Raw genomic sequence first — 115343 nt, 5'->3', positions numbered from 1 at the left:
CGCGCGAGGTTCAGCAGCATCTGGTCACTTATCCAGCGGCGTGCGTCGTCGGGCGTCTTGATCAGGCCGTTATCCACCGCCATTTCCAGCCCTTGGGAATAGCTGTAGCCGCCAATTGGCAATTGTGGGCTGGCCAGGCGCAGCAGCGCCCAGGCCGGGTTCATGTGCGCACGCCAAATTGATGCAGGCGCGGCGCGTAGTTGAAGTCCTCGTCGCCGTGCCGGGAATGATGATGGCCGCCGCCATAGGCGCCGTGTTCCGGCTGGAACGGGGCCTCGATGGATTCAACGGTGGCGCCCAGTTGTTCGAGCATCGCCTTGAGCACGTAATCATCCAACAGGCGCAGCCAGCCATCGCCCACTTGCAGGGCGACATGGCGATTGCCCAAGTGGTAGGCCGCCCGGGTCAGTTCGAATGCGTTGGCGCAGGTGACATGCAGCAACTGCTCGGGGCGGGCGCAGACCCGCACGATGCGCCCATCCTCGGCTTGCAGGTACTCGCCGTCATGCAGCGGCGGTTGGCCTCGCTCGAGAAACAGCCCGACGTCTTCTCCCTCGGCACTGAAACAGCGCAGGCGGCTTTTACTGCGGGCATCGAAGGTCAGGTGCAACTCGGCGTCCCAGCCCGGTTGAATGTCGATTCTGCGGTGAATCACCAGCATTGGAGTGCTTCCAGCCATGAACAATGCTGTGTTTAGAGCAAGGGGCTTGCCAATAGAAGGGGATGTAGGAAATGGCTGGCGTGGCGTTTCCAAGATGGCTTGGCTGGTGAGTCATCATGGTGCGCTTCGTGATGTTGAGCACCATTTTGCGGCGCTCACAAAGAAACTTGTGGGAGCGAGCTTGCTCGCGATTGCGCCGTATCAGTCACCTTCAATGCTGCTGACAAACCGCAATCGCGAGCAAGCTCGCTCCCACATTGGCCGCATCCGGGTTACTCAGTGCTACCCAATCCGCGCCAGTGCTTCAAGCCTATGAAGATGAACCGCAGTTGCTGGGTAATCTTCGCCTGGGGCGTGAGGTGTTCGGGAAGTGCTTCGGCGGGCGGGTCGATGATGTCCGGCAAGGTGGCGAAAACGCTTTTCACGATGAGATCGGCCATCACGTTCAGGCCGGCAAGGTCCAGGTGCTGCAGTTTCGGCATCAGCGCCAGGTCGGCGGCCAGGTCCGAACTGATGTCCTCGCGCAGTCTCGCGATGGCTTGGCGCACTGGCAGCGAACCGCCATATTGCTCGCGGGCCAGGAACAGGAACTGCGAGCGGTTGGCGTGGACCACGTCGAGGAAAATCCGCACGGAGGCATCAATGATGCCGCCCATGACAAATTCGTTGTGGCGTACCAGTCGGATGGTTTCGCGGAACGTCTGGCCGACTTCACAGACGAGCGCCAGGCCCAGTTGGTCCATGTCGTCGAAATGCCGGTAGAAGCCGGTGGGCACGATGCCCGCGGTCTTGGCGACTTCGCGCAGGCTCAGGCTGCCGAAGCCCCTGCCGCACTCCATCAAATGACGGGCTGCATCCATCAGGGCGTTTCGGGTTTGTTGTTTCTGTTCGGCGCGAGGCAGCATTGCAGGACTGACTTCCGAGTCATGGGACCGATGCACTCTAGCAAATAGGCTTTGGCGTCGTCGAACGGTAGGGCGGGGCCGGGCGGGAAACGAGGCGCTTTAAAAGTCAAAAGCCCGATTCGAGGAATCGGGCTTTTTTCTGGGCCACCATGGGCTCAGCTCACTGTGCTGTTACGTTCGATTACACGGTCACCACCGCCTTCGGCCAGGGTTTGACCGGGAGTGCGATCGGAACCGTCAGCGGCCAGGGTTTGACCGGGAGTGCGATCGGAACCGTCAGCGGCCAGGGTTTGACCGGGAGTGCGATCGGAACCGTCAGCGGCCAGGGTTTGACCCGGAGTGCGATCGGAACCGTCAGCGGCCAGGGTTTGACCGGGAGTGCGATCGGAACCGTCAGCGGCCAGGGTTTGACCGGGAGTGCGATCGGAACCGTCAGCGGCCAGGGTTTGACCCGGAGTGCGGTCGGAGCCATCTGCAGCAAAGGTCTGGCCTTGTGGGGTGCGGTCGGAGCCGTCTTCGACCAAGCCTTTTTGCTCCAGGCGGTCACGGCCACCTTCGGCTACGGTTTGGCTGTAGACAGACTGGCTGTCCTTGACCTGTGGCGTGGCTTGTTCGGAAGCTGGCAGGGCAAAAGCGGTCGAAGCCAGCAGTGAAAGGGACAGGCTCATCAGTAATTGGCGTTTCATGATCGTTGCTCCTTGGGAGGGCTAAAAAGTGGGTACGAGGGCAATGCTACTCTCGATAAGTCGATATAAAAGTTCATAAACACAATGGTAATAATCAACGGAATTGATTGTTCTGGGGAAAGGCTCTAGGACGGGGCTTTCAGAGGAGCGTTTTCGCCCCGGAGTGGGTAGTTTGTACTCACTTGTGCCCTGCAAATGTGCGGGGGGCGGTAACAGGTAGCTGTCGAATCGGTCAGGTTCTTGCGCATTTATTAGTGCCGTTCGTCGCCCTTGATGGTAAACCTGTCGGCCGTTTTGCCTGTCCAACAATCATCCGCAACGAGCCGGCCACAGGTTCGTGCTATCCCCGGCGTCGCGGTTCGGACGCCCATTTGCCTCAGGAGCCTTGTGCATGACGCGCACCTCAAAAATCTTCGCCTGGGGCTTTGCCTGCCTCGTCGCCCTGTTGGCCGTGCTGGTGCTGGTCATCGCGTTCTTCGATTGGAATCGCCTCAAGCCCACGCTCAACGCCAAGGTTTCCGAGGAGCTGCATCGTCCGTTCGCGATCAATGGCAACCTGGCCGTGGTTTGGCAGCGCGAACCGCAGGAGGGTGGCTGGCGAGCCTTTGTGCCATGGCCCCATGTGGTGGCGGAGGATTTGAGCCTGGGCAACCCGGAGTGGTCGAAAGCTGCGCAGATGGCCACGCTCAAGCGCGTGGAGTTGCGTATTTCGCCCCTGGCGTTGCTGGCCCGGCGCGTGGCCATCCCGCGTATCGACCTGACAGGGCCCGACGCCAGCCTGCAGCGCCTGGCCGATGGGCGCGCCAATTGGACATTCCAGTTCGATCCAAAGGACCCGGACGCCGAACCGTCCAGCTGGGTGGTGGATATCGGCGCCATCGGCTTCGACAAGGGCCACGTCACCCTCGACGATCAGACACTCAAGACCCGTCTCGAGCTGGTGATCGATCCGTTGGGCAAGCCCATTCCGTTCAGCGATATCGTGGGCGAGAAAGCCGCCAGCAAAGCTCGGGAACAAGGGGCGACGCCACAGGACTATGCCTTCGCCTTCAAGGTCAACGGGCAATACCACGGGCAGAATCTCGGCGGGTCCGGCAAGGTCGGCGGTTTGCTGGCGCTGCAAGATGCGTCGCAGCCGTTCCCATTGCAGGCCCAGGCGAAGATCGGCGACACCCGCGTCGAACTGGCCGGTACCTTGACCGACCCGAAGAATCTCGGCGCCTTGGACTTGCGTTTGAAGCTGGCCGGCAACAGCCTGGCTAATCTTTATCCGCTGACGGGCGTGACCCTGCCGGATTCGCCGCCTTATTCCACGGACGGTCGGTTGATCGCCAAGCTCCATGAGCCAGACGGCGCCCAGTTTCGCTATGAGGGGTTCAACGGCAAGATCGGCGACAGTGACATCCATGGCAACCTGGCTTACGTCGCCAGCCAGCCCCGGCCAAAACTCAGCGGTGCGCTGGTGTCCGACCAATTGTTGTTCAGTGATTTGGCGCCGCTGATCGGCGCGGATTCCAACGCCGAACAAAAAGCCCGCGGCGGCGCCAGCAAACAGCCGTCCGACAAGGTCTTGCCGGTGGAAGAATTTCGCACCGAGCGCTGGAGCGTGATGGACGCCGACGTTGAATTTACCGGCAAGCGTATCGTCCACAGCGAGCAGTTGCCGTTTACCGATCTCTACACGCACCTGGTGCTCAACGATGGCCAGTTGAGCCTCGAGCCCTTGCGCTTTGGTGTGGCCGGCGGCCGGCTGGACGCGCAGATCCGCCTCAATGGCCACACCCAGCCTCTCGAAGGCCAGGCGAAATTGACCGCGCGTGGCTTCAAGCTCAAGCAGCTGTTCCCGGGCTTCGAACCGATGAAGACCAGTTTCGGTGAGCTCAACGGTGACGCGGATATTTCCGGGCGCGGCAATTCGGTGGCGGCGTTGTTGGGCACCTCCAACGGCAGCTTGAAGATGTTGATCAACGACGGCGCGATCAGCCGCGAGCTGATGGAGCTGGCGGGCCTCAACGTCGGCAACTACGTGGTGGGGAAAATCTTTGGCGACAAGGAGGTAAAGATCAACTGCGCGGCGGCTGACTTCGATATCAAGACCGGCCTGGCAACCACGCGCCTGTTCGTGTTCGACACCGAGAACGCGATTATCTATATCGACGGCACGGCGAACATGGCGACCGAGCGGTTGGACTTGACCGTCACCCCAGAATCCAAGGGCTGGCGGCTGATTTCCCTGCGCTCGCCGCTGTACGTGCGGGGCACCTTTGCCAAGCCCGCCGCCGGGGTAAAGGCCGTACCGCTGATGCTGCGCGGTGCCGGGATGGTTGCCCTGGGCGTCATCGCCGCGCCGGCGGCAGGCCTGTTGGCCCTGGTGGCGCCCAGCGGTGGGGAGCCGAACCAGTGCGCGCCGTTGCTTGAGCAGATGAAGGCGGGCAAGGCGCCGGTGACGGTCAAACCTACCCGGTAGCTCAATGTCGCGGTGAGGCGACTGGCCTCATCGCGAGCAAGCTCGCTCCCACAGGGGACCGCATTCTGTCTGAAGGAATGCGGTCAAAATGTGGCAGCGAGCTTGCTCGCGATGGGGCCCCTTAAGACCCTTACAGATCGGCCAGGATGTCGGCCATGTCATCGGCATGCTCTTCTTCCTGGGCCAGGATGTCTTCGAAGATGCGCCGCGTGGTCGGGTCTTTTTCGCCAATGTACTGCACGATTTCCCGGTAGCTGTCGATGGCGATCCGTTCGGCCACCAAGTCTTCGAACACCATTTCCTTGAGCGTATTACCGGCCACGTACTGGGCATGGGAATGCCGGGTCAGCAGGTCGGGGTTGAACTCCGGTTCGCCGCCCAGTTGCACGATGCGTTCGGCGAGCCGGTCGGCGTGCTCGGATTCTTGGTTGGCGTGTTCGAGAAACTCGCTCGCCGCGACGCTGGCCTTCAGGCCGGTGGCCATGAAGTAGTGACGCTTGTAGCGCAGCGTGCAAACCAATTCGGTGGCCAGTGCTTCGTTCAGCAGGCGGATGATTTCCTGGCGATCGGCGTTGTAGCCTTCGGTGACGGCGCCGTTCTGGACGTTCTGGCGGGCACGTTCGCGCAGGGTGGTGACGTCGGATAAGTGCATGTCGCTCATCTCGTTCTCCTGGAGGCTGATCCGGTAGGGCGCCACGCTCTGCTGGCGTGGTCGCTCTAGTTCTGAGTGACGCGACCCTGGAAAAGTTTTACCGGATTTTTCAGTGTGTGCCCGGATAAGCGGGCTTCTTCCTCCACCCATTGAAAAAATGCCCGAACCGGCGGATGCCGTTCACGGCCAGGGACGCACAGCGCGCTGTAGCCGGCACCGTCGATTTGGATCTGCGGGCGATAGCCCACCAGCAGGCCACTGGCGACGCTCTGTGAAACCAGGATATTGCTCGCCAGCACCAGCCCTTGCCCGGCAATCGCCGCTTGCAGGGCGTAGTGTTCTTCATCGTATTCACGCATACACGGCTCGCGGATCAGCCAGGTTTCGCCGGCCTGGGCGCACCACGTCTCCCAGCCATGGGCGTACAACTTGGAATTGTGCCAACGCACGCTGATCAACGTCGGCGGTTGCCGGGTAGCCAGCGCCACTTGTTCCGGCGAGCCATACACGCCGAAGCTTTCATCGAACAGGCACAGCCCGTACAGGTTCGAGTAGGTGTCCAGGCTGTAACGCACCACCAGATCGACGCTGGCGTCCTGGTGCAGGTCGATGACGTCGCAATGGGTGTCCAGCCGCACGTTGATGTTCGGGTGGCGCGCATAGAACCGGCCCAGGCGCGGCACCAGCCACAGGGCGGCAAACGCCGCGGTGGTGGAGATGGTCAGGTGGGTCGTGCTGCGTTGCGGGCGCAGGCTGTCGACGCTTTGTGCAACGTCCAGCAATGCCCCGTGCAAGCTCTGGAATAAACGCTGCCCGGCATCGGTGAGACGCACCCGGCGCGGCAGGCGTTCGAACAATGGCATCCCCAGCCAGGTTTCCAGCGAGCGAATCTGGTGGGAAATCGCCGTTGGCGTGACTGAAAGCTCTTCGGCCGCGGCCTTGAAGCTGAGCAGCCGGGCTGCGGACTCGAAGGCTCGCAAGGCATTGAGGGGCAGGGTGGCGAACATCGGAAAATCTCCAATGGATGAATACAACTCATCCTGATCAATTAACGCTCATTTGAGCCTGAGCGCTACAACGTCTCAAGCTGCAAGCCACAAGCAGTTCCGATTGTAGTCGCAATGAAGGAGTTACAGATGAGCAGCATTCTTGTCGTACACGGCAGCCCGCGCGGCGAGCGTTCCCATTCCCGGCGCTTGACGGAAGCGTTCATAACGGCCTGGCAGGCCGCCAATCCTCAGTCCTTGCCGACCCGCCGTGAAGTCGGCCGCACCGTCATGCCTGCGGTGAATGAAGCCTTTATCGCCGCGGCGTTTTATCCAGAGCCTCAGGCGCGGCCGCTGACCATGCAGGCCGACCTGGCGTTGAGCGACAGCCTGGTGGCGGAGCTGAAGGCCCACGACCGGTTGGTGATCTCGGCGCCCATGCACAACTTTGGCGTGCCCAGCGGTGTGAAGGCCTGGATCGACCAGATCGTGCGCATCGGCCTGACGTTCAATCACAGCCTGGATAATGGTGTTTCGCAGTACGAGCCGCTGGTGCTGGGCAAGAAGGCGCTGATCGTGACCAGCCGTGGCGATTTTGGCTTCGGTCCCGGCGGTCCGCTGGAAGCCATGAACCATGCTGACACGTGGCTGCGAACCGTCCTGGGCTTTATCGGCATCAATGACGTGACGGTGGTGGCGGCCGAAGGCGAAGAGTCGACCGAGCACAGCTTCGCGCGGTCCTGCGCCGAGGCCGAGCAGCGCTTGCTGGCGCTGGCCCGGACGTTCTGATGGCCTGGGTCCTGCTGTGATCGGGCTGAAGTGACATTGCTGTCATAGACTGGTCATCATCGGCACTGATGCTGACCCCTCTTGATCGCAAGGATGTCGCCATGTCGCAACGCTGTGCCACTCGCTACCCGCTGGTACTGGTCCCGGGCATGCTCGGTTTCATTCGCCTGGTCTTGTATCCGTACTGGTATGGCATCGTGGAGGCGTTGCGCCGGGGCGGGGCGGTGGTGATCCCGGTGAAGGTCTCACCCCTGCATTCCTCCGAGGTGCGCGGTGAGCAGTTGTTGGCGCGGATTGAAGAAGTGCTGAAGCAAACCGGCGCGCAGAAGGTCAACCTGATCGGCCACAGCCAAGGCAGTCTGACCGCTCGCTATGCCGCCGCCAAGCGTCCGGACCTGGTGGCGTCGGTCACGTCGGTGGCCGGCACCAACCACGGTTCCGAATTGGCCGATTACCTGCAGACCCACTACCCGGCCGACAGCGCCAAGGGGCGGTTGCTCAGTGCCCTGCTGCGACTGATCAACGTGCTGATGTGCTTGCTGGACACCGGCTATCGCGGGCCACGATTGCCGGCTGACCTCGATGCCTCCCACGCGTCGCTGACAACCGCCGGGGTGGCGCTGTTCAATGAACGTTATCCACAGGGCTTGCCTTCCACTTGGGGTGGGCACGGCCCGGAAGAGGTCAATGGCGTGCGTTATTACTCCTGGTCCGGAACGTTGCAGCCGGGCAAGACCGACAGGGGCCGCAACCTGTTCGACGGCACGAACCGAAGTTGCCGGCTGTTTGCCCGGACCTTCGTGCGCGAGGCGGGGCAGTGTGATGGCATGGTCGGGCGCTACAGTTCGCACCTGGGCACGGTGATTCGTGATGACTATCCACTGGACCATTTCGACATCGTCAATCAGTCTCTGGGGTTGGTGGGCCGGGGGGCGGAGCCGATCCGGTTGTTTGTCGAGCATGCCGAGCGGTTGAAGGCTGCTGGGGTGTAGATCGTCAGGAGGACCGCGTTATCGTTCTTCGCGAGCAAGCCCGCTCCCACAGATGACCGCGTTCTGTCTGGAAAAACGCGCTCAAACTGTGGGAGCGAGCCTGCTCGCGAAAGCGATGGACCTGGCACCGAACAATGAGATGGATGAAGGTGTAACAGGCTTTGTCTACACTGCACCCCATCGCCGTACCCTTGTGCGGCAACCAGGAGAAACACCATGAAGATGCTCCGTGTGCCTTTGTTGATGATCGGTTTGCTGCTCTGTTCCCATGGCTTCGCCGCCACGGCCCAGCAAACCAAGATGACCACCTGCAACGCGGACGCCACCGCCAAGGCGCTCAAGGGCGACGAACGCAAAGCATTCATGAGCAACTGCCTGAAGGCCGCTCCGGCCGCCGCTACCCCTAGCACGCCCCAGGAGCGCATGAAGTCCTGCAACGCCACCGCCACCGAGCAGGCGCTGAAGGGTGACGCTCGCAAGACGTTCATGAGCGAGTGCCTGAAGAAAAAATAATCGATTCGTGGGGCCGGCACAGCCACTGCAAAAAAACACCTGAACTGCGACCAAGGTCGGCCGATACAATCCCTAGTGCTGCCAGTGGATCGCTGGCAGACTGCCAATCCTTTCACGCCGTTTTTTGTCCTGGGGCTGTATGCCAACGTTTTCTCAGCGTCATGTGTTGTTGGTGATCAGTTGGGTGATCATTTTTGGTGGGTTGTTGCTGGTGTTGCCGCTGCGCCTGTTGCCGAGCCTGTTGGCCGGGTTGCTGGTGTTCGAACTGGTCAACATGCTCACCCCGCAGTTGCAACGACTGATCGAAGGCCGGCGTGCCCGTTGGCTGGCGGTGGCCTTGCTGGGCACGCTGGTGGTGAGCGTGCTGTCGCTGATCTTCGCCGGAGCCATCAGCTTCCTGCTGCATGAAGCAGAGAACCCAGGCGCATCCCTCGATAAATTCATGGGCGTGGTCGACCGCGCCCGCGGGCAATTGCCGCCGTTCATCGATGCCTACCTGCCGGCCAGCGCGGCCGAGTTCCGGGTGGCGATCAGTGATTGGGTGAGCAAACACCTGAGCGACTTGCAGTTGGTGGGCAAGGACGCGGCCCACATGTTCGTGACGCTGCTGATCGGCATGGTGCTGGGAGCGATCATTGCCTTGCAGCGCATCCCCGACCTGACCAAGCGCAAACCCCTGGCCGCCGCGCTGTTCGATCGCTTGAACCTGCTGGTCAAGGCGTTTCGCAACATCGTATTCGCCCAGATCAAGATTTCCATGCTCAACACGTTCTTCACCGGGATCTTCCTGGCGGTGGTGCTGCCGCTGTTCGGTATCCACCTGCCGCTGACCAAGACGCTGATCGTGATGACGTTCCTGCTGGGGCTGCTGCCGGTGATCGGCAATCTGATGTCCAACACGCTGATCACCATCGTCGCGCTGTCGCTATCGATCTGGGTGGCGGTGGCGGCGCTGGGTTACCTGATCGTGATCCACAAGCTCGAATACTTCCTCAACGCCCGCATCGTCGGCGGGCAGATCAGCGCCAAGTCGTGGGAATTGCTCATGGCAATGCTGGTGTTCGAAGCCGCGTTCGGCCTGCCGGGGGTGGTGGCGGGGCCTATCTACTATGCGTATCTCAAGAGTGAGTTGAAGCAGGTGGGGATGGTGTAGGGGGGGCAGCTGCAAGCTTTGAGCTTCAAGCTGCAAGCAAAAGCAAAAGCCAAAGCCCGCCGCGCCGCCGGACTGCTCTTCCTTGACGCTTGCAGCTCGAAGCTCACAGCTGCTTTTTACCCATACCGCTTCATCGCCTCGATCGCCAACCCGCTGCCGATACTGCCGAAGATATTGCCTTCCACATGCCGCGCCTGGGGCAGCATCGCCGAGACGCTGTTGCGTAGCGCCGGGATGCCGCTGGAGCCGCCGGTGAAGAACACCGTATCGACCTGATCAACCCGCACGTTGGCATCGTTGAGCAACTGCGTGACGCTGCCGCGTACCCGCTCAAGCAAGCCGTCGATGGCCGACTCGAACAAGGCTCGGCTCAGGTCCACGCTCAGGCCCGGTTCGATCCGGTCCAGGGCCACGTGGCGCTGGTCGGCGTGGGTCAGCTGGATCTTGGTTTCTTCCACTTCCATCGCCAGCCAATGCCCGGCACGCTGTTCGATCAACTTGAACAGCCGGTCGATGCCGCCGGTGTCTTCGATGTCGTAGCGCATGCTGCCCAGGGCCAGGGTGGATTTCTGCGAATACACCGCGTTGATGGTGTGCCAGGTCGCCAGGTTCATGTGGTGGCTGGTGGGCATGTAGGCGCCGCTTTTCATGCGGCTGCCGTAGCCGAACAGCGGCATCAGGCCTTGCAGGCTGAGTTGCTTGTCGAAGTCGGTCCCGCCGATGTGCACGCCGCCGGTGGCCAGGATGTCTGCGTGGCGGTTGTCGTGCATGCGCCGTTCGGGCGACAGGCGCACCAGGGAAAAGTCCGAGGTACCGCCGCCGATGTCGACGATCAGCACCAGCTCTTCTTTCTCGATGGTCGATTCATAATCGAAGGCCGCCGCGATGGGCTCGTACTGGAAGGAGACTTCCTTGAAACCGATGGCGCGGGCCACGTCGACCAAGGTGTTTTCCGCTTCCTGGTCCGCCAGCTCATCGTCATCGACGAAAAATACCGGGCGGCCCAGCACCACTTCCTCGAATTCCCGACCGGCGGCGGCTTCGGCACGCTTCTTCAACTGGCCGATGAACAATCCCAGCAAGTCCTTGAACGGCATGGCCGTGCCAAGGACGCTGGTGTCGTGCTTGATCAGTTTGGAGCCCAGCAGACTCTTGAGCGAGCGCATCAGCCGGCCTTCGTAGCCTTCCAGGTATTCGTGCAGGGCCAGGCGGCCGTACACCGGACGGCGCTCTTCCTGATTGAAAAAGACCACCGAGGGCAGGGTGATCTTGTCGTCCTCCAGCGCGATCAACGTTTCCATGCCGGGGCGCAGCCAGCCGACGGTGGAGTTGGACGTGCCGAAGTCAATGCCGCAGGCACGGGCCGGGGATACGTTTTTCATGTCTTTCAGGTTCCGGTCGAAAAAACGGCCGCGCAGTGTATGCCAGTGCGAAGCGGATTCGAAGGCCGGTTATCCGCTAATTCGCAAACACTGGCCTTGAAAGACGACGTCACACCCCCAAACTTGCTGGCATGAGCCTGGCAGCCATCGGGCGGACACAAGAACCGCCACCCGCTGCCGATAAACTTCTGATGCACCGTCCGGTCACACTCTTGAGGCCGGTCAACCCCTTGTCCGGACATTCGGGCATGCTGTGCGTGGCGGTGCAACATCGATAACGGATGGTGATGCTTAAGATGGACTTCAAAGACTATTACAAGATCCTGGGTGTCGAGCCGACGGCCGACGATGCCACGATCAAGGCCGCCTATCGAAAGTTGGCGCGCAAATACCACCCGGACGTGAGCAAGGAGAAAGACGCCGAGACCAAATTCAAGGACGTCTCCGAAGCCTATGAAGCGCTGAAAAGCGCTGACAAGCGCGCCGAATACGACGACTTGCGCCGGTACGGCCAGCACGGCCAGCCGTTCCAGGGCCCACCGGGTTGGCAGAGCCGTGGCGGTTTTGGTGGCCAGGACACCGGGGATTTCTCGGACTTCTTCAGTTCGATCTTTGGTAATCGCGGGCCGGGTTTCGGCGGCGGACAATCGGGTCGCAGTGCCGGCCGTCGGGGACAAGACGTGGAAATGGAATTACCGATCTTCCTGGAAGAAACCCTGTCGAACGAATCGAAAAAGGTCAGCTTCCAGGTGCCGCAATACAACGCGGCGGGCCAGCACGTGAGCAATACCAGCAAGAGCCTGAACGTGAAGATCCCGCTGGGGGTGACCGACGGCGAGCGTATCCGCCTCAAGGGCCAGGGCGCGCCGGGCATCGGCGGCGGTGCCAATGGCGACTTGTACCTGACCATTCGTTTCGCCCCGCACCCCAAGTTCGACGTCGAAGGCCAGGACCTGATCATCACCTTGCCCCTTGCGCCATGGGAATTGGCGCTGGGCACGGAGGTGGCAGTGCCGACCCTCACCGGCAAGATCAACCTCAAGGTCCCGGCCGGCAGCCAGAACGGCCAGCGCATGCGCGCCAAGGGCCACGGCTTGCGCAACAAGGCCGGTGAGCGCGGCTATTTGTTTGTTCAGCTCAAGGCCGTGATGCCCAAGGCCAGCGATGAGTCGGTCAAGGCATTGTGGGCCGAGCTGGCGAAGAAAGCCGCGTTCGACCCGCGGGAGAACTTCTGAACCGAGGATCATGGCTAGACTCGACAGCTGAAGCATTGGGAGAAGCAGACCATGAACAACCCGATCATTGAACTGAACCTGATGGAATTCTGTGAGGCCGCCGCATTGGCCGATGTCCATGTAATCGAAATCGTCGAACATGGCATCCTCGAACCTCACGGCACGGCCCCCACGGACTGGCGCTTTACTGATTACGAATTGGTCCTGGCCCGGCGTGCAGCCAAGCTGCGCCGGGAGTTGGAGCTGGAATGGGAAGGCGTCGCCCTGGCGCTGGACCTGCTGGAAGAAGTCCAGCAACTGCGCAGTGAAAACCGCATGCTCAAGCAGCGGTTGGGGCGGTTGGTGGAGTAGATTGTTAAAAAACTGTGGCGAGGGGATTTATCCCCGTTGGGCTGCGCAGCGGCCCTGCTTTTTTTGCGGTTGCTGCGCAACCGAACGGGGATAAATCCCCTCGCCACAAGGTTATGTGCCCATCCAGCGAATCAAGCCTGAATCACCTCAAAACAGAAAATAGCGCTGCGCCATCGGCAACACTTCCGCCGGTTCACACCACAACAGCACGCCGTCGGCCTTGACCTGGTAGGTCTGGGGGTCGACGTCGATGCTCGGCAGGTAGTCGTTGTGGATCAGGTCGGTTTTCTGCACATCGCGGCAGCCTTTGACCACTGCGATTTTTTTCTTCAGCCCAAGCTGTTCCGGCAACCCGGCCTCGGCAGCAGCCTGGCTGATGAAGGTCAGGCTGGTGGCGTGTCGCGAGCCGCCGAAGCTGGCGAACATCGGCCGGTAGTGCACCGGTTGTGGCGTCGGGATCGAGGCGTTGGCGTCGCCCATCAGGCTCGCGGCAATCGCCCCGCCCTTGAGGATCAGCGTCGGCTTGACCCCAAAGAACGCCGGGCGCCACAGCACCAGGTCGGCCCACTTGCCCACCTCGATGGAACCCACTTCATGGCTGACGCCGTGGGTGATCGCCGGGTTGATGGTGTATTTGGCGATGTAGCGCTTGATGCGGAAGTTGTCGTTGCCTTCGCCGTCGCCGGGCAGGGCGCCGCGTTGCTTTTTCATCTTGTCGGCGGTCTGCCAGGTGCGCGTGATGACTTCGCCGACACGGCCCATGGCCTGGCTGTCGGAGCTGATCATCGAGAAGGCGCCGAGGTCGTGGAGGATGTCTTCGGCGGCGATGGTCTCGCGGCGGATGCGGCTTTCGGCGAATGCCACGTCCTCGGCGATGCTCGGGTCCAGGTGATGGCAGACCATCAACATGTCCAGGTGTTCATCGATGGTGTTGCGGGTGAACGGCCGGGTCGGGTTGGTGGAGCTGGGCAGCACGTTAGGGAAGCCGCAAGCCTTGATGATGTCCGGCGCATGACCGCCACCGGCGCCTTCGGTGTGGTAGGTGTGGATGGTGCGGCCCTTGAACGCGGCCAGGGTGGTCTCGACGAAACCGGATTCGTTGAGGGTGTCGGTGTGGATCGCCACCTGCACGTCGTACTGGTCGGCCACGCTCAGGCAGTTGTCGATGGCCGCCGGGGTGGTGCCCCAGTCTTCGTGCAGCTTCAGGCCGATGGCGCCGGCCTTGACCTGTTCGACCAGCGGCTCCGGCAGACTGGCGTTGCCCTTGCCGGTGAAGCCGATGTTCATCGCAAAGGCATCGGCGGCTTGCAGCATCCGCGCGAGGTGCCACGGCCCGGAGGTGCAGGTGGTGGCGTTGGTCCCGGTGGCCGGGCCCGTGCCGCCACCGATCATGGTGGTGACGCCGCTCATCAGCGCTTCTTCGATCTGCTGAGGGCAGATGAAGTGGATATGGGTGTCGATCCCGCCAGCGGTGAGGATCATGCCTTCACCGGCAATCACTTCGGTGCTGGCGCCGATGGTGATGGTCACGTCGGGCTGGATGTCCGGGTTGCCGGCCTTGCCGATCGCCGCGATGCGCCCGTCCTTGAGGCCGACATCGGCCTTGACGATGCCCCAATGGTCAATGATCAGCGCGTTGGTGATCAGCGTGTCGACGACCTCGGCGGCCAACAATTGGCTCTGGCCCATGCCGTCGCGAATCACCTTGCCGCCGCCGAATTTCACTTCTTCGCCGTAGGTGGTGAAGTCCTTCTCCACTTCGATCCACAACTCGGTGTCGGCCAGGCGGACCTTGTCGCCGACGGTGGGGCCGAACATGTCGGCATATGCCTGACGACCTATTTTCATTGCAAAGATCCTCGCATATGAGCTGCAAGCTTCAAGCTGCAAGCCTCAAGTAAAAACAAAGCAGGGGGAGCGCCGCAAACCGCTGTTTCTTGCAGCTTGCAGCTAGAAGCTTGCAGCTGAAGTCATTCACAAGCTGCCCATGATTCGTCCGGCGAACCCATAAACCCGCCGCAACCCGGCCAGCTCGACAAGCTCGACTTCCCGACTCTGGCCCGGCTCGAAGCGCACCGCCGTGCCCGCCGGGATGTTCAGGCGCATGCCACGGCTGGCGGCGCGGTCGAAGGCCAGGGCGTCGTTGGTTTCGAAGAAGTGATAGTGCGAGCCGACCTGGATCGGTCGGTCGCCGCTGTTGGCGACATTCAACGTGAGCGTGCGGCGGCCGACGTTGAGCTCGATGTCGCCGGGTTGGACCTGGTATTGCCCTGGAATCATTGCGGTTGCCCCAAAAGCTTGTAGTAGATGGCGGTCGGGGTGTAGGTCCCGTCCGGGCTCTGGCAGTAGTCGGGCAGTTCGCCGACACGGGTGTAGCCCATGGCGCGGTAGAACGCCTCGGCCTCGGAGCCGGCCTCGGTGTCGAGGTACAACAGGCCACGCTTGTGCTGGCGGGCGCCGAGTTCCAGGGCGCTCATCAACTGCTGGCCGAGGCCCCGGCGGCGGGCCTCGCCGCGCACCAACAGCTTTTGCACCTCGGCGCGGTTGCGGCCGTTGGGCTTCTGGCACAGGGCAAGCTGGACGCTGGCCTGCACCTGTTCATCCTTGACCACCACCCACAGCAGCAGGTGGCCCTGGTTGAGACTGGTCTGGACCTCGTCGAAATAGGCCCGGGCCTGGACGGCATCGAGGTCGGCCATGAACCCGACGCTGGCGCCATAACCCACGGCGTCGAGCAACAGATCGATCAGGCCCTGGCGATAGTGCGCAAAGCTTTCAGCGTGGACTCGACGCAACTGGGCGGCGTTCATCGGTATCACTCCTTGTCGATGGCGGGCGGTGGCGCCCCGGGATTGAGGACCAACTGCATGAAAGTCAGGTCCAGCCAGCGGCCGAACTTGGTGCCCACCTGCGGCATCTGCCCGGTGGTGACGAAGCCGACCCGCTCATGCAGGCGAATCGAGGCTGCGTTGCCGCTCTCGATGGCCGCGACCATGACGTGTTTATCGCAGGCCCTGGCGCGCTCGATCAGGACAGCCATCAGCAACGGGCCAAGGCCGTTGCCGCGTTGATCGCTGCGTACGTAGACCGAGTGCTCCACGGTGTGACGGAAGCCGTCGAACGGCCGCCAGTCGCCGAAGGAAGCGTAGCCGAGCACGTTGTCCTCGGCGTCAACGGCGACGAGCACCGGGTAGCCCTGGGTTTGCCGGGCGCTGAACCAGGCCTGGCGGTTGCCCAGGTCCACGGCCTGCTCGTTCCAGATCGCCGTGGTGTTGAGCACGGCGTCGTTGTAGATCTCGCGGATCGCCGCCAGGTCGGCGGGCTGTGCGTCACGAACATGGGCAGTCATGGCGTGGCCTCAGGCGATGGGTTGATGGACAGTGACCAGTTTGGTGCCGTCGGGAAACGTCGCTTCGACCTGGATTTCCGGAATCATTTCCGGGATGCCTTCCATCACCTGCTCGCGGCTCAGCAGCGTGGTGCCAAAGTGCATCAGCTCGGCCACGGTCTGGCCGTCACGGGCGCCTTCGAGCAGCGCGGCGGAGATATAGGCCATGGCTTCCGGGTAGTTGAGTTTCACGCCCCGGGCCAGTCGTCGTTCGGCGACGAGGCCGGCGGTGAAGATCAGCAGCTTGTCTTTTTCGCGTGGGGTCAGGTCCATGTGCAATCCATAAGGGCAGATAAAAATTTCTTGCGGTAAACACAGGTCCCCTTGTGGGGGATCCTCTGTGGGAAAGCATATTCAGGTACTCCAGATTCTCGGTGGCACGGCCGCTCTTCCAAGCAATGCAGGCCTGAGCAAGCGCCACAACTCAATCAACCACCCCCGCGCCATTAGCGCCTCGCTCGCCAGGCAGCGGGCCACGAGCAAACCGGGCAATTGGGTCAGGTCGCCGCGCACGGCATGGCCCAGGGATCGGCAGCGTTCAAGCAATTCGCTGTCGATCTCGCCGGTCACCAGCAACGTGGCGAATACCGGATCACCGCCCAGGCCGATGGGCGAGTCCAGCAGTCCATCGCCACCGACGATGCGCTGGCGCTCATGCCACAACAGTTGGCCGTCGCGGCGGATGTCCAGCCGCGACTGGAAATGTCCCAGGTCGAATCGCTCACCACTGGCTGGCCGGCCGAGGGCAACCATGTCCCAATAGAACAACCGGGCATCGCCCAGCAGGTCAATGCTTGTGCTGAGTTCGGCCTGGGCTGCGCTGAAGACGATGGTTTCCTGGGGCAGCCATTCCAGGGTCGCGCCGGGGGCCACGCTCAGCGTCAGTTGCTGGTACGCCGGGCCCGCGGCGCGGTACCACTTGGCCGCGCCGGGGCTGGTCAATTGTGCCCAGGCGCCAGGGCCGACGTGGGCCGAGATGTCCAGCCGATCTCCACCGGCAATCCCGCCGGGCGGGTGGACGATGATGTGCTGGCACACTTCGGGGCCTTCGGCGTACAAGTGCTTCTGCACCCGCAGCGGGCCCTTGTGGCGGCGCTGTACCGGGCGTGTGCAATCGCCGAAGCGGGCATAGCCCAAGTCCAGCTCGGCGTGCCAGCTGGGTGTGAACAGGGCTGAAGACGTAACAGGTAGATTCATGATTTTCTGATTATCGTCGGGACGCTAAGCCTAGATCGTTACCAGCCCGCGCACACCCTCGGCTTCCATATTTTCTCCGCGGCCCTGTTGCACGATCTCGCCCCGGGACATCACCAGGTACTGATCGGCCAGCTCGGCGGCGAAGTCGTAGAACTGCTCCACCAGCAAAATCGCCATGTCGCCCCGCGCCGCGAGTTTCTTGATCACTGCGCCGATTTCCTTGATCACCGACGGCTGGATGCCTTCGGTGGGCTCGTCGAGAATCAGCAGGCGTGGCCGACTGGCCAGGGCCCGGCCAATGGCGAGCTGTTGTTGCTGGCCCCCGGAAAGGTCACCGCCCCGGCGCTGTTTCATCTGCAGCAGCACCGGGAACAGTTCGTAGATGAAAGCCGGCACTTCCTTGGCTTCGGAACCGGGAAAACGCGACAGACCCATCAGCAGGTTTTCTTCCACCGTCAGCCGACCGAAAATCTCCCGGCCCTGGGGCACGTAGGCGATGCCGGCATGCACCCGTTGGTGCGGTTTGAAGGTGGTGATGGCCTTGCCTTCCCAATTCACCGCGCCTTCCTTGGCCGGCAGCAGGCCCATCAGGCATTTGAGCAGGGAGGTCTTGCCCACGCCGTTGCGACCCAGCAGGCACGTCACCTCGCCGACCTTCACGTCGAACGACAGACCGCGCAGGATGTGGCTACCGCCGTAGTATTGGTGGAGGTGTTGGACTTGTAGCATTTGAACTCCGTTTTTTAGAGCTTCAAGCGGCAAGCTTCAAGCTGCAAGTAAGAGCAGGATGGTGTACGGCTTTGCTTTCAACTTGCCGCTTGAAGCTTGCGGCTTGGCGCTGGCCGATTTATCGACCCAAATACACCTCGATCACCCGCTCATCGGCCTGCACCTGTTCCAGCGACCCTTCGGCCAGCACGCTGCCCTGGTGCAGCACGGTGACGTGGTCGGCGATCGCGCCGACGAAGCCCATGTCGTGCTCTACCACCATCAGCGAATGCTTGCCCGACAGGGACTTGAACAGCTCGGCGGTGAAGTCGGTCTCGGCGTCGGTCATGCCCGCCACCGGCTCGTCGAGCAGCAGCAGTTGCGGGTCCTGCACCAGCAGCATGCCGATCTCCAGGAATTGCTTCTGGCCGTGGGACAGCAATCCGGCGGCGCGGTTGACCGAGGTCGCGAGGCGGATTGTCTCGAGCACTTCGCTGATGCGGTCGTGCTGCTCGCCGGTCAGTTTCGCCCGCAGGCTGGCCCACACCGATTTGTCGGTCTTGAGCGCCAGCTCCAGGTTCTCGAACACGCTCAGGGCTTCGAACACCGTCGGCTTCTGGAACTTGCGACCGATCCCGGCCTGGGCGATCTGTACTTCGCTCATGGTCGTCAGGTCGAGGGTCTCGCCGAACCAGGCCTTGCCATGGCTGGGGCGGGTCTTGCCGGTGATCACGTCCATCAACGTGGTCTTGCCCGCGCCGTTGGGGCCGATGATGCAGCGCAGTTCGCCGACGCCGATGTACAGGTTCAAATCGTTCAGCGCCTTGAAGCCATCGAAGCTGACGCTGATGTCTTCCAGGGTCAGGATGGTGCCGTGGCGGGTGTTCAGGCCAACGCCCGCTGCCTGGCCGAGGCCGATGGCGTCGCGGCTGCTGCCCTGATCTTTGTTGGGTTCCAGGATAGGTTCGAGCATGAAATCCGCCGTAGGTGTGATTCTCATTGTTCGCCCCTTTTCTTCAGCAGCCCGATCACGCCCTTGGGCAGGTACAGGGTCACGACGATGAACAGTGCGCCGAGGAAGAACAGCCAATACTCAGGAAACGCCACGGTGAACCAGCTTTTCATGCCGTTCACCACGCCCGCGCCGAGCAATGGTCCGATCAACGTGCCGCGCCCGCCGAGGGCGACCCAGACGGCGGCCTCGATGGAGTTGGTCGGCGACATTTCGCTGGGGTTGATGATGCCCACTTGCGGCACGTACAACGCCCCGGCGAGGCCGCACAACACCGCGCTCAACACCCAGACGAACAGCTTGAAGCCACGCGGATCGTAGCCGCAGAACATCAGCCGGTTTTCCGCGTCGCGCAGGGCAGTCAGCACCCGGCCGAATTTGCTGCGGGCCAGGCGCCAGCCAATGAACAGGCTCGCCACCAACAACAACACCGTGGCGAAAAACAGCACCGCGCGGGTGCCTGGCTCGGTGATGCCAAAGCCCAGGATCGAACGGAAATTGGTGAAGCCGTTGTTGCCGCCAAACCCGGTTTCGTTGCGGAAGAACAGCAACATTCCGGCGAAGGTCAGGGCCTGGGTCATGATCGAGAAATACACGCCCTTGATCCGCGAGCGGAAGGCGAAGAAGCCGAACACCAGCGCCAGCAAACCCGGCGCCAGCACCACCAGGCACATCGCCCAGAGGAAACTGTCGGTGCCGGCCCAGTACCAGGGCAGCTCGGTCCACGACAGGAAGGTCATGAACGCCGGCAGGCCATCGCCGGCGGCCTGGCGCATCAGGTACATGCCCATGGCGTAGCCGCCCAGGGCGAAGAACAACCCGTGGCCCAGGGAGAGCAAGCCGGCGTAGCCCCAGACCAGGTCCAGCGCCAGGGCGACAATGGCATAGCAGAGAATCTTGCCCACCAGGGTCAGGGTGTACGCGGAGACGTGCAGCGGATTGTCCGCCGCCAATAACGACAGCAAGGGCAGGCTCAACAGCACGGCGAGAATCAGCGCGCCGACGGCGAGGGTGACTTTGGGACCGGCCTTTTGCGTGGCCGTGAGCATCAGGGGCTGGTTCATCAGTCGATTACCCGTCCTTTGAGCGCGAAGAGGCCTTGCGGACGCTTCTGGATGAACAGAATGATCAGCGCGAGGATCAGGATCTTGCCGAGCACGGCGCCGATCTGCGGTTCGAGGATCTTGTTGGCGATGCCCAGGCCGAACGCAGCGAACACGCTGCCGGCCAACTGGCCGACGCCGCCGAGCACCACCACTAGGAACGAGTCGATGATGTAGCTCTGGCCCAGGTCCGGGCCGACGTTGCCGATCTGGCTCAGGGCCACGCCGCCAAGCCCGGCGATGCCCGAGCCGAGGCCGAAGGCGAGCATGTCCACCCGGCCCGTGGGCACACCGCAGCAGGCGGCCATGTTGCGGTTCTGCGTTACCGCGCGGACGTTCAGGCCCAGGCGCGTCTTGTTCAGCAGCAGCCAGGTCAGCACCACCACGAACAGCGCGAAGGCAATGATCACGATGCGGTTGTACGGCAGCACCAGGTTGGGCAACACCTGGATCCCGCCCGACAGCCAGGCCGGGTTGGCGACTTCGACGTTCTGCGCGCCGAACACCAGGCGTACCAGTTGGATCAGCATCAGGCTGATGCCCCAGGTGGCGAGCAAGGTTTCCAGCGGCCGCCCGTAGAGGTGACGGATCACCGTGCGTTCCAGGGCCATGCCGATGGCGGCGGTGATGAAAAACGCCACCGGCAGGGCGATCAATGGATAGAACTCGATGGCGTTCGGGGCGAAGCGCTGGAACAGCATCTGCACCACGTAGGTGGAGTAGGCGCCGAGCATGAGCATCTCGCCGTGGGCCATGTTGATCACCCCCAGCAGGCCGAAGGTAATCGCCAGGCCAAGGGCGGCCAGCAGCAGGATCGAGCCCAGGGACATGCCGCTGAACGCCTGGCCCAGCAACTCGCCAACCAGGAGTTTGCGCTTGACCTGGCTGAGGCTGGTTTCAGCGGCGGTGCGCACCGCGCCATCGGTTTCGACGCCGGGTTCGAGCAGGCCTTCGAGGCGGGTGCGGGCCAGCGGGTCGCCGGTTTCCCCCAGCAGGCGCACGGCGGCGAGGCGTACGTTCGGGTTGCCGTCCACCAGTTGCAGATTCGCCAGGGCCAGGCTCAGGGCGGCGTGGACGTCTTCGTCCTGCTCACCGGCCAGTTGCCGATCAAGAAACGCCAGTTGCGCCGGGCGGGCGCTTTTCTGCAGTTGTTGCGCGGCGCCCAGGCGTACGCGGGCATCGACCGCGAGCAGTTGATGGCTGGCCAGGGCGGTTTCGATCAGCCCTCGCAAGCGGTTGTTCAGGCGCAGGGTCTTGGGTTGGCCGTCGACGGTCAACTGGCCTTGCTGCAAGGCGTTGATCAGTTCGACGCGCTCAGGCTCCGGCTGCGCGGCCCAGGTTTCCAGGAGCTTGGCCTGCTGGGTCGGGTTGGCGGCGACGAAGTCTTCGGCGTCGCCGGCGTATGAGGCCATCGGCAATAAGAATGTGATGGTGAGGATCAAGCGGTAGAGGGCGGTGGGCATATTGTTGGCCTTGCGCAAAACTTCTTTTGTGGGAGCGGGCTTGCTCGCGAAGGCGGTGGGCCAGGCAGAACAACTTTGACTGACGCTCCGCCTTCGCGAGCAAGCCCGCTCCCACAAGGGAGTTGTGTCGGACCTGAGCGTCATGCTCGGGCCGACACCCATGGGCTCAGTTGCTCTTCACCGCGTAGTCAGGCTTCTTGTCGTTGCCGGCGATGAACGGGCTCCACGGTTGCGCGCGGATCGGCCCTTCGGTCTGCCAGACCACGTTGAACTGACCGTCGGCCTGGATCTCGCCGATCATCACCGGCTTGTGCAGGTGATGGTTGGTCTTGTCCATGGTCAGGGTGTAGCCCGACGGTGCGGCGAAGGTCTGGCCGGCCAGGGCTTCGCGGACTTTGTCGACGTCGGTGGACTTGGCTTTTTCCACCGCTTGGGCCCACATGTGGATGCCAACATACGTGGCTTCCATCGGGTCGTTGGTCACCGCTTTGTCGGCGCCCGGCAGGTTCTTGGCCTTGGCGTAGGCTTTCCAGGCATCGACGAATTTCTTGTTCGCCGGGTTATCCACGGACTCGAAGTAGTTCCACGCCGCCAGGTTGCCTACCAGTGGCTTGGTGTCGATGCCGCGCAGTTCTTCCTCGCCCACCGAGAACGCCACGACCGGTACGTCGGTGGCTTTCAGGCCCTGGTTCGCCAGTTCTTTGTAGAACGGCACGTTGGAGTCGCCGTTGACCGTGGAGATGACTGCGGTCTTGCCGCCGGCCGAGAACTTTTTGATGTTGGCGACGATGGTCTGGTAATCGCTGTGGCCAAACGGCGTGTAGACCTCTTCGATGTCTTTGTCCGCCACACCTTTGGAGTGCAGGAACGACCGCAGGATCTTGTTGGTGGTACGCGGGTAGACGTAGTCGGTGCCCAGCAGGAAGTAGCGCTTGGCGCTGCCGCCTTCTTCGCTCATCAGGTATTCCACCGCCGGAATCGCCTGCTGGTTTGGCGCGGCGCCGGTGTAGAACACGTTCGGCGACATTTCTTCGCCTTCATATTGCACCGGGTAGAACAGCAGGCCGTTGAGTTCTTCGAACACCGGCAACACGGATTTACGCGACACCGAAGTCCAGCAGCCGAACACCACGGCGACCTTGTCCTGGGTCAGCAACTGCCGGCCCTTTTCGGCGAACAGCGGCCAGTTCGACGCCGGGTCCACGACCACCGCTTCGAGTTTCTTGCCGTTGACCCCACCCTTGGCGTTGATCTCATCGATGGTCATCAGCGCCATGTCCTTGAGGGACGTCTCGGAGATCGCCATGGTCCCGGACAGCGAATGCAGGATGCCAACCTTGATGGTCTCGGCGGCCTGGACGGTCCAAGCCATGCCCATCGCGGCAATGCTTGCCGAGAGTGTAAAAGCCTTGATCAAGCTACGACGCTTCATGGTGCGATCTCCGTGGTCTTTATGTTTTTCTGGATGGCAGATGCAGACGCTGGAAGGGGCTTTTGCAAGGGGTGTGCCCGGTTGGAGAAAGGCTTTGAAACGCGGGGTTGACGGCGTGAGTGGAAAATGGCGATGCACCATCAGTGACCGTATCGCGGGTGCTGGTGCAATGTGGCGCTCCGCATTGGGGCGTGGAGTCGGATTAATCCAAGGTGAGATTTTCAACCGCACGTCTATGCTGGTTCTTCTGGATTCTGAAGTGGGGAAGTCGGTTTGAATGACTCTGGCGTTGCAAGCTTTTTTCTTCTCGATGAGACGGCGGTTTTCGACGTGTTGCCTGAAGTCAAACTGGCCGAGCATCCGCAATGGATGCCTGTAGCGCATCTGAGGGAAGGAAGGTATTCACTGATTCTCACCGCTGGGGAGCGCCTTCGAAGCAGCCAGCTGAATGTGTTTGCCGATTCAATGTTATTCCTTCGTTTTTCGGCCGCTCTACCCAGCATCAGCAGGGATGGGCTTACTTGTTCAGTTATTTTTCTTGAAGACGAAACTCAGGCCGACTTTCAGATTGGAGCGTTTCATGTCTGCGGAAGAAATCCGCCGCCGGAATGGAGGACGGTGGATTTGGACCTGGCCTGGTTGGCGGGCAAGCGTGGCCGCCTCTTGATCGAGTGTGGGCCCGGGGCGCAGAACGATCCCACGGCGGACTGGCTGGCGATAGCAGATTTATGCGTCGCCAGGGAAGGAGAGATAAAGGCGCTCCTGGCCAGGACGCATCATTCAATGCGCATGAAAAACGAGATAGCGCACTTCAGCAGCGTCTACCGGAGCGAGTTCTACTCAACCGTCCAGCAGCGACAGAGTGAAACTGCAAGGGGCGTCGCTCGCAAGGTTCGCCCATTGAATGGACTGGCCCATGCGCAAGGGCATGATGCGCAGGCCGACATGGTCATTCAGGAACCGTTGGCCGGGGAGGCCGCCTACTCCTATGCGACTCGTCTCCTGAGGGCGAACGTCCCGCAAACCCCGCCTGATTTTCAAGCGAGGCTACGCCAGAAAGTCACGGACCACGGGGCGATAAAGGTTTTGTCCATCTGCAGCGGTGCCGCGCGGATAGAGGCTGGTTTTTCAGCGGCTATTCCCGAAGGCGTGCAATGGTCACTGCTGGATATCAATGAAGACCTGCTCCAAATCGCGGCAAAACAGTTTTCGCCGCAAACCTGCCTCGATTTGATCGTGGCGGATGCGAATGACCTGGCGCCTACCGGTGAACAGTGGGATGTCATTATGTGTGTTTCGGCATTGCACCATTTGGTAGAGCTGGAAAAAGTCATGCGCTTTATCTCCCGTAGTCTGAAAGATGACGGGGAGTTCTGGAGCGTGGGTGAGGCCGTGGGGCGTAACGGCAATCGCTTGTGGCCCGACGCCATAATTGCCGCCGATGCAGCGTTCTCGACCTTGCCGGCGCGTTACCGATTGAATGCCGATACTCAGGTGGTCGATGCTGTCATTCCAGACAAGGACCACTCAATTGGGTGCTTCGAGGGGATTCGAAGCGAGGAAATTACCGCGCTCCTCGAACGTTGGCTGACGCCCGTCGATGTTTACCGAACCAATTGCTTCCTCTGGCGAATGGTCAACCTTGCCTACAGCGGGAATTTCAACCTTGAAAAAGCTGAAGACCGGGCGTTGATCATTGATCTGGTTCGAGCGGAGCTTGAACATTTTCGTAATGGAGGCCTTGGGACCGAGTTATTCGGCGTCTACAAGAAAAAGCATCTTTTCAACGACGGCGCATCAGGCCAATAAAGAACAACCCGCCGATGGCTGCCGTAGCGACCCCAATCGGCAGGTCCTCCGGCGCGATCAGCGTGCGGGCTGCCACGTCCACCCACACCAGGAACAGGCTGCCCAGCAGCACGCAGGCTGGTAGGAGTCGTCGATGCTCGGCGCCCACCAGGCGCCTGGCAATGTGCGGCACCATCAACCCGACAAAGCCAATCGAGCCGCTGATGGACACCAGCACGCCGGTCATCAGTGACGCGATCAAGAAGATCCACAACCGCACCTTCGCCGCGTTCAGGCCCAGGGTCACGGCGGTCTGTTCACCGGCCATCAGCGCGTTCAGTGGCCGGGCCATGCCCAGCAGCAACACCAATCCCAGCAGCACACTGGCGGCCGGTACGGCCAGCAGTTCCCAGCGTGCCAGGCCCAGGCCGCCAAGCATCCAGAACATCACCGCAGAACTGGCACGATGGTCACCGAGGAACAACAAGAGGTTGGCCGCCGCCATCATCACGAAGGACACCGCCACGCCGCATAGCAATAGCCGATCACTCTCCAGCCGGCCTTGGCGGGCAGCGATGGCCAACACCAGCAACATGCTCAGCAGTGCGCCGATGAAGGCGGCGAGGGGCAGGGTCAGCAGGCCAATGACCTCACCGACATGCAACACCACGATGACCGCCCCCAAGGTCGCGCCGGAAGTGACGCCCAACAGGTGCGGATCAGCCAGCGGATTGCGCGTGACCGCTTGCAGCACCGCGCCGATCAACGCCAGCCCGGCGCCGACCAAGGCACCGAGTAACAGGCGCGGGACGCGGATCAGCCAGACGATATGTTCCTGGCCGGCTGTCCAATGGACCTCGCCGACCCCCAAGGTCTTGCTCAACAGGATGTCCCAGACCACAGCCACTGGCACCCGGGCCGGCCCGAAGCCGAGGGAGACCACGCACGACACCAGCAGGAGCGCGCCGAGGACCGTCAGCAGGGCGGCGTAGCGACGGTTGTTCATTGGCCGTGGAAACCCCGTGCCAGGGTTTGCACCGCCAGCACGTTGTCGATGCCCGGGGTGGCCTGCACGTAGGGGATCACGATGAAGCGCCGGTGCTTGATCGCATCGACTGATTGCAGGGCCGGGTTGTCTAGCAGGAATTGCTGCTTCTGCTCGGCGCTGACTTCGCCATAGTCGACGATCACGATGACCTGCGGGTTGCGCTCGACCACGTTTTCCCAGTTCACCCGCGTCCAGCTGGTTTCCACGTCATCGAGGATGTTGCGCCCGCCGGCCGCGTCGATCAGGGCTTGGGGCATGCCCAGGCGCCCGGAGGTCATGGCGCGGTCTTCGCCGCTGTCATACAGGAATACCCTCGGTTGTTGGGCCGGCAGGTGTTTGCGCACTTCGGCCACCTGGGCCTGCATCGTGGCGATCAGCGCGTTGGCGCGATCCTGCACGTCGAAGATTTTCCCCAGGTTGCGCAAGTCGTTGTAGGTGTCCTCCAGCGAGGCCGCCGGGCGCTTCATTACGAACGCGCAGGATTCGGTCAACTCGTAGACATTGATGCCCAGCGGTTGCAAGGTCTGCGGCGTCAGGTCGCCGCCCACGCGCATGCCGTAGTCCCAACCGGCGAAGAAGAAATCGACGTTGGCATCGAGCAGGGTTTCCACCGAGGGGTATTTGGCGGCGAGTTCCGGCAGGCCGTCGAGGATCTTCGCCATCTCGGGCGTCACCGATTTCCAGCCGCTGATGCCGCTGTAGCCGACCATGCGGTGCTTGAGGCCCAGGGCGAGCATCATCTGCGTCATGTTGATGTCATGGCTGACAGCATGGCGAGGGGCCTGATTGAATACCACCTGGCGGTTGCAGCTCTGGATCGTCAACGGGTAGCGGGTGGCTTCGGCCAGGGCATCGGCGCTGCCCAGCAGCAGGGGCAGCAACAGCAGGAAACGCAAGGTCATGGTTGGGTTATCCAGGTGATTCGTGGGTAGCCGGACAGCGGATGCTCGTCCACCAGGGCTTCGACGCCGAACACCTCGCGCAACAGTTCGGCGGTGAGGACGTCCTTGGGCGTGCCGCTGGCGACGATGCGCCCGTGTTCGATCACGTACAGGCGGTCGCAGAAGGCGGCGGCCAGGTTCAGGTCGTGGAGGCTGGCGAGGGTGCCGATGCCCAGGCCCTTGATCAGTTGCAGCAGTTGCAATTGATAGCGCGGGTCGAGGTGGTTGGTCGGTTCGTCGAGGATCAGCAATTGCGGCTGCTGGGCGAGGGCGCGGGCGAGGATTACCCGTTGCTTCTCACCGCCCGAGAGCGTGGCGAAGGCATGGTCGCCAAAGCCTTCGAGCCCGGCCGATGCCAATGCCTGGTTTACCAGCCGGCGGTCTTCATGGTTGTCGCTGTCGAACAAACCCTTGTGAGGCATCCGGCCCATGGCGACGACTTCTTCAACGGTCAGGCCGAAGGCGTCGGGAAATTCTTGCAGCACCACCGCAATGCGCTGGGCGCACCAACGCGCGGACTGTTTCCAGAGGTTGTGATGTTCGAGTCTGACCTCGCCATGTTCCGGCCGACTGAATCGATAGGCGCAGCGCAGCAGGCTGGTCTTGCCGCTGCCGTTGGGCCCGATCAAGCCGACAAACTCCCCGGCCGTCACCTGCAGCGTGGCGTCACGCAGCTGGAACTGGTGATGGCAGTGGCCATGGCCCAAGGGCGTCCAGGCGAGGTGGGAGAGGGTTAGGGAGGTCATGCGGTTACTCAAATTATCGGATCGACACACAGCCCCTGTGGGAGCGGGCTTGCTCGCGAATGCGGTGTGTCAGACATATAAATGCTGACTGACACACCGCATTCGCGAGCAAGCCCGCTCCCACATTTAGACTGTGTTTACAGTTGTTGAAAGCGGGCGCGATTGTAGAGGTTTCGCGCCGCCTTTCGTTAACGCACTGTCTTCAGCTTGAAGATGAAGCGACTTCAGGCTGGCGATTCAAGCGGGTAACAAGCCGATCCAGCGCCCACACCACCACCAGCGAAGCCCCCACCAGCGGGAACACCACCGCCAGGGCCAGCATGATGAACACGCCAGTCTTCCACGTCGGCAAATCGTGGCGCAGCGGCGGCACGCCGAACTTGCCCTGGGGCCGGCGCTTCCACCAGATCACCAGGCCACTCACGGCGCTGAGCAGGATCATCAGGCAAACCAGCAGCACGATGATCTGGTTCAGCGGGCCGAACATCTTGCCTTCGTGCAGCATCACGCCGGTTTCGGTGGCGCGGGCCACGACGCTGTAATGCTCCCAACGCACATCGGCCAGGACCTTGCCGGTGTATTGGTCTACGTGCAGGGTCGCGTCGTTGCGCGGGTCGTCGGCGAACACGGCGATGGTGAACACGCCGGAAGCGGTCGTAGGGAACGTGATGCTGTAGCCGGGTTCGACCTTGCGCTCGGTGGCGATATCCTGCACCGCTTGCAGGCTGGCGGTCGGCGCCGCGGGGCCTTCGTGCATGCCGCCGTGGGCCATGTGCTCGGCGTGGTCGCCGGACATCGGCATCGGCGTATTCTCCACGGCCCATGGCACGGTCTGGCGGTGGGCGTTGTTGAGGCTGCCGGCCTCGACGTCGGACTTCGGCACGTCATTCCACATCGCCGCCGGAAAGCGGTTCCACAAGTCCGCGTATTGCTTGCCCCAGAAGCCGGTCCAGGTCATGCCGCTGAGCAGCATCACCAGCAGGAACGCGGCGCCCCAGAAGCCGAGGACCACGTGAAAGTCGCGCCAGAACAGCCGACCGCGCGCGCTCCAGCGCGGCCACAGCACGCCGGCCGATGATTGCCCGCGCGGCCACCACAGGTACAGGCCGGAAACCACCAGCACCACGCCCCAGCCGGCGGCCATTTCCACCAGTCGGTCGCCCACCGTGCCGATCAACAACTCGCCGTGGATCGCCCGGGTCATGGCTTGCAGGTTGTTCTTCGCATCCTGCTCGCCAAGGATGTCGCCGTGGTACGGGTCGATGAACACATTCAGTTCCCGGCCCTGGTCGATCACCACGAATTGCGCGCTGCGTTCGGCATTGACCGGTGGCAGGTACTGCTTGACCTGGCCTTCGGGGTAGGCCTGGCGGACCTGCTTGAGCAGGTCGTCCGCCGCCAGGGCGTGGTGACTGGCCGGCACATTCAGTAAGTCGCCGTACATCAGTGGATCGAGTTGCGGCTTGAACAGGTAAATGATCCCGGTCAGGGCCAGCATCACCATGAACGGCGCGACGAACAGCCCGGCATAGAAATGCCAGCGCCAGGCCAGGTTGTAGAAATTCGGTTTCGGTTGGCTCATCAGAAAGCGCTCCGCAGGGCAAATTGGGTTGTTATGTTGTGCGGTCAGTCAAGGTGGAAACGAACCACTGTGGGAGCGAGCTTGCTCGCGATAGCAATGGTTCAGCTTGCATCGATGTTGAATGTGCCTTCGCCATCGCGAGCAAGCTCGCTCCCACAGTTTGTGTTCTTGCTGACAGATCTCCGGTGCTGGTTAGAAACTCATATCCACCTTGGTCCAGAGCGTGCGCCCCGGTTCGTTGATGGCCTGCGGGTCGCTCGCCGGGTAGCCGAACCCGGCGTTGCCGGCCAGGTTCAAGTGCTCGGCGTAGGCTTTGCCGAACAGGTTGTCGACGCCGCTGCTGACCTTCCAGTGTTGATTGATGCGATAGGCGCCGTTGAGCGAGAAGATCCCGAACCCCGAGCTTTTGCCGTAGTCCTTGCCGACCACGTTGCCCTTGTTTTCATCGACCCGGTGCTGCGCCGCCACCACCCGCCACAAGGCCCCGGCGCTCCAGCGGTCTTCGCTGTAGGTCAGGCCCAGGCGCGCGTCCAGCGGCGGCATCTGCGCCAGGGCGCTGCCGTCGCTGCTGTTCTTGCCCCAGGCGTAGGCTAGGGTGGCATCGGCTTTCCAGCGTTCGGTGAGCAGGTAGGCCGCGCCCAGTTCACCGCCCATGATCCGCGCATCGATGTTCTCGGCCCGGGAGGTGGTGCCCATCATCCCGGGCGTGTAGTCGAACAGGATGTAGTCGCGAACCTGCCCGACATAACCCGATGTCCAGGCTTCGAGGGTTTCGGTCTTGTACTGCAGGCCGAAATCGAGCTGGGTGGTTTTCTCCGGCTTGATCGCGTCGAAGGCGTTCAGCGAACCGCTGGGGCCGACGTTCGCCGAGAACAGCTCCCAGTAGTCCGGGAAGCGTTGCGCGTGACCGACGCCGGCATAGAGGGTGGTGGGGCTGTCGTCCAGATCGTGCTCGTAGCGGACGAAACCACTGGGCAGCGTGTCGGCCCGGGTGTCATCGGCGGTGGGGTTGGGGCGCGCCGACATGCCCGAACCGATGCTCTGGCGATAGTCCTTGGCCGAGGCGCGGTCGAGCCGGGCGCCGGTGATAACCCGGTCGCGGTCGGCGGCGTACCAGGTCAGTTCGCCGAACACCCCGTAATTGTGGAAGTCGGCGTCCTTGGTGTAAGGCAGGTCCTTGTAGGTATCCACGCCCATGCTGCTGCGTTGGCGATGCTCGTTGGTCTGCGCGTCGAGGCCGCTGATCAATTGCACATCGGCCCAACGCCAGGTGGCCTTGATGCGGGCACCGAGGGTGCGGCGGTCGACATTGGACGCCATGGGGCCGGCCATCATCCCGGTGCCGGACGGCGTGCGCAGGCTGTAGTTGTCCATCACATGGTCGGCATAGTTGTAGTAGACCTGCGCTTCGACTTTATCCAGCACCTCGCCGATGTTCGAGCGCTCGAAACGCAGCCCGAGGCTTTCGCGCTTGAACTGCGAACCGTCCATGCCGCGCCCGGCGTAGCGTGCCTCACCGTCGCCCTTGCCGGCGGTCAGCTCCAGCAAGGTATCGGCGTCCGGGGTCCAGCCGAGGGTGACATCGCCATTCCACTTGTCGTAGCGCGACGGCACGGTGTCGTTGTTGCCGTCGCGGTAATCGTCCGAATGGGCAGTGTTGCCGATCACCCGTACATAACCCCGCGGCCCGCCAGCGGCGGCGTCCACCACTTTGTCGAAACGGCCGTTGGAGCCGGCCAGCACACTGGCGTTGACCCGGGTGCCGAGCTCGCCGAACTGCTCCGGCTCGCGCTCGAACAGCACGGTCCCGGCCGAGGCGCCGGGGCCCCAAAGTACGGTTTGCGGGCCCTTGATCACGGTGAGCTTGTCGTAGGTTTCCGGCGAGATGTAGGACGTTGGCGCGTCCATCCGGCCCGGACAAGCGCCCAAGAGCATGCTGCCGTTGGTGAGGATGTTCAGCCGCGAGCCGAACATGCCGCGCAGCACCGGATCACCGTTGGTGCCGCCGTTGCGCACCAGGGCGAAGCCGGGAATGGTCTTGAGGTAGTCGCCGCCATCGCTGGCCGGCACCGGTTGGCGCGGGTCCTTGGGGTTGGTGACGACGGTCAGCGGCGAGCTGGGGGCGATGGCGGTGATGACCGTCGGGCTCAGCTCTTCGACCGGATGGTCGTGATGCTCGTGCTCATCAGCCAGCGCGAGCGGGGTGAGCAGCAGGCCGCACAGTGCGGCGATGGTGTGGCGTGAACGAGCCGGTGGCGCGTTCAGGAGGCAGCGAACCTGGGCAGAACCCAACGCGATGCCAGCAGGAAACCTGGACATGATGATTCCATCGAACAAACGTAGACGACACGGTCGGGCAGCCTGGGGCTGTCTTGTACGACCGGGTGAGTAAGTGTCGGGAGCTACGCTGCGAAGGGCGGTGCGCGGGTGCGGGCACCCGGGAAGAACGCGGGCCGGGCATGGCCCAGGCGTGGGGAGGGGCTGGTGAAGGTGTTGGTGTGCGGCGTGTCGAAGGCGGCGAAGGTATGACCGCCGGGCAGCGCGGGGCAGTTGAACAGCAGGCTGCAATAGCCGCACTTTTCCCACAACGCATGATGCTCGCCCTGGGGCGGGCAATGTTCGGCTGCCGGCGCTTCGTGCACCGCCATTTCCATGCTCATATCCATGTCCATCGGCATGGACATGGACATGCGTTGATCCATCGGCATCGACTGGGAAACCAGCGGACCGATGAAGATCATCAGCATGGCGAACAGGCTGATCCAGCTACCGCGGGTCAGGCTCATGGGCTGACGACGGCGGGTGGGCAGGCTGGCGCGACGAGGTTGCATGGGGCGGCTACGTCTTACTGTTCGTGTTTATGCGTCTTGGTGCCGTCGGGTGCTTTTTTCTGCACCGCGACGTCCACCGTGACATCCCCGGCCTTTTCGAAGTGCAAGGTCATGGGGAAACGTTTGCCGTCGCTGAGCAGGCTGCGGTCCTTCAGGTCCAGCAGCATCACGTGATACGCCATTGGTGCGAAGGTGACGGTCGCACCGGGGGCGATATTCACGACGGGCACCTGTTGCATTTTCATCAAGTCGTTTTGCATCACGTGCTCATGGAGTTCGGCCTTGCCGGCAATCGGCGAGTCGACGCTGAGCAGCTTGTCGGCGGTCGTGCCGCCGTTGTGGATCACGAAATACGCGGCCACGGTCGGCGCGTTGGGTGGCAACTCCTGGGACCACGGATGGGCGATCTCAAGCTCGCCTGCCTTGTACTGGTGAGCTTGGGCGAAGCCGACGGGAAGCAATAGGGCAGCCAGCAGGATAAGTCTGTTCAACATGGCAATTCTCCGGAACGATTCAGGGCGCAATTTGGTGCGGGGAGAGTCAGGCCAGAGGCGAGGCGCGGGGATTGAGGCTGGGCCATTGCTGGCGCGGGGTGGGGCTGTCGAGCTGTGAATGGACGGCATTGCGATGGGCCCGTTGTGCATCCAGATACAACTGCGGAGCATGCCCGGCGAGCGCCACTAACGGTGCCGGACCTGAGCAGCACCAGCAATGCTGCATGGTCGAGTGAGTGTCTTTTTGTGGCGTGCCTTGTTCGAATTTACCCAGCGAAACCGCCACCATCTTCGTGCCGCTGGAGGAGCAGAAACTGCCCCAGAGTATTTGTTCGCCTGGCGAATTGGCGGTCGCGCTCCCGCTGTTGGAAAGCGGCATGGCAAGCATGTTGAACAGCACTGCGAAGCAGGCGATCCAGGCAAATGCAAGCCGTTGTCGGGACATGGGGCAATCCGCTCGGTTGGGCGATCAGGTGGCGGTATTTAGCCTGATCGGGGGTGAGAAGTAAAAAAGCCATGTGCGGTGTAGGGTCGCAGGGCTGGTGTTAACAGTAGCAACAGATCTTCGAGTGAGTGCTTTTGTGGCGAGGGAGCTTGCTCCCGCTGGGCCGGGCTGGCGCTCCAGCGCGAAGCGGCCCTAAAACCGGACATTGCGGTGTGTCAGGAATATCGCGTCCGCTTTTTTGGGGCTGCTGCGCAGCCCAGCGGGAGCAAGCTCCCTCGCCACAGGGCGGCGGCTGTGCGCAGGTTAGTCGACCGGGGAGTCCAGCATTACCGGCGCGCCCGAAGGCGCCCTGCGCACAACCACCATCAAGTGCAGGGATGAAATACCTGACTGACGAAGCTTGTGAACCCGCTGAAAACCTCGGGCGACTAAACCCGATCACTGAAGGGCAGTGACGGGAATCAAGTTACCGACGGCCTCCAAGGCGCACAAGCCGGCGGATTCTGGCGTAGTTGTAGGCAGCGACGCAAGGTGATGTAGCCTGCTGACGTAGTTCTGACAGGACAGGCTTGTAGGACGGTGCAGATTTCTGTCAGACCAACTGCCGCAGCCCCTGCAACACCTCATTCACCGTCCCAAACTCCCGGTCCACCCCGGCTAACACCGGCCGCTTCAACACCAGCACCGGCACCCCCCGTTCCCGCGCCACCTCCAGCTTCGGTTCAGTAGCAGTGCTGCCGCTGTTCTTGCTCACCAGCACATCGATCCGCCGCCGTTCGAACAGCTCACGCTCGCTCTCGATATGAAAAGGACCACGAGCCCCGATCACTTCGCAGCGCTCATTACCGGGGTAAACCTCCAGCGCCCGCAAGGTCCAGAATTGCTCTGGCGGGATTTCATCCAGGTGTTGCAGCGGCTCGCGCCCGAGGGTGAACAAGGGGCGCTGGAAGGGTTGCAGGGCCTGGATCAATTCGCTCCAGTCGGCCACTTCGCGCCAGTCATCGCCGGCTTGGGGTTGCCAGGCCGGGCGGCGCAGGGCCCAGCAGGGGATGGCGCAGGCGCGGGCCGCGTGGGCGGCGTTGTGGCTGATTTGCGCGGCGTAGGGGTGGGTTGCATCCAATAGCAGGTCGATGCCCTCGGCGCGGATGAATTGCGCTAGCCCTTCGGCGCCGCCGTAGCCGCCGACGCGCACCTGGCAGGTCAGGTCGGTGGGGATGCGGCCGATGCCGGCCAGGCTGTAGATGTGCTGGGGCCCGAGGGTGCGGGCGATGGCCAGGGCTTCGGTGACGCCACCGAGCAGCAGGAAACGTTTCATGACAAGGCTCCGGCGTGGCCGACGATCCCGCCCTGGCGGTCGATGGCGAAGACTTCGACCTGGACCTGGGCCGGCACCACGCTGCGGGCGAAGGCCAGGGCGTGCTCGCACACCACGTCGCCCAAGGCGATGCCGGCGGCGCTGGCCATCGCCAGGGCTTGTTGGCTGGTATTGGCTCCTCGGATGCCGTTCTGCAGAATCTCATCGGCACCGATCGCGGCGGCCCATTCGGCCAATTGCGGCAGGTCGATGCTCGAGTGGCGGCTGTGCAGGTCCATGTGGCCGGCGGCGAGTTTGCTGATCTTGCCAAAGCCGCCGCAGAGGCTGAGTTTTTCCACCGGCACCTTGCGCACATGCTTGAGCACGGCGCCGACGAAGTCGCCCATTTCAATCAGGGCGATTTCCGGCAGGTTGTAGACCCGGCGCATGGTGTCTTCGCTGGCGTTGCCGGTGCAGGCGGCGATGTGCAGGTACCCATTGGTTTTCGCCACGTCGATGCCTTGGTGGATCGAGGCGATGTAGGCCGCGCAGGAAAACGGCCGGACAATGCCGCTGGTGCCAAGGATCGAGAGGCCGCCGAGGATGCCCAGTCGCGGATTCATGGTTTTCAACGCCAGGGCTTCGCCGCCCTCGACATTGACCGTGACTTCGAAACCTCCGGCGTAGCCGCTTTCTTCGGCCAAGCGGCCGAGGTGATCGTTGATCATCTGGCGCGGCACCGGGTTGATTGCCGGCTCACCGACGCCCAGCACCAATCCCGGCCGTGTCACTGTGCCCACGCCGCGCCCGGCGACGAAGCGCACGCCGGGTTCGGCGATCAAGCGCACCTGGGAAAACAACAGGGCGCCGTGGGTCACGTCCGGGTCATCGCCGGCGTCCTTGATCGTCCCTGCCTCGGCGCCTTGCTCGGTCAAACGGCAGAACTCCAGGCGCATCTGCACGTGCTTGCCCTTGGGCAAGACGATTTCAACGGCATCGGCCTCGGTGCCGCGCAGCAGCAAGCGGGCCGCTGCCAGGCTGGTGGCGGTGGCGCAACTGCCGGTGGTCAGGCCGCTGCGCAGGGGCGCGGGTTGTTCGGCGGTTTCGTCACGCATCGAGAGGCTTGACCAGGTCGAGCAAGGTGATCGGCAAGGCCTGGCGCCAGGTGTCGAACTCGCCCAAGGGCTGGGCCTGGGCGATGTGGATGCGGGTCAGCTCACCGCCGTGACGTTCGCGCCAGTGCATCAAGGTCATTTCGCTTTGCAGGGTCACGGCGTTGGCGACCAACCGACCGCCGGGCTTGAGTCGGGCCCAGCAGGCGTCGAGCACGCCTTCGCGGGTGACGCCACCGCCGATGAACACCGCGTCCGGCCGTTCGAGGTTTTCCAACGCCTGCGGGGCGCTGCCGCGAATCAGTTGCAGGCCCGGCACGCCGAGGGTGTCGCGGTTGCGTTCGATCAAGGCTTGTCGGCCTTCGTCGGTTTCGATGGCCAGGGCCCGGCAGCTAGGATGGGCGCGCATCCATTCGATGCCGATGGAGCCGCTGCCCGCGCCGACATCCCACAGCAGCTCGCCGGGTGTGGGGGCGAGGCGGGCCAGGGTGATGGCTCGCACGTCGCGTTTGGTCAACTGGCCGTCATGTTCGAACGCGGTGTCCGGCAGGCCGGCCAGGCGTGAAAGGGCGCGCTTCGATGGTTCGGCGCGGCATTCGATGGCGATCAGGTTCAGGTCGGCGACGGGTTCATCGGACCACTGTGTCGCGGTGTTTTCGATCCGTCGTTCGGCAGCACCACCCAGATGCTCCAGGACAGTCATGACACTCGAGCCGAATCCCCGCTCACGCAGCAACGCCGCCACTGCGGCAGGGGTCTGGCGATCATTGCTCAGCAACAACAGCCTGACGCCTGTGGATAAATGCACATTGAGCGCCGTCATGGGGCGCGCCACCAATGACAGCGTGACCACGTCCTGCAGCGGCCAGCCCATGCGCGCCGCGGCCAGCGAACAGGAGGATGGCGCGGGGATGATCAACATTTGATCGCTGGGCACCTGCCTGGCCAGGCTCGCGCCGACGCCATAGAACATCGGATCGCCGCTGGCCAGCACGCACACCGGTTCGCCCTGGCGAGCCAGCAACGGTTCCAGGGAGAACGGGCTGGGCCACGATTCTCTTTCACCACGGATGCACAGCGGCAGCAATTCCAACTGGCGAGCGCTGCCCAGGATCCGCGATGCCTGCAGCAAGGCATGGCGGGCCGTTCGGCCCAGGCCCTTGAAGCCGTCTTCACCGATGCCCACTACGGTCAGCCAGGGGGTCATCTCTGTTCCTCGAATGAATGGGTTGGATCGGCGCACTGGTAGCGTCCGCGAACGGGCCGCCATCATACCGCGCTCCGGTGGATCAGGCGTGACCCATCCCCTGTGGGAGCGAGCTTGCTCGCGATGACGGCGTTACACTCGACATCACTTTTTCAGGCAGACCGCTATCGCGAGCAAGCTCGCTCCCACAGGGGGATTTGTGATGGATACAGGATTTGTGTGTCCACCATCAGCAATCCGACCAGCAAGCTTTTCATGACCCCCGGCAAAGCAGGCATAATGACGGCCCCTCGCCGTCGTGGCGTTTCTTATCTGCCGGTCCTGCCTTGAACCAACATCCATCCTCAAACGTCATTCGCCCCTCCGGTTGCCCGGGGTTGCTACGTGTCGTCCAGGCGCTGGACGGGGGAATCTGTCGGATCAAGCTCGATGGCGGTTCCATCCTGGCGGATCAGGCCGATGCCGTGGCCTCGGCAGCCGAGCGGTTCGCGGGCGGGGTGATCGAGGCGACCAACCGGGCCAACCTGCAAATCCGTGGGATTGGCCCTGGACATGACGCGCTGATCGATACATTGCTGGCTGCCGGGCTTGGTCCCCGCAAACCGTCCGGCGATGACGTGCGCAACCTGATGCTCAGCCCTTCGGCAGGAATTGATCGGCAGATGCTGTTCGACACCCGCCCATTGGCCGGACAGATCCTCGTCACCCTGCAAACCCACGAACGTTTCCATGAGTTGTCGGCCAAGTTCGCCGTGCAACTGGACGGTGGGGAAGCGCTGGCGATGCTCGAACATCACCACGACCTGTGGCTGTCGGCCCTGGTCCGCGACGGCGAGCCCTGGCTGGCCTTCGGCTTGGCCGGCACCCCGCTGGACAAACCGGCGGGCCGGGTGCCCCTGGCCCAAGGGCACGCCTTGGTGGTGGCGGTACTTGAGGTGTTTCTGGACTTGGCGCGTCCGGACCAGATTCGCATGCGTGACTTGCTGGCTGAACTTCCCGCGGACGAATTCATGATCTGCGTGGCCCGCCGCGTCCCCCTGAAATTTTGCCCGGACTGGCAGCGGGATGTATCCATCGATGGACTGCACCTCGGCGTCCATTCCCAGCACGACGACCGTGTCTATGTCGGCGCGGCGGCGGCTCTTGGCCGGCTCGACGCCGGAATGCTGCGAGGAGCGGCGCAGTTGGCACGGGAGAAGGGCGACGGCAGCTTTCGTTTCACGCCCTGGCAGAGCCTGTTGCTGCCCAACGTGCATCGCGAATATACCGATGAAGTGTTGGCGCGGCTTGAAGAACTGGGATTTTTAGGTTCGAGTGATCAGCCCCTTGCACAACTCATCGCCTGCACCGGTTCCAGTGGCTGTGGCAAAGCCCTCGCCGACACCAAGGCCGACGCCCGCCGACTGGCCGAGGGACTGCAACGCCGAGGCCAGGCATTGAAGATCCATTTTTCCGGCTGCCCGCGCTCTTGCGCGGCGGCCCATGTCGCACCCGTCACCTTGCTGGCGGTCGCCCCCGGTCGTTATGACCTGTATTTTCGCGATGCCACGCTGCCGGGTTTCGGCGCGTTGCAGGCACACAATCTGACTATCGAAGCGCTCGACCACTGGCTCGACGCTCATCCCCGGAGCCCCCTTGATGCTTGATTACATCCGCGACGGTCAGGAGATCTATCGCAACTCCTTCGCGATCATCCGCGCCGAAGCCAACCTGGCGCGCATTCCGGCCGACCTGGAGAAGCTCGCGGTGCGGGTGATCCACGCCTGCGGCATGGTCGAGGCTATCGACGGCCTGCAGTTTTCCGAAGGCGCGGGCACGGCTGGACGCCAGGCGCTGGCGGCCGGTGCGCCGATCCTGTGCGACGCGCGGATGGTGTCCGAGGGTGTGACCCGGGCCCGTTTGCCGGCCAATAATGAGGTGATCTGCACCCTGCGCGACGACAGTGTGCCGGCGTTGGCCCGCGAGCTGGGCAACACCCGCTCGGCGGCGGCGCTGGAACTGTGGCGTCCGCATCTGGAAGGCAGCGTCGTGGTTATCGGCAACGCGCCGACGGCGCTGTTCTACCTGTTGGAAATGCTCGATGCAGGTGCGCCAAAACCGGCCCTGATCCTCGGCTTTCCGGTGGGCTTTGTCGGCGCCGCCGAATCCAAGGCCGCGCTGGCGGCCGACAGCCGTGGCGTACCGTTCGTGATCATGCAAGGCCGCCTGGGCGGTAGCGCCATGGCTGCCGCCGCCGTCAACGCCCTCGCCACGGAGATTGAATGATGCAGCAGCCTGGACGTCTGATCGGCCTCGGCGTTGGCCCCGGTGATCCGGAACTGATTACGGTCAAGGCCCTGCGCCTGCTGCGCGAGTCGCCTGTCGTGGCGTACTTCGTCGCCAAGGGCAAGAAGGGCAACGCCTTCGGCATCATCGAAGCCCATTTGCAGGACGCGCAGACGTTGCTGCCGCTGGTCTATCCGGTCACCACCGAGGTGCTGCCAGCGCCATTGTCCTATGAGCAAGTAATCGCCGATTTCTACGACACCGCCGCCGAGCAATTGGCCGTGCACCTGGACGCAGGGCGTGACGTGGCGGTGATTTGCGAAGGCGATCCGTTCTTCTACGGCTCCTACATGTACCTGCACGATCGTTTGGCCGAGCGCTACGATGCCGAAGTCATCCCGGGTGTTTGCTCGATGCTCGGTGGTGCCTCGGTGCTGGGTGCGCCGCTGGTCTATCGCAACCAGAGCCTGTCGGTGCTTTCGGGCGTGTTGCCCCACGAAGAACTCAAGCGTCGCCTGGCCGACGCCGATGCTGCCGTCATCATGAAGCTGGGGCGAAACTTTCCCAAGGTTCGCCAAGTGCTCCAGGAGCTGGGCATGGACGGACGGGCGCTGTACGTCGAACGAGCGACCATGGCCAATCAAAAGATCGTGCCGTTGGATGAAGTCGAGCCGATGTCTTCGCCGTATTTCTCGCTGATCATTGTCCCTGGCGAACGGTGGCAGGGATGACTTCAACGGTTCCGGCAATTGTCATTCTCGGCCAGGGCAGCCTGGCGACGGCCCGGCGAATCCAGCAGCGTTATCCCGAAGCCTTGATCCACGGCCTGGCCGGTCGGGTCGAGGGCAGTGACCGGCCATACACGGAATTCGGCGCGACATTGCGCGAGCTCTATCAGCAAGACACGCCGATCATCGCCCTGTGCGCGGCGGGCATTGTCATTCGCAGCTTGGCGCCGCTGTTGTTGGAAAAAGGCGCCGAGCCGCCAGTGCTGGTGGTGGCCGAGGATGGCAGCGCCGTGGTGCCGTTGCTGGGCGGGCTCGGCGGCGTGAACGTCATGGCCCGTGAAATCGCGGCAGCGCTGCAAGTCGCGCCGGCAATCACCACCAGCGGCGAGTTGCGTTTCGGCACGTGCCTGCTCAATCCGCCAAGCGGCTACCGCCTCGGCGACCTGGAGCAGGGCAAGCGCTTCGTGTCTGATCTGCTGGCCGGTGAGCCGGTGCGCATCGAAGGCGCCGCGCCGTGGCTGGACCAGGCGCAGTTGCCGCAAGATGCACAGGCTCGGTTGGCGATCCGAATCGACAGTGCTGCGGGAGTGCCTGCGGCGAACGAGTTGCGCATTTATCCGCGCAGTGTCGTGGTCGCAGTGAGCGCTGGCGCGACGGATGTGTTGGCCTCCATTGAGCAAGCGCTGGCCCAGGCCGGACTCGCGATGCAATCAGTGGCGTGCCTGTTGACGGCGGACAGCGACATGGTGCGCTCCGAGTTGCAGCAAGCTGCGTCGGTCCTGGGCGTGCCGCTGCGCTTCGTTACGGCCAACGGCAGTGTGGCGCAGTGGCTGGGTGACGCCATCGGCCATCGGGCATCCCCTCGGGTCTCGGGCGACGTTGCCATTGCTGTGGCCGCACAGCCCCTCGATCCGCAACGGATCGGCCGCGCGCGCGGGCGTCTGGCGGTGATCGGTCTGGGCCCTGGCGCGGCTGAGCTCATGGTTCCGGCCGTGCGCGCGGAACTTGACCGTGCAACCGACGTGCTGGGTTATGAAACCTATGTGCGCATGGCCGGGCCTTTCCGTGCCGATCAGATACAACACTGCACCGACAATCGTGAAGAGATGCAGCGCGCCCGGCACGCCTTCGAACTGGCGGCCCAGGGGCGGTCGGTGGTGGTGGTATCCTCGGGCGACCCTGGCGTGTTCGCCATGGCGGCGGCGGTGCTCGAAGCGCTGCATGATTCCAGCGATCCGGCCTGGCACCAGGTGGACCTGGAAATTCTGCCGGGCGTATCCGCTTCCCTGGCCACGGCCGCCCAGGCGGGCGCGCCGCTGGGGCATGACTTCTGCGTGATGTCGCTGTCGGACAATCTCAAGCCGTGGTCGATCATCGAGAAGCGCCTGGACCTGGCGGCCGAAGCCGACCTGGCCCTGGCGTTCTACAACCCCATCTCCCGCTCTCGTCCTTGGCAGTTGGGACGGGCGCTGGAAATCGTCGCGCAACATCGCACTCCAGGCACTCCCGTCGTCTTGGGGCGGGATATCGGTCGACCGGGCCAGACGTTGCGCGTCACGACGCTGGGGCAATTGACCCCGGATCAGGTGGACATGCGCACGATGGTGCTGGTGGGCTCTTCCACGACGAGCGTGTTCCCCCGTGCCAAGGGTGGCGATTGGGTGTATACACCGCGGTGGTATGGCGACAAGCCCCTCTGATGAAACATTGCGGCCCGTTCGGGCCGCCGTCATTACTTTGTATTTCCTGCCATATCGCGTCACTTCGTCAGTGAATTGAACGGCGTTTTATTGAGCGTTCAATAGACTGGTTTGTAATGTTGTCGTTTGTAAGTTGGACGGTCGTTCTAATTAATGTTTGAAGTTTGTTTTATTTGGATATTTATTGGTCGTGCCTGGGTGTTGTGCTTCCGCAAACCGATAGAGTACTTTCCTTTTCGTTGATGTCGTCGATATTGATCGGGCGACGGACAAACTAGCTATTGTAATGTCCGCTTCAATGCGTGGGCGTTGATAAGCTTTTTACTTGGTTGAATCTTGGGTGTCAGTTTGTTGGTCAGTGCTTGTTGCTCTGGCTTTGCTCGGCTGCACGCCTGCAATAAAAGGAAGTATTGTAAGTGAGCGAGACTCAGTCGTTGTCAGTAGATAATTATGTCGATTTTATTGATTTGTTGAAGTTGAAGGAGATCGATCAGCTGTTAGTTCCATATCAGGGCACTCCCGAATATGAAGCGGTGCATCGCTATTATGCCAGCTGTGTCGCCTTGAGGGATTCTGCGCAATTGCTCGAGCCCCTGGGCCTGCTAAAGCAGGCGTTGGGCGACCTGCAAGGGCGTAGCCGAGTACGCCGTACGCCAACGGAGCCCGATAGTTCCGGGGCTGCTGGCTTGACAGAGATTTACAATAAGCTGGAGGGATTTGAAGTACGGTTATACAACAATATCGAACGGCTCCCCGCCACCGCGGTGCCAAAGAAATTGAACTTCGTTTGGCTAGGAGGAGGATTGGGTGACATTCAACTCGATTACCTGCGTATCTGGAAGAGCGTCATGCCGGACGACTACGCCATAAATGTCTGGTATGACAAAGACGGTTTATTGGCTCACGAAACCACGCGGATTATTGTCGAGGCGGCAAAGGCAGATACTTGGTTAAATGAAGCGGGCGTCATCAGTTCGCCTGACAGTTTGGCTGACCATTATGAGGCACGAATCACCGCGCTTAAACGCCAGATGTACATGCACGTCAATCGAGCGTTGAAGCAGAACAAAAGTGCGGATGAGGCACGCATCGATCTACTGGTACGCGGGTATGGTTGTGATGGAGATGTTCTGCGTGCGCTGAAAGATAAAAACGCGCACATCATGCGCAGCCTTGATCGCGAAGGGCTGCGATTGCGCAATATCAATGAACTCCAGACGTATTCTCGATTGGAAGAGTTTTACAATCGTGAAATGTCCTTGCGCGGAAATCTCGCGACAGCCTCGGACATTGTGCGGCTGCTGGTGGAGCACGATGAGGGGGGCGTCTACAGCGATGTGGATTTCTTGCCGTCGTTTGTTCAGGAAATCGCGGGCATCAATGCCAACCAACTGGCGAAGGGCGCTCGGTTGGGTGTATTGCAGTTGTTGTTGAACAATAACCCCCAGTGGATGCCGGGCCGTCAGGCACTGGTCGGTCGCTACACAGATTTCACCTCACAAATTCCCGTGGAGCATCGCGAGATGTTGGAGCGGTTCGCAAAAGGTAGCCCATCCCTGGATCAGGTATTTGCTCCGTTCCAGGAAACCAGCGTTCCGACGGACAGTTTGCGATTGGCATTTATCGAGGGGGGCGAGTCCAATGCGCTAATTGTCAGCCACCCCCACTCGGCTCCGCTCGAAACCATCCTCCAGCGCATCGAGACCCACTATCAGGCCTTGCTAGCCGTGGAGCGCGAAGCCGCGAGGGCCAATGACGTATTTCATGGGGTCGACCTCATGAAGATACTAAAGGACGAGTTCGGTATCGTTGATCTAAAAGCCGGTAATGAAGACTACCGGGCCATGAGTTTGTATAAGGGGATTGCCGACTATTTCAGCGATGGCATCCGTCCCGGGACTGAGGGATCGATATTTCTGACAGGACCGGGCGCGCTGCGAGCGGGGCTGCTGGAGTATGAAAGCAGGGTCTACACACCAAGCGGTGCTAACGCGGTGCGGAATTCCATCAGGTTGGAAACCGGTTTTAGCAACGTCACGGAAGAGGAGCAAGATCATTCCTGGAAAGAAAACGCGAGTCCTGAACAGTGGCTCGAAAAAGAAAAAGGCAATTGGCTAGGCGGTCGATTCCAAGCCCGCTATGCGAAAGATATTGAGCCGTTGCTTAAATACAACAGCCTGGAATTCGATAGCGGCTGGCCGGTGATCGAGGGCCGCCACGTGTTGTCCACCGACCTGCTGCAACACCTGGCCGATGAGTTGGGTGAGCCCTTCAAGCAGGCGATGAGCCGCGGCCACAGCGGTTCGATGGTCTTCGACAAGCCCATTCCCCTGGGCTTTGATGAGCGTCAGTCGATCCTCGCCCCAAGGATTCCTGTCACGCCCCCTGGGTCATTGAGCGATTCACAGACGCAACAGTTGTCTACCGCTGAGCTCTTGAACCGGCTCGCCGAAGATAGTTTTCACGTCGATCACTTGAGTCCCTTGCAACGTCTGCAGCTGGCTGCGTTGATCGGTGCCGAGGCGGTGGACAACCGCACTTTCGATGCGGCTCGTCCGAGGCTGGAGAACCTGATCAACACGTTCAGGAAACCCGGCACCGCCGGGGGTTACGCGTCAATCGAGCGCGCGTTATATCAGCAGCAGGCGCCTGCATTCCTGGCCGGACTCGCCAGTGCGGCCGATTATTCATCGAAGCGTGACGAAACAGCACTGGCATTAAAGAAAGTCGCACTGCGAGAGCCGCTGACACTGCGCCAGTGGGGCGAATATGTGGCGCGGATCAAGCAGGCGGCGAAATTGGAACATCGTGTTCAGATCATCGAGCGCATCGGTGTCGTCCTGGACGGTTTTGAAGCCATTCCGCTCAAGCTCGTGCCGCAGGATCTGTTGCTTCATGGCGAGGGTGACCGGGTGGGCGGCCGGTGTTATCCCCTCGCCCTGGCAATGGCGGCAGCCCTGTCGGAGGACAAGGCTGCGGTCAATACTTTGCGGGAGCGATTTTTCCTCGGGGTTATCGAGCCAGAGGCAAGCGATTCGGTGTCTTTCCTGAACCTGATGGAGTCGTTGCGTGACGTGCAGGTGGCTGATGTTGGCCACGCGCTGCCACGTTCGGACTTGCACGAAGTGGCGCGGATGCTGGAGACCAGGACCACCACCGCTACGCTGATGCTCAACTCGGACAATCACACCATGTTGGTGGCCAAGACGTTTGACGGCGAGCGGGGTACCTATCACTTCTACGATCCGAATTTTGGCGTATTCGAATTCGAGGACCCGACCGCGTTCAAGCAGACGCTGGAACAGTTCTTCCTTGAGCGGGACATGGCTCGTTATTACGCTGCGTATGGCGATGCGGCGCGCCCCACTTTCGACCTGATCGAATTGGATGGCGCGCGGGTGTCGAACCTGTCATTGCCCGGCGAAATGAAGGTCTCGCGACTGCTGAAGCAGGGCGCATTGCCTGGGCAGCCGACACGCCCAATCAGGCAGCGAATCGCCAGCGCTCGGGGGCAATCACTCCAGAGCAATCCTCGACTCGGCAGTAGCCTGTTGGCCCTGGATAGCCATTGGTGGGCGCAACAGATCAGTGAGACGACCAATGACCTCCACCAAGCGAACAATCTGGGGGCTCAACTCGTGCCCTTGTTCGATACCTTGGAGGACGTTCCTGGCGGGGGGTACCGGATCACCTTGATAGACCCTGCCAATCCGGCGCAGTTGATGCGGATCAGCACTGACGACCACAGGTTCTTGCGTATAAAAAACTACCTTTCCGAACGTTTCTCGACCTTGGCCAATCACGATGTCATTTCGAGAGACCCCACGGCGGTAGGCGCTGTCCACACGCTGAACGCCGGTTTCGCCATACAGGCGTTGATGAGCGCACTGAGAGCGCGCGAAGGAGACGGTCGGTCCCTTACCCTGGCGGTGCGGCTGCATGCTTATGTCAATTACACCCAGATGGCTCACGGCGTCATCACTGATATCGCGGCGCTGGTCGGTCTGGTCCGGCAAGCCCTGGCAGAAGAAAAACTGATTGCCCAAGCCGTCGCGCCAGTGGTCAAGGCCTCGGTGGGTGGCCGGATAGGCGAGGGGGTTGGGGCGTTGTTGCAGTTGGCGAACGTCGGGTTCGACATCTACCAATTGTCGACTGCGCGAAATGATGTCGAACGTGCCGAATTCGGTACTCAATTGGCTTTCGACTCGGCGAGCCTGGCGGTAGCGGTTGCAGCTTATGCCGCCGGTGCCACCGCCGGGGCGATACTGGGCGGGGCTGCGGTGATATTGGGAGGGCTTGCGGTGGGGGTGGCCGCGGTGGTCAGGGGGTTTGCGACCATTGCCGAGGAAGCTGAGCAAGTCGGGCTGTTTTTCCTTGACGTCGAAAAGGCGCATCTTGACGCTTATCGCTTTGATCCCGCCCATAATGCCTGGACACCTGGTCCTTCCTTGATCATCGAGACGGTAGATCTGGCGAACGGCGCACTCGGATTGGGTAGTCCAAAGCTATATCCGCTGCACGACCACTTTGGGGTGCCTACGTTCGAGGCGGATTACGCCCGTGCAATCAACATTCGCCAGCAACTGGAATTGCCCAGTCGAATAAAATTCGCGCCGGCTTCTGGCCAGGCTATTGTCCTGCCTTGCACGCCGCAGACCTGTTACGGCTATGCATACAAGGCCTTGCCGTTTTCCAGTTGGCACCTTCCTCCCGGTTTCGACACGGCACGACGCCTGGAGAAGATCAAGCCGGACGGTGGGTGGCTGTTTTTGTGTTCCTTCTATTCGTTTCCCTGCGACCACATTCTCCACCGCCTTCACAGCCCGGACTATCGGCCCACGACAATCGACGTGCTGCTGGACAGTATCGATCGTTCATTGGTGGTGCCCGCTCTACTGCCGAGTTGGCACGGAAAAATCAACTATCGGATCCGGGGAGCCGGCAAGCGATGCGCGGTGCTGATTAATACCGGCGTGAGCCTGAGCCTTGAAGCGCCCGCTCAACTGACTTCAAGCTGGGTATTGGATGCCCCGTGGGCAAAGGAAAGCGACGTGCGGTTTGAAGGTGTCGCCAAGCTGTTTATTCGCGACGTTGCCGTATCACTCACCGGAGCGGGGCATCATGGGACCTTACTACGGCTTTGTGACGACCAAATATTCAAGGTCGAGGCAGGCCAACTGTCCGCTGTCGAGTTGACCGAGGCGCCAGGCATGGATCACCAAGCGTTGCACGAACACATGAAGAGCTTGGCTCGGCAACATCGCCTGGCGATGCCGTATACGGCGATACATGACTACCTGGTTCCGTTCGAGAACCCGGATGAGCCCCGACACGTCACGGCATGGTACGACGGGATGAATGATCGTTTCCTCTACATTCGTGACGAGATACCGGGCGCCGATGAAACGATACTGGGCGCGGTAACCGGCGGTTACGCCTGGTTCTATGACCCGGAAAATGTGCTGGTCTGGCAGGTCGATGCCACTACCGGCGTGTTGGTTCGGCGTTACTGGTTGTGGAGGTCGTTCAGCGAACTCGGCGTGATCAAAAGCCTGGAGGCGGATGAGCAAGGTGTGATTCATATCGTGCAGCAGATCAGTCGCCAAGGCCGCACTTATCAAGAGCTGGGTTATGTGATCCACGCAGGAGAATTGCTGCTCATTTCAGCGACTCGAGACGTGGACACTGCGCTGGAGCCTACCATCAGTTCCAGCGAGAAACTGAGGGCCTGGCCCGATGTGCTGGGAGATTATTATGACTATCCACCGTCGTTCGCCGATCAATATCCCTATGAAAACGTCGACTGGAAGCCTGCGCCTTTTGTCTCGGTTTGCTGGAAAAATAATGATCTGAATCGAAACATGGCTTGGATTCGTCGCAGTGACCGGTTGATCATCCGTCCTACGCCTGAACCCGAATATTCTCGAGGCTGGCCCGATTCGATCAAGAACCTGACTGATTTGGTGCTGATCACCCCGACGGACGGAAGCGATTCGTTTGTCATTTACAACAGGCTCATACAACGGCTGTGTCATCTGCAGCGCACCCTGGTAGCGGGTAAAGGACAATGGACCGTTCGATGGTTACCGTCGGACAACCTCAAGGATGTCATCGCTGTTGAGGGTGGTTATGTAGCGATGCGTACCGACGGGTTGTTTTTCACTCTGGCGCCCCAGGGCGAACTGCAATTCGCAGGCCTGAACGAAACGTGGCTCAAGGGCCGGAATCATTGGCTGTCTGAGTTGGCACCGTTGACCAGCCAATACAAAACGAAGCGCTTCGCCATTGTTGGTTTGCTCAATACCAGGGGCGACGGAAATCTATGTGCCTGGTACGTCGATGACAAGTTGTTGCTGAGTGACCTGGGCCAAGGAAAGGAAGTCCGCTTGCTCAACGTGACGCCAGATGGCGAGGCCGCCTGGTTGTTCGATGTTTCAAATGGTGGAGTCTATCGCCAGGCGTTTGTCGACCCGCAGAAATGGGCGGGCGCGTTCGGGCAAGGTGTGCGGTTGCTTCAGGCTGACGCGATACCCGCCGCAGAGCGTGAATGGGCCTCGTATCAATTTGCCGAGTTGACGGTCGAAGGGCCGGGCCTGAAAGGCATCACCCACGAGGGCTTGGTGGTTATTCTGCGGGACCACGAACCCGCGATGATTACAGGCGTTACTCATGAGTGGGTTGTCGCCCAGGGCGACCAGGTGCTTGAAGCGCTTGGGCAGTTGGCGAGGCATCCGTCCCACAGTGCCCTGATGACAGTCGAAGAGCCCGGTAGCCTGGCATGGTTCGTTGCTGGAACCGGGCACATGATCCGGGTCCCCAAAGCGGCCATCCAGCCTTCCTTCGAAGTGCTGGGGACACAGCGACAAACCAACGTACTGATTCATGAAGGCGAACGGGATAAATTGTTGACCCTGCCAGAGGCGAGACAGGCTTGGGCACTCAGTTATGCCCGGCGCGAGGGTGAAGTGTTGGTTGTCGAGGGGGACGACACGGGGCCCATTGATCTGTTGCCGCTGTTGCCCGACGGTATCAAGACCCTGGTACTGCGCATGGGCCAGGGGGCGGTCAGCTACAGGTTGTCCAGGGCATCCTGGTTGCGAATCAACTCGGTCATTCTTGACTGCCGACATTCATTGGCCGGCGCGGGGATGGTTCCTGGCAAACTGGCCTGGGAACTCGATGAGCCGGACCAGTTGCTGCTGAGCCGCGTTGGAGAGCATCTCATGATCATTGATCCGAACAGTGGACAAAGTGTGATCTGCCGTGACGCCTATGCGACAGACAGCGATTTTCATGGGGAAGTCTTACTCAGCTTTGGCAGGAAAGGACGATACAATGTCTCGGCACTGGCCACATGGTTGGGCGCGTCGCCGAATGCTCAGGACGGTACCACGCTCAAGGCATTATTGGCGGTACCGTCGGAGGTGGAGACCAATAACGTGATTTGATTGTTTGCCGCGCAGTGCCTGACCACCGATTCAGGGCGTGACCGTGGCTGTGCGGACTCAGCCACGGTCTGGATCAGGGCGAGAGGTAGCCTTTCACCCCGGTAAAGATGATCTGCGCTGCCAGGGCACAGACAAATAGCCCCATCAAGCGGCTGACGATCTGCAAGCCCTGGTCGCCGAGAATCCGCTCGATGCGGCTGGACAGGTATAGCACGACGCCAACGGTGAAGCTGGCCAGGGCGATACTGACGATCGCCATGAGTTTGTCGTCCCAGTGCGGTTGGCTCACGCCCATCACCAGCAGGGCGCCGATGGTGCCGGGGCCGACAGTCAGCGGAATGGTCAGCGGGACGATGGTCACGTCCTGCTGGACATTGTCGGTCTGTACCGCCGACTTGCCTTGGGCCATGCCCAGCGCCGAGATGAACAATACGCTGCCGGCGCCGATCCGGAACGCATCCACGGTGATGCCGAACACGCTGAAAATCACCCGCCCGAACAGATACAGCAGCACGCTGGAGACCAGCGTCGCCGTCGCGACCTTCCAGGCCAGGCGACGTTGTTCTTTGCGTGAATAGCCACGCGTCAGGCCGATAAAACACGACAGGACGAAGAAGGGGCTGTAGAGCACCAACATTTTCAGGTAAACGCTGAACAGCACGTGAAGCATGGTCGAGGGCTCGGGACGGAGGAAGACGACCGGAGTCTATCAGGCGTTTTGGCGTCTGTCGGCTCAGGACGTATGCGCTGTACGGTTCTGCTGGTCGCGCTGGGCCACCCAATGCTCGATCAACTCGCGCAGTTGCGACAATTCGACCGGCTTGGCCATATGCCCGTCCATTCCTGCCTGGCGTGCGCGCTCCTTGTGTTCGGCCAGGATGTGCGCCGTGAGCGCCACCACAGGCGTGCGGGTCCGCTGGTTGCCAACCTCCCAGGCGCGTAACTGCTGGGTAGCGGAGAAGCCATCGAGAACCGGCATTTCGCAATCCATCAGGACCAGGTCGTAGCGTTGTTCCTTCATGGCCTTGAGGGCTTCTTCGCCATTGCTGGCCGTGTCGGGTTGCAGGTTGAGCTTGCCGAGCATGCCGCGGATGACCTTGGTGGAAATGGTGTTGTCTTCAGCCACCAGGATGCGGAAGTCGGCGGGGACTTTCACGGGCGCGGGAACGCCGGCACTGGCCGGGACGTTTGGCGCCTGGCCTTTGTTGCGCTGGTTCAGCTCATCCGCCAGGGTGGTCTTGAGCGTATAGCCGGCCACCGGTTTGGCGAGGATGCGCTTGACGCCACTGTTGCGCGCCACGATCTTGCTCGGCGCGTTGCTGATGCCGGTCAGCATGATCAACAGGATGTCGTGGTTCAGGCTCGGGTCTTCCTTGATCTTGGCGGCCAATTGCGTGCCGGTCATGCCGGGCATGTTCTGGTCCAGCAGCACTACATCGAAATAGTCGCGCAGGTGGGCCTTGGTGCGCAGCAACGCCAGTGCCTCCTTGCCCGATGGTACGGCGCTGACGTTCAAGCCCCAGGCGCTGCATTGCTGGACCAGCACCTTGCGGCAGGTATCGTTGTCGTCAACGACCAGCACTCGTGCCCCTTGCAGCGGGCCATCGAGGTCGGAAGTCGGGTGTTCAAGACGATCTGGGTCCAGCGGCAAGGTCAGCCACAATGTACTGCCCTGGCTGCTGCCGCTCTTGATGCCGAATTCGCCGTGCATCAGCATGATCAGCTGGCGGGCGATGACCAGGCCCAGGTTGCCACCCAGGCGCGTGGCCGAAAGGAAATTCTTGCTGTGCAGTTCCGCATGCATCAGCGTATCGCGCTCCTCGGCGTCCATGGGCGACCCGCTGTCCTGCACGGCGATGCGCAGACGAGGCTGGTTGCTGCGTTCATCGAGGGCCACGACGATCAGCACTTCACCTTCGTCGGTTTTTTTCAGGGCATGTTCCAGCAGACTCAGCAGTGCCTGGCGCAGCCTTGTCGGATCACCGCTGATCACCCGCGGCACCTGGGGCTGGATGAAACTTATCAGCTCGACGTTCTGCTGTTCGGCCTTGGCGCGGAAGATACTCAGGCAATCCTCGATCAATGCGTTGAGGTCGAACTGCACGTCATCCAGTTCGATCTGGCCGGATTCGAGGCGGGAAATGTCGAGGATTTCGTTGATCAGGGTCAGCAATTCGTTGCTAGGCGCTGTGGATCGTCTGTACGTAGTCGCGCTGCTTGACCGACAACGGCGTGCCCAGCAGTAGTTCGGTCATGCCCAGCACGCCGTTCATCGGGGTACGAATCTCGTGGCTGATCTTGGCCAGGAACTCCGCCTTGGCATTGATTTCCGCGTTGCTTGCCGCCAGGTCGCGGCTGATGCTGAAACGGCTCTCATTGATGGATCGCTGTCGTTCGCCCAGGGCAACGCTCATCAGTAGGCCGCTGATGCAGATGAATACCAGTAGGGTAATGATCAGCCCTTGGGGCGCGACTTCCGTCAGCCCTTGCAGGGCCGGCAGAATGATCAGCGTGCCCAGGTTGAACACGACCATGGCGGCGACGAACAGCCGTGCCGGGCGGTAGCCCTTCTGCCAATGCCAGGCGCTGACGAACAGCATGCTAAGGCCGGCCAGTGCCACCAATGTGTAGGTCATGATGTTGAGAGGCAGCGTGTTGACGAACAGCAGCAACAGGCTGCATAGCATGATGAAGACGATTTCGCCCAGCAGCAGCCGGTTCAGCGGATGCGGCCCTAGCGGCGCGAAGTAACGATAGGCGAACATCAAGCCGCAGGGCGCTGTCAGCAACAGCGCCAGATACGCCCCGGGCGTTTGGATCGCCGGCCAGTCCGGAAACCAGGCCCCAGCCAGGTTCAACAGCAATATCAGGCTGAGCATCAACAGCCCTTCGCAGGCTGCCAGCCACAGGCAACTGCGTGAGCGGGTGTAGGCGTAGCGGGTGAGGTTGTGCAGGATCAGCATTGCGATACAGCCGAACAGCAGCCCATAAACCAGGGTCTGGTTCTGGTTGGCGGCTGCCATCACGGCCGGTTGCAATGAGACGAACGGGCGCAACTCATATCGCGAGGCCAAACGCAGGTAGACGTCGAGTGGTTTATCGCTGCGGGGCAGCGCCAGCATGAAATCGCTGCTGGGCACGGACTGTTCGGTGCCTGCCGTGGCGTTGCCGCTGATCTGCTGGTCGACCAGGGTATCGCCGTCCAGCACATAGAGATTCAGGCGTGAGAGGTCCGGCGCGAAGATGCGCAGTATCTGTTCATGCTTGTCGGGTGCCAGCCGGAAGCGCAGCCACAATGCGCCGCCAGGTTCGGCGGCCTTGAGGTGGTCAAGGTCGATGGGGCTGAATTGATTGGTGTAGCGAGCAGAGCGAATGTCGCTCAGTTTCAGATCGCCCTGTTCGTCGAGCAATACCGCCCAGGCACTGCCCGGCGCGGCCTGGGCCGGGAGCACGCAGAGCAGCGTCAGCAGCGTAACGGTCAAGCCTATGGCAATCCTGAGCCAGCGCACGGCGAAATCCCTTCGTAGGTTGATGCCAGATTATAACTATGCGCGGCGCCTGAGCCGACAGGCAAGGGCCATGGACCCTTGCCCGGCTGAATGGCCAGGTTATTACAGGTTTTCGCCACGCTCGCGGGCAATGGCGCGGTAGCCAATGTCCTTGCGATAGAAACAGCCTTCCCAGTCAATCTGCGCGGCCAGCTTGTAGGCCTGCTCTTGAGCGGCACCGACACTCTCGCCCATGGCTGTGGCGCACAACACGCGCCCGCCCGCAGTAACCACTTGGCCATCCTTCAATGCCGTACCCGCGTGGAACACCTTGCCTTCCAATTGTGCCGAGGCATCCAGGCCCTTGATCGCATTGCCCTTGGCATAGTCGCCCGGGTAACCACCGGCGGCCAGGACAACGCCGACGCTCGGACGCGGATCCCATTGGGCTTCAACCTTATCCAGCGCCTGGGCCAGGGCGGCTTCCACCAGCAGCACCAGGCTCGATTGCAGGCGCAACATGACCGGTTGGGTCTCAGGATCGCCGAAACGGCAGTTGAATTCGATGACTTTTGGGTTACCAGCCTTGTCGATCATCAGGCCAGCATAGAGGAAGCCAGTGTAGACGTTGCCTTCCTCGGCCATGCCACGCACGGTTGGCCAGATGACCTGGTCCATGACGCGCTGGTGCACGTCGGCGGTGACCACTGGCGCTGGGGAGTAGGCGCCCATGCCGCCAGTGTTCGGACCGCTGTCGCCATCGCCGACGCGTTTGTGGTCCTGGCTGGTGGCCATCGGCAAGACGTTCTTGCCATCGACCATGACGATGAAGCTGGCTTCTTCGCCATCGAGGAACTCTTCGATCACGACGCGCGAACCCGCGTCACCGAAGGCATTGCCGGCCAACATGTCGCGCACGGCGTCCTCGGCCTCGGCCAGGGTCATGGCTACGATCACGCCTTTACCGGCGGCCAGGCCGTCGGCCTTGATCACGATCGGTGCGCCTTTTTCGCGCAGGTAAGCCAGGGCTGGTTCGATTTCGGTGAAGTTCTGGTAGTCGGCGGTCGGGATCTTGTGGCGTGCCAGGAAATCCTTGGTGAAGGCCTTGGAACCTTCCAACTGCGCTGCGCCGGCGGTCGGGCCGAAGCAGTCCAGGCCGCGGGAGCGGAACAGGTCGACGACGCCGGCAACCAGCGGTACTTCCGGACCGACGATGGTCAGCGAGACGTTTTTCTCGGCGAAATCAGCCAGCTGTTCCAGGGCCAATACGTCGATGGCTACGTTCTCGCACTTGGCTTCGATGGCGGTGCCGGCATTGCCCGGTGCGACAAACACTTTTTGCACACGCGGATCCTGAGCCACTTTCCAGGCCAGGGCGTGTTCGCGGCCACCGCTGCCAATGATCAAAACATTCATTTCAAAAACCTCGGATGACGCTGATTCGGTTTGGAGCCTAAGGCGTTCTACGCCGTAGGAGGCTGCAATGAAGTCGGTAGATGCAAGGCGGGGTCGACCTCGATGAGCGGAGTTGCCTTTTGGCAATGAGCATCATCGAGGTCGGCTCCAACGCAGCAGATGCCGGCTTCAGTGCGGCCGTTGTCTTGTTAGTGACGGAAGTGGCGCATGCCGGTGAAGACCATCGCGATGCCAGCCTCGTCAGCAGCCGCAATCACTTCATTGTCACGCATCGAACCACCTGGCTGGATCACTGCGGTGATGCCAACCTTGGCCGCATTGTCGATGCCATCACGGAACGGGAAGAACGCATCCGAAGCCATGACCGCACCCTGTACCTGCAAGCCGGCATGTTCAGCCTTGATCGCGGCGATGCGGGCCGAGTTCACGCGGCTCATCTGGCCGGCGCCGACGCCGATGGTCTGGCGGTTCTTGGCGTAGACGATGGCGTTGGACTTGACGTACTTGGCGACTTTCCAGGCGAAGATCAGGTCGTTGATTTCCTGCTCGCTCGGAGCGCGCTGGGTCACGACCTTGAGGTCTGCGCTGCCAATCATGCCGATGTCGCGGCTCTGGACCAGCAGGCCGCCGTTGACGCGCTTGTAGTCCCACGCCGGTGCACGATCAGCCGACCATTGGCCGCAGGCCAGCAGGCGCACGTTGGCCTTGGCGGCGACGATGGCGCGGGCTTCTTCGCTGACGGAAGGGGCGATGATCACTTCGACGAACTGGCGCTCGACGATGGCCTTGGCGGTCTCGGCGTCCAGCTCACGGTTGAAGGCGATGATGCCGCCGAAGGCCGACTCGGTGTCGGTGGCGTAGGCCAGTTCGTAGGCCTGGCGGATACCGCCCTCGGCGTCCGGGCTCACGGCCACGCCGCACGGGTTGGCGTGCTTGACGATCACGCAGGCCGGCTTGACGAAGCTCTTCACGCATTCCAGCGCGGCATCGGTGTCGGCCACGTTGTTGAACGACAGTTCCTTGCCTTGCAATTGCGTGGCGGTGGCGATGCCGACTTCGGCAGGCTTGGCTTCCACGTAGAACGCCGCGCTCTGGTGCGGGTTCTCGCCGTAGCGCATTTCCTGGGCCTTGACGAATTGGGTGTTGAAGGTACGCGGGAATTCGCTGCGGCCTTCGGTGCTCAGGGTGTCGGCCGCCTGGTTCACGGTGCCCATGTAGTTGGCGATCATGCCGTCGTAGGCGGCGGTGTGTTCGAAGGCCTTGAGCATCAGGTCGAAACGCTGGGCGTAGGTCAGGCCACCGGCCTTGAGGTTTTCCAGGACGCTGGCGTAGTCGCTGGCGTTGACCACGATCGCCACGTCTTTATGGTTCTTGGCGGCCGAGCGGACCATGGTTGGACCGCCGATGTCGATGTTCTCGATGGCGGTCGGCAGGTCGCAGCCAGGCTTGTTGATGGTGGCTTCGAACGGGTAGAGGTTGACCGCCACCAGGTCGATCGGCTTGATGCCATGCTCGTTCATGATGGCGTCGTCGATGCCGCGACGGCCGAGGATGCCGCCGTGGATTTTCGGGTGCAGGGTCTTGACGCGACCGTCCATCATTTCCGCAAAACCGGTGTAGTCCGCGACTTCCACTGCGGCAACGCCGTTGTCCTGCAGCAACTTGAAGGTCCCGCCGGTAGAGAGGATCTCGACGCCCAGCTGTTGCAGCTCGCGGGCGAATTCAAGGATCCCGGTCTTGTCGGAGACGCTGATCAAGGCGCGGCGGATCGGCAGGCGGGTGGTCTGGTCGGTCATTTCAAGTTCCATCAAAAGCAAGGGAAGTCAGCAAAAAAGGCGACCGTTTTTTACGCGGGCGCCTTTCTGGTTTGATTGAATGCTTACAGCAGATCGTACTGCTTGAGTTTCTTGCGCAGGGTGCCGCGGTTCAGGCCCAGCAGCTCACTGGCCTTGGTCTGGTTGCCCTTGACGTAGTTCATCACGCTTTCGAGCAGAGGCGCCTCGACTTCGGAAAGCACCAGGTTGTACACATCCGTGACGGCAGCGCCCTCAAGGTGGGCGAAATAATTGTGCAGCGCTTTCTCGACACTCCCGCGAAGGGTCTGGCCTTCTTCGCTGGGCGTGTTGAGGTGCTGTTTCAAATTCACGTTGTCGCTCACGGGTGTTATTCCACTCACTAAAGTCTCGGTCATCATCGTCATGCGGCCACCCCTTCGTCCCCTGTCAGGCTCTTGTAACGTTCGGCGAAGAACGCCTGAACGTCGGCGCATTGTGCTTGCGTACCATCCAAACGATTGAAACGGGCGCGAAACTCCCTGGCGCCCGGCAGGGTTGCGAGATACCAGCCCACATGCTTGCGAGCGATGCGTACGCCCATGACTTCTCCATAGAAGGCATGCAGCGCGGCCAGATGCTCTAGCAGAATACGTTCCACCTCGGACAACAACGGCGCGGCGAGCTTTTCGCCGGTGCGCAGATAGTGTTCGATTTCACGAAAAATCCATGGCCGCCCCTGGGCGGCCCGGCCGATCAACAGGCCATCGGCACCGGTCGCGTCCAGCACGAACCGGGCCTTCTCGGGCGAGTCGACATCGCCATTGGCAAAGACCGGGATCGACACCGCCTGCTTGATCGCGGCAATGGTGTCGTACTCGGCCTCGCCGGTGTACAGGTCGGCACGGGTGCGGCCATGGACCGCCAGCGCCGTGATGCCTGCCTGTTCGGCGATCTTCGCCACCGTCAGGCCGTTCTTGTTCTCCCGGTCCCACCCGGTGCGGATCTTCAGGGTCACCGGCACATCAACTGCGGCGACAACCGCCTGCAGGATCTCGGTGACCAGCGCTTCGTCCTTCAACAGTGCCGAGCCTGCGGCCTTGTTACAGACCTTTTTCGCCGGGCAGCCCATGTTGATGTCGATAATCTGCGCCCCCAGCTCTACGTTGGCCCGGGCCGCTTCCGCGAGCATCTGCGCATCACCCCCGGCGATCTGTACCGAGCGCGGCTCGGGATCACCTTCGTGAATCATGCGCAGGCGCGACTTGCGGGTGTTCCACAAACTCATGTCGCTGGTCACCATTTCCGACACCACGAGACCGGCACCCAATCGTTTGCATAACTGACGAAAGGGCTGGTCGGTGACGCCCGCCATGGGGGCGAGGACCAGACCGTTCTGCAATGTATAAGGGCCGATGCGTACCGCCGACATAGGACTTCCCTGAAGTGGGGCCGGATCATGAGACTTCGAAAAAGGGTTGGCATGATACCCGCTCTCGATGACTGGATAAAGGTCGAATTGGATAAAATCTGAACAGCTATTTTGTTATCGCCAGCGGTTTGGTCCGGGCGGGGTGAGTCAGAAAGCTGCCGTCAACGGACCGACCCTGGCGCGTCTCATTCAGGCGAATGGAAGCTCAGGCTGTAGTTCACCGCTTTCGGGCCAGGGTCCAGGATGTCCAGCGCGATATGGATCGGCGTCTGCGGTGGCATTTCCCCCAGGCCTTCAAGGTCGCCGCCCAGGTATTCGCCGGGCTTGAAGCGCCGGCTGGCGATCAGGTGGCCGTTGAGGTCGGCGAAGCGCAGTTCCAGCAGCGGGAAGGGCTGGGAGAAGGGTGCGCGGTTGTAGATGATCGCATCGACAATCAGCGCGCCGCTGAATTCCGGATGGCTGCGCACCACCAAGTTGCTGCTCTTGATCTTGGCGATGTCGACCTTGGACGGAACGTCGCAGCCAATGGCCGGACAGATTTGCAGGAACCATGGACGATACTGGTCCTGGCGGGCCAGTTCCTCGAAGTGGTAGGCAATGTACTGACCGGCCAGGGCTGCGGCCCCCAGCAGTATCAATAGGCTCCAGAGCAGGCGTCGCCCCCAGGGCGAACGGCGCTTGCGCCAATCCAGTTGTAGCGGGTCATCGTCCAGGTCCTGAAGGGCTTCGGCGCGTATGCCGGGCTCCTGGCGCTCGCGTTTCCTGGATGACGCTGCCAGTGGCTCCGGTTCGTCGTCCAGGTCGTCAGTGGCTGAAAGGCGTTCGAGATGTTCGTGAGGCTCGTCATCCGGCGCGAGGCTTAGCACGGCGACAGGCGTATCGTCCGGCTCCAGCGGTTCAAGGGCAAGCGACAAGGATGGCTCGGTGCGCGGCGGCCGCGCGGGTTCGTGGGGCTCGAACGGCTCGACAGGCGGCTGGATCGCGGTTTCTGCGCGTTCGATGGGGGATTCGCTGTACAGGCCGTCGACCCATGGCTCCTGCTCGTTCGAGGGATGCTCGCGCTGGGCACTCAGGTTGTCTTCCCGGCGTCGTCCGAAAGAGTCCGGAGCACGCTTGTCACGCCTTTCCAGGCGAGCCAGTTCCTTGTCCAGGTCATCGAGGTCCAGCTCGGCGGCGGTCCATTGTTTCTGGCTGATGGCGCGGGGCGGTGCGTCCACGGCAGGCTTGGGGGTGGAGCCAGGGGGGGCGCGCCGTTATTGCCCGTGCGTTGCTCCAGCAGTTGCCGCGCGGCATTGAACACTTGCAGGCACGAGCCACAGCGAACCACCCCGCGGGCCACGCTCAATTGAGCATGGCTGACGCGAAAACTGGTGTGGCAATGCGGGCACTGGGTGACGAAGCTGTCGGTCATGCGGCAATCCGGTTGATACAGGCGGCCATTCTAGCGCCGACGTCCGGTGATGCGCACCCAGCCATCACGATTGGCGATCGGGTCCAGGTCAAAGTCCGCAGCATAAGCGGCGGCGACTTCTTCGCCCTGTTCGGCGAGGATGCCCGACAACGCCAAGCGTCCGCCGGGCTTGACCAGGCCCGACAATTGCGGCGCCAGCGACACCAGCGGGCCAGCAAGAATGTTGGCCACCAGTACGTCGGCCTGCACGTTCGGCAGATCCTGCGGCAGGTACAGCGGGAACAGATCTTCGGCAATGTTGTTGCGCCCGGCGTTGTCGCGGGATGCTTCCAAGGCCTGGACATCGATGTCGGTGCCGACCGCTTCCTTGGCGCCCAGCAGCAGTGCGGCGATGGCCAGGATTCCCGAGCCGCAGCCGAAGTCCAGCACATTGCAGCCCTTGAGGTCCTGGCCGTCGAGCCATTCCAGGCACAGCGCGGTGGTGGGGTGGGTGCCGGTGCCGAACGCCAGGCCCGGGTCCAGCAGCAGGTTCACCGCGTCAGGCTCCGGCGCGGCATGCCAGCTCGGCACGATCCACAGGCGCTGGCCGAAACGCATCGGCTGGAAGTTATCCATCCAACTGCGTTCCCAATCCTGGTCTTCGATCACTTCGCTGTGATGCTCGGGCAACGGGCTGCCGGTCAGCAGCGCCAGGTGGGCGAGCACGCTGGCCGCCTCGGTGCCGCCTTCGAACAACGCCAGCAAGTGGGTGTGGGACCACAGTGGGGTGGTATTGAGCTCAGGCTCGAAGATCGGCTGGTCTTCGGCGTCCATGAAAGTCACCGACACGGCACCGACTTCAAGGAACGCATCTTCGTAGGTTTCGGCTTGTTCCGGGCTGATGGCCAGGCGTACTTGCAGCCAAGGCATGGCGGGCACCTTTGAAAAAATCGACAGGGGGCAGCGCGCAGCTGCAAAGGCGCGCAGTGTACGCCAGGTCGTCATCAAAGTGGATAAGCGAGTCGTGTGCTGTCCGAAGGGGTGGATGCGTATCGTGAAGCACACAAAAAAAGACCCCGGGCCAAAACGGACCAGGGTCTTTTTACATCCGCTGAAACATCAGTGCTGGTTACCCAGCTTGTGTTCCAGGTAATGGATGTTGACGCCACCTTTGCAGAAGCCTTCGTCGCGGACGAGGTCGCGGTGCAGCGGGATGTTGGTCTTGATCCCGTCTACCACGATTTCGTCCAGCGCATTGCGCATGCGCGCCATGGCTTCGTCACGGGTCGCCCCGTAGGTGATCAGCTTGCCGATCAACGAGTCGTAGTTCGGCGGAACCGCATAACCGCTGTACAGGTGCGAATCGACGCGAACGCCGTTGCCGCCTGGGGCATGGAAATGCTTGACCGTGCCTGGGCTTGGCATGAAGGTCTTCGGGTCTTCGGCGTTGATCCGGCACTCCAGCGAGTGACCGCGGATGACCACGTCATCCTGGGTGAACGACAGCTTGTTGCCGGCGGCGATGCTGAGCATCTCCTTGACGATGTCGATACCGGTGACCATTTCCGAAACCGGGTGCTCCACCTGAACACGGGTGTTCATTTCGATGAAATAGAAACGGCCGTTTTCGTAGAGGAACTCGAAGGTGCCGGCGCCACGGTAGCCGATGTCGATACAGGCCTTGACGCAGCGAGCCAGGACTTCCTGGCGAGCCTGCTCGTCGATGCCCGGTGCCGGTGCTTCTTCGAGGACCTTCTGGTGACGACGTTGCAGCGAGCAATCGCGGTCGCCCAGGTGGATGGCATGGCCTTGACCGTCGGACAGTACCTGGACTTCGACGTGACGTGGGTTGGTCAGGAATTTTTCCAGATAAACCATCGGGTTGCCGAACGCCGCGCCTGCTTCGGAGCGGGTCAGTTTGGCCGAGGAAATCAGGTCTTCTTCCTTGTGCACCACACGCATGCCGCGACCACCACCGCCGCCAGCGGCCTTGATGATCACCGGATAACCGACTTCGCGACCAATGCGCAAAGCAGTTTCTTCGTCTTCAGGCAGCGGACCGTCGGAACCCGGAACGGTCGGTACGCCGGCAGCGATCATGGCGTGCTTGGCCGAAACCTTGTCGCCCATCAGGCGGATGGTGTCGGCTTTCGGGCCGATGAAGGCGAAACCGGAGTTTTCGACCTGTTCGGCGAAGTCGGCGTTTTCCGCCAGGAAACCGTAGCCAGGGTGAATGGCGGTGGCACCGGTCACTTCGGCGGCGGCGATGATCGCCGGGATGTGCAGGTAGGAATGCGCAGCCGACGCCGGACCGATGCAGACGGATTCGTCCGCCAGGCCCAGGTGCATCAGTTCTTTGTCGGCCTTGGAGTAAACGGCGACGGTCTTGATGCCCATCTCTTTGCAGGCACGCAGAATCCGCAGGGCGATCTCACCGCGGTTAGCGATCAGAACTTTTTCCAACTTCGCAGTCATCAAAGGCTCTCCGCGGTTCAAACGATGGTGAACAGCGGTTGGTCGTACTCAACCGGCTGGCCGTCTTCAACGAGGATGGATTCGATCACACCGCTGGTTTCAGCTTCGATGTGGTTCATCATCTTCATGGCTTCGACGATGCACAAGGTGTCGCCTTTCTTCACGGTCTGGCCGACTTCAACGAACGACGGCGAGGATGGCGAAGACTTGCGATAGAACGTACCCACCATTGGCGAACGAGCGACGGTGCCGTTCAGCGCTGGCGCCGCAGGTGCGGCTGGTGCGGCAGCGGCTACTGGCGCGACGGCCGGAGCCGGTGCGGCAGCCGGGGCTTGCATCGGGGCCGGTGCATAGAACTGCTGGGCCGGGGTCTTGCTGTGGCGGCTGATGCGTACGGACTCTTCGCCTTCCTTGATCTCGAGCTCGTCGATGCCGGACTCTTCCAGCAATTCGATCAATTTCTTAACTTTACGGATATCCATGAATCATCAACTCCCAAGGGTCGGTCAGGGGCGTTTAACGCTTGTTGTTCAAGCTGTTGCCTGTTTTTCAAGCTGCTCTAGAGCGGCCTCCAGGGCCAGTCGGTAACCGCTGGCGCCAAGGCCGCAGATCACTCCCACCGCTACATCCGAGAAGTAAGAGTGATGGCGGAAAGGTTCGCGTTTGTGCACGTTGGACAAATGCACTTCGATGAATGGGATGCTCACCGCCAGCAGCGCGTCACGTAATGCGACACTTGTATGTGTAAAAGCTGCTGGATTGATCAAAATGAAATCCACGCCTTCGCCACGCGCGGCATGGATGCGGTCGATCAGCTCATATTCGGCGTTGCTTTGCAGATAGAGCAAATGGTGGCCGGCATTGCGGGCCCGCTGCTCCAGGTCCTGGTTGATCTGGGCCAGTGTCACCGCGCCGTAGACGCCCGGTTCGCGGGTGCCCAGCAGGTTCAGGTTGGGTCCGTGCAGGACCAAGAGGGTCGCCATCTGCTGTTCCTTGTTATCCGTGAGCAGGTGTCAGAACCCGGAGACTATGCCGCAAAGCCTTAATGACTGTCCAGTTCTCGGCAATAGCCAGCACGTTGACCGATGTTTGCGCGAAATTTATGACCGAGGTTTCTGATCTGGTCATACGGTTGGAAGCCGAACCCTGTAGGAGCGGGCTTGCTCGCGAAGACGGCTGCACAGTTAAAATCGTGGCTAACTGACCCACCGCTTTCGCGAGCAGGCTCGCTCCCACAATGGATGTGTGGTGTTTGTTGAAGTCACACCCGAAACGCCTGCACCGCGGTATGCAGCCGTCCGCCGAGCACCAGCAAGTTGTCGCCCTGTTCTCGCCCTTGGCCGATGCGCTGCAGATTGTCTCCACCCAATTGATGTATCCGCTCGCTGTGGTCGCGTATCTCGCTGACGGCGTCGCTTTGCTGGGCGGTGACATCGGCGATGCGCACGGCCGTATCGGCAATGGTCTGGATGGCCCCGACGATGGTGTCCAGCGCGCCGTCGGCCGCTTGTGCCTGGTTAGCGGTGGCTTCGGCGTGTTCGACCTGGGCACGCATGCCGTCCACCGACTGGCGCGCGGCCAGTTGCAAGCGGGCGATCAGCGCCTGGATTTCCGAGGTGGCGCCAGCCGTGCGCTGGGCCAGGGAGCGGACTTCCTCGGCCACCACCGCAAAGCCGCGGCCCATCTCCCCGGCGCGGGCGGCTTCGATGGCGGCGTTGAGGGCCAAGAGGTTGGTCTGGTCGGCAATCGAGCGAATGACCGTCAGCACGCCGCCAATGGTCGCCGATTCCTCGGCCAGTTGTTCGATCATCTGCGCGTTGCCTTGCACCTCGCCCACCAGCGCATGGAGGCCGGCGAGGCTCTGGCCGATGACTTTCTGCCCGTGCTCCACCGCATTCCCGGCGCTGCGACTGGCATCGGCGGCCTGGCTGGCATCGCCGGCCACCTGTTGGATGGTCGCCTCGAGTTCGCTGAGGGAATCACGAATCATCGCGGTATCGCCCGCCTGGTGTTCGGCGCCGCTGTGCAGCTCGCCGCTCAGTTCGGCCAAGGCCCGGCTGCTGCCGGCCACTTGCTCGGCGTTCTGGCGGATGGCGCCCACCAGGTCCACCAGATAAGCCCGCAGGCGGTTGAGAGAGGCTTCGATATCCTTCAGTTCACGGTTGCTGGCGCCCACGTGGATATCGCCGCTGAAATCTCCTTCTGCCCAGGTCGACAAGGCTGGAGCAAGGCGGGTCAACGTCCGGGCCAGGCGCCGCTGCAGGGTATCGATCAGCAGTGCGATCAGCAGGATCAGGCCGATCATCACGCCCTGGATCATGCGTACCTCGCCCTGGATTCGTCCGTGCTGGGCGCGCACCGCGGGCTCCATGGCATCGATCGCTTGTTGTACATTGGTGGTTTTCAGGTGCGAAGCATCGCTCAGTTCGGTGCGTTTCTGAATCAATTCGCGGGTGCGGGCCAGTTCCGCCGGGTAACGTCCGAGCAGGCTGTTGAGCTCACGCTTGAGCGCGATACCGGCGTCTTCGGTAGCGGCCTTTTCCTGGGACTCCAAACCCATCATGGCGGCGAAATCATCACTGCCCGATTCGCTGCTGGCGGTGACGCCGAGCAATGGCAGGCTATCGAGCTGTTGGGCCTGGGCGCGGATACTGACAAGTTCCCTTTCGACGTCGGCGGCCAATTCGCTACGGCCACTGCTGACGAGTTTGTCTCGGGCGAGGGACAAACGGCCCAGATGCTGCGACGCGGCGAACAGCGGCGGCAGATAAGCGGGCGCGCCGTTGGCGTACTGGGCCAACTGATCGAGGCTGGCGCTCAGTTCCCGTTCGGCCTGCAACAACAGGGCCTGGGGATCGCCGGCCAGTTTGCCGGCGGCCAGCAGGTCGGTCTTGCTGAAGCTGTCGAGGTTCGCCAGGCTCGGGCGCAGGGTCTTGGCCAGGTCCGGCGGGAACTGGTCCAGTTCTTTTTGCAGGTTTTCCAACGCCTGGGTGGCCGCGCTGAGGCGCAGGGCGTCGCCGCTGGCCAGGTAATCCTCGATGTTGCGTGCCACTTCGCCCTGGAACTGCCGCGACAGGCCCAGGTAGCGTTCCATTAGTAGATACGGACGTTCCAAGGCGATCTGCGACCACCAAAGGGTGGCGCCAAGGCCAAGGCACACGGCAACTAAAAGAAGGGTGTTGAGATTGGTCAGCAGCTTCAGGCGCATCAAGGGTCTACCGGGGGCAGAATCGTAAGTGCCTGAAGTTATTGCGTTTGCGTTACACGTTTATGACCGAATCAGTGGATTCCGATGAAAAAGTGGCACTTTGCTTTGATTGCCTGGCGCTCTGTACGCGGTTGCGCCCAGCATGCTTGGCGCGGTACAGCGCTTCGTCCGCCTGGCTGGCCATCATCAGGCTGTCGGACTCCTCGCTCATCTCTACCACCCCGGCGCTGAAGGTGCACCACAGGTCTTGCGGTTGGGCCGGGTAATGGATTTCGGCAAAACGCTGGCGGATTTCGTCCAGCACCTTGCAGGCCGCATCGATGTCGGTATCGGGCATGACGATGGCGAATTCTTCGCCGCCATAGCGCCCGATGAAATCGGTCTTGCGCAGCCGCTGTTTGAGAAACAGCGCCAGGCTCTTGATCACCCGGTCGCCCATGGGGTGGCCGTGGCTGTCATTGACTCGCTTGAAATGATCGATGTCCAGCATCGCGAAGCTCAGCGGCTTGCCCTCGCGGCGGGCGCGGAAGCTGCAGTCTTCGAGCAATTGCAGGATGTGGGTGTGGTTGTAGAGGCCGGTGAGGCTGTCGCGGACCATCCGCGCCTTGAGATTGCGCGCCCGGGCTGCGCGGTTGCGCACTGTGGTGATCAGGTGTCGGGGCTTGATCGGTTTGGTCAGGAAGTCATCGCCGCCTTCGCTCATGGCGTCGAGCTGCTTGTCCAGATCGTCTTCGGCGGACAGGTAGATGATCGGCACGCTGACATAGCGGTCGTTGTGGCGAATCACCTTGGCCAGTTCCGTGCCGGTGCAGGCGGGCATGTACATGTCGAGAATGATCAGGTCGGGCTGGAAATCCGCCAGTTCGGCCATGGCCTGGATCGGCTCGATGAGTGTGCGGGTGACGATGCCTGCGCTGTTGAGCAGGCGCTCGGTGTGCAAGGCCTGGGCGCGGGAGTCATCGATGATCAGCACTTTATAAGGTTCGTACTGGGCGACGCAGGTCAGCACTTCGATCTTTTCCAACAGGCTCGAGGCTTCGAGCGTGCCGGTGAGAAATTCCTGGCCACCGGCGCGCACCGCTGCCAGGCGGGTGGGCGTGTCGGTTTCGAGCAGGCTGAAGAAAAGCAATGGAATGGCCTGGTCGAGTCCTTCCTGGGCTTGGGCCGCTAAGGTCAGGCCCGCGCCGGGCCCGCTGAAATCCACATCCATGACGATCGCCGCGGGCAGACGCTCGATCATCGAGGCCCGGAACGCCGCGACACTGTCCAGCGCCTGGGCACTGAGGCCGAAGAATTCCAGTTGCTTGGCCAGCCGTTCGGCGCGGTCGTGGTCTTGCAGCATCACGTAGATCGGCTTGCGCAGCGGCGGCAGGAAGGTCTGCTCGAGCTGGTCGCCGTGGCGCAGGCCGGTGCGGGACAGGCGTTGCATCAAGCGATTGATCTCGGTGATCAAATGGCTGCTGAGGCGCCCACGATTGGCGTCCACCGCCTGCAGCGACTGGCTGATGCCTTGGGCGAGCTGGCAATGCTCGGGCTGTTCGAAACGCTCGGCAAAGCGCAGCAGGCGCAAATTGGCTTCGCTGAGCTCGGACAGGTCGTTACTTGACCACTCGCTGCGTTGCAGGCGCTGCCATATCTCGAGGATCTGGCGAGCCTGGTGAATTACCCGCTGGGCAAAGTGGTGCTTGAGGCGCTCACGGCTGGGGTCTTCTGACTCGGTCATATCCTGACTACTAGTTAGGGGGCATGCTGAGATCGACTGGTGGCTCTATGCTAGCACCTCTTTTCCCTTACATGAGTGTCGTACGTCAATAAACTGCCAAGAGATGCCATTCAGTTTCTGACCGAGCGGTTTTCAATCGGCTGGCCACTGTCCGTCAATGCCCTCAAATCAATAGGTGTAGCGGTTTTTTGGATCCGATTTGCATGCCGGCTCCGCTGTGTAAAAAGAACCGACCTGCCCGCACGCAGGCGTATGTGGAGATGGCCGTCCTGAATTTTCGTTCGGCAGAGTTAAGGGAAACCCTTAGGAGTCACTTGGCTTCCTGGTGGTAATTCTCCGATAAGCCCAACGACGGATGCCGGCCAAGGCACGTTGATGTAAGGTTGTGGTCGAACCGTGAACTCAAGTGATTGAAGGGACATCGCCATGCTGGACTGGAAAAACCGCGCGGGCAGCGCGCCTGAACGCGCCGCCGAGCCGAAATCGGACACCCGCAGCTACCTGGGCGGGCTGTTTTTCAGCCGGGCACTGGCCACGCTCATCGGTCTCTATTTGCTGGTGACCATTGCGGTGGGTTGGTATTGGAGCCAGGAGCCTGCGCTGTTTCCGGTGCAACAGAATGCCCAGGCAGCGGCCGAGAAGGATGGCAAACAAATGGTGGTCGGCTACACCACCGTCGAAACCCTCAAGACCGTGGCCGGAACTTTGCTGACCAAGCAGGGCGGCTACATCTCCAACGACCGTTTCCCCCCAGGCCTGTGGATGGACAACATGCCGAGTTGGGAATACGGCGTCCTGGTCCAGGTTCGCGACTTGAGTCGCGCCCTGCGCAAGGATTTCGCCCGTTCCCAATCGCAGTCCGCAGAGGACGCCGACCTTGCCAAGGCCGAGCCGCGCTTCAACTTCGACAACCGCAGTTGGGTGCTGCCCTCCAGTGAGTCGGAATACCAGGAAGGCATCAATTCCCTGAGCCGTTATCAGGCGCGTCTCTCCGATCCGGCCCAAAAGAGCGCCTTGTTCTATGCCCGCGCCGACAACCTGAACAACTGGCTGGGCGATGTCGGCACTCGCCTGGGTTCGCTGTCCCAGCGGTTGTCTGCCAGCGTGGGCCGGGTGAAGCTCAACACTTCGCTGAAAACCGAGGTCCCGGCTCCAGGCCAGGTACCGCAAGTGGATGAAGAAGTGGTCGAGACGCCATGGCTGCAAATCGATAACGTGTTCTATGAAGCACGTGGCCAGGCTTGGGCGCTGTCCCATTTGCTGCGCGCCATTGAAGTGGATTTCGCCGATGTATTGGCGAAGAAAAACGCCACGGTCAGTGTGCGGCAGATCATTCGCGAGCTCGAGGCTTCCCAGGAACCGGTGTGGAGCCCGATGATCCTCAACGGCAGCGGTTTCGGTGTGTTGGCAAACCATTCGCTGGTCATGGCCAACTACATCTCCCGTGCCAACGCAGCGGTAATCGACCTTCGGCAATTGCTGAACCAGGGCTGACCGATGGACGAAAGCACCCGGGAGGTCGCTCACCGAGCGGCCTCGGATGCCGAGCTGATCGCTTGGGTCGATGAGCATGACAACCTGCTCGGCAGCCTGGTGCGTTCGGACTTGCGCGAGCGCGGCCTGATCGGACGCGGCACCTACATCATGCTGTTCAATTCGGCCGGTGAGTTGTGCGTTCATCGCAGGACATTGAGCAAAGCCATCTATCCCGGCTATTGGGACGTCGCGGCCGGTGGCATGGTGCAGGCGCACGAGACCTACGCCGAATCGGCGGCCCGTGAGCTCGAAGAAGAATTGGGTGTGAGCGGTGTGGAACTGGTTGCCCATGACCACTTCTATTTCGAAGACACTGGCAGTCGCTTGTGGTGCTCGGCGTTTTCTGCCGTGTGGGACGGTCCGTTGATCCTGCAGCCGGAAGAGGTGCTGGAGGCGCGGTTTTTGCCCGTCGAACAGGTGCTGGAGGAAATCCGCCACAAGCCTTATTGCCCGGACTCCCTGGCGGCGCTCGGACGCTATCTGCGAGCCCAGGAGGGCGGTGTCGCAAAGAAGCTGTAAATTGGCGCCGATTGGCCCTTAGCAAGTCGCGTTTTTGCCGTTACACTGCGCGACTTTTCAAGCTTGGCCGACAGCGTTCGGCCCAGTTGCGCTGCCCCTGCCTGAGTGGGGCTTCGCGGTCGAGGCACTTTCGCCCCTCGACCAGTCTTTGTCCTCCCAAGAGGATTGCCGGTGGCCAAAAAAGCCGCATCCTTCGCCGCCCTGGGCGGCCTGGTATTTTCTACCGACGCCGGTCGTCATTGCCCCGATTGCCGCCAGCCGGTGGATGCCTGCATCTGCAAACAGACCGCCATTCCCGCCGGCGACGGTATCGCGCGCGTGCGCCGCGAAAGCAAAGGTCGCGGTGGCAAGACAGTGACTACCATTACGGGTGTGCCGCTGGCCGAAGACGCACTCAAGGATCTGGCGACGACGTTGAAGAAACGTTGCGGCACGGGTGGCGCGTTGAAGGACGGCGTCATCGAGATCCAGGGCGATCACGTCGAGCTGCTGTTGGCGGAACTCACCAAACACGGCTTCAAGGCAAAGAAATCCGGCGGCTAGCAGCCTCTGTGAAAACCACCCCGGCTTGATCCGAACCCCCGGTTCGCCAGTCGCCCGCATGGTTTTCACAGAGCCTGTTCGGAACGGGTTTTAAACTCAGCGCTGCGGGCAGGGTCTACCTTGCTTGCAGGCAAATCGTCATTTCCATTCTCTAGACTGCGCCAGCCTCCGATCGGATGGTGCTTTTTGACTTCTTTATAGGGGACTTCGATGTCCGTACGACGCACACGCAAAGACGATGGCAGCCAATGGACAGTTGCGGACAGCCGCAGTGTTTACGGGATTCGCCATTGGGGGGCCGGATATTTCGCGATCAACGACGCCGGTCGCGTCGAAGTCCGTCCGAATGGCCCCGACAGCTCGCCCATCGATTTGTACGAGCAAGTCGACCAGTTGCGCCAGAGCGGCCTCTCGCTGCCGTTGCTGGTGCGCTTCCCCGACATCCTGCAGGACCGGGTGCGTCAGCTCACCGGCGCGTTCAACAGCAACATCGCGCGCCTGGAATACCAGAGCCAGTACACCGCGCTCTATCCGATCAAGGTGAACCAGCAGGAAGCGGTGATCGAGAACATCATCGCGACCCAGAACGTCTCCATCGGCCTTGAGGCTGGCTCCAAGCCCGAGCTACTGGCGGTGCTGGCCCTGGCGCCGAAGGGCGGGACCATCGTCTGCAACGGCTACAAGGACCGTGAGTTCATCCGCCTCGCGCTGATGGGCCAGAAGCTCGGCCACAATGTCTTCATCGTGATTGAAAAAGAATCCGAAGTGGGCCTGGTGATCGAAGAAGCTGCCTCGCTCAAGGTCAAGCCACAGGTGGGCCTGCGGGTGCGCCTGTCGTCCCTGGCGTCGAGCAAGTGGGCTGATACCGGTGGCGAAAAATCCAAGTTCGGCTTGTCGGCCGCGCAGTTGCTTTCGGTGGTTGAGCGCTTCCGCGACGCCGGCCTGGACCAGGGTATTCGCCTGCTGCATTTCCACATGGGTTCGCAGATCGCCAACCTGGCGGACTACCAGCATGGCTTCAAGGAAGCGATCCGTTACTACGGCGAGCTGCGCAACCTTGGCCTGCCGGTGGATCACATCGACGTCGGCGGTGGCCTGGGCGTGGACTACGACGGTACGCACTCGCGCAACGCCAGCTCGATCAACTACGACATGGACGATTACGCCGGTGTCGTGGTGGGCATGCTCAAGGAGTTCTGCGATGCCCAGAGCCTGCCGCATCCGCACATCTTCTCCGAAAGTGGCCGCTCGCTGACCGCCCACCACGCCATGCTGGTGGTGCAGGTGACCGACGTCGAGAAACATCACGATGACGTGCCGGTGATCGAAAACAAGGAAAGCCTGCCGGAAACCGTGCAATGGCTGGTGGACCTGTTAGGGCCGACCGACATCGAGATGGTCACCGAGACCTACTGGCGCGCCACCCACTACATGAGCGATGTGGCTGCCCAGTACGCCGACGGCAAGCTGACCCTGGCAGAAAAAGCCCTGGCCGAGCAGTGCTACTTCGCTGTGTGCCGCCGCCTGCACAACTCGCTGAAGGCCCGTCAGCGCTCGCACCGCCAGGTGCTGGACGAGCTCAATGACAAGCTGGCCGACAAGTACATCTGCAACTTCTCGGTGTTCCAGAGCCTGCCGGATACTTGGGCCATCGGCCAGGTGTTGCCGATCCTGCCGCTGCATCGCCTTGACGAAGAGCCATTGCGCCGTGCCGTGCTGCAAGACCTGACCTGCGACTCCGACGGCAAGATCAAGCAGTACGTCGATGAACAGAGCATCGAGACCAGCTTGCCGGTCCACTCGCTCAATCCGGGTGAAGACTATCTGCTGGGTATTTTCCTGGTGGGTGCCTACCAGGAAATTCTCGGCGACATGCACAACCTGTTCGGCGACACCGACTCGGTGAACATCTACCAGAACGCCGACGGTAGCGTGTATCACGCCGGTATCGAAACCCACGACACCATCGAAGACATGCTGCGCTACGTGCACCTGTCGCCGGAGGAGCTGATGACGCATTACCGCGACAAGTGCGCCAGTGCCCGTATCACCGCCGCCGAGCGCACGCAATTCCTGGATGCGCTGCGCCTGGGGCTGACGCGTTCGTCCTATCTGTCTTCCTGACAGGGCCGCGCAGCGGTTGCGTTAATGAATATGGCGAGGGAGCGTGCTCCCTCGCCATATTGTTTGCGTGGCAGGATTTTTTCTCGCATTCGGCTACGTACTTTGCTGCGTTTGACCGGGCGAGGTCCTTATTTCATGTAGTCCCTTTCCTAATCTGTCCTTGAGCTCTCTACTCGACCAAGGCTCTCAGCGAGAATGCCCGGTCGCCCCTCCTGTAGAGAAACGCCGATGTCCGATCCAGCCTGCGAGCTGTCATTTCGTCTGGAGATAGCCGGTCTGCCTGAACCCTTCGTCGTGGTGGCCTTCACGGGCAGTGAAGCCATCAGCGAGCCGTTCGTTTTTGAGGTACAGGTGCTGACCGGCGACCCGGCCCTGGATTTGGCGGGTCTGTTGTACCGAAGCGCCTGGTTGAGTTTTGGCGCCCCCGGTCGAGGCATTCACGGGCAGCTTCATGAGCTCGTGCAAGACCGACATGGCATCGGTTGCCGCGTGCGTATCGGGCCGAAGCTGGCATGCCTTGCACTGCGCTTCAGCCAGCGCGTGTTCAATGCACGCTCGGTACCGCAGATCATCCGCCAGGTGCTCAAGGAACACGGCATCAACGGCCGCGATGTTTGCCTGGACCTGAGTCGCGACTATCCCGTGCAGGATTTCTGTACCCAATATCGTGAATCCGACCTGCAGTTTCTCCAGCGGGTGTGCGCCCAAGCGGGCATTCATTTTCATTTCGAGCAGGGCCGAGATGGACACGGCGTGGTGTTCGCCGATACCGTGGGCAGCGCTTCTCCTGCTGGCAAGGCTGTTTACAGCAGTGGAATACAGGCTTCGGCAGTGCATGCGTTCAGGGTCGACATCGACGCTTCGAGAGGGCTCGTCGCTCGTGGGAGCAGCGATCTGACACATCTGTACGGCGGCCAGATCCTGTCGTTGACGGCGCATCCCTATAAAGAGTGGAACCAGCGTTGGTTATTGACCGAGGTTGAACATCGTGGACAGGGTGGGGCGTACACCAATCAGTTTCGAGGCGTCCCGTGGGGGTTGCCGTTCGTGGCGGGCAGGGTTCCCGAAAAACCTGTCATGGTGAGTCGGCAACGTGGATGGGTGGTGGAAGTCGAGGCTCCGGCAGAACAGGTGGCCGGGCGGCTGGCGGTGCAGTTCGACTGGGTTTATCAGGGAGAAGGTGCCAGCCCCAGCCATTGCTGGTTGCCCTTGGCGCCGGAGCTGGCAGGGTGTGCGGTGGAGGGCATCCGCGAGGGCACCGAGGTGTTGGTGAGCTTCATCGAGGGTGATCCGGATCGTCCTCTGATCAGTGCTTTCCTCGGTTCCCCCGCCAGCGCGGAGATTGCCTGCGACCCGCTTCCGAGCGAAACGCTGGAGGAAATGCGCTTGCCGCCCGGCGTCGATTCGCCGTTGCTCTCCGCGATCCAGAAGGGTGAGCCGCTGGTCCTGCTCTGCCTGCTGCCCGGAGGGGGGCGCTTCAGTCACTGTACCCAGTCGATATGCACCTGCCGCATGGTCACGGACGCGGCGCCATGAATGCCGCCGTCATGCCTGGCCCCGCGCCTCAATGGTTACTGCTCGACGTGTCGGACGCCCCCGACGCCGCGCCGCGTCTGCAGGCGCAATTTGCCGAAGCCCGGCGCTTAGCCCTGTTCGAAGATACCGAATTCCATGGACTGCGGGCACACGGTCCGCTGCTGGTGGATCTGCGGCAGTCGCCTGCGCTGGCCAGCCTGTGTCATCTGGATGCGCGGTCCTGGCCGGGTTTGCTGTTGTTCACCGCCACGCCCGCCGAGCATCTCCTGGTACACCTTCGAAGGATGTTGACGGTGACGCTGGGCCTGCACCACAAAGCCTTGCTGAGTTACTACAACCCCCATACCGCCAGTTATTTCTTCGATGGTTGCGATCCTCGGGAACTCAGTCGCTGGCTGGGGCCGATCAACCAGTTGCGCTGGTTCGGCGGTACTTGGGCTGATCGGTCGACGGGGTGTCAGGGCTGGCAACAACTCTCTAACCCCGGGCTGCCGGTGCCGGCGACTGGAAAATGAACAGGGGCTCAGCGACAGGCAGCAGGGCAAGTTGCAGACCTGTCTGCTGGAGCGCCACGTCTGGCGATGGTCGCGCTCCACCGGGCGCGACTATTGGTTGCTCTGGGGGTATTTGCAGCAGGGCTTGGCCCTTGGCTTCAGCGAACAGGCTGTACTCGACGGCTGGCTGTGGCTGCGCTTGCAATACCCTGACGCCCGGCCAGTGTCGAGCTTGCCAGGTGAGTCGCAGCGCGAACGTCTCGATCATCTGCGACGGCTATGGCAGGGCAAACATCGCTGAACGTCATATGCTGCGAGGTTCGAGCCAGACGTCATTGCGTTGCAAACGCCAGGCGACGGTACCCAGGGTCAGGCTGCGCAATGACATGAACAGCAGGAAGGTGATCCACAAGCCATGATTGCCCAAGCCTTGCAAAACCCAGGCGAACGGCAGCGTGAGTAACAACGTCAGGAGCATGCCGTTGCGCATTTCCCGAGCGCGGGTGGCGCCGATGAACAGGCCGTCGAGCAAATAGCTCCAGACCGCAATCAGCGGCAGAGCCGCGAGGTAAGGCAGGTAACGGTAGGCGGTGTCGCGCACATCGGCGATGTCGGTTTGCAGGTCGATGAACAGGTGGCCTGCGAGCAGGAACAGCAGGGCAAACCCCACACTGGCGATCAAGGACCAACCGCAAGCGACCACCAGCGAACGGCGCAAGGCCAGACGATCGCGGGCGCCGATAGCGTGGCCGCACAGCGCTTCGACAGCATGGGCCAGGCCGTCCAGTGCATGGGCGGTCAGCAGCAGGCCGTTCAGCAACAAGGCGTTGGCCGCCACGGTTGCATCCCCCAGGCGCGCGCCCTGCACCGTGATCAGGAAAAACACCGATTGCAGCACCAGGCTGCGAATGAAGATGTCCCGGTTAACCGCCAGCAGCGGCTGCCAGCTTTTCCATAAGCCCAAGGCTGCCCAGGCTATTTGCCCCGGCCAGGCGCGCAGTGTGTTGCGCGCCAGGGCCAGGCCGACCACCGCACCGGTCCACTCGGCGATTACCGACGCCCGGGCCGAACCGACCACGCCCCAGTCCAGGCCAATCACGAACCAGAGGTTGAGGGCGATGTTCACCAGGTTGGTCACCAGCAGGATCGCCAGCGGCGCCCGGGCGTTCTGGGTGCCGAGGAACCATCCGACCAGTGCGTAACTGGCCAGGGCCGCGGGCAAACCGAAGAGGCGGGTGTGAAAGAAGTCGCGGGTCAGTTGATTGAGTTCTGCCGACGGCTGCATGAAATGCAGCGCCACATCGCTCAAGGGCACCCCGACAGCCCCGAGTATCACCGCCAGCCCCATCGCCAGCAGCAATCCTTGCAGCAAGACCTGTCGCAACGCCGCGCCGTCACCCCGACCGGCGGCCTGGGCGGCGAACCCGGTGGAGCCCATGCGCAAGAAGCCCATGGCCCACGCCAGGACCGTATACAGACTTGCTCCGACCGCCACCGCGCCCAGTTGATGGGCATGAGGCAAGTGGCCGATGACGGTGCTGTCGACCAACGCCACCAACGGCACGGAAATGTTGGAGAAAATCATCGGTGCGGCGAGCGCCCAGACCCGGCGATGGGTGAAGCGGTCGCGCCAGTCGGCGATCAGGTTGGACATGCGGGCTCCTTGATGGAGCGCGATTGTAGCGGGTTATTGTTTGGTCGTTCCCTGCGGAACTTGGATTCATTGTGGCGAGGGAGCTTGCTCCCGCTGGACTGCGCCGTAGGAGCTGCCGAGTGCAACGAGGCTGCGATCTTTCCCCAGCCAGTGAGTCCAGCGGGAGCAATTTCCTCGCCACGCTTGTATTCAGTGAATGATCCAACTCAACAACCACAACCCGAGCACCAGCCAGATAATGCCCATGACGATCGACGCCCGCATGAAGGCGCGGATCGCCGAGTACAACAGCATCAGCCCGAGGATCAGCGCGACGATGCTGATGATCGAGGTGTCCATGCCCAGCGTGCGGGACAATCCGTCGACAAAATTGCCGCCCGCATTGGCCAAGGTGTTGAACAGGCCGCTGAGCAGGTCGACGATGAAACGGATCACCGAACCGAGCGCCTGGCCGAGCCATTCGAAAAAGCTTTCTGCCTGCATGTGTGCATCCTGATGAAGAGGAATCGAAATCGAGCCGTTGGCTCCTGATTGTAGGAGCTGCGACGGCTGCGATCGTTCGATTATGAGGCAATTCGCCGCTTCGTACCGAGACGCTTGCCTTCCCCCGTCATCCCCCCGAAGCTATGCGCATTCAGGAGAGCCCGATGAACCTTGTTGAACTGACCGAACGCCTGCATGCCATTCGTGACCGTAACGACTGGCGGCAATTCCACAGCCCGAAGAATCTCGCCATGGCCGCCAGCGTGGAGATGGCCGAGCTGGTCGAGATTTTCCAATGGTTGACCGAGGACCAATCGCGGCAGTTGTCGGCGGATAAGCTGGCCCATGCAGGTCAAGAGGTGGGTGACATCGTGTTGTACCTGTTGCTGCTGTGCAGTGAGTTGGGCCTGGACATGGACGCCGTGGTGCGCAGCAAATTAGCCGACAGCGAACGGCGGTTCGTCCATGAGTGACCGTCATTTCGATCAGCTCGCCACGCGCTTCGCGGAAAAGATCTATGGCGGGGCCAAGGGGGCGATCCGCCTGGCCGTGCTCCAGGCCGATTTGCTGGAAAGCCTGCCGGAGCGGCCGCTGCGCGTACTGGACATCGGTGCGGGCCTGGGCCATATGTCGCTGTGGCTGGCCGAGCGCGGTCATCAGGTCACCTTGGCCGAGCCGGCCGAACCCATGCTCGAAGGCGCCCGTCAACGCTTCGCCGAGGCCGGCCAGCACGCAACGTTCATCCAGGCGCCGTGGCAGGATCTGCTTGGCCAGCTCACCGAACCTTACGACCTGGTGCTGTGCCACGCGGTGCTCGAATGGCTGGCCGAGCCCCACGCGATCCTGCCGGTGCTGCATCAGCTCACGAAGCCTGGCGGCTGGTTGTCGCTGGCGTTCTACAACCGCGACGCGCTGGTCTATCGCAACCTGCTCAAAGGGCATTTCCGCAAGCTGCGCAAAAATGACATGGCCGGCGAGAAACAAAGCCTGACGCCGCAACAACCCCTTGATCCGCGGGAATTGGCGGCGCAACTTGAAGACCTGTGGCAGGTCGAAAGCCACAGTGGCGTGCGGGTTTTTCACGACTACATGCCAGTGGAATTCCAAGGCCGCGTAGAACTTGCGCAGCTGTTGGAAATGGAACTGGCCCACCGTCGCCATCCGGCCTTTGCCGGTTTGGGACGTTATCTACACTGGGTGTGTCGGCCGCTCTGACCTGAAGAACCATCGGAGAGCGAAATGAAAGGTCGTTCAGGATTATTGGCGTTATGCCTCGGGCTCGCAGCCTGCCAGGGCAGCAACCCGTACGTCGCCACGTCCAATCCGTTGCCGCCGGCACCGCCCGAAGCCGCCACGGTGTTCGATCGCAGCGCCTACCCGGCGCCGCCCCGTGACTATGGACGCTATCGCAGTTGGGCCTGGCTCAACGGCCGGCTGCCACCGGGCACCGCCTGGGCGGATTCGGCCCAGGTCGCCGAAGCGGTGAGCGAGGCCTTGGACCAGCGTGGGTTGCGTCCACTGCATGACAACCGCCCAGCGGACCTCTTCGTCAGTGCCGAGCTGCGCCTGGAGACTCGCATCCGCCAGGTCCGGGACGATTACGACTCGGGGTACTACGGCGGCTACAACCGCTACGGACCGGGTTACGGCATGTACAACAGCGTTCCGATGGTACGGACTTACCAGGAGCAAGTGGTGGTGGTTCGAGTGGATCTGTTCGACGCCCGCAACGGCCAGCCGGTGTGGAGCGCCAGTGCCGAGACCAGTCAGCGGGGCCATCAGAGCGAGCGCACCGATGCCATTCGTGAGGCAGTGGAAAAGGCCATGTCGGCTTATCCTCCCAGTTGATCACGCAACGGAGAAAAACCATGTTCCGCCGCCTTGTTCCGTTTGCCCTTGTCCTGCTGCTCGGCGCTTGCGCCAATAACCAGGTCAACCATGACTTCGACACCAGTCGGGATTTCGCGGCCTACCGCAGTTGGAGCTGGAAAGAACCGGCCCTGCAATATCGCCCCGATGACCCGCGTATCAAGAGCGACCTGACCGAGCAGCGGATCCGCCAGGCGGTTGCCGATCAGCTTGACCAGCGCGGCTTGCGCCCGGCGCAGGCGGGGGCTCGGGGCGACGTGCAGGTCCAGGCCTATCTGATCGTCGAAGACCGCCAGCAGCAAGTGACGACAAACTATGGCGGCGGTTGGGGTGGCCCGTGGAATGGCTATTGGGGCGGGCCGATGTACAACGAGACCCGCAACGTCAGCTACAAGGTCGCCACGGTGCAGATCGACCTGCTCGATGGCAAGGACGGCAAGCTGGTGTGGCGTGGCAGCGACGAGCAACTGCTCAGCGATTCGCCCAACCCGGCGGAACGCAGCACGAAGGTGCGTGAGACGGTGGGGCGGATCTTGTCCAATTATCCTCCCCGCTGAATGAAGGAGCCGTGTGGGAGCGAGCAAGCTCGCTCCCACACGATGGGTGCAACTCTCTCAGGCAACCGGCTGCCAACTTCCCAGCATATGCTCCAGCGCTCCAGCCCCCTCTAGTCGAAAATGCCCACTGGACCCCGCCGCACTTGCCAGCAACGTCACCTCGCTGGGCAGGCGTACCGGTTTCTTGAAGGTTACGTTGATTTCGATGTTGGCCTCGGGCAAATGGTCCTCCAGCGCCGCCAGGGCCCGCGCCTTGTTCCACAGCCCATGGGCGATGGCGGTGGGAAAACCGAACAATCGGGCGCTGGCGCCGCTCAGGTGGATCGGGTTGTAGTCGCCGGAAACCTTGGCGTATTGCCGGCCAATGTCCGCGGGCGCTGTCCAACGCGCCACTTCGGTCAGATCGAGGGGCGACGACGGCGGCTCCTCGGCGAGCGCACCATCGAGCTGGACACCCTTGCACAGCATCTGGCTCTCGGCTTCCCACAGCGGTCCCAACTGATCCTCGATACGGGTCACCAGATCGAACACCGCACCCTTGGCGTGAGGTTGCAGGTTCTCGACGTTGACGCTGGCTCGCACTTGGCTGACTCCGCCCATGGGCCGCAGCACTCGGATGCGGTTGCTCAGGTGAACCAGTCCCAGCAAGGGGAACGGGAACTCCCGGGCGGTCAGCAACTGCATTTGCAGGGCGAACGCCAGGACATGGGGATAGGTCGGTGGCAGCAACCCGCTTTCGGCGAAGCCACAGACCTTGCGATACGCCGCGAGGCGTTGCGGGTGGACCTGGACCATCTGGCGCAGCCCGATGTCGGGCAAGGTCGTGCCGGTTATCTTGCGGCGTGTCGCGGCCTTGGCGTACAGCCCGGACATCGACGGTGCGGTGTTTATCTCATGCCATTGGATCGTCATGCTCACGCCCCCAACAGGCTTTGCCCGCAGACCCGCAGCGCCTGTCCGGTCACGGCGCCCGTACCTGGCTGTGCGAGCCAGGCCACGGCTTCGGCGACGTCCTGGGGCAAACCGCCCTGGCCCAGGGAGCTCATGCGCCGCCCGGCTTCGCGCAGGGCGAAGGGGATGTCGGCGGTCATGCGCGTTTCGATGAAACCTGGCGCCACGGCATTAATGCTGATTCCCCGGGGCTGCAAGGCCGGTGCCCAGGCCTGCGCGAGGCCGATCAGTCCGGCTTTGCTCGCGGCATAGTTGGTCTGGCCGCGATTGCCGGCGATGCCGCTGATGGAGGCCAGCAAGATGACGCGGCCATTGTCCCGCAGGGTGCCGCTGTCGAGCAGCGCCTTGGTCAGCACTTGTGGTGCGTTGAGGTTGACCGCTAGCACAGCGTCCCAGAATTCCGGGGTCATGTTGGTCAAGGTCTTGTCCCGGGTGATGCCCGCGTTGTGCACCACGATATCGACGCCGTCGGGCAGGTGTTCGATCAATTGCGCAGCGGCGTCTTCGGCACAGATATCCAGCGTCACGCTGCGCCCGCTCAAGCGTGCGGCCAGCGCGTCCAGGTCGGCCTTGGCCTGTGGAACGTCCAGCAGGATCACGTCGGCGCCGTCCCGGGCGAGGGTTTCGGCAATCGAAGCGCCGATGCCGCGGGCGGCGCCGGTCACCAGTGCCTTGAGCCCGGTGAGCGGTCGCGTCCAATCCTGGACCTGGGTCTCACAGGCCTTGAGGCGAATCACCTGTCCGGAAACGTAGGCGCTCTTGGGCGACAGGAAAAACCGCAGCGCTCCCTCCAGCTGCGTTTCGGCGCCCTCACCGACGTACAGCAACTGCAGCGTGCCACCGTGGCGAAGTTCCTTGGCCAGGGAACGGCTGAAGCCTTCGAGGGCGCGTTGGGCACTGGCGGCGAAGGGATCATCGAAGCTTTCCGGGGCACGGCCGAGAATGACGACATGGGCGCTGTGGTCGAGATTCTTCATCAGTGGCTGGAAGAACTCGCGCAACTGCTTGAGTTGATCAACCTGCACCAGATGGCTGGCGTCGTACACCACTGCCTTGATTTTCGGGCCATGGCCGGGGATCCATTCGGTCGCCAGCGTCGGTTCGCCGCCGTAGATGAAGATCGCATCGGTCAGGCGCTTGGCAAACATGCCGACCTGTTCGGTCAGCGGTCCACCGCCCAGAAGCAGGGCACCCTCGATTGGCCGCAACCGCCCGGCTTGCCAGCGCTCCAGGCGCACCGGCGATGGCAAGCCCAGAGCGCCAACCAGACGCAGGCCAATGGGCGAATTGGCAAAGTCTATGTAACGGTCTGACATGGAACACACTCCGGCTGATGAGGTTCCAAGTGTGGACCATGTTTGGCAATCAGTCGTTCGATCGCCGGGATAAAGCCTAAGCTTGTGGCTGGGGTACGTTACAGCAGGCTTATTTCGCATCTTTCGCGCATACAGGGGAGTTCTTCATGGCACAGCTACGCCGCGTTGCGATCATCGGTGGTAACCGCATTCCTTTCGCCCGCTCCAACGGGCCTTATGCCACCGCCAGCAACCAGGCGATGCTGACGGCCGCGCTTGAAGGATTGATCGAGCGCTACAACCTGCACGGTGCACACATCGGCGAAATGGCCGCTGGTGCGGTGCTCAAGTTTTCCCGGGACATGAACCTGACGCGTGAATGCGTGCTGGGCTCGCGCTTGTCGCCAAGCACGCCGGCGTATGACGTACAACAGGCCTGCGGCACGGGTCTGGAAACCGTGCTGCTGGTGGCCAATAAAATCGCCCTGGGGCAAATCGACAGCGCCATCGCCGGCGGCGTCGACACCACCTCCGACGCGCCTATCGCGGTCAACGAAGGGCTGCGCAAGATCCTGCTGCAAGCCAATCGGGCCAGGACCACCGGCGACAAGATCAAGACGTTCCTGCAATTGCGCCCTCGGCACCTGATCCCCGATCTGCCGCGCATCAACGAACCGCGCACGGGCCTGAACATGGGCCAACACTGTGAATTGATGGCGCAGACCTGGCAGATTCCCAGGGAAGAACAGGATCAATTGGCCTTGGAAAGTCATCAGAAAATGGCCGCTTCCTACGCCGAGGGCTGGCATAACGATTTGATGACGCCGTTTCTCGGCCTGACCCGCGATAACAATCTGCGTCCGGACCTGACCCTGGAAAAGCTCGCCTCCCTAAAGCCAGCCTTCGAGAAAAGCGCCAAGGGGACGATGACCGCAGGCAACTCCACGCCGCTGACCGATGGCGCGTCGCTGGTGCTGTTAGGCAGTGAAGAATGGGCCAAGGCTCGCGGGCTGCCGATCCTGGCTTACCTGCGTGACGGTGAAACCGCAGCGGTGGATTTCGTCAACGGTGCCGAAGGTCTGCTGATGGCGCCGGTCTACGCCGTGCCGCGGTTGTTGGCGCGCAACGGCCTGACATTGCAGGACTTCGATTATTACGAGATCCACGAAGCGTTCGCCGCCCAAGTGTTGTGCACGTTGAAGGCGTGGGAGGACCCCGACTACTGCAAGACTCGCCTGGGCCTTGATGCGCCGCTGGGCGCCATCGACCGCAGCCGGTTGAATGTGAAGGGCAGTTCGCTGGCCGCCGGGCATCCATTTGCCGCCACCGGCGGGCGCATTGTCGCCAACCTGGCCAAATTGCTGGATGCGGCGGGGAAGGGCCGGGGGCTGGTTTCCATTTGCGCGGCCGCCGGCCAGGGCGTCACCGTCATTATCGAGCGCTGACGATTGCCTCGTTTTGTCGAGCAACCTGGGCGCGCTGGCGGCTGACGTAGCGTTCGGCAAGGATCGAACAGACGATCAGTTGCAGTGGGTGGTAGATCATGATCGGCAGCAGGATCAGCCCGAGCCCGGGATTGTTGCCGAAAATCAACGCCGCCATCGGCACCCCCGCAGCCAGGGATTTCTTGCTTGCGCAGAACACCGCGGCAATTTCATCGGCGTTGCTGAACCGCAACGCACGAGCGGTGCGGGTGGTCATCCAGAGAATGATCGCCAGTAACACCGCGCTGCCGAGCACGGCGCTGAACAATACGCCATTGCCTTGTTGCTGCCAGATCCCCGAGACCATGGAGTTGCAGAACGCCGCATAGACCAGCAGCAGGATGACCAGTTTGTCGATGACGCTGGTGTAGCGCTTGTACCGGGCGAAAAAGCCGGCCAGCCAGCGCCGCAGAAACTGCCCGAGCACCAGTGGCAGCAGCAACATCAGGCACAGGTCGAGCAGTGTCGAGCCCAGGTCGATGCCGCCGGCGCCGCTGCCCACCACGAAACTGACCAGCAGCGGTGTCAGGAAAATCCCTAGCACACTGGACAAGCTGGCGTTGAGAATCGCTGCCGGCACGTTGCCGCCCGCGCTGCCGGTCAGGGCTACCGATGAAGAAATGGTCGAAGGCAGGGCGCACAGGTAAAAGAACCCCAGCATCAACAACGACGGTACGTGGCTGCCCAGCAACCATTCGCTGATCAGCCAGATCAACGGAAACACCCCAAAGGTAAAACCTTGCACCATCAGGTGCAGCCGCGTGTTCCTCAAGCCATGGCGGATCTGTTCGCCGGACAGGTTGACGCCATGGAGGAAAAACACCACGAAGATGCCGATGTTCACGACCCATTCCGCATGCATTGCGCCACCCGTGGCGCCGAAGCGGGGGAAGAAATACGCCAACAGCGTGGCGAGCAACATGCCGCACAGGAACCAGTCGGTCACCATGCGTTTGAGGTGTCTGAAAATCTGCATAGGGCACCGCAAGTTGTAAGAAAAGTCGACTTAGCCTAACGTCGCTCAACACAGTCGTCTTGCGATATAAGGCCAATCAATGCCGACTAACGGACACCTGCAGCTCGAGCGACGCATTCCCGACCTGACGGAATTGCCCCGGCCACTCTATGCCCGGGTCGAAAGCTTGAGCGCGGGTTCGTGGACCCAGGCTCATCGCCACGATTGGGTGCAATTCTCCTATGCCATCAGCGGTGTGCTGGGCGTCCACACCGCCGAGGGCAGTTTCTTTGCGCCGCCGCAACGGGGCATCTGGATTCCTGCCGATCTTGAGCATCAGGTCGTGACGTCTACCCGCGCGGAAATGCGCAGTCTTTACGTGCATCGCCAGGCTTGCCAGTGGGCCGAGGCGCGTTGTCGGGTGCTGGAAGTGACCCCGCTGGCGCGAGAGTTGATCAAGGTCTTCTGCCAATTTCCCGCCACCTATCCGCAGGGGGACACCGAGGAGGCGCGCCTGGTCCAGGTGCTGCTGGATCAACTGGCAGCACTGCCGGAAGTGGGCTTTTCCCTTCCATTACCCCGACACGCACGCTTGCTTGCGCTGTGCAACGAGTTGATCGCACAGCCCGAAGACAACGTGACGCTACACGCCTGGGCTGCCCGCTTGGGCACTTCGGAGAAAACCGTGATGCGTCTGTTCCAGCGGGAAACCGGCCTGAGTTTTCGCGCCTGGCGCCAGCGTATGCGGCTGCTGTCTTCCCTGGGGTCACTGGAAAAGGGCGACAGTGTGACCAGCGCGGCGTTGTCCTGTGGCTATGATTCGACGTCTGCCTTTATCGCGGCATTCAAGGGCCTGTTCGGTTTCACCCCGGGCGAGTTGTTCAAGCACTGACCGGGGGCCTGCTCGCTTCGCCGAGGCCCGCCGGTTCTACGAGCAGCGTCACATCCAGTCTCGGTTATGATTTGGCTCCACTGAGCTGATCCGGCACATTGTGTGCATTCAGGGTTCATAGGTCGGACCCCCTCCCCGTGAAGGGTGGATTGCCGTATAACGACCTGTCATTCGCGTGTTTGGTAATAAAGGACCCAGAATAAAAGCTGATGAAGACTCCAAAACGCATTGAACCCCTGATCGAAGACGGTCTGGTCGACGAGGTGCTGCGCCCACTCATGAGTGGTAAAGAAGCAGCTGTTTATGTGGTGCGCTGCGGCAACGAGCTGCGTTGCGCCAAGGTCTACAAGGAGGCGAACAAGCGAAGTTTTCGCCAGGCGGCCGAATACCAGGAAGGCCGCAAGGTCCGGAACAGCCGCCAGGCCCGCGCGATGGCGAAAGGCTCGAAGTTCGGGCGCAAGGAAACCGAAGACGCCTGGCAGAACGCTGAAGTCGCTGCGCTGTTTCGGCTGGCTGGCGCTGGTGTTCGAGTGCCCAAGCCGTACGACTTCCTGGAAGGCGTGCTGCTGATGGAACTGGTGGCCGACGAATACGGCGATGCCGCGCCGCGCCTGAACGATGTGGTTCTGGAGCCGGATCAGGCTCGTGAGTACCACGCCTATCTGATTTCACAGATCGTCTTGATGCTGTGTACCGGTCTGGTGCATGGCGACCTGTCGGAGTTCAATGTCCTGCTCACACCGACGGGCCCGGTCATCATCGATTTGCCGCAAGCGGTGGACGCTGCCGGTAACAACCACGCCTTCAGCATGCTGGAGCGGGATGTTGGCAACATGGCGTCCTACTTCGGTCGGTTTGCGCCGGAGCTGAAACGCACCCGTTACGCCAAGGAGATGTGGGCGTTGTATGAAGCCGGCACCTTGCACCCAGGCAGTCTGTTGACCGGTGAGTTCGACGAGCCGGAAGAACTGGCGGATGTTGGCGGGATCATGCGCGAGATCGAGGCTGCGCGGCTGGACGAAGAACGACGCCAAGCTGTACGCGCCGCCGACGATGCGCCGCCAGGCAAGACCGAGGAGCCGCCTCCGCCTTGGATGCAATGATCGGTTCGACCCAGAAACCCGGCCTAGGCCGGGTTTTTCATGGCCGGATTCAGCCTGTGGGGAAGCTCAACCCTGTGGGAGCGAGCTTGCTCGCGATAGCGGTGGGCCAGCTTGTATCGGTGTCGAATGGGCCGCCGTCTTCGCGAGCAGGCTCGCTCCCACAGGGCATGATTGCTAGCAGCATCCCGACGCCAACTCCTTGAGAATCGGGCAGTCGGGACGATGATCGCCCTGGCAATGTTCCACCAGGTCCTGGAGGGTATCGCGCAGTTCCGCCAGCTCGCGGATTTTCTGGTTCAGCTCGTCGATATGTTGCCGAGCGAGCGCCTTGACGTCGGCGCTGGCGCGTTCGCGGTCCTGCCAGAGCGTCAGCAATTTACTGACCTCTTCCAGTGAAAATCCCAGGTCGCGGGAGCGCTTGATGAAGGCCAGCGTGTGCAGATCGTCCGTGCCGTAGATCCGGTAGCCGCTGTCGGTGCGATGGGCTGCCCTGAGCAGACCGATGGATTCGTAATACCGGATCATCTTCGCGCTAAGGCCGCTCTGGCGGGCCGCTTGGCCGATGTTCATCGCTTGTCCTCCAAGTGCTTGGGTGTCCAGAACTTCAACAATAATGCATTGCTCACCACGCTGACGCTGGACAGCGCCATCGCTGCGCCGGCCAGTACCGGATTGAGCCAGCCGAAGGCTGCCAGCGGGATGCCGATCAGGTTGTAGACGAAGGCCCAGAACAGATTCTGGCGGATCTTGGCGTAGGTCTTGCGGCTGATGTCCAATGCCGCTGGAACCAGGCGCGGATCACCGCGCATCAGGGTGATGCCGGCGGCGTGCATCGCCACGTCCGTGCCGCCGCCCATGGCAATGCCGATGTCGGCGGCGGCCAGCGCGGGGGCGTCATTGATGCCGTCGCCGACCATGGCCACCACCGCGTTCTTTTTCAATGCTTGAACAATGGCGGCCTTATCAGCCGGCAACACTTGCGCGTGGACATTGGCGATCCCCAGCGCTTGCGCGACCACCTGAGCACTGCCGCGGTTGTCCCCGGTGAGCAAGTGGCTGGCGATATCGCGTTGATTCAACGCTTGCACGGCGGCGCTGGCGCCGGGCTTCAGGGTATCGCCGAAGGCGAACAGGCCCAGGACCCGTGGGGCGGCACCTTGTTCGATCAGCCAGGAAAGGGTTCGACCTTCGGCTTCCCAGGCTTGGGCCGATTCCCCCAGCGAAACGGAAGTCAGGCCCAGCTCCTCCAGCAGGCGTTGATTGCCCAAGGCCAGGCGACGTCCGTCGAGGCTGCCGGCAATGCCGCGCCCGGTGAGAGACTGGCTTTCGCTGATGTCCGGTACGGTCAAGCCACGCTCGCTGCAGGCGTCCAGCACCGCTTTGGCCAAGGGATGCTCGCTGCCGCGTTGCAAGGCGCCGGCCAGGCTCAGCAGGGTGTCTTCGTTTCCATCAAGGGCGGCCAGATGAGCGATGCGCGGCGTGCCGGACGTCAGGGTCCCGGTCTTGTCAAAGACCACCGTGCTGACTTCATGAGCGCGTTCCAGCGCCTCGGCATCCTTGATCAGAATTCCATGGCGGGCGGCCACGCCGGTACCGGCCATGATCGCCGTCGGTGTCGCCAGGCCCAGGGCACATGGGCAGGCAATCACCAGCACGGCGACGGCATTGATCAGCGCGGTTTCCAGCGGTGCCCCGTATAGCCACCAGCCGATCAACGTGGCGAGGGCCAGGATCAATACGACCGGCACGAACACTTGGCTGACTTTATCCACCAGTTTCTGGATAGGCGCCTTGGCTGCCTGGGCGTCTTCCACCAGCCGGATGATGCGCGCCAGGACCGTCTCGGCGCCCAGGGCCTGGGTGCGCACCAGCAAGCGGCCCTCACCGTTGATCGCGCCGCCGGTGATTTTATCGCCGGGCTGCTTGGGCACGGGCAGGCTTTCGCCGCTGATCAGCGCCTCGTCGGCATGGCTCTGGCCTTCGATCACCTCACCGTCCACCGGGAAACGTTCGCCGGGCTTGACCAACACCAGGTCATCCAAGCGCAGGGCGCTGATGGCCACGTCCCGTTCTTCGCCGTCAATCACTTGGATTGCCCGCTCCGGCCGCAAGGCTTCGAGGGCGCGAATGGCGCTGGCGGTTTGTCGTTTGGCGCGGCTTTCCAGGTATTTGCCGAGCAATACCAGGGCGATCACTACGGCTGAAGCTTCGAAATATAAATGCGGCATGCTGCCGGGCTGGGCAATCGCCCATTCATAGAGGCTCAGCCCGTAACCGGCGCTGGTCCCCAGGGCGACCAGCAGGTCCATGTTCCCGGCTCCGGCGCGTACCGCTTTGAAAGCTGCGATGTAAAAACGCGCCCCGAAGATGAATTGCACCGGCGTCGCCAGGGTGAATTGCACCCAGGCCGGCAGCATCCAGTGGACGCCGAACGGCTGTAACAGCATCGGCAGGAGCAGCGGGACGGACAGCAGGATCGCCATCAGCAAGGCCAGGCGTTCGCGGTGCAGGTGATCGGTTTGGTTTTTTTGAGGCGTCTCGGCCTGCCACACGCTGGCGTCGTAACCGGCGCGCTTGACCGCATCGATGAGCGTTTGCGGATCAACCTGGCCGAGCAGTTCGAGGTGCGCCCGCTCGCTTGCGAGGTTGACGCTGACCCGGTTCACTCCGACGACTTTACCCAACGCTCGTTCGATGCGCCCGACGCAGGACGCGCAGGTCATGCCTTCGATGTTCAATTCAAGGGTGTGGACAGGGACGCTGTAGCCGGCCTGTTCAACGGCTTGCATCAGCGCCGGCAAGCTGTCCGCCGGGGCCTGGATTCTCGCCTGCTCGGTCGCCAGGTTGACACTGACGGCACTGGCGCCGGCGACTTTGCTCAAGGCTCGGTCGACCCGCCCGGCACAGCTGGCGCAGGTCATGCCGGAGATCGGCAGATCGAAGGTAGTGGATTGGGACATGGGTCAGGCTCCCTGTAGTGGATGTCCACAGGATCAACCTTGCCATGTTGGCAAGGTCAAGCGCCATCGAGAAATCAGAAACAATCATGTGGGAGCGAGCTTGCTCGCGATAGCGGTGTACCCGTCAACAAATCTGTCGCCTGATCTATTGCTATCGCGAGCAAGCTCGCTCCCACAGGGGCAATCAGAAAATCAGTAACCGAGCCCGGCCTGCTTGAGATACATGCCTTGTTCATTCATGGCGATGCGGTATTTCAGAATGTCGCCGGCCTTGAGCGTAATCTCCTGCGACCCGGGGGCGAGCATGCCTGGATTACAACCCGGCGCCTGGCCTGGCAACAACTTGAGTCGCAAGGAGAACCGACCCGGCGGCAGATTGAAAGACGTGCTGGCCTCCTGGAACAGCCGGGCGGTGAGTTGGTCCTGGATATAGATGCCGATTTCGCAGGACGTCGCCACTTCCAGGCGCTCGCGGGAAATGATCAGCACGCCGTAATCTTCTCCGGCAGCCGATGCCTGGGGGGCCATTGCTGAAAGACCGAGCATGCAAAACAGGCTGAACGCTGACCAGCGCATGGCTGAACCTCCGGTGTGAGATCTTCAATAAGTGCAGCTTGGCCGAGCTCGGCGCCGATTGCCAGCCCGGCAGTTTTTGGCAAAACTTGACCTTGCCATGATGGCAAGCTTGAGACTGTGGGCAACCCAATCCCAAGGAGTCATTTCATGCAGATTTTCAAGGTTCAAGGGATGTCTTGCGGACATTGCGTCAAAGCCATCACCCAGGCGCTCCACGCCAAAGATTCGAAAGCGGAGGTAGAAATCGATCTCGGCAGCAAGACCGTCAAGGTCGAAAGTGCGGTGCCGGCCGATACCCTGATCGAGGCTATCAGGGAAGAGGGGTACGAGGTCAGTCCTGCCTGAAGTTTTTAATCGTTAGCGACCTATCGGAATGTTCAAGCGCGCGCAGCCCGGCTAGACTGTCGGGCTGCCGACTGACGCTTGAACTGGACGCCCGATGAACCTTCGTACCATTCTGATTCTTGGCGCCTTGAGCGCTTTCGGTCCCTTGGCGATCGATTTCTATTTGCCCGCCTTCCCGACAATGGCCACGGCCTTCGGCACCGACGAAAAACATATCCAGTTGACCTTGGCGGCCTATTTTCTAGGGCTGTCCCTCGGACAATTGGCCTACGGGCCGGTGGCGGATCGCTTCGGACGGCGCATCCCGCTGCTGACGGGGGTCGGCTTGTTTACCGTGGCGTCCCTGGCCTGCGCCTATGCGCCGAGCCTCGAATGGCTGATCGGCGCCCGCTTCGTCCAGGCCCTGGGCGGTTGTGCCGGAATGGTGATCTCCCGGGCGGTGGTCAGCGACAAATGCGACGCAGTGGGTTCGGCCAAGGTGTTCTCGCAATTGATGTTGGTGATGGGGCTCGCGCCAATCCTCGCACCGATGCTGGGCGGCTTGCTGGTGAACCTGTACGGATGGCAGTCGATATTCGTGGGCCTGACGTTATTCAGCGCGCTGGCGGCGACCGCGGTTGCCTTGTGGTTGCCTGAAAGCCTGCCTGACCACGTGCCCCGCCAACCGTTATCCGGCGCGTTGCGCCAATACGGGCGTCTTCTGACAGACTCGGTCTTCCTCGGTCATGCCCTGACGGGAGGCATCGCGATCGCCGGGATGTTCGCCTACATCGCGGGTTCACCGTTCGTCTTCATCAAGCTCTACGGCGTCCCCGCCGAGCATTTCGGCTGGCTGTTCGGCACGAACGCGGCGGGCTTCATATTGGTAGCGCAGGTCAATGCCCGGTTGCTGTCCAAACGCGGCCCGGCATTCCTGCTGGCTCGTGCGGTATGGGTGTATTGGCTTGCCGGGCTCGGTCTGTTGGCGGTCAGCGCCTTGCAGCCGGAGCGCTTGTGGCCGTTGTTGATTCCGTTGTTCATCTGCATCGCCAGCCTGGGTTGCATCATTCCCAATGCCTCGGCCTGCGCCATGAACGGGCAGGGCGCCCGGGCGGGGAGTGCTTCGGCCATGTTGGGTTGCCTGCAGTTTTCCGTCGCCGCGGGGGCCGCCGCGCTGGTGGCGGCATTGCATGACGGCACGGCGGTGCCGATGGCAATCGTCATCAGCCTGTGTGGGTTATTGGTGGTGAGCGCCGCGATGCTGACCCGCCGTCTGCAAAACGCCCGGGCGCTTGCTCAGGCGGGTCGGCAGGAATGATTCATCCAGCCGCGCGCTGCTGATATTCGGGGAAATGATGCGGTGCGTGAATACGCGCTTGCAGGGTGGTGGCGAAAGCCTGGGCTTCGGCCTCGGTGCGAAAAGTCACGACGTGCTGGTCAAGGCGCACTTGCCATTGCGATTTTGCCACTTCTTTTATCAGGATCTTCATTGCTGACCTCCTCACGTAAAAGACTGCGTTGCAAAGGCCTCGAGTGTAGACCGGAATGCAAGCGCAATTGTGACAACGGTCAATTGTCGGACTGACGGTGCAGCTTTTTTGTGACGAGGGAGCAAATCCCTCGCCACGGTCGACAAGCCAGGTTGATCAGAACCCTTCGAGCACGATCTTGCCCTTGGCCTTTCCACTTTCAAGCAAGGCGTGAGCCCGGCGCAGGTTGGTGGCATTGATGGTGCCGAAGTGCTCGCCAACCGTTGTCTTCAGCGTGCCTGCGTCGATCAGTTCGGCCACTCGATTGAGCAATTTGTGCTGTTCAAGCATGTCAGCCGTCTCGAACAGGGAACGGGTGTACATGAACTCCCAATGCAAAGACAGGCTCTTGCGCTTGAGCTTGGTCACGTCCAGCGACTGCGGATCATCGATCAGCGCCAGTTTGCCTTGCGGCGCCAGGGCCTCGACCAGTTGATCCAGATGCTGGTCGGTCTGGGTCAGGCTGGCCACATGGGTAACTTGGGGCTGTCCCGCTTTTTTGAGGGCCTCGCTCAGTGGCTGACTGTGGTCAATCACCAGGTCGGCACCGAGGCCGCGCACCCATTCCTGCGTCTGCGGCCGGGAGGCGGTGCCAATGACTTTCAAGCCGGTGAGCTGGCTGGCCAGTTGCGTCAGGATCGAACCCACGCCACCGGCGGCGCCGACGATCAGGAGGCTCTGGTCCTGGTTGCTATGGCCTTGCTTGACTTGCAGGCGATCGAAGAGCAATTCCCAAGCGGTGATGGCGGTCAACGGCAGCGCGGCCGCTTCGGCGAAACCGAGGGTCTTTGGCATGTGGCCCACGATGCGCTCATCCACCACATGCAATTCGCTGTTGCCGCCTGCCCGGGCGATCGAGCCTGCGTAGAACACCTTGTCACCCGCCTTGAACAAGGTGACTTCGCTGCCAACCGCCGTGACCACACCGGCCACGTCCCAGCCCAGCACCTTGGCGGCCCCGCCTTCGGGTTGTACGTTCTGGCGGACCTTGGTGTCGACGGGGTTGACGGAAATGGCTTTGACTTCCACCAGCAAATCCCGGGGGCCGGCGATGGGGGCGGGCAGGTCGATGTCCTGCAGCGATGTTGGATCGGTGATGGACAACGATTGGTAATACGCGATGGCTTTCATGGGGCGGCTCCGTGATTGAATTCGATGGCGCTCATGTTTAGCGATTAATGGCCTTGATAAAAGCGCCTGGAACAACAGGCTCTTTCAATGATTTTTTGATAATCAAGGCTGCTGTTTTCACTCAAGGAATGGTGCCGGGCAATAGTCGCTGGCAAATAGAGATTTTTCCCTCAGGAACTATCGCCTCCAAAGGTTTCCGGAGGACAGGAAACCGTGCGCCGCACGCTTATACTAGCGGCCGCACGTATCGGTGCGGTTTCAACGGTCTTGGATCCTGCCGACTGCGCTGATACATGGCTGCGGCACAAGCGGGCATGCCGTTCGTTCGGGCAGTACTTGAGGTCCGGAGTCACTATGCCCCAGAGCGGTAGACGAATGATTCAACAGGGAGTGAATACATGGAACATGCACCTTGCATCAGCCAGATCGCCACGCTGCTGGCTGACCCCAAGCGCAGCGCAATGATGTGGGCATTAATGGACGGTACGGCCCGACAGGCTGATGAGTTGGCATTGCTGGCCGGATTGTCGCCATCCTCGGCCAATGCCCATCTGGGGCGGCTGTGCTCCGGTGGGCTGTTGAAGGTCGAGACCCGGGGCCGCAAACGGTTTTTCCGCCTGGCGGCCCCCGAGATCGGTGCTGCCGTCGAGGCCTTGGCGAGCGCAACCCTGGCAAGTACACCGCGTCAGGTTCCAGAGGTTCTCAAACGCGGTCTCATGCCGACCAAAGCGCCGACGGCCCCCGCCTCGCTGATGCGGGCAAGGCTTTGCGATGACCATCTGGGTGGCCTGTTGGCGGCGGACTTGTATCAGCGACTGTTGGATTCCGGTTGGCTCGAGCAATGCGAGCAGCGCGTGATCGTTACCCACAAGGGCTCCAATGAGTTCGCCGGGCGCGGCTTGTTCATCCAGGCGCTGGCCCATCGCAACGCTCGCATCGCGTGCGCCTGCCCCGACTGGAGTGAGCGTCGCCCGCACTTGGGGGGAGCCTTGGGGGCCGGATTGCTGCAACTTTTCATGCAGTCGGGCTGGCTGAGCTTGCCTAATGATTCCAGGGCTTTGCAGGTGACGGCTCTAGGTCAGCAGGAAATTCATCGTTTCGCCAGGCAGGAAGACTTGGAAATGGCGCTCTAGAGCTAAGACAGGTCGCAATCAGCAATCGTCGCCAGCGTGGTTCGCGCACACTCGGTCCGGGGATCTATCGGATTGGGGGAAGGCAAATGGACACTCACGTCTACAGTGCGGCAGAGCGCCTGGAGCGGCTGCCCATCAGCGGCTATCACCGGCTCATTTTCATCATCATTGCCCTGGCGTTTTTCTTTGACTCCATGGACCTGGCCATGATGACGTTCCTGCTGGGCTCGATCAAAACCGAGTTCGGCTTGAGCACCGCCCAGGCCGGGTTGCTGGCCAGTTCCAGTTTCTTCGGCATGGTGCTGGGGGCGTCGCTGTCAGGCATGCTGGCCGATCGTTTCGGCCGCAAGCCGGTGTTCCAGTGGAGCATCGTGTTGTGGGGACTTGCCAGTTATCTCTGCTCCACCGCCCAGGACATCGAAGCACTGATACTGTTTCGCATACTGCTGGGCATCGGCATGGGCATGGAGTTCCCGATTGCCCAATCCATGCTTTCGGAGCTGATCCCGGCAAAGCGTCGCGGGCGCTACATTGCCTTGATGGACGGCTTCTGGCCCTTGGGTTTCGTGGCCGCGGGTGTGCTGTCTTACTTCTTGCTCCCGGTGATCGGCTGGCGTGACATCTTCCTGGTGCTGGCCGTGCCGGCCGTCTTCGTCCTGGTGATTCGCTTTTTCATTCCAGAGTCGCCGCGTTGGCTTGAACAGGCCGGTCGAGGCGATGAAGCGGATGCCGTGCTCCAACGGATCGAAGAGAAGGTCCGGGCCTCGCTGGGGCGTCAAGATCTGCCCGAGCCCGTGCGCCTGCCGAGGCTGGCGACCCAACCGGGCAATTTCTTTTCCGCCCTGGCGCAGATCTGGTCTCCGCTATATCGCCAACGCACGGTGATGATCTGGAGCGTCTGGTTCTTTGCGTTGCTTGGGTTCTATGGCTTGACGTCCTGGCTCAGTGCGTTGCTGCAGCAATCCGGGTTCGCGGTGACGCAGTCGGTCTATTACACCGTGCTGATTTCCCTGGGCGGGATTCCCGGTTTCCTGATGGCGGCCTGGCTGGTGGAGCGCTGGGGGCGCAAGCCGGTATGCGTCATCACTTTGCTCGGCGGTGGAGGCATGGCGTTTCTGTATGGCCAGAGCGCGGTATTCGGCGGCAACGTTGGCCTGCTGGTCGGCACCGGGCTACTGATGCAGTTTTTCCTGTTCGGCATGTGGGCAGTGCTCTACACCTATACGCCTGAGTTGTATCCCACCTCGGCGCGGGCCACGGGATCGGGCTTTGCCTCGGCGGTCGGTCGCATCGGTTCGCTGTTGGGGCCTCTGGTCACCGGGCTGGTTTTTCCCATCACCGGCCAGGGTGGCGTGTTCGCCTTGGGCGCCTTGTGCTTTGCCGTGGCGGCGGGCGTGGTCTGGCTGTTTGGAATGGAGACGCGGGGCAAGACGCTGGAGGAGTTGAGCGAAGGCGCAGTCGCTGATTGAACACGATCCCTTGTGGGAGCGAGCTTGCTCGCGATAGCGGTCTGACATTCACCATTGATGTCGACTGGTAGACCGCCATCGCGAGCAAGCTCGCTCCCACACGGGGGTAACACCGGGCTTAAGGTTTTACCAGTCGCGCATCCAGGCTGTTTTGTGCCAGCCGCTTGGCCTGGTCCTGGGTCATGCCCAGATGTGTGTGCAGTGCGTGGAAGTTCTCGGTGACGTAGCCGCCGAAATAAGCAGGATCATCGGAGTTCACCGTGACCTTCACGCCGCGTTCCAGCATGTCGAGGATGTTGTGCTGCGACATGTCGTCGAACACGCACAGCTTGGTGTTGGACAGCGGGCACACCGTCAGCGGGATCTGCTCGTCAATGATCCGTTGCATCAATCGCTCATCCTCGATGGCGCGCACGCCGTGGTCGATGCGTTGGATCTTCAGCAGGTCGAGGGCTTCCCAGATGTACTCGGGCGGGCCTTCCTCGCCCGCGTGGGCGACGGTCAGAAAGCCTTCGTTGCGAGCGCGGTCGAACACGCGCTGGAACTTGCTCGGGGGGTGGCCCATTTCGGAACTGTCCAGGCCGACGGCGACGAATGCGTCGCGGAACGGCAGCGCCTGGTCGAGGGTTTTTTCGGCTTGTTCTTCGCTCAGGTGACGCAGGAAACTCAGGATCAGGCCGCTGGTGATGCCCAGTTGCTGCTCACCGTCCTTGAGCGCGGCGGCGATGCCGTTGAGCACCACTTCGAATGGAATCCCGCGATCGGTGTGGGTCTGCGGATCGAAGAACGGCTCGGTGTGGATGACGTTCTGCGCCTTGCAGCGCAGCAAGTAAGCCCAGGTCAGGTCATAAAAATCCTGGGAAGTGCGCAGCACATCGGCACCCTGGTAATACAGGTCGAGAAATTCCTGTAGATTGTTGAAGGCGTAGGCCTGGCGCAGGGTGTCCACGTCATTCCACGGCAGGGCGATCTTGTTGCGTTCAGCCAGGGCGAACAGCAGTTCGGGCTCCAGCGAACCTTCCAGGTGCAGATGCAGTTCGGCCTTGGGCAAGGCGTTCAGCCAGTCGTACATGTTCTTTTCTCATCAGCGAATCGATGGCGGCATTCTACAGGGGCGGGCGCCGATGTCTGAGTAAAACCTGACCGGCTGATCCACTACCGCCTCGTCCCGGCAATAATCCTCGGACAACGGCTACGCCACATTCGGACGAAACGTTCCCGGTCCGTCACAGTCTAGTAGCTCATGACCCGTCCATGGTTATAGGCTCGCGATGCTCTCGTTGATCAAGCAAGAAAAACTGCTATTGCTGGCGCTGCTCGCTGCATTTGCCGCCTACCCACTTGAGCATTGGCTGCTGGGCAGCGGGCAGGTCGTTGCGCTGATGGGCGGGTTGGTGCTGATTGGTTTTATCGTCTCGGCCTCCATGCGTGTGGCCCATCACGCGGAATTGCTCGCGGAAAAAGTGGGCGATCCCTACGGCACCATGATCCTGACTTTGTCGGCGGTGCTGGTGGAAGTCGTGATCCTGGCGATCATGATGAGCAACGAGGCGTCGCCGACCCTGGTACGTGACACGATTTATTCGGCGGTCATGCTCGACATCAACGGTATTCTCGGGCTCGCGGCGCTGATGGGCGGGCTCAAGCATGGCGAGCAGGTTTACAACGACGATTCGGCGCGAACCTACAGTGTGATGATCCTCACGGCCATGGGGGTGTCGATGGTGGTGCCGGAGTTCATTCCGCGGGAAAGCTGGAAAACCTACTCGGCGTTTACCATCGGCGCGATGATGGTGCTGTACGCTTTGTTCCTGCGCATGCAGGTGGGCCCTCACAGTTATTTCTTCAGCTACAGCTACCCGGAAAAGCGCCGCAGGAAAGAGCCGGTGGAAACCGAGCCAAAACCCATCAGCCTGGCCTTTTCAATCGGTGCGCTGGTATTTGGTGTGATCGTGATCGGTGCACTCGCCGAGATCATGTCCAAGGCCATCGACTTGGGGCTGGAGGGTTCCGGCGCGCCGCCGGTCGTCACGGCGATCCTGGTGGCCGCCATCTCCGCTGCGCCGGAAATTCTCACTGCGCTGCGGGCAGCCCTGGCCAACCGCATGCAGTCGGTGGTCAACATCGCACTGGGTGCGTCGCTGTCCACGGTGATTCTGACCGTGCCGGTGATGGAAGCGATGGCGCTTTACACCGGCCAGCCATTCCAGATGGCAATGACGCCAGTCCAGACGGTGATGATCTTCATCACCTTGATCGTCAGCGCCATCAACCTCAACGATGGCGAAACCAACGCCATCGAGGGCATGACCCACTTCGTGTTGTTTTCGACGTTTGTGATGTTGTCGTTGCTGGGTCTTTAATTGTTCATAGTCCTTGTGGGAGCGAGCTTGCTCGCGATAGCGCCGGGTCAGTCAACATCGATGTTGAATGTTAGGCCGATATCGCGAGCAAGCTCGCTCCCACAGGGTGGTGGTTTGATCAGGAGGCTGCTATCAACTCCCGCGCCGCCTGGCTGTGATCGGCGATCAACCCTTTCAGGTCAAGGCCTTCGACCTGTCCGTCAATCACTCGCCACTCACCGGCGATCATCACCCGATCCGCCCGATCAGCGCCGCACAGCAGCAGGGCGGAGATCGGGTCATGGCTGCCGGAGAAGCGCAACTCATCAAGCTTGAACAGCGCCAGGTCGGCCTGTTTGCCCACCGCCAGTTCACCGATGTCGCTGCGTCCCAGCAGTTGCGCCGACCCTCGGGTTGCCCAGCCCAGCACCCGTTCCGGGGTGATCGCTTGGGCGCCGTAGCGCAGGCGTTGGATGTAGAGCGCCTGGCGGGTTTCGAGAATCATGTTCGAAGCGTCGTTGGACGCCGAGCCGTCCACGCCCAGGCCAAGCGGTGCGCTGCGGCGGCCGTCAATTCAAGCGTCGGGCAAATGCCCGAGGCCAGGCGCATGTTCGAACTCGGGCAGTGGCAGATGCCGGTACCGGCGGCGCCGAGGCGGCTGATTTCATCCGGGTTGAAGTGAATGCCGTGGGCCAACCAGGTGCGAGGGCCGAGCCAACCGACACTGTCCAGGTAGTCCACGGTGCGCAGGCCGAATCGTTGCAGGCAGAAATCTTCTTCATCGAGGGTTTCGGCGAGGTGTGTGTGCAGGCGCACATCGAGCTCTTCGGCGAGTTCGGCGCTGGCGCTCATGATTTCGGTCGTGACCGAAAACGGTGAACACGGCGCCAGGGCGATCTGGATTTGCGCGCCCGCACCGCGTTCGTGGTATCGAGCGATCAGCCGCTGGCTGTCATCGAGAATCACCTGCCCCTGCTGCACGGTCTGCTGCGGCGGCAAGCCTCCGTCGGCCTCGCCCAGGCTCATCGAGCCGCGGGTCAACATCGCGCGCATGCCCAGTTCGCGGACACTTTGCACCTGCACGTCGATGGCGTTTTCCAGCCCTTGCGGAAACAGGTAGTGGTGGTCGGCCGCCGTGGTGCAGCCCGACAGCAGCAGTTCGGCGAGTGCCACTTTGCTGGCCAGGGCGAGTTTTTCCGGTGTGAGTCGCGCCCATATCGGGTAAAGCGTCTTCAGCCATGGGAATAGCGGCTGGTTGACCACAGGCGCCCAGGCGCGGGTCAGGGTCTGATAGAAGTGATGATGGGTGTTGATCAGCCCAGGCAGGATGACGTGCTCGCGGGCATCGAAAATCTTGTCGCAGGGCCGGGCAGGTTGCTGGCCGGCTCCCAGCAGCTCGACGATCACGCCGTCCTGCAGCACGAGGCCACCACGGGCATCAAGCTCGTTGGCGGTAAAAATGGCGAGGGGGTTTTTCAACCAGGTACGGGTCGCAGGCATGATGGCCGGCTCCTCTGAAAATGGGTTCAGGTTAGCCAGCTCAGTGATGCCCTGTCTGCTGATCCAGGGGCGCCGTTGGAGGGCGCGGTTCGGAGTTTACTCAGGTTGCCGGACGCATTTCCAGTGCCCAGTTAAGTTCTACTGTGGGAGCGGGCTTGCTCGCGAAAGCGGCGTATCAGCCGACATCCTGTTACCTGACTGTCTGCTTTCGCGAGCAAGCCCGCTCTCGCAATGAATTCGTGGTGTTTACCAGGGAATCGTCTCGCCTCTGTAATTGACGAAGTGATGTCCGCCCTTGCCGGCGAAGGCATTGACCTGATCGATCAGTCCGCGGGTGCTGGTCTCCACATCGATTTGCGCATCTTCCCCGCCCATATCGGTTTTCACCCAACCCGGATGCAGCGACAGTACGGTCAATGATTGCCCGTCCAGTTGGCTGACAAAACTGTTGGTCATCGAATTGAGCGCGGCCTTGCTTGCCTTATACAGCGCCAACTCCGGCGCGTCGGGCAGGGTGACGCTGCCCAGCACGGAGCTCATGAAGGCCAGTACGCCGCTGCCTTCGCGGATTTGCCCGACGAAACGCTGAGCCAGGTTGATCGGGGCCACGGCATTGGTGAAAAACAATTGGCCGACCTCAGCCAGCGTTGCGCCGCCCGGGCTTTGGTTCGCGGGGCCCTTGACCCCTGCGTTGACGAAAAGCAGATCAAAGGTTTCGCCTTTGAGCTGCTGGCTCAAGGCGATGACGGCTTGCTGGTCGTCCATGTCGAGCTTCTCGACGTGTACCGGCCCCAGCGCTTTCAAGGACTCTGCACCCTGCGGGTTGCGCACGGTGGCGGTTACGTGCCAGCCATCACTCAGAAGCGTCTTCACCAAGCCAAGGCCCAGGCCCCGGGAGGCGCCGATGATCAATGCTTTTTTTACCGAATTCATGAGTGCTTCCTTGAGAAGAAAAAGTCACGGATTTAATGGACAGCGTTTCTTGAGCCGTTGTTTCAACGCGTGACGCCACGCGTCGGATTTGGCCATGCTGCCCCGTAACGCCTGGTTAAAAAATGAACAAGCGGCTGCGAGCCATGCTGCTCCTGGTGATGCTGGAGCCATGAACGGGTTATCCACAGGTTGCTCCACAGTAATTGTGCGCAAGCGTTATCGTCAGGCATAAGCCCTGTACGGCTGTCTCCTAAAGGTGATAAAGCGCCGCAACCGCTTGTTTTTGGTGTGGATTTGGACAATCTTGATTGCTCTGTACGAAAAATGAACAAACCTCTGGAAGCCGCATGACAGAAGGGTTACAGCGTGATGCGCCCAGGTTATCCACAAGCGGGTGCACAGCGCATGTGGGCAAGTCTGGGACGTACATCATGGGGTTTCGCGCTCCAGGCGTATCTGCCCGCGGCTCAAGTCGGCCAGCCGCGCCTGCAATGTTTCGATGTGTTCTTCGCCCACCGCTAATTGAAGTTCCACACCATTGGCAGTGAAGCGCTCGGCATTCACCACGCCACCGCATTCGGCTGTGCGCAGTTTTACCAGGGCCAGCTCCGCGAACCCGCAAACACACTGCAGTGACACGCGGCTGATCAATTCAACTTTCTCAGCGTTTTGCAGGCATTTGTTTGCTCCGCCGCCGTAGGCCCGGGCCAACCCGCCGGTACCCAATTGGATTCCGCCGTACCAGCGGATGACCAGCACCACGACCTGGTCGCAGGCCTGGGCCTGGATGGCTGCCAGGATCGGACGCCCGGCGGTCCCGCCCGGTTCGCCATCGTCGCTGCTGCGATACTGCTCACCGAGTTTCCATGCCCAGCAATTATGGGTGGCATCGAGGTCGCTGTGCTGCTCGATAAAGGCCTGGGCTTCGGCAGGGCTGGTGATGGGCGCGGCGAGGGTAATGAAACGGCTTTTGCGAATCTCTTCTCGGTATTCGCAAAAACCGACGAGGGTATAAGGCATGTAATCCTAGAGGTCAGGTGTCAGGCCGCAGCCTTTGAGAATGATACGGATGAGGTTGTCGCTGGCGTCGATCATGTCTTGCTTGGTCAGCTTGCTGCGACCGGTCACGCGACAGATCTGGGTGGCGAAATCTGCGTAATGTTGAGTGCTGCCCCAGAGCAGGAAAATGAGGTGCACCGGATCGACCGGGTCCATTTTGCCCGCATCGATCCAGGCTTGGAAAACAGCCGCCCGGCCCTTGAACCAGGCGCGATAGTCCTGGTTGAAATACTCGCTCAGGCACTCGCCTCCGCTGATCACCTCCATGGCGAAGATCCGCGACGCCTGGGGTTGGCGGCGCGAGAACTCCATCTTGGCGCGAATATACCGGGTCAATGCCTCTGCCGGATCGTCTTCGGCGGTCAGGGAATTGAACGTGCTGTCCCATAGCTCGATGATATTGCTCAGCACCGCCACATAGAGCCCGAGCTTGTTGGTGAAGTAGTAATGCAAGTTCGCCTTGGGCAATCCGGCCTTCAGGGCGATGGTATTCATGCTGGTGCCCTTGAAACCGTGACGGGCGAACTCATCCTCGGCGGCCCTGAGGATGGTCTCTTCGTTCTGTTGACGAATGCGGCCGGTAGGCTTGCCACCATGGGCGGGAACTTCAAAGGTCATGGACATTTCCGGGCTGGGTCTGTGGGGGCGGGCAAATGCGTTCATAGCGCACCGGCGCGGATCCGACAAGTGTTGCGGCGATAAAAGCCATGCGAGGCGGAGAATCAGCGCGTTGCCGCCAGGCTTTCGAGAAAACTTTCCAGCACCAGATGAGGACGACGCCCCTTTCGCGTCACCGACGCCAGGCTCAGGTCGTAGAAACGCGCCAAGGGCTTGAGGGCTCGCAGCCGTCCTTGCTGGACCCAGAGATTGGCATAGTGGTCCGGCAGATAACCGATATAACGCCCGGTCAGGATCAAGAACGCCATGCCTTCGCGATCCGATGCGCTGGCGGTGCAGTTCAACGCCTGGTAATGGGCCTGGATGTCGGCCGGCAAACGGAACGTCGGCGCGATGGCGTCCTGGCTATTAAGGCGAGCGTCCTCGAGTTGCTGGTCATCCACATAAAACAGCGGGTGCCCCACGGCGCAATACAGCAACGAACGCTCACTGTAGAGCGGTTGGTACTCAAGCCCGGAAAGTACACTGGCCTGGGGAACCACACCGACATGCAGGCGACCATCCAGCACGCCTTGCTCGACTTCGTTGGGGGCGATCATGCGAATCTGGATCTGCACGTCCGGCCCGCGTTCTTTCAACTGGGCAAGGGCGTGGGTGATGCGCATGTGGGGCAGGGTGACGAGGTTGTCCGTCAGGCCTATGGTCAGTTCTCCGCGCAGATGCTGGTGAAGACCGTTGACCTCGGTGCGGAAACTTTCCAGCGCACTCAATAGTTGCAGGGCCGATTGATAGACCTCACGGCCTTCTTCGGTCAGTGAAAACCCTGCACGACCACGCTGGCACAAGCGCAGCCCAAGGCGTTGTTCCAGATCGTTCATCTGTTGGCTGATGGCCGAGCGACCGATGCCAAGCACCGTTTCGGCGGCGGAAAATCCACCGCATTCCACCACGCTGCGAAAGATCCGCAGCAAGCGAATATCGAAGTCGCTGACCTGGGCCAGCGGATCGGGACGGCGAATGCTCATAGTTTAGTGATCCGCTGACTGAAGGTTAGAAAAGCTGGATTTCACCGACTTTATCGCCGTGGCAACTTAGCCGCAAGAACGCTTCTGATTTCATACCGTTTATGTCTTGCGAGGTTTTGTCGATGAACATGCCCGAACACGCTGTCGGTTCCCTGGCCAGCCAGCTCAAGCTGGATGCCCACTGGATGCCTTACACAGCCAATCGCAATTTCCAACGCGACCCCCGGCTGATCGTCGCGGCCGAAGGCAGTTGGCTGACGGATGACAAGGGGCGCAAGGTCTACGATTCGCTGTCGGGATTGTGGACATGCGGCGCCGGGCACACCCGCAAAGAGATCCAGGAGGCGGTCGCCAAGCAACTGGGCACCCTCGATTATTCGCCGGGATTCCAATATGGGCATCCACTGTCGTTCCAGTTGGCGGAAAAAATCACCAGCCTGACCCCGGGCAATCTCAACCATGTGTTCTTCACCGACTCCGGGTCCGAATGCGCCGATACCGCTGTGAAAATGGTTCGCGCTTACTGGCGCCTCAAGGGGCAGGCCACCAAGACCAAGATGATCGGACGGGCCCGCGGTTATCACGGCGTGAACATCGCCGGCACCAGCCTGGGCGGCGTCAGCGGTAACCGCAAATTGTTCGGCCAGGCCATGATGGACGTCGATCATTTGCCCCACACCCTGCTTGCCGGCAATGCGTTCTCCCGTGGCATGCCGAAGGAGGGGGGGATCGCCTTGGCCGATGAACTGTTGAAGCTGATCGAGTTGCACGACGCTTCGAATATCGCCGCGGTGTTTGTCGAACCTATGGCAGGGTCCGCCGGTGTCCTGGTGCCGCCAGAGGGATACCTCAAGCGCCTGCGGGAAATCTGCGATCAGCACAACATCCTGCTGGTGTTTGACGAAGTGATTACGGGTTTTGGTCGTACCGGCTCGATGTTTGGCGCCGACAGTTTTGGTGTAACGCCGGACCTGATGTGCATCGCCAAGCAAGTCACTAATGGCGCGATTCCCATGGGGGCTGTGATCGCCAGTTCCGAAATCTATCAGACCTTCATGAGCCAGCCGACGCCCGAATATGCCGTGGAATTTCCCCATGGCTATACGTATTCGGCGCATCCGGTGGCGTGCGCAGCAGGCTTGGCGGCCCTGGACCTGTTGCAGAAGGAAAACCTGGTACAGAGCGTGGCCGAGGTCGCGCCGCATTTTGAAAAAGCCTTGCATGGTTTGAAGGGCTCGAAAAACGTCATCGACATTCGCAACTTTGGCCTTGCGGGGGCGATCCAGATCGCACCGCGCGATGGCGACGCGATCGTTCGCCCATTCGAGGCGGGCATGGCACTGTGGAAGGCTGGCTTCTATGTGCGATTCGGTGGTGACACGCTGCAGTTCGGGCCAACGTTCAACAGCAAGCCGCAGGACCTTGATCGACTGTTCGATGCGGTTGGCGAAGTGCTGAACAAAGTCGACTGATTCCTCTTTATATAAGGACGCTCCTCCGGGGCGTCCGCTGTCCGATTCGTCTGGAGTCCCCATGAGTCTCATTCCGCATTTGATCAATGGCGAGTTGTTGAGCGACAACGCGCGCACCGCCGACGTGTTCAACCCATCCACCGGGCAGGCGATCCATAAAGTACCGCTGGCGGATCGCGCAACCATTCAACACGCCATCGACGCTGCCAAGGCGGCTTTCCCGGCCTGGCGCAATACGCCGAGCGGCGAAGCGCGCCCAGGTCATGTTTCGTTTCAAGCAGTTGCTGGAGCAGAACGAGTCGCGCATCGCGCAGTTGATCAGCGAAGAACATGGCAAGACTCTGGAAGATGCCGCCGGTGAGCTCAAGCGCGGTATTGAAAACGTCGAGTTTGCCTGTGCCGCGCCGGAAATCCTGAAGGGCGAATACAGTCGCAACGTAGGACCCAATATTGACGCTTGGTCAGACTTCCAGCCTTTGGGGGTTGTGGCGGGTATCACGCCGTTCAACTTCCCGGCGATGGTGCCGTTGTGGATGTACCCACTGGCTATCGTCTGTGGCAACTGCTTCATCCTCAAGCCTTCCGAGCGCGATCCGAGTTCGACACTGCTGATCGCCCAGCTGTTGCTGGAGGCCGGTTTGCCCAAGGGAGTTCTGAGCGTGGTCCACGGTGACAAGGCCGCGGTGGATGCATTGATCGAGGCACCGGAAGTGAAGGCGCTGAGTTTTGTCGGATCGACGCCGATTGCCGAATACATCTATGCCGAGGGTACTCGCCGCGGCAAGCGTGTGCAGGCATTGGGCGGGGCGAAGAACCATGCGGTGCTGATGCCTGATGCTGACCTGGACAATGCCGTCAGCGCGTTGATGGGTGCCGCGTACGGTTCGTGCGGCGAGCGTTGCATGGCGATTTCGGTGGCGGTGTGTGTCGGCGATCAGGTGGCGGATGCGCTGGTGGCCAAGCTGGTGCCGCAGATCAAGGCGCTGAAGATCGGCGCGGGGACTTCGTGTGGGCTGGACATGGGGCCGCTTGTTACTGGTCAGCATCGCGACAAGGTCAGTGGCTATATAGAAGAAGGCGTATCGGCGGGGGCCTCGCTGGTTGTCGACGGTCGCGGCTTGAGTGTGGCAGGGCATGAAGAGGGCTTCTTCCTCGGCGGTTGCCTCTTCGATCGCGTGACGCCCGAGATGCGTATCTATAAGGAAGAGATCTTCGGACCGGTGCTGTGTCTCGTCAGGGTCAATAGCCTCGAAGAGGCGATGCAACTGATCAACGATCACGAGTATGGCAACGGCACCTGTATCTTCACCCGTGACGGCGAAGCTGCGCGGCTGTTCTGTGATGAGATTGAAGTCGGCATGGTAGGCGTCAACGTACCGTTGCCGGTGCCTGTTGCTTATCACAGCTTTGGTGGTTGGAAGCGTTCGCTGTTTGGCGACCTGCATGCCTACGGCCCGGACGGCGTGCGCTTCTATACCCGTCGCAAGGCGATTACCCAGCGCTGGCCGCAGCGTGCCAGCCACGAGGCTTCACAATTCGCATTTCCCAGCCTGTAATTGATAAGTGAAGAAGCCGGCACCTTTGGGTGTCGGCTTCTGCCTTTAAGGGCTTTTTTGACTGATATGACAGAATTATGAAAATAACGGTTGACGGCAGATTCCAGGTGTCTATAATTCGCCCCACTTCCGGCGCAGTCGAAACGGAAAACTTCTTGAGTTTCAATGAGTTAAGTAGGTTTCGATAGGTCAGGCGCTTAAGTTCATCGAAGCGTTGAAGGAGTTGATAGGGCGGTGTTGTTTGGCTCTATTGGCGATTCGATCCTCTCGGTCGAAAGCGGTGAAAAAGAGGTGTTGACAGCAGCGAACAACGCTGTAGAATTCGCCTCCCGCTAACGAGAGATCGAAAGCGCAAGTGGTTGAAGTTGTTAAGGATTTCCAAGCGAAACTTTGAAAACTTCTTAAAATAACCGCTTGACAGATGCACGGGGCGCTGTAGAATGCGCGCCTCGGTTGAGACGAAAGGCTCAACCCACCGCTCTTTAACAACTGAATCAAGCAATTCGTGTGGGTGCTTGTGGAGTCAGACTGCTAGTCAACAGATTATCAGCATCACAAGTTACTCCGCGAGAAATCAAAGATGTAACCAACGATTGCTGAGCCAAGTTTAGGGTTTTCTCAAAACCCAAAGATGTTTGAACTGAAGAGTTTGATCATGGCTCAGATTGAACGCTGGCGGCAGGCCTAACACATGCAAGTCGAGCGGTAGAGAGGTGCTTGCACCTCTTGAGAGCGGCGGACGGGTGAGTAATGCCTAGGAATCTGCCTGGTAGTGGGGGATAACGCTCGGAAACGGACGCTAATACCGCATACGTCCTACGGGAGAAAGCAGGGGACCTTCGGGCCTTGCGCTATCAGATGAGCCTAGGTCGGATTAGCTAGTTGGTGAGGTAATGGCTCACCAAGGCGACGATCCGTAACTGGTCTGAGAGGATGATCAGTCACACTGGAACTGAGACACGGTCCAGACTCCTACGGGAGGCAGCAGTGGGGAATATTGGACAATGGGCGAAAGCCTGATCCAGCCATGCCGCGTGTGTGAAGAAGGTCTTCGGATTGTAAAGCACTTTAAGTTGGGAGGAAGGGCATTAACCTAATACGTTAGTGTTTTGACGTTACCGACAGAATAAGCACCGGCTAACTCTGTGCCAGCAGCCGCGGTAATACAGAGGGTGCAAGCGTTAATCGGAATTACTGGGCGTAAAGCGCGCGTAGGTGGTTCGTTAAGTTGGATGTGAAATCCCCGGGCTCAACCTGGGAACTGCATTCAAAACTGTCGAGCTAGAGTATGGTAGAGGGTGGTGGAATTTCCTGTGTAGCGGTGAAATGCGTAGATATAGGAAGGAACACCAGTGGCGAAGGCGACCACCTGGACTGATACTGACACTGAGGTGCGAAAGCGTGGGGAGCAAACAGGATTAGATACCCTGGTAGTCCACGCCGTAAACGATGTCAACTAGCCGTTGGGAGCCTTGAGCTCTTAGTGGCGCAGCTAACGCATTAAGTTGACCGCCTGGGGAGTACGGCCGCAAGGTTAAAACTCAAATGAATTGACGGGGGCCCGCACAAGCGGTGGAGCATGTGGTTTAATTCGAAGCAACGCGAAGAACCTTACCAGGCCTTGACATCCAATGAACTTTCCAGAGATGGATTGGTGCCTTCGGGAACATTGAGACAGGTGCTGCATGGCTGTCGTCAGCTCGTGTCGTGAGATGTTGGGTTAAGTCCCGTAACGAGCGCAACCCTTGTCCTTAGTTACCAGCACGTTATGGTGGGCACTCTAAGGAGACTGCCGGTGACAAACCGGAGGAAGGTGGGGATGACGTCAAGTCATCATGGCCCTTACGGCCTGGGCTACACACGTGCTACAATGGTCGGTACAGAGGGTTGCCAAGCCGCGAGGTGGAGCTAATCCCACAAAACCGATCGTAGTCCGGATCGCAGTCTGCAACTCGACTGCGTGAAGTCGGAATCGCTAGTAATCGCGAATCAGAATGTCGCGGTGAATACGTTCCCGGGCCTTGTACACACCGCCCGTCACACCATGGGAGTGGGTTGCACCAGAAGTAGCTAGTCTAACCTTCGGGGGGACGGTTACCACGGTGTGATTCATGACTGGGGTGAAGTCGTAACAAGGTAGCCGTAGGGGAACCTGCGGCTGGATCACCTCCTTAATCGACGACCGCAGCTGCTTCATGAGCTCCCACACGAATTGCTTGATTCATTGAAGAAGACGATAGAAGCAGCTTTAAGCTCCAAGCTGATAGCTCACAGCTAACAGTTACAAGCTCGAAATTGGGTCTGTAGCTCAGTTGGTTAGAGCGCACCCCTGATAAGGGTGAGGTCGGCAGTTCGAATCTGCCCAGACCCACCAATTTTGTAATGGGGCCATAGCTCAGCTGGGAGAGCGCCTGCCTTGCACGCAGGAGGTCAGCGGTTCGATCCCGCTTGGCTCCACCATAAACTGCTTCTGAAAGCTTAGAAATGAGCATTCCATCAAGGTGATGGTGAATGTTGATTTCTAGTCTTTTGATTAGATCGTTCTTTAAAAATTTGGGTATGTGATAGAAAGATAGACTGAACGTTACTTTCACTGGTAACGGATCAGGCTAAGGTAAAATTTGTGAGTTCTCTTAGTTGAGAAATTCGAATTTTCGGCGAATGTCGTCTTCACAGTATAACCAGATTGCTTGGGGTTATATGGTCAAGTGAAGAAGCGCATACGGTGGATGCCTTGGCAGTCAGAGGCGATGAAAGACGTGGTAGCCTGCGAAAAGCTTCGGGGAGTCGGCAAACAGACTTTGATCCGGAGATGTCTGAATGGGGGAACCCAGCCATCATAAGATGGTTATCTTGTACTGAATACATAGGTGCAAGAAGCGAACCAGGGGAACTGAAACATCTAAGTACCCTGAGGAAAAGAAATCAACCGAGATTCCCTTAGTAGTGGCGAGCGAACGGGGACTAGCCCTTAAGCTTCTTTGATTTTAGCGGAACGCTCTGGAAAGTGCGGCCATAGTGGGTGATAGCCCTGTACGCGAAAGGATCTTAGAAGTGAAATCGAGTAGGACGGAGCACGAGAAACTTTGTCTGAATATGGGGGGACCATCCTCCAAGGCTAAATACTACTGACTGACCGATAGTGAACTAGTACCGTGAGGGAAAGGCGAAAAGAACCCCGGAGAGGGGAGTGAAATAGATCCTGAAACCGTATGCGTACAAGCAGTGGGAGCCCACTTTGTTGGGTGACTGCGTACCTTTTGTATAATGGGTCAGCGACTTATTTTCAGTGGCGAGCTTAACCGAATAGGGGAGGCGTAGCGAAAGCGAGTCTTAATAGGGCGTCTAGTCGCTGGGAATAGACCCGAAACCGGGCGATCTATCCATGGGCAGGTTGAAGGTTAGGTAACACTGACTGGAGGACCGAACCGACTACCGTTGAAAAGTTAGCGGATGACCTGTGGATCGGAGTGAAAGGCTAATCAAGCTCGGAGATAGCTGGTTCTCCTCGAAAGCTATTTAGGTAGCGCCTCATGTATCACTGTAGGGGGTAGAGCACTGTTTCGGCTAGGGGGTCATCCCGACTTACCAAACCGATGCAAACTCCGAATACCTACAAGTGCCGAGCATGGGAGACACACGGCGGGTGCTAACGTCCGTCGTGAAAAGGGAAACAACCCAGACCGTCAGCTAAGGTCCCAAAGTTATGGTTAAGTGGGAAACGATGTGGGAAGGCTTAGACAGCTAGGAGGTTGGCTTAGAAGCAGCCACCCTTTAAAGAAAGCGTAATAGCTCACTAGTCGAGTCGGCCTGCGCGGAAGATGTAACGGGGCTCAAACCATACACCGAAGCTACGGGTATCACGTAAGTGATGCGGTAGAGGAGCGTTCTGTAAGCCTGTGAAGGTGAGTTGAGAAGCTTGCTGGAGGTATCAGAAGTGCGAATGCTGACATGAGTAACGACAATGGGTGTGAAAAACACCCACGCCGAAAGACCAAGGTTTCCTGCGCAACGTTAATCGACGCAGGGTTAGTCGGTCCCTAAGGCGAGGCTGAAAAGCGTAGTCGATGGAAAACAGGTTAATATTCCTGTACTTCTGGTTATTGCGATGGAGGGACGGAGAAGGCTAGGCCAGCTTGGCGTTGGTTGTCCAAGTTTAAGGTGGTAGGCTGAAATCTTAGGTAAATCCGGGGTTTCAAGGCCGAGAGCTGATGACGAGTTACCCTTTGGGTGACGAAGTGGTTGATGCCATGCTTCCAAGAAAAGCTTCTAAGCTTCAGGTAACCAGGAACCGTACCCCAAACCGACACAGGTGGTTGGGTAGAGAATACCAAGGCGCTTGAGAGAACTCGGGTGAAGGAACTAGGCAAAATGGCACCGTAACTTCGGGAGAAGGTGCGCCGGTGAGGGTGAAGCACTTGCTGCGTAAGCCCACGCCGGTCGAAGATACCAGGCCGCTGCGACTGTTTATTAAAAACACAGCACTCTGCAAACACGAAAGTGGACGTATAGGGTGTGACGCCTGCCCGGTGCCGGAAGGTTAATTGATGGGGTTAGCTAACGCGAAGCTCTTGATCGAAGCCCCGGTAAACGGCGGCCGTAACTATAACGGTCCTAAGGTAGCGAAATTCCTTGTCGGGTAAGTTCCGACCTGCACGAATGGCGTAACGATGGCGGCGCTGTCTCCACCCGAGACTCAGTGAAATTGAAATCGCTGTGAAGATGCAGTGTATCCGCGGCTAGACGGAAAGACCCCGTGAACCTTTACTATAGCTTTGCACTGGACTTTGAATTTGCTTGTGTAGGATAGGTGGGAGGCTTTGAAGCGTGGACGCCAGTCTGCGTGGAGCCATCCTTGAAATACCACCCTGGCAACTTTGAGGTTCTAACTCAGGTCCGTTATCCGGATCGAGGACAGTGTATGGTGGGTAGTTTGACTGGGGCGGTCTCCTCCTAAAGAGTAACGGAGGAGTACGAAGGTGCGCTCAGACCGGTCGGAAATCGGTCGTAGAGTATAAAGGCAAAAGCGCGCTTGACTGCGAGACAGACACGTCGAGCAGGTACGAAAGTAGGTCTTAGTGATCCGGTGGTTCTGTATGGAAGGGCCATCGCTCAACGGATAAAAGGTACTCCGGGGATAACAGGCTGATACCGCCCAAGAGTTCATATCGACGGCGGTGTTTGGCACCTCGATGTCGGCTCATCACATCCTGGGGCTGAAGCCGGTCCCAAGGGTATGGCTGTTCGCCATTTAAAGTGGTACGCGAGCTGGGTTTAGAACGTCGTGAGACAGTTCGGTCCCTATCTGCCGTGGACGTTTGAGATTTGAGAGGGGCTGCTCCTAGTACGAGAGGACCGGAGTGGACGAACCTCTGGTGTTCCGGTTGTCACGCCAGTGGCATTGCCGGGTAGCTATGTTCGGAAAAGATAACCGCTGAAAGCATCTAAGCGGGAAACTTGCCTCAAGATGAGATCTCACTGGGACCTTGAGTCCCCTGAAGGGCCGTCGAAGACTACGACGTTGATAGGCAGGGTGTGTAAGCGCTGTGAGGCGTTGAGCTAACCTGTACTAATTGCCCGTGAGGCTTGACCATATAACACCCAAGCAATCTGTAGACTCGAAAGAGGCCAGATTGCGGTGTGTGAAGACGAGATGAACCGAAAGTTCGAAACTCACCAAACACCGAAAGCTGTCACATACCCAATTTGCTGAAGCGAGGCCGCGAGGCCACGACTCAGTACCCGAATTTCTTGACGACCATAGAGCATTGGAACCACCTGATCCCATCCCGAACTCAGAAGTGAAACGATGCATCGCCGATGGTAGTGTGGGGTTTCCCCATGTGAGAGTAGGTCATCGTCAAGATTAAATTCCGAAACCCCTATCTGCTGACGCAGGTAGGGGTTTTGTTTTGCCTGCAAGAAAGTTCTTACGACAAGCGCAGACAGCTCCCGGCTGTCACAGCCCCCCGACAATGCTAAGGTTCTGCCCTAGCTTTTGCATTTTCAAGGATGCCTTTCATGCCGGACGCAACGTCCCTTAGCCCAGCGTTCATGGTGGTTCACGGGAATCGCCTTGATGAATTGCGCAGCCTGGTGATCAGCCTGATGCGGCGTTATCCGCTGGCCCCTCTTGAAAATGAAATCGCGCTGGTACAGAGCAACGGTATTGCCCAATGGCTTAAACTCGCGCTGGCTGAGGACCCGGAAGACGACGATACCGGCGGTTGCGGCATTGCGGCAGCCATCGACGTGCAGTTGCCAGGTAGCTTCATGTGGCAGCTCTATCGAATGGTGCTCGGGCGTGACGAAATCCCTGCCAAATCCCTCTTGGACAAGGCTCCGCTCACATGGAGGCTGATGCGTCTCCTGCCGCAGCTGATTGAACAGCCACATTTCGAACCCCTGCGACGTTTTCTCACTCATGACGCTGACTTGCGCAAGCGCTACCAACTGTCTGAGCGTCTGGCTGACCTGTTTGACCAGTATCAGGTCTACCGTGCCGACTGGCTCGAGGACTGGGCACAGGGACGACACCAGACGAGGAATGTCCGCGGTGACACCAAGCCGCTCGCGGCGGCCAATTGCTGGCAAGCGGAACTGTGGCGAGCCCTGTTGCTGGATGTAGGTGAGAAGGGCATGGCCCAAAGTCGTGCTGGTGTTCATCAGCGCTATCTGGAGTGCATCAACAGCCTGGAAGCCGCTCCACAAGGCCTGCCTGCGCGAGTAATTGTCTTTGGCATATCGTCATTGCCCGCTCAAGTCCTCGAGGCGCTTGCCGGGCTCTCACGGTTTAGCCAGGTTTTGCTGTGTGTCCACAATCCATGCCGACATCATTGGGCAGATATCGTGGCCGACAAGGACTTGCTTCGCCACCAATACAAACGGCAAGCACGTAAGCGCGGCATGCCTGAAGTCCTCGACTCGCAGACGTTGCACCAGCATGCTCATCCTTTATTGGCGGCCTGGGGAAAACAGGGGCGCGACTATATCAATCTGCTCGACAGTTACGATGACCCCACGACCTATCGCTCGGTGTTCCGCGAAGGGCGAATCGATCTGTTCAGCGACGGCCAACCTGCCACCCTCCTCAGCCAGTTGCAGAATGACATTCTTGAATTGCGTCCCTTGGACGAAACTCGAGAGCAATGGCCAGAGGTCGATACCCAGCAAGATGAGTCCATCCGCTTCCATATCGCCCACAGCGCGCAACGCGAAGTCGAAATCCTCCATGATCAGCTCCTCGCTCAGTTCAGCAAGGATCCGACCTTGCGTCCCCGCGACATTATTGTCATGGTCCCGGATATCGACAGTTATGCGCCGCATATTCGTGCGGTGTTCGGTCAACTTGATAAATTCGACAATCGTTTCATTCCATTCACCCTGACCGATCAAGGCCAGCGTGGACGTGACCCTCTTCTGATCGCAGTCGAACATCTGCTCAAACTTCCTGATAGTCGTTTTCCGGTCAGCGAAATCCTCGATTTGCTGGACGTCCCGGCGTTGCGCGAGCGGTTTGGCATTGGCGAGTCCGATTTGCCAACGCTGCACCGTTGGATCGAGGGGGCCGGCATCCGTTGGGGAATGAGTGCCGAACATCGTGCCGGACTGGGTTTGCCCGCAGAGCTTGAACAGAACAGCTGGCGTTTCGGCCTGCGTCGCATGTTATTAGGGTATGCGGTCGGCAATTCGCAGGCTTACGAAGGCATCGAGCCGTACGACGAAATCGGTGGTCTCGATGCGGCGTTGATCGGTCCTTTGGTGGCGTTGCTGGATGCATTGGAAGTCGCTCATCTGGAGCTCAGCCAGCCAGCATCGCCTCAGGATTGGGGCGCGCGCCTGCATGACCTGATGCAGCTGTTCTTCTTGGCGAGCAATGAACACGACGATTATCTACTGACCCAGCTCGAAGACCTGCGTGAATCCTGGCTGGAAACCTGCGAGTCAGTTGCCCTGCACGATGAACTGCCATTGACGGTCGTAAGGGAGGCCTGGCTGGCCGGGTTGGACCAAGGGCGATTGTCCCAGCGCTTCCTGGCTGGGGCGGTCAACTTTTGTACCTTGATGCCGATGCGAGCAATTCCTTTCAAACTGGTCTGTTTGCTGGGAATGAATGACGGTGATTACCCTCGCGCCCAACCGCCCTTGGACTTCGACCTGATGGGCAGCGATTATCGGCCTGGCGATCGCTCCCGGCGCGAGGATGATCGGTACTTGATGCTGGAGGCGCTTCTTTCCGCACGGGAAAAACTCTACATCAGTTGGGTGGGACGCAGCATTCGTGACAATAGCGAGCGACCGCCCTCCGTTCTCGTTGGCCAGCTACGCGATCATCTTGCCAGTGGCTGGCGGTTGGCAGATGGCAAGGGAAGCCTTCTTGGCGCGCTCACCCAGGAGCATCCTCTTCAACCGTTCAGTGCCCGCTATTTTTACCAGGGCGATCAGCTATTCAGTTATGCCACCGAATGGCGAGTGCTTCATGACGCCCAGGATCACACTCAGATGCCTCAGCGATTGGCTCCCTACGTTCAGGAAGAACCCTTGGGACTTGGTCAGTTGCAGGATTTCCTGCGCAATCCTGTCCGTCATTTTTTCAGCCAGCGACTCAAAGTGTTTTTCGAGACCATCGAAGCTCCCCTGGCCGATGATGAGCCTTTCGTGCTCGATGCGTTGCAGCGTTACAGCTTGAGCGACAGCCTGCTCGAAGCCGCTCTCATTCGTCTCGATCAACCGGACCTTGCATTGCAGGCGCATGCCAAACGGCTCCAGAACAGCGGGCTGTTACCCATGGCTGGTTTTGGTGAAAGCCTGCAGCGTGAGTTGATCGAGCCATTGCCAGACCTGCTTCAACGTTACCAACAACTTCTGGCGCTGTGGCCGACTCCATTGGCGAGCGCCGTACCCATCAGCCTGCAATTGGCAGAAGTCAGTGTCGAAGGTTGGCTCAGTGGTCTGCACCAGCGATCTGATGGTGCGGTCTTGGCGATCACCGCCATCCCCAACAGCATCGGTTCCACCAAGACTCGAAAATGGCATCGCCTGATACGGCCTTGGGTGAACCATCTAGTCGCCTGCGCCAGCGGTCTTTCGATGACGACTGCATTGGTTGCCAGTGATGACAGCTTGCTGTTGGCGCCTTTTGAGGAAGCCGTTTCGCGAAGACTGCTCGGTGATCTGTTGCAAGCCTGGCAGACAGGCATGCGCGAGCCGCTGCCGATCGCGGTGAAGACTGCCTTTGCCTGGCTCGGTCAGAGCGACCCCGGAAAGGCCGAAGCGGCGGCTCGAAAAGCCTATGAAGGCGACGGTCTGAATTTCGAAGGCGAGCGGCGGGAAAGCCCGGCCCTGGCTCGACAGTTCGCTGACTTTGACGCGCTCGTTGCAGACGAAACATTTCCCGACTGGTGCGATGCGCTTTATCGACCGTTATTCGAATCCCCCTGGCGTTCACTGGCCGATGAGGATGTGCATTCATGAGTCGGCAAACTCCGTTGGCCCTGGCCTTCCCATTGCGTGGCAGTCAGTTGATCGAGGCCAGCGCCGGTACGGGCAAGACTTTCACCATATCTGCTTTGTACTTGCGCCTGGTATTGGGGCACGGCGGATCGGCGGCTGGATTCGGTCGCGAACTGCTTCCCCCGCAGATCCTGGTGGTGACCTTTACTGACGCCGCCACCAAGGAGTTGCGTGATCGTATCCGTACGCGCCTGGCAGAGGCGGCGCGTTTTTTTCGCGACGAAATTCCTGCACCGGACTCGTTGGTAACAGCGTTGCGTGATGAGTTTGACGAAGGGCAATGGCCTGCCTGTGCCAACCGGCTCGACATTGCCGCGCAATGGATGGATGAGGCAGCCGTTTCGACTATCCATGGTTGGTGCCAGCGCATGCTGCGCGAGCATGCTTTTGACAGTGGCAGCTTGTTTACCCAGACCCTGGAAACCGATCACAGCGAATTGCTCGGCGAAGTGCTACGCGACTACTGGCGGCTGTTCTGCTACTCGATGCAAGGCGAGGCGTTGGATTGGGTGCGCACCCACTGGGGTGGACCTGCGGCGTTGTTGCCACGAGTGAAAGGCCTGTTTTCCAACGGACGCGGCAATGATGATGGGCTTGAGCCCGCCGAGCTTATCGCCGCAGCCCTGCAGGAGCGCAGCGCTGCCTTGCTTGATCTCAAGGCGCCGTGGCGTCAATGGGCGGTGGAATTGCTGGAGATATGCCAGCAAGGCGTGGCGAGTAAAAGCGTCGATGGGCGCAAGATGCAAGCCCGTTATTTTGAGCCGTGGTTCCAGAAGATCACGGCCTGGGTAGAGGATGAAAGCGTTGAACTTTTGGACATCGGCACGGGATTCACGCGGTTGACACCCGAGGGAATGGCCGAAGCCTGGAAGGGAGAGGTGCCAAATCACCCCGGCCTGGACGCGATGTCAGGGCTCAAGGCGAGCCTGGACGCATTGCCGACACCCGATGCCGCCGTGTTGCAGCATGCCGCGCAATGGGTAGGGGAGCGCTTCGAGGCGGAAAAGCGTCGCCGAGCGGAAATGGGCTTCGACGATATGCTGTTGCGTCTGGACGCGGCTCTGCAGGCTGAAGGCGGGGAACGTCTGGCGAGCGTGATTCGTGAGCAGTTTCCGGTCGCTCTGATCGACGAGTTCCAGGACACCGACCCGGTCCAGTACCGGATATTCGAAAGTATCTATCGCATCAAGGATAACGACCCCGAAACAGGGCTGTTCCTGATCGGCGACCCGAAACAGGCCATTTATGCTTTCCGGGGGGCTGACATCTATACCTACCTGCGCGCCCGGGAAGCCACTGCCGGCAGGCTGCATACGCTGGGAACGAACTTTCGTTCCAGCCATGCCATGGTCGGCGCCGTGAACCATATTTTCCAGAACGCGGAAACCCGTCCAAAAGGGCGCGGGGCTTTCCTGTTCCGTGAGCCATCGGGTGAGAATCCGGTGCCGTTCCTGGCAGTGGGATCCCAAGGACGAAAGGAGTCCCTGCTGATCGCAGGGCAAACCGTCCCCGCTTTGAATATCTGGCACCTGGCCTCGGACCAACCGCTCTCTGGCGCGACGTATCGGCAACACATGGCCGCTGCCTGCGCCAGCGAGATCACTGCGCTGCTCAACGGCGGCCAGTCGGGGCGTGATGGGTTTGTCAGTGACGGGGATACCTTGCGTGGGCTGCTGTCAGCCGGACATCGCCATTCTGGTTCGAGATGGCAAGGAAGCGCAGGCCGTGCGCGGCGAATTGTCTGCACGAGGCGTACGAAGCGTCTACCTGTCCGACAAGGATTCGGTGTTTGCCGCGCAAGAAGCGCGGGACTTGCTGACCTGGCTGAAGGCGTGCGCCGAGCCGGATGCCGAACGTCCATTGCGAGCGGCGCTGGCCAGCATCACATTGGACTTGCCGATTACGGAGCTGGAGCGACTTAATCAGGATGAGCTGGCATGGGAAAGTCGCGTCATGCAGTTTCGTGGTTATCGGCTGGTCTGGCGTACCCAGGGTGTGCTGCCGATGTTGCGACGCCTGCTGCACGATTTCAAATTGCCCCAGGCCTTGATGACGCGTGGCGACGGGGAGCGGGTGCTGACCAATTTGCTCCATCTGTGCGAACTGTTGCAGCAGGCTGCCGTCGAGCTGGATGGCGAGCAGGCGCTGATTCGATACCTGTCCGAGCATCTGGCGTTGACCGGGCAGGCCGGCGAAGAACAGATCCTTCGCCTGGAAAGCGATGAGCAGTTGGTCAAAGTGGTGACGATCCACAAATCCAAGGGGCTCGAATATCCGTTGGTCTTCCTGCCGTTCATTTGCTCGACGAAACCGGTGGACGGCACCCGATTGCCTTTGCATTACCATGATGAAGCCGGCCAGGCGCAAATCAGTCTCACGCCGACCTCCGAATTGATCGTCAAGGCCGATGACGAACGCATGGCCGAAGACCTGCGCCTCCTGTATGTGGCGCTGACTCGCGCCCAACACGCCTGCTGGCTGGGTGTCGCCGATCTCAAGCGTGGCAGCAACAGCCGCTCGATCCTGCACCTGTCTGCGCTGGGTTATCTGTTGGGCGGTGGCGCACCGTTGACCGAGTCGGTGGCGCTGCGGCAGTGGCT

General features: G+C 60.9%; 87 protein-coding genes, 2 tRNA genes, 3 rRNA genes and 6 pseudogenes (2 of these 98 cut by a window edge). 40 read left to right on the top strand and 58 right to left on the bottom strand.

Features of this window, described 5'->3' with window-relative positions; genetic code table 11:
* From AB4N42_RS28570 to AB4N42_RS28555, 4 genes are all read right to left on the bottom strand, one after another.
* Positions 1-164, bottom strand: partial view of an urease accessory protein UreF gene (locus AB4N42_RS28570; RefSeq protein WP_030140128.1) — the 5' end (the start) only. The gene continues 511 nt to the left of window position 1, outside the view; only the first 164 of its 675 coding nucleotides appear in the window; its start codon is at positions 162-164; its stop codon lies beyond the left edge, outside the window.
* The gene (gene ureE, locus AB4N42_RS28565) at positions 161-661 is read right to left on the bottom strand and encodes an urease accessory protein UreE (protein WP_030140127.1); all 501 of its coding nucleotides are present in this window, start codon (positions 659-661) and stop codon (positions 161-163) included. The genes AB4N42_RS28570 and ureE overlap by 4 nt, the downstream gene beginning before the upstream one ends.
* Positions 662-933: 272 nt before the next feature.
* Positions 934-1566: a TetR family transcriptional regulator gene (locus AB4N42_RS28560; RefSeq protein ID WP_030140126.1), complete on the bottom strand. Its 633-nt coding sequence runs from the start codon at positions 1564-1566 to the stop codon at positions 934-936.
* A gap of 155 nt (positions 1567-1721) precedes the next feature.
* The gene (locus tag AB4N42_RS28555; RefSeq protein WP_460115677.1) at positions 1722-2252 is read right to left on the bottom strand and encodes a hypothetical protein; all 531 of its coding nucleotides are present in this window, start codon (positions 2250-2252) and stop codon (positions 1722-1724) included.
* Positions 2253-2643: 391 nt separating this feature from the next.
* On the opposite strand from AB4N42_RS28555, the gene AB4N42_RS28550 reads away from it, so the two are divergent.
* Entirely contained in the window at positions 2644-4719 is a 2076-nt protein-coding gene (locus AB4N42_RS28550; protein WP_198797200.1) for an AsmA family protein, read from the top strand.
* Between the two features lie 130 nt (positions 4720-4849).
* Here AB4N42_RS28550 and AB4N42_RS28545 read toward each other — a convergent pair whose 3' ends face one another.
* Together AB4N42_RS28545 and AB4N42_RS28540 are read right to left on the bottom strand one after the other, a co-directional pair.
* Positions 4850-5380, bottom strand: a complete 531-nt coding sequence (locus tag AB4N42_RS28545; RefSeq protein ID WP_030140123.1) for a ferritin-like domain-containing protein — start codon at positions 5378-5380, stop codon at positions 4850-4852.
* A 56-nt stretch (positions 5381-5436) separates the two neighbouring features.
* Positions 5437-6378, bottom strand: coding sequence for a LysR substrate-binding domain-containing protein (locus AB4N42_RS28540; protein WP_323154780.1), 942 nt, complete (start codon positions 6376-6378; stop codon positions 5437-5439).
* Positions 6379-6507: 129 nt separating this feature from the next.
* Between AB4N42_RS28540 and AB4N42_RS28535 the strand changes: the two genes are divergently transcribed.
* The 4 genes from AB4N42_RS28535 (at position 6508) to AB4N42_RS28520 (ending at position 9804) form a co-directional block, all read left to right on the top strand.
* On the top strand, positions 6508-7146 hold the full coding sequence (locus tag AB4N42_RS28535; protein WP_217861132.1) for an FMN-dependent NADH-azoreductase: 639 nt from the start codon (positions 6508-6510) through the stop codon (positions 7144-7146).
* A 101-nt stretch (positions 7147-7247) separates the two neighbouring features.
* On the top strand, positions 7248-8138 hold the full coding sequence (locus AB4N42_RS28530) for an esterase/lipase family protein (protein WP_030140120.1): 891 nt from the start codon (positions 7248-7250) through the stop codon (positions 8136-8138).
* Positions 8139-8354: 216 nt separating this feature from the next.
* Positions 8355-8651, top strand: coding sequence for a PsiF family protein (locus AB4N42_RS28525; RefSeq protein WP_460115675.1), 297 nt, complete (start codon positions 8355-8357; stop codon positions 8649-8651).
* 139 nt (positions 8652-8790) lie between these two features.
* Entirely contained in the window at positions 8791-9804 is a 1014-nt protein-coding gene (locus AB4N42_RS28520; RefSeq protein WP_030140118.1) for an AI-2E family transporter, read from the top strand.
* Between the two features lie 116 nt (positions 9805-9920).
* Here the strand turns inward: AB4N42_RS28520 and AB4N42_RS28515 are convergent, their stop codons facing one another.
* The gene (locus AB4N42_RS28515; RefSeq protein WP_217861135.1) at positions 9921-11186 is read right to left on the bottom strand and encodes an Hsp70 family protein; all 1266 of its coding nucleotides are present in this window, start codon (positions 11184-11186) and stop codon (positions 9921-9923) included.
* 296 nt (positions 11187-11482) lie between these two features.
* Here AB4N42_RS28515 and AB4N42_RS28510 point away from each other — a divergent pair, with 296 nt between their 5' ends.
* Together AB4N42_RS28510 and AB4N42_RS28505 are read left to right on the top strand one after the other, a co-directional pair.
* The gene (locus tag AB4N42_RS28510) at positions 11483-12421 is read left to right on the top strand and encodes a DnaJ C-terminal domain-containing protein (protein WP_030140114.1); all 939 of its coding nucleotides are present in this window, start codon (positions 11483-11485) and stop codon (positions 12419-12421) included.
* A 51-nt stretch (positions 12422-12472) separates the two neighbouring features.
* On the top strand, positions 12473-12772 hold the full coding sequence (locus tag AB4N42_RS28505; RefSeq protein WP_030140113.1) for a chaperone modulator CbpM: 300 nt from the start codon (positions 12473-12475) through the stop codon (positions 12770-12772).
* Positions 12773-12919: 147 nt separating this feature from the next.
* On the opposite strand, the gene ureC is transcribed toward AB4N42_RS28505, so the two are convergent.
* The 11 genes from ureC to urtA form a co-directional block, all read right to left on the bottom strand.
* Positions 12920-14620 (bottom strand): urease subunit alpha, encoded by a 1701-nt coding sequence (gene ureC / locus AB4N42_RS28500; RefSeq protein ID WP_460115673.1) that lies wholly within the window; start codon positions 14618-14620, stop codon positions 12920-12922.
* Between the two features lie 126 nt (positions 14621-14746).
* Complete coding sequence (locus AB4N42_RS28495; RefSeq protein ID WP_030140111.1) at positions 14747-15052, bottom strand: urease subunit beta; 306 nt, start codon at positions 15050-15052, stop codon at positions 14747-14749.
* Complete coding sequence (locus tag AB4N42_RS28490; protein WP_249876328.1) at positions 15049-15582, bottom strand: GNAT family N-acetyltransferase; 534 nt, start codon at positions 15580-15582, stop codon at positions 15049-15051. Before AB4N42_RS28490 ends, AB4N42_RS28495 begins: the two co-directional genes overlap by 4 nt.
* A 5-nt stretch (positions 15583-15587) precedes the next feature.
* A complete protein-coding gene (locus AB4N42_RS28485; protein WP_030140109.1) occupies positions 15588-16121 on the bottom strand; it encodes a GNAT family N-acetyltransferase in 534 nt (177 codons plus the stop codon).
* Positions 16122-16130: 9 nt separating this feature from the next.
* The gene (gene ureA, locus AB4N42_RS28480; protein ID WP_007907366.1) at positions 16131-16433 is read right to left on the bottom strand and encodes an urease subunit gamma; all 303 of its coding nucleotides are present in this window, start codon (positions 16431-16433) and stop codon (positions 16131-16133) included.
* An 81-nt stretch (positions 16434-16514) separates the two neighbouring features.
* Positions 16515-17357 (bottom strand): urease accessory protein UreD, encoded by an 843-nt coding sequence (locus AB4N42_RS28475; protein ID WP_030140108.1) that lies wholly within the window; start codon positions 17355-17357, stop codon positions 16515-16517.
* Positions 17358-17387: 30 nt separating this feature from the next.
* Complete coding sequence (gene urtE, locus AB4N42_RS28470) at positions 17388-18086, bottom strand: urea ABC transporter ATP-binding subunit UrtE (RefSeq protein WP_460115671.1); 699 nt, start codon at positions 18084-18086, stop codon at positions 17388-17390.
* A gap of 118 nt (positions 18087-18204) precedes the next feature.
* Positions 18205-19065: an urea ABC transporter ATP-binding protein UrtD gene (gene urtD, locus AB4N42_RS28465; RefSeq protein ID WP_460115669.1), complete on the bottom strand. Its 861-nt coding sequence runs from the start codon at positions 19063-19065 to the stop codon at positions 18205-18207.
* Positions 19062-20141, bottom strand: coding sequence for an urea ABC transporter permease subunit UrtC (urtC, locus tag AB4N42_RS28460; protein WP_122567259.1), 1080 nt, complete (start codon positions 20139-20141; stop codon positions 19062-19064). The genes urtD and urtC overlap by 4 nt, the downstream gene beginning before the upstream one ends.
* Entirely contained in the window at positions 20141-21643 is a 1503-nt protein-coding gene (gene urtB / locus AB4N42_RS28455; RefSeq protein WP_460115667.1) for an urea ABC transporter permease subunit UrtB, read from the bottom strand. The genes urtC and urtB overlap by 1 nt, the downstream gene beginning before the upstream one ends.
* Positions 21644-21809: 166 nt before the next feature.
* The gene (urtA, locus tag AB4N42_RS28450) at positions 21810-23075 is read right to left on the bottom strand and encodes an urea ABC transporter substrate-binding protein (RefSeq protein ID WP_460115666.1); all 1266 of its coding nucleotides are present in this window, start codon (positions 23073-23075) and stop codon (positions 21810-21812) included.
* Between the two features lie 273 nt (positions 23076-23348).
* On the opposite strand from urtA, the gene AB4N42_RS28445 reads away from it, so the two are divergent.
* Positions 23349-24884, top strand: a complete 1536-nt coding sequence (locus AB4N42_RS28445; protein ID WP_460115665.1) for a class I SAM-dependent methyltransferase — start codon at positions 23349-23351, stop codon at positions 24882-24884.
* On the opposite strand, the gene AB4N42_RS28440 is transcribed toward AB4N42_RS28445, so the two are convergent.
* From AB4N42_RS28440 to cbiE, 11 genes are all read right to left on the bottom strand, one after another.
* On the bottom strand, positions 24859-25869 hold the full coding sequence (locus AB4N42_RS28440; protein WP_030140101.1) for a FecCD family ABC transporter permease: 1011 nt from the start codon (positions 25867-25869) through the stop codon (positions 24859-24861). The genes AB4N42_RS28445 and AB4N42_RS28440 overlap by 26 nt on opposite strands.
* The gene (locus AB4N42_RS28435) at positions 25866-26813 is read right to left on the bottom strand and encodes an ABC transporter substrate-binding protein (protein WP_217861144.1); all 948 of its coding nucleotides are present in this window, start codon (positions 26811-26813) and stop codon (positions 25866-25868) included. Before AB4N42_RS28435 ends, AB4N42_RS28440 begins: the two co-directional genes overlap by 4 nt.
* Positions 26810-27598 carry an ABC transporter ATP-binding protein gene (locus AB4N42_RS28430; RefSeq protein ID WP_407684417.1) on the bottom strand — a complete coding sequence of 263 codons (789 nt, stop codon included), beginning with the start codon at positions 27596-27598 and terminating at the stop codon, positions 26810-26812. The genes AB4N42_RS28435 and AB4N42_RS28430 overlap by 4 nt, the downstream gene beginning before the upstream one ends.
* A gap of 202 nt (positions 27599-27800) precedes the next feature.
* Entirely contained in the window at positions 27801-29180 is a 1380-nt protein-coding gene (locus tag AB4N42_RS28425) for a PepSY-associated TM helix domain-containing protein (protein ID WP_460115664.1), read from the bottom strand.
* Positions 29181-29372: 192 nt separating this feature from the next.
* On the bottom strand, positions 29373-31499 hold the full coding sequence (locus AB4N42_RS28420; protein ID WP_460115663.1) for a TonB-dependent copper receptor: 2127 nt from the start codon (positions 31497-31499) through the stop codon (positions 29373-29375).
* Positions 31500-31582: 83 nt separating this feature from the next.
* Positions 31583-31966 (bottom strand): DUF2946 domain-containing protein, encoded by a 384-nt coding sequence (locus AB4N42_RS28415; RefSeq protein WP_198797887.1) that lies wholly within the window; start codon positions 31964-31966, stop codon positions 31583-31585.
* 59 nt (positions 31967-32025) lie between these two features.
* Positions 32026-32505 carry a copper chaperone PCu(A)C gene (locus AB4N42_RS28410; protein WP_030138011.1) on the bottom strand — a complete coding sequence of 160 codons (480 nt, stop codon included), beginning with the start codon at positions 32503-32505 and terminating at the stop codon, positions 32026-32028.
* Positions 32506-32551: 46 nt separating this feature from the next.
* On the bottom strand, positions 32552-32950 hold the full coding sequence (locus AB4N42_RS28405; RefSeq protein WP_030138012.1) for a DUF2946 domain-containing protein: 399 nt from the start codon (positions 32948-32950) through the stop codon (positions 32552-32554).
* A 592-nt stretch (positions 32951-33542) separates the two neighbouring features.
* Positions 33543-34265 carry a cobalt-precorrin-6A reductase gene (locus AB4N42_RS28400; protein WP_198797861.1) on the bottom strand — a complete coding sequence of 241 codons (723 nt, stop codon included), beginning with the start codon at positions 34263-34265 and terminating at the stop codon, positions 33543-33545.
* Complete coding sequence (locus AB4N42_RS28395; RefSeq protein ID WP_030138013.1) at positions 34262-35359, bottom strand: cobalt-precorrin-5B (C(1))-methyltransferase; 1098 nt, start codon at positions 35357-35359, stop codon at positions 34262-34264. Before AB4N42_RS28395 ends, AB4N42_RS28400 begins: the two co-directional genes overlap by 4 nt.
* Positions 35352-36563 (bottom strand): precorrin-6y C5,15-methyltransferase (decarboxylating) subunit CbiE, encoded by a 1212-nt coding sequence (gene cbiE, locus AB4N42_RS28390; protein ID WP_460115661.1) that lies wholly within the window; start codon positions 36561-36563, stop codon positions 35352-35354. Before cbiE ends, AB4N42_RS28395 begins: the two co-directional genes overlap by 8 nt.
* 326 nt (positions 36564-36889) lie before the next feature.
* Between cbiE and cobG the strand changes: the two genes are divergently transcribed.
* The 5 genes from cobG to AB4N42_RS28365 all read left to right on the top strand — a co-directional run bounded on the left by cobG (position 36890) and on the right by AB4N42_RS28365 (position 48704).
* Positions 36890-38209, top strand: a complete 1320-nt coding sequence (cobG, locus tag AB4N42_RS28385; RefSeq protein ID WP_460115660.1) for a precorrin-3B synthase — start codon at positions 36890-36892, stop codon at positions 38207-38209.
* Positions 38202-38828, top strand: coding sequence for a precorrin-8X methylmutase (locus tag AB4N42_RS28380; RefSeq protein WP_030138016.1), 627 nt, complete (start codon positions 38202-38204; stop codon positions 38826-38828). Before cobG ends, AB4N42_RS28380 begins: the two co-directional genes overlap by 8 nt.
* Positions 38828-39559 (top strand): precorrin-2 C(20)-methyltransferase, encoded by a 732-nt coding sequence (locus AB4N42_RS28375; RefSeq protein WP_030138017.1) that lies wholly within the window; start codon positions 38828-38830, stop codon positions 39557-39559. The genes AB4N42_RS28380 and AB4N42_RS28375 overlap by 1 nt, the downstream gene beginning before the upstream one ends.
* Positions 39556-41256: a precorrin-3B C(17)-methyltransferase gene (gene cobJ / locus AB4N42_RS28370; RefSeq protein WP_460115659.1), complete on the top strand. Its 1701-nt coding sequence runs from the start codon at positions 39556-39558 to the stop codon at positions 41254-41256. Before AB4N42_RS28375 ends, cobJ begins: the two co-directional genes overlap by 4 nt.
* Before the next feature lie 416 nt (positions 41257-41672).
* Positions 41673-48704, top strand: a complete 7032-nt coding sequence (locus AB4N42_RS28365; RefSeq protein WP_460115658.1) for a TcdA/TcdB pore-forming domain-containing protein — start codon at positions 41673-41675, stop codon at positions 48702-48704.
* Positions 48705-48777: 73 nt separating this feature from the next.
* Here the strand turns inward: AB4N42_RS28365 and AB4N42_RS28360 are convergent, their stop codons facing one another.
* The 13 genes and pseudogenes from AB4N42_RS28360 to AB4N42_RS28300 all read right to left on the bottom strand — a co-directional run bounded on the left by AB4N42_RS28360 (position 48778) and on the right by AB4N42_RS28300 (position 65608).
* Positions 48778-49374, bottom strand: coding sequence for a MarC family protein (locus tag AB4N42_RS28360; protein ID WP_030138020.1), 597 nt, complete (start codon positions 49372-49374; stop codon positions 48778-48780).
* Between the two features lie 63 nt (positions 49375-49437).
* Positions 49438-52213: pseudogene (locus AB4N42_RS28355) on the bottom strand (hybrid sensor histidine kinase/response regulator).
* A gap of 102 nt (positions 52214-52315) precedes the next feature.
* Positions 52316-53608 carry a phosphoribosylamine--glycine ligase gene (purD, locus tag AB4N42_RS28350; protein ID WP_030138022.1) on the bottom strand — a complete coding sequence of 431 codons (1293 nt, stop codon included), beginning with the start codon at positions 53606-53608 and terminating at the stop codon, positions 52316-52318.
* 188 nt (positions 53609-53796) lie between these two features.
* Positions 53797-55404 carry a bifunctional phosphoribosylaminoimidazolecarboxamide formyltransferase/IMP cyclohydrolase gene (gene purH / locus AB4N42_RS28345; RefSeq protein WP_030138023.1) on the bottom strand — a complete coding sequence of 536 codons (1608 nt, stop codon included), beginning with the start codon at positions 55402-55404 and terminating at the stop codon, positions 53797-53799.
* Positions 55405-55487: 83 nt separating this feature from the next.
* A complete protein-coding gene (gene fis / locus AB4N42_RS28340; RefSeq protein WP_025211617.1) occupies positions 55488-55808 on the bottom strand; it encodes a DNA-binding transcriptional regulator Fis in 321 nt (106 codons plus the stop codon).
* Positions 55805-56812, bottom strand: coding sequence for a tRNA dihydrouridine synthase DusB (dusB, locus tag AB4N42_RS28335; protein WP_030138024.1), 1008 nt, complete (start codon positions 56810-56812; stop codon positions 55805-55807). Before dusB ends, fis begins: the two co-directional genes overlap by 4 nt.
* A 185-nt stretch (positions 56813-56997) precedes the next feature.
* Positions 56998-58223, bottom strand: a pseudogene (locus AB4N42_RS28330) (DUF3426 domain-containing protein).
* A gap of 30 nt (positions 58224-58253) precedes the next feature.
* Complete coding sequence (gene prmA / locus AB4N42_RS28325; RefSeq protein ID WP_217861160.1) at positions 58254-59132, bottom strand: 50S ribosomal protein L11 methyltransferase; 879 nt, start codon at positions 59130-59132, stop codon at positions 58254-58256.
* 189 nt (positions 59133-59321) lie between these two features.
* Complete coding sequence (gene accC / locus AB4N42_RS28320; protein ID WP_030138028.1) at positions 59322-60677, bottom strand: acetyl-CoA carboxylase biotin carboxylase subunit; 1356 nt, start codon at positions 60675-60677, stop codon at positions 59322-59324.
* Between the two features lie 17 nt (positions 60678-60694).
* Positions 60695-61159 carry an acetyl-CoA carboxylase biotin carboxyl carrier protein gene (gene accB / locus AB4N42_RS28315; RefSeq protein WP_198797868.1) on the bottom strand — a complete coding sequence of 155 codons (465 nt, stop codon included), beginning with the start codon at positions 61157-61159 and terminating at the stop codon, positions 60695-60697.
* A 48-nt stretch (positions 61160-61207) separates the two neighbouring features.
* Entirely contained in the window at positions 61208-61660 is a 453-nt protein-coding gene (aroQ, locus tag AB4N42_RS28310) for a type II 3-dehydroquinate dehydratase (RefSeq protein WP_018605716.1), read from the bottom strand.
* A gap of 278 nt (positions 61661-61938) precedes the next feature.
* Positions 61939-62667 (bottom strand): methyl-accepting chemotaxis protein, encoded by a 729-nt coding sequence (locus tag AB4N42_RS28305; RefSeq protein WP_460116424.1) that lies wholly within the window; start codon positions 62665-62667, stop codon positions 61939-61941.
* A gap of 1270 nt (positions 62668-63937) precedes the next feature.
* A complete protein-coding gene (locus AB4N42_RS28300) occupies positions 63938-65608 on the bottom strand; it encodes a response regulator (RefSeq protein WP_030138031.1) in 1671 nt (556 codons plus the stop codon).
* Positions 65609-66034: 426 nt separating this feature from the next.
* On the opposite strand from AB4N42_RS28300, the gene AB4N42_RS28295 reads away from it, so the two are divergent.
* The 6 genes and pseudogenes from AB4N42_RS28295 to AB4N42_RS28270 all read left to right on the top strand — a co-directional run bounded on the left by AB4N42_RS28295 (position 66035) and on the right by AB4N42_RS28270 (position 72661).
* Positions 66035-67102 (top strand): DUF2333 family protein, encoded by a 1068-nt coding sequence (locus tag AB4N42_RS28295; protein ID WP_030138032.1) that lies wholly within the window; start codon positions 66035-66037, stop codon positions 67100-67102.
* 3 nt (positions 67103-67105) lie between these two features.
* Positions 67106-67663, top strand: coding sequence for an NUDIX hydrolase (locus tag AB4N42_RS28290; protein WP_460115656.1), 558 nt, complete (start codon positions 67106-67108; stop codon positions 67661-67663).
* Positions 67664-67834: 171 nt separating this feature from the next.
* Positions 67835-68206: a translation initiation factor Sui1 gene (locus AB4N42_RS28285; protein WP_030138034.1), complete on the top strand. Its 372-nt coding sequence runs from the start codon at positions 67835-67837 to the stop codon at positions 68204-68206.
* 210 nt (positions 68207-68416) lie between these two features.
* On the top strand, positions 68417-70330 hold the full coding sequence (speA, locus tag AB4N42_RS28280) for an arginine decarboxylase (protein WP_460115655.1): 1914 nt from the start codon (positions 68417-68419) through the stop codon (positions 70328-70330).
* A gap of 228 nt (positions 70331-70558) precedes the next feature.
* Positions 70559-71866 (top strand): contractile injection system protein, VgrG/Pvc8 family, encoded by a 1308-nt coding sequence (locus tag AB4N42_RS28275; protein WP_460115653.1) that lies wholly within the window; start codon positions 70559-70561, stop codon positions 71864-71866.
* A pseudogene (locus AB4N42_RS28270) lies at positions 71863-72661 on the top strand (DUF4123 domain-containing protein). Before AB4N42_RS28275 ends, AB4N42_RS28270 begins: the two are co-directional and overlap by 4 nt.
* Positions 72662-72664: 3 nt before the next feature.
* On the opposite strand, the gene AB4N42_RS28265 reads toward AB4N42_RS28270, so the two are convergent.
* Both AB4N42_RS28265 and AB4N42_RS28260 read right to left on the bottom strand, forming a co-directional pair.
* Positions 72665-74014 (bottom strand): MATE family efflux transporter, encoded by a 1350-nt coding sequence (locus tag AB4N42_RS28265; protein WP_460115652.1) that lies wholly within the window; start codon positions 74012-74014, stop codon positions 72665-72667.
* Positions 74015-74203: 189 nt separating this feature from the next.
* Positions 74204-74497 (bottom strand): hypothetical protein, encoded by a 294-nt coding sequence (locus AB4N42_RS28260; protein ID WP_030138039.1) that lies wholly within the window; start codon positions 74495-74497, stop codon positions 74204-74206.
* Between the two features lie 164 nt (positions 74498-74661).
* On the opposite strand from AB4N42_RS28260, the gene AB4N42_RS28255 reads away from it, so the two are divergent.
* Genes AB4N42_RS28255 through AB4N42_RS28240 form a run of 4 tightly spaced genes read left to right on the top strand, consistent with a single transcriptional unit; the run spans position 74662 to position 76923 of the window.
* Positions 74662-74970, top strand: a complete 309-nt coding sequence (locus AB4N42_RS28255) for a MazG-like family protein (RefSeq protein WP_323154802.1) — start codon at positions 74662-74664, stop codon at positions 74968-74970.
* Positions 74963-75712 carry a methyltransferase gene (locus AB4N42_RS28250; RefSeq protein WP_460115651.1) on the top strand — a complete coding sequence of 250 codons (750 nt, stop codon included), beginning with the start codon at positions 74963-74965 and terminating at the stop codon, positions 75710-75712. The genes AB4N42_RS28255 and AB4N42_RS28250 overlap by 8 nt, the downstream gene beginning before the upstream one ends.
* 24 nt (positions 75713-75736) lie before the next feature.
* The gene (locus tag AB4N42_RS28245; protein ID WP_460115650.1) at positions 75737-76345 is read left to right on the top strand and encodes a DUF4136 domain-containing protein; all 609 of its coding nucleotides are present in this window, start codon (positions 75737-75739) and stop codon (positions 76343-76345) included.
* A gap of 20 nt (positions 76346-76365) precedes the next feature.
* Positions 76366-76923 (top strand): DUF4136 domain-containing protein, encoded by a 558-nt coding sequence (locus AB4N42_RS28240; RefSeq protein WP_334598751.1) that lies wholly within the window; start codon positions 76366-76368, stop codon positions 76921-76923.
* Between the two features lie 57 nt (positions 76924-76980).
* Here AB4N42_RS28240 and AB4N42_RS28235 read toward each other — a convergent pair whose 3' ends face one another.
* On the bottom strand, positions 76981-77835 hold the full coding sequence (locus AB4N42_RS28235; RefSeq protein ID WP_460115649.1) for a MaoC family dehydratase: 855 nt from the start codon (positions 77833-77835) through the stop codon (positions 76981-76983).
* 2 nt (positions 77836-77837) lie between these two features.
* Positions 77838-79190 carry a 3-oxoacyl-ACP reductase gene (locus AB4N42_RS28230; protein WP_460115647.1) on the bottom strand — a complete coding sequence of 451 codons (1353 nt, stop codon included), beginning with the start codon at positions 79188-79190 and terminating at the stop codon, positions 77838-77840.
* Positions 79191-79336: 146 nt separating this feature from the next.
* On the opposite strand from AB4N42_RS28230, the gene AB4N42_RS28225 reads away from it, so the two are divergent.
* Positions 79337-80614, top strand: a complete 1278-nt coding sequence (locus tag AB4N42_RS28225; protein ID WP_030138046.1) for an acetyl-CoA C-acetyltransferase — start codon at positions 79337-79339, stop codon at positions 80612-80614.
* Here AB4N42_RS28225 and AB4N42_RS28220 read toward each other — a convergent pair.
* Positions 80601-81629, bottom strand: a complete 1029-nt coding sequence (locus AB4N42_RS28220; protein WP_198797877.1) for a bile acid:sodium symporter family protein — start codon at positions 81627-81629, stop codon at positions 80601-80603. The two genes, AB4N42_RS28225 and AB4N42_RS28220, sit on opposite strands and share 14 nt — an antisense overlap.
* Before the next feature lie 79 nt (positions 81630-81708).
* Here AB4N42_RS28220 and AB4N42_RS28215 point away from each other — a divergent pair, with 79 nt between their 5' ends.
* Positions 81709-82500, top strand: coding sequence for an AraC family transcriptional regulator (locus AB4N42_RS28215; protein WP_258648821.1), 792 nt, complete (start codon positions 81709-81711; stop codon positions 82498-82500).
* A 209-nt stretch (positions 82501-82709) separates the two neighbouring features.
* Positions 82710-83603 (top strand): PA4780 family RIO1-like protein kinase, encoded by an 894-nt coding sequence (locus AB4N42_RS28210; protein ID WP_030138049.1) that lies wholly within the window; start codon positions 82710-82712, stop codon positions 83601-83603.
* 174 nt (positions 83604-83777) lie between these two features.
* Here AB4N42_RS28210 and cueR read toward each other — a convergent pair whose 3' ends face one another.
* From cueR to AB4N42_RS28195, 3 genes are all read right to left on the bottom strand, one after another.
* Entirely contained in the window at positions 83778-84173 is a 396-nt protein-coding gene (gene cueR, locus AB4N42_RS28205) for a Cu(I)-responsive transcriptional regulator (RefSeq protein WP_030138050.1), read from the bottom strand.
* Positions 84170-86563, bottom strand: coding sequence for a heavy metal translocating P-type ATPase (locus tag AB4N42_RS28200; protein ID WP_460115645.1), 2394 nt, complete (start codon positions 86561-86563; stop codon positions 84170-84172). Before AB4N42_RS28200 ends, cueR begins: the two co-directional genes overlap by 4 nt.
* Before the next feature lie 192 nt (positions 86564-86755).
* Positions 86756-87139 carry a hypothetical protein gene (locus AB4N42_RS28195; RefSeq protein WP_030138052.1) on the bottom strand — a complete coding sequence of 128 codons (384 nt, stop codon included), beginning with the start codon at positions 87137-87139 and terminating at the stop codon, positions 86756-86758.
* A 147-nt stretch (positions 87140-87286) separates the two neighbouring features.
* Between AB4N42_RS28195 and AB4N42_RS28190 the strand changes: the two genes are divergently transcribed.
* Entirely contained in the window at positions 87287-87484 is a 198-nt protein-coding gene (locus AB4N42_RS28190) for a heavy-metal-associated domain-containing protein (RefSeq protein ID WP_030138053.1), read from the top strand.
* Between the two features lie 94 nt (positions 87485-87578).
* A complete protein-coding gene (locus AB4N42_RS28185) occupies positions 87579-88781 on the top strand; it encodes a multidrug effflux MFS transporter (protein ID WP_407684556.1) in 1203 nt (400 codons plus the stop codon).
* 1 nt (position 88782) lies between these two features.
* On the opposite strand, the gene AB4N42_RS28180 is transcribed toward AB4N42_RS28185, so the two are convergent.
* Positions 88783-88953 carry a hypothetical protein gene (locus AB4N42_RS28180; RefSeq protein WP_181287283.1) on the bottom strand — a complete coding sequence of 57 codons (171 nt, stop codon included), beginning with the start codon at positions 88951-88953 and terminating at the stop codon, positions 88783-88785.
* Positions 88954-89109: 156 nt separating this feature from the next.
* Positions 89110-90123 (bottom strand): zinc-binding alcohol dehydrogenase family protein, encoded by a 1014-nt coding sequence (locus AB4N42_RS28175; RefSeq protein ID WP_030138055.1) that lies wholly within the window; start codon positions 90121-90123, stop codon positions 89110-89112.
* Between the two features lie 398 nt (positions 90124-90521).
* Here AB4N42_RS28175 and AB4N42_RS28170 point away from each other — a divergent pair, with 398 nt between their 5' ends.
* Together AB4N42_RS28170 and AB4N42_RS28165 are read left to right on the top strand one after the other, a co-directional pair.
* Complete coding sequence (locus AB4N42_RS28170; RefSeq protein ID WP_198797882.1) at positions 90522-91256, top strand: ArsR/SmtB family transcription factor; 735 nt, start codon at positions 90522-90524, stop codon at positions 91254-91256.
* Between the two features lie 86 nt (positions 91257-91342).
* Positions 91343-92725 (top strand): MFS transporter, encoded by a 1383-nt coding sequence (locus AB4N42_RS28165; protein ID WP_460115643.1) that lies wholly within the window; start codon positions 91343-91345, stop codon positions 92723-92725.
* Positions 92726-92843: 118 nt separating this feature from the next.
* Here AB4N42_RS28165 and AB4N42_RS28160 read toward each other — a convergent pair whose 3' ends face one another.
* Complete coding sequence (locus tag AB4N42_RS28160) at positions 92844-93797, bottom strand: adenosine deaminase (protein WP_030138058.1); 954 nt, start codon at positions 93795-93797, stop codon at positions 92844-92846.
* Between the two features lie 199 nt (positions 93798-93996).
* Here AB4N42_RS28160 and AB4N42_RS28155 point away from each other — a divergent pair, with 199 nt between their 5' ends.
* Complete coding sequence (locus AB4N42_RS28155; protein WP_030138059.1) at positions 93997-95088, top strand: calcium:cation antiporter; 1092 nt, start codon at positions 93997-93999, stop codon at positions 95086-95088.
* A 118-nt stretch (positions 95089-95206) separates the two neighbouring features.
* Here AB4N42_RS28155 and AB4N42_RS28150 read toward each other — a convergent pair.
* The 5 genes and pseudogenes from AB4N42_RS28150 to AB4N42_RS28130 all read right to left on the bottom strand — a co-directional run bounded on the left by AB4N42_RS28150 (position 95207) and on the right by AB4N42_RS28130 (position 100202).
* Positions 95207-96567: pseudogene (locus AB4N42_RS28150) on the bottom strand (8-oxoguanine deaminase).
* A gap of 246 nt (positions 96568-96813) precedes the next feature.
* Positions 96814-97500 carry an SDR family oxidoreductase gene (locus tag AB4N42_RS28145; RefSeq protein ID WP_030138061.1) on the bottom strand — a complete coding sequence of 229 codons (687 nt, stop codon included), beginning with the start codon at positions 97498-97500 and terminating at the stop codon, positions 96814-96816.
* Positions 97501-97929: 429 nt separating this feature from the next.
* Positions 97930-98520, bottom strand: coding sequence for an IMPACT family protein (locus AB4N42_RS28140; protein ID WP_030138062.1), 591 nt, complete (start codon positions 98518-98520; stop codon positions 97930-97932).
* Between the two features lie 6 nt (positions 98521-98526).
* Positions 98527-99177 carry a TetR/AcrR family transcriptional regulator gene (locus AB4N42_RS28135; RefSeq protein WP_460115641.1) on the bottom strand — a complete coding sequence of 217 codons (651 nt, stop codon included), beginning with the start codon at positions 99175-99177 and terminating at the stop codon, positions 98527-98529.
* Positions 99178-99281: 104 nt separating this feature from the next.
* Positions 99282-100202, bottom strand: a complete 921-nt coding sequence (locus tag AB4N42_RS28130; protein ID WP_030138064.1) for a LysR family transcriptional regulator — start codon at positions 100200-100202, stop codon at positions 99282-99284.
* Between the two features lie 122 nt (positions 100203-100324).
* Here AB4N42_RS28130 and aptA point away from each other — a divergent pair, with 122 nt between their 5' ends.
* From aptA to recB, 9 genes and pseudogenes are all read left to right on the top strand, one after another.
* A complete protein-coding gene (gene aptA / locus AB4N42_RS28125) occupies positions 100325-101674 on the top strand; it encodes an omega-aminotransferase AptA (RefSeq protein ID WP_030138065.1) in 1350 nt (449 codons plus the stop codon).
* Between the two features lie 61 nt (positions 101675-101735).
* Positions 101736-103230, top strand: a pseudogene (locus AB4N42_RS28120) (CoA-acylating methylmalonate-semialdehyde dehydrogenase).
* A gap of 637 nt (positions 103231-103867) precedes the next feature.
* Positions 103868-105404, top strand: a 16S ribosomal RNA gene (locus AB4N42_RS28115).
* A 123-nt stretch (positions 105405-105527) separates the two neighbouring features.
* Positions 105528-105604 (top strand) — tRNA-Ile (locus AB4N42_RS28110).
* Positions 105605-105614: 10 nt separating this feature from the next.
* A tRNA-Ala gene (locus AB4N42_RS28105) sits at positions 105615-105690 on the top strand.
* A 242-nt stretch (positions 105691-105932) separates the two neighbouring features.
* Positions 105933-108824 (top strand): 23S ribosomal RNA (locus AB4N42_RS28100).
* A gap of 156 nt (positions 108825-108980) precedes the next feature.
* Positions 108981-109096: ribosomal RNA gene (gene rrf, locus AB4N42_RS28095) — 5S ribosomal RNA — on the top strand.
* The 16S, 23S and 5S rRNA genes sit together here with 2 tRNA genes alongside, the layout of an rRNA operon.
* A gap of 155 nt (positions 109097-109251) precedes the next feature.
* Complete coding sequence (gene recC / locus AB4N42_RS28090) at positions 109252-112704, top strand: exodeoxyribonuclease V subunit gamma (RefSeq protein ID WP_460115640.1); 3453 nt, start codon at positions 109252-109254, stop codon at positions 112702-112704.
* A pseudogene (gene recB / locus AB4N42_RS28085) lies at positions 112701-115343 on the top strand (exodeoxyribonuclease V subunit beta) (it continues 1048 nt past the right edge of the window). The gene recC and the pseudogene recB overlap by 4 nt, the downstream one beginning before the upstream one ends.

This window comes from Pseudomonas sp. H2_D02, from assembly GCF_054677635.1.
This window is presented reverse-complemented; position numbering and strand designations above follow the sequence as displayed.

Bases quoted from the DNA above. Each gene is read 5' to 3' on its own strand.
- purH (WP_030138023.1), bottom strand. From the start codon at position 55,404: ATGACCGACCAGACCACCCGCCTGCCGATCCGCCGCGCCTTGATCAGC.
- AB4N42_RS28430 (WP_407684417.1), bottom strand. From the start codon at position 27,598: ATGACCTCCCTAACCCTCTCCCACCTCGCCTGGACGCCCTTGGGCCAT.
- cueR (WP_030138050.1), bottom strand. From the start codon at position 84,173: ATGAACATCGGCCAAGCGGCCCGCCAGAGCGGCCTTAGCGCGAAGATG.
- dusB (WP_030138024.1), bottom strand. From the start codon at position 56,812: ATGTCGGCGGTACGCATCGGCCCTTATACATTGCAGAACGGTCTGGTC.
- recC (WP_460115640.1), top strand. From the start codon at position 109,252: ATGCCGGACGCAACGTCCCTTAGCCCAGCGTTCATGGTGGTTCACGGG.
- AB4N42_RS28555 (WP_460115677.1), bottom strand. From the start codon at position 2,252: ATGAAACGCCAATTACTGATGAGCCTGTCCCTTTCACTGCTGGCTTCG.
- cbiE (WP_460115661.1), bottom strand. From the start codon at position 36,563: ATGACCCCCTGGCTGACCGTAGTGGGCATCGGTGAAGACGGCTTCAAG.
- AB4N42_RS28210 (WP_030138049.1), top strand. From the start codon at position 82,710: ATGAAGACTCCAAAACGCATTGAACCCCTGATCGAAGACGGTCTGGTC.
- AB4N42_RS28540 (WP_323154780.1), bottom strand. From the start codon at position 6,378: ATGTTCGCCACCCTGCCCCTCAATGCCTTGCGAGCCTTCGAGTCCGCA.
- AB4N42_RS28380 (WP_030138016.1), top strand. From the start codon at position 38,202: ATGCTTGATTACATCCGCGACGGTCAGGAGATCTATCGCAACTCCTTC.
- AB4N42_RS28360 (WP_030138020.1), bottom strand. From the start codon at position 49,374: ATGCTTCACGTGCTGTTCAGCGTTTACCTGAAAATGTTGGTGCTCTAC.
- AB4N42_RS28265 (WP_460115652.1), bottom strand. From the start codon at position 74,014: ATGTCCAACCTGATCGCCGACTGGCGCGACCGCTTCACCCATCGCCGG.
- AB4N42_RS28220 (WP_198797877.1), bottom strand. From the start codon at position 81,629: ATGCAGATTTTCAGACACCTCAAACGCATGGTGACCGACTGGTTCCTG.
- AB4N42_RS28435 (WP_217861144.1), bottom strand. From the start codon at position 26,813: ATGACCTTGCGTTTCCTGCTGTTGCTGCCCCTGCTGCTGGGCAGCGCC.
- AB4N42_RS28505 (WP_030140113.1), top strand. From the start codon at position 12,473: ATGAACAACCCGATCATTGAACTGAACCTGATGGAATTCTGTGAGGCC.
- AB4N42_RS28545 (WP_030140123.1), bottom strand. From the start codon at position 5,380: ATGAGCGACATGCACTTATCCGACGTCACCACCCTGCGCGAACGTGCC.
- ureC (WP_460115673.1), bottom strand. From the start codon at position 14,620: ATGAAAATAGGTCGTCAGGCATATGCCGACATGTTCGGCCCCACCGTC.
- AB4N42_RS28255 (WP_323154802.1), top strand. From the start codon at position 74,662: ATGAACCTTGTTGAACTGACCGAACGCCTGCATGCCATTCGTGACCGT.
- urtE (WP_460115671.1), bottom strand. From the start codon at position 18,086: ATGCTACAAGTCCAACACCTCCACCAATACTACGGCGGTAGCCACATC.
- AB4N42_RS28375 (WP_030138017.1), top strand. From the start codon at position 38,828: ATGCAGCAGCCTGGACGTCTGATCGGCCTCGGCGTTGGCCCCGGTGAT.
- AB4N42_RS28305 (WP_460116424.1), bottom strand. From the start codon at position 62,667: ATGATTCGTGATTCCCTCAGCGAACTCGAGGCGACCATCCAACAGGTG.
- AB4N42_RS28560 (WP_030140126.1), bottom strand. From the start codon at position 1,566: ATGCTGCCTCGCGCCGAACAGAAACAACAAACCCGAAACGCCCTGATG.
- AB4N42_RS28200 (WP_460115645.1), bottom strand. From the start codon at position 86,563: ATGTCCCAATCCACTACCTTCGATCTGCCGATCTCCGGCATGACCTGC.
- ureE (WP_030140127.1), bottom strand. From the start codon at position 661: ATGCTGGTGATTCACCGCAGAATCGACATTCAACCGGGCTGGGACGCC.
- AB4N42_RS28495 (WP_030140111.1), bottom strand. From the start codon at position 15,052: ATGATTCCAGGGCAATACCAGGTCCAACCCGGCGACATCGAGCTCAAC.
- AB4N42_RS28300 (WP_030138031.1), bottom strand. From the start codon at position 65,608: ATGACCGAGTCAGAAGACCCCAGCCGTGAGCGCCTCAAGCACCACTTT.
- AB4N42_RS28250 (WP_460115651.1), top strand. From the start codon at position 74,963: ATGAGTGACCGTCATTTCGATCAGCTCGCCACGCGCTTCGCGGAAAAG.
- AB4N42_RS28410 (WP_030138011.1), bottom strand. From the start codon at position 32,505: ATGTTGAACAGACTTATCCTGCTGGCTGCCCTATTGCTTCCCGTCGGC.
- AB4N42_RS28475 (WP_030140108.1), bottom strand. From the start codon at position 17,357: ATGAATCTACCTGTTACGTCTTCAGCCCTGTTCACACCCAGCTGGCAC.
- urtC (WP_122567259.1), bottom strand. From the start codon at position 20,141: ATGAACCAGCCCCTGATGCTCACGGCCACGCAAAAGGCCGGTCCCAAA.
- AB4N42_RS28420 (WP_460115663.1), bottom strand. From the start codon at position 31,499: ATGTCCAGGTTTCCTGCTGGCATCGCGTTGGGTTCTGCCCAGGTTCGC.
- AB4N42_RS28295 (WP_030138032.1), top strand. From the start codon at position 66,035: ATGCTGGACTGGAAAAACCGCGCGGGCAGCGCGCCTGAACGCGCCGCC.
- AB4N42_RS28415 (WP_198797887.1), bottom strand. From the start codon at position 31,966: ATGAGCCTGACCCGCGGTAGCTGGATCAGCCTGTTCGCCATGCTGATG.
- AB4N42_RS28215 (WP_258648821.1), top strand. From the start codon at position 81,709: ATGCCGACTAACGGACACCTGCAGCTCGAGCGACGCATTCCCGACCTG.
- aroQ (WP_018605716.1), bottom strand. From the start codon at position 61,660: ATGGCGACCCTCTTGGTCCTGCACGGACCCAACCTGAACCTGCTGGGC.
- AB4N42_RS28160 (WP_030138058.1), bottom strand. From the start codon at position 93,797: ATGTACGACTGGCTGAACGCCTTGCCCAAGGCCGAACTGCATCTGCAC.
- AB4N42_RS28395 (WP_030138013.1), bottom strand. From the start codon at position 35,359: ATGCGTGACGAAACCGCCGAACAACCCGCGCCCCTGCGCAGCGGCCTG.
- urtA (WP_460115666.1), bottom strand. From the start codon at position 23,075: ATGAAGCGTCGTAGCTTGATCAAGGCTTTTACACTCTCGGCAAGCATT.
- AB4N42_RS28490 (WP_249876328.1), bottom strand. From the start codon at position 15,582: ATGAACGCCGCCCAGTTGCGTCGAGTCCACGCTGAAAGCTTTGCGCAC.
- AB4N42_RS28530 (WP_030140120.1), top strand. From the start codon at position 7,248: ATGTCGCAACGCTGTGCCACTCGCTACCCGCTGGTACTGGTCCCGGGC.
- AB4N42_RS28550 (WP_198797200.1), top strand. From the start codon at position 2,644: ATGACGCGCACCTCAAAAATCTTCGCCTGGGGCTTTGCCTGCCTCGTC.
- AB4N42_RS28155 (WP_030138059.1), top strand. From the start codon at position 93,997: ATGCTCTCGTTGATCAAGCAAGAAAAACTGCTATTGCTGGCGCTGCTC.
- AB4N42_RS28130 (WP_030138064.1), bottom strand. From the start codon at position 100,202: ATGAGCATTCGCCGTCCCGATCCGCTGGCCCAGGTCAGCGACTTCGAT.
- AB4N42_RS28485 (WP_030140109.1), bottom strand. From the start codon at position 16,121: ATGACTGCCCATGTTCGTGACGCACAGCCCGCCGACCTGGCGGCGATC.
- speA (WP_460115655.1), top strand. From the start codon at position 68,417: ATGTCCGTACGACGCACACGCAAAGACGATGGCAGCCAATGGACAGTT.
- AB4N42_RS28225 (WP_030138046.1), top strand. From the start codon at position 79,337: ATGGCACAGCTACGCCGCGTTGCGATCATCGGTGGTAACCGCATTCCT.
- AB4N42_RS28520 (WP_030140118.1), top strand. From the start codon at position 8,791: ATGCCAACGTTTTCTCAGCGTCATGTGTTGTTGGTGATCAGTTGGGTG.
- AB4N42_RS28535 (WP_217861132.1), top strand. From the start codon at position 6,508: ATGAGCAGCATTCTTGTCGTACACGGCAGCCCGCGCGGCGAGCGTTCC.
- ureA (WP_007907366.1), bottom strand. From the start codon at position 16,433: ATGGACCTGACCCCACGCGAAAAAGACAAGCTGCTGATCTTCACCGCC.
- fis (WP_025211617.1), bottom strand. From the start codon at position 55,808: ATGACGATGATGACCGAGACTTTAGTGAGTGGAATAACACCCGTGAGC.
- AB4N42_RS28290 (WP_460115656.1), top strand. From the start codon at position 67,106: ATGGACGAAAGCACCCGGGAGGTCGCTCACCGAGCGGCCTCGGATGCC.
- purD (WP_030138022.1), bottom strand. From the start codon at position 53,608: ATGAATGTTTTGATCATTGGCAGCGGTGGCCGCGAACACGCCCTGGCC.
- AB4N42_RS28190 (WP_030138053.1), top strand. From the start codon at position 87,287: ATGCAGATTTTCAAGGTTCAAGGGATGTCTTGCGGACATTGCGTCAAA.
- AB4N42_RS28515 (WP_217861135.1), bottom strand. From the start codon at position 11,186: ATGAAAAACGTATCCCCGGCCCGTGCCTGCGGCATTGACTTCGGCACG.
- AB4N42_RS28425 (WP_460115664.1), bottom strand. From the start codon at position 29,180: ATGAGCCAACCGAAACCGAATTTCTACAACCTGGCCTGGCGCTGGCAT.
- AB4N42_RS28245 (WP_460115650.1), top strand. From the start codon at position 75,737: ATGAAAGGTCGTTCAGGATTATTGGCGTTATGCCTCGGGCTCGCAGCC.
- AB4N42_RS28180 (WP_181287283.1), bottom strand. From the start codon at position 88,953: ATGAAGATCCTGATAAAAGAAGTGGCAAAATCGCAATGGCAAGTGCGC.
- AB4N42_RS28175 (WP_030138055.1), bottom strand. From the start codon at position 90,123: ATGAAAGCCATCGCGTATTACCAATCGTTGTCCATCACCGATCCAACA.
- accB (WP_198797868.1), bottom strand. From the start codon at position 61,159: ATGGATATCCGTAAAGTTAAGAAATTGATCGAATTGCTGGAAGAGTCC.
- AB4N42_RS28440 (WP_030140101.1), bottom strand. From the start codon at position 25,869: ATGAACAACCGTCGCTACGCCGCCCTGCTGACGGTCCTCGGCGCGCTC.
- AB4N42_RS28260 (WP_030138039.1), bottom strand. From the start codon at position 74,497: ATGCAGGCAGAAAGCTTTTTCGAATGGCTCGGCCAGGCGCTCGGTTCG.
- AB4N42_RS28165 (WP_460115643.1), top strand. From the start codon at position 91,343: ATGGACACTCACGTCTACAGTGCGGCAGAGCGCCTGGAGCGGCTGCCC.
- cobJ (WP_460115659.1), top strand. From the start codon at position 39,556: ATGACTTCAACGGTTCCGGCAATTGTCATTCTCGGCCAGGGCAGCCTG.
- AB4N42_RS28240 (WP_334598751.1), top strand. From the start codon at position 76,366: ATGTTCCGCCGCCTTGTTCCGTTTGCCCTTGTCCTGCTGCTCGGCGCT.
- AB4N42_RS28525 (WP_460115675.1), top strand. From the start codon at position 8,355: ATGAAGATGCTCCGTGTGCCTTTGTTGATGATCGGTTTGCTGCTCTGT.
- AB4N42_RS28230 (WP_460115647.1), bottom strand. From the start codon at position 79,190: ATGTCAGACCGTTACATAGACTTTGCCAATTCGCCCATTGGCCTGCGT.
- AB4N42_RS28275 (WP_460115653.1), top strand. From the start codon at position 70,559: ATGTCCGATCCAGCCTGCGAGCTGTCATTTCGTCTGGAGATAGCCGGT.
- AB4N42_RS28405 (WP_030138012.1), bottom strand. From the start codon at position 32,950: ATGTCCCGACAACGGCTTGCATTTGCCTGGATCGCCTGCTTCGCAGTG.
- AB4N42_RS28135 (WP_460115641.1), bottom strand. From the start codon at position 99,177: ATGACCTTTGAAGTTCCCGCCCATGGTGGCAAGCCTACCGGCCGCATT.
- AB4N42_RS28235 (WP_460115649.1), bottom strand. From the start codon at position 77,835: ATGACGATCCAATGGCATGAGATAAACACCGCACCGTCGATGTCCGGG.
- AB4N42_RS28185 (WP_407684556.1), top strand. From the start codon at position 87,579: ATGAACCTTCGTACCATTCTGATTCTTGGCGCCTTGAGCGCTTTCGGT.
- AB4N42_RS28195 (WP_030138052.1), bottom strand. From the start codon at position 87,139: ATGCGCTGGTCAGCGTTCAGCCTGTTTTGCATGCTCGGTCTTTCAGCA.
- urtD (WP_460115669.1), bottom strand. From the start codon at position 19,065: ATGAGAATCACACCTACGGCGGATTTCATGCTCGAACCTATCCTGGAA.
- prmA (WP_217861160.1), bottom strand. From the start codon at position 59,132: ATGCCTTGGCTGCAAGTACGCCTGGCCATCAGCCCGGAACAAGCCGAA.
- AB4N42_RS28145 (WP_030138061.1), bottom strand. From the start codon at position 97,500: ATGAATTCGGTAAAAAAAGCATTGATCATCGGCGCCTCCCGGGGCCTG.
- accC (WP_030138028.1), bottom strand. From the start codon at position 60,677: ATGACTGCGAAGTTGGAAAAAGTTCTGATCGCTAACCGCGGTGAGATC.
- AB4N42_RS28510 (WP_030140114.1), top strand. From the start codon at position 11,483: ATGGACTTCAAAGACTATTACAAGATCCTGGGTGTCGAGCCGACGGCC.
- AB4N42_RS28170 (WP_198797882.1), top strand. From the start codon at position 90,522: ATGGAACATGCACCTTGCATCAGCCAGATCGCCACGCTGCTGGCTGAC.
- AB4N42_RS28400 (WP_198797861.1), bottom strand. From the start codon at position 34,265: ATGAAACGTTTCCTGCTGCTCGGTGGCGTCACCGAAGCCCTGGCCATC.
- aptA (WP_030138065.1), top strand. From the start codon at position 100,325: ATGAACATGCCCGAACACGCTGTCGGTTCCCTGGCCAGCCAGCTCAAG.
- AB4N42_RS28140 (WP_030138062.1), bottom strand. From the start codon at position 98,520: ATGCCTTATACCCTCGTCGGTTTTTGCGAATACCGAGAAGAGATTCGC.
- urtB (WP_460115667.1), bottom strand. From the start codon at position 21,643: ATGCCCACCGCCCTCTACCGCTTGATCCTCACCATCACATTCTTATTG.